Genomic DNA, 115,343 nt, shown 5'->3' with positions numbered 1-115,343 from the left:
ATAATATAACGTTCCTGCATTAGTAGTTGAAGGAGTGAAACTACTGTTAGTTTCTCCAGCTAGTAAAGTACCCGAAGTGGTATTATTTGCTATTGAACTGTACCATTGATAAGCATAAGAAGTACCTATTCCTCCTGAAGCTACTACTGATAAAACTGTTGCAGGTGAGTTTTGACATAATGTTTGAGATGCCAATGGTTGGGTCACTATTATTGGGTCGTTTACTACATCAACTTGTGCTACAGTACTTGTAATTGAACCACACCCACTTCCACTAAAACTAATAACAACATAGTAGTAGTAAGTTCCTGAAGCTGTATAGACTGGTGGTGTATAAGAAGGTGAATTTGTTCCGACAGCTGTTCCACCTGATGTAGAACTGCTTGTATTGCTATACCATTGATAACTTGCTGTTCCTGTTCCACTAGTATAAGAAACTGTTAGCGGATTGGGTAAACTGCCTCCAATACATAGGCTTTGATTTGGTGTAGGTTGTTGATCAATAGTTGCTCCAGGTGTTATTGTCACAACTGCAGTATTAGTAGATACTACAGCGCAACTTCCTGATATTCCTGAAAAAGTGATTGTACAATAATAATACATAGTACCTACAGTAGTAGCTGGAGGGTTAAATGTTGGATTTGTTTCTCCACTTATGGCTACTCCAGTAGTAGTATCATTTACAGTATTGGAATACCACTGATAGCTTGGAGTACCAATACCATTAGTATAAGTCAATGATAAAGTTGTAGGAGTACCACCAGTACAAACCGTACTTGAAACTGGTTGATTAACTACAGTTGGGGAAGCATTTATTATTACAGCTGCCACGTTACTAGTAACACTACAACCCGGTGTAGATTGCGTAATTATGCAATAATAATAAATAGTCCCTACAGTTGTTGTAAGTGGAATATAGGTTGCACTATTCGCACCAGGTATGGCAATACCACTTGTGGTGTTATTACTAGTATTACTATACCATTGGTATACAAAAGTTCCATTTCCACCAGATGCAGTAACTACTAAATTACTTGGAGTTGCCCCTTGACATAATGTTTGAGTAGCTATAGGTTGAGTAGTAATTGTTGGGTCATCAAAAACAGTTACTTGAGCACTATTGCTTGTTACAGCACCGCACCCGTTTCCTGATAAATTAACTATCACATAGTAATAATAAGTTCCTGAAACAGTGTAAACTGGTGGTAAATATGTTGCATTAGTTGCCCCTGTTATCAATGTTCCACCCGAAGTTGAATTGTTACTATTTGAATACCATTGATATGTAGCCGTTCCTATTCCTCCTAAATATGAAACTGATAATGGCGTTGGAATAGTTACTCCAACACATAAGTTTTGAGAAGCTAAAGGTTGGGTTGTAAGTGTTGGCAATGGAGTTATAGTGACTGAAGCTACATTAGAAGTTATATTTGAACATCCACCAGAGGATAATGTAATAACACAATAGTAATATAGCACTCCAACAGTGCTAGCTGGAGGATTATAAGTGGCACTAGTTGCACCAGCAATCAAAGTTCCTCCTGTATTAGCACTACTAGTGTTGGAATACCATTGGTAAGTTGGTGTTACTGTTGAACTACTTAAAACAACAGACAATAATGTAGGCGTTCCTCCCAAACATACTGTACTTGAAGCGGGTTGTGTAGTAATTGATGGAGCTGGATTAACATTAACAACATAATTAACTGGTGTACCAATACAACCTCCCAATGTTGGAGATATGACATAAGTTACTGTTCCTGGTGAAGTATTCGTTGTAGTGATAGTTTGAACAGGTATTGTATTAGTACCAGAGGGTAAAAACCCAGTTATTCCAGCTGTGGCTGTAGCTGTCCAACTAAATGTGGTACCAGAAGGAGTTGCCGTTAAAGTAACTAATGTAGTTGAAGAACCCGAACAAATGGTTTGACTTAAACTTGTGTTTGTAATTGTTGGAGCTGTATTTACTGTAAAATTTTGGGTAGCCGTATTGGAAGCACCACATTCATTACTAACTACTAATGAAACAGTATAAGGTCCGCCTGCAGGGTAATTAATAGTTCCCGGATTTGCGGTATTAGCCGATGATGGTGTACCACCTGGAAAACTCCAAGCATACGTTAAAGTACTTCCTGTAGGCGCACAACTATTTACTGTTGCCGTTGGATTTATTGAAGCTGTACCACATGAATTTGGTATCGCTGCTATTGCTGCTGTTGGTGGCTTTTTTACGGTGACTATTTGGGTTGTTGTTTGGGCTGGAGTACAAGAATTAAATACTGTTAATGAAATTGCATAGGTACCTGATTCAATAAAATTAAAACTTGCATTTGCCGTTGATTGAGTAGGAATGGTTACAGTAGTGCTGCTGCAATACAGAGGTGTATGTGTTACTTGCCATAAATAAGTTGGTGTTGCACATTGATTAATTAAACTAGTATTATTTGTTGCAATTATTGCTAAAGGGGAACAACCTGATGTTGTATTCAGAGAAAATAAAGGTACTAACGGAGGTTCGATGCAGATTGTTTTTGTTTCTATATCTATTCCACATTTATTCCCTGTTTTTATATTTATTGTATAAGTACCAGCAACACTGAAATTTACACAAATAATATTTGATCCAGATAACCATAAACTAGAATCTGTTGAACCAAAATCGTTACCAAATGACCCAGAACTTAATGAAAAACCCGTCGAAGGTGAAATTGACCATACGATTGAAGGACTTAGACAAGAATTACTTATTACTTGATTTCCAATTGATGTATTTGTAAAACATACTTGAGTATTTACACAACCGATTGTGGGACCTGTAAATTGAGCTTGTGGATTTGCAGATACATAGATTGGCACTACTCCAACAGAAGAGGTACTACAAGGATTTGTAGCAACAATATTTGCAGAAAAAGAGTTTGGGTATGAATTACTTCCATCAGAACTAGTAGTATTACAAGATGAAGTTGTAAAAGTATGAGTGACACTTGATGGAGGAGGATGGTTAAAAACCTGTGGTGTTGAACCATCGTTAAAAGTTACAGTATAAGTAGTACCAGGAGGATTATTTGCTGTACCTGTTATTGGAAAAGTCAAAGAGTCTGCATTACAAATATCAGTATTACCGGGATTCCCTAGCGATACTGCCGGGTTAGAACCTACAAATACAACAAATGTTCTAGTAATTGAGCATCCATTACTGCCATTTATTGTATAGTTCAAATAATATAGTCCAATTTGATACGTATGTGTTAAAGTTGTCCATGAAGTTCCTGTAAAATTTGGTGTAGAATCACCCCAATTTATTGTATAATTGGTATTAGTGGCAGTAGTTGTTGATGTATTAGTAAATGTGAACGGTGATGCGGTATTACTACATATACGAAAAGTAGGGAAACCACCAAAAGTAGAACCCGAACCAGTACCACCCATGTTTGCATTTGGCTGTGGATTAATTGTTACAACAGCACTTCCTGTAACATTTACTGGATTATTTGGAGGTTGAGAGTCTGAAACACTCACCAAAGCATAAGTAAAAGTACCTGCAGTACCTGTTGGAGCATTTAAGGTAACTACACTATTGTTCCCTGTTGTTGATATTGTTTGATTTGCGCCACCATTAATAGTATAAGTAAAGTTATAAGGAGCAGTTCCGCCACTACCTGTAAAAGTAATTAAAGGACTTGCCGCGTTTTGACAAACTGTAGTCGTTCCTGATATTGTAGCTGATGGAACTAGCACCAATTTATTTTCATTGGCTAATCCTAAATTATGAATAAATAAAATCAGGAATGTTAAGTAGATATGCTTCATTTATTAATTTTATTTTAAACAATTACCCTAATTGTCAATTTTGGGATTATAACTTACTATTCATTTATTGTATTTTCTAAAAGTAGTTAAAAAACTATATCTAGAAAAGTTCATTTGTTATTTTATAATTTTAAAACTCAGATTTAGTGTAAATTATAAATAGTTCCAAACTTAAAACTTATAAATGATAAATCCTTACGGAAAACCGTAATTGGTGTTTTTAAAATAGAATTAAAACTGATTAATGATTCTTTGGATTTATCTTCTTGATGATGCTCCTCCTCCTAAACCACCAATGCCAATTATAAAACCTAACCAATAAAAAAAACCAGTATTATGTTCTGCATACAGACCAACATCTAAGCTAAATAATTTTCCTATTAATGCAAAAACAAATATGAATCCATGTAGTATTCCTGAAAAAAAACCATATTCATTTGATGAATAGCCAGCAGGAGCACATGAAGTTAAGTTTATTGCTATAGAAAGGAAAAGAATTGCAATAATTATTTTTTGTTTTTTCATTTTGTATTATTTAATGATAGAAAGGAGTTTCAACTACTGGAGCAAACCATCTAAGAAAATGCTCGAAAATAGTTAGTAATGAAAAGACTAAAAGAATTAAAACTGTTCCTTTTATGATAAAATAACCAATATTATTTTTATCTATTTCATAACTGTCAATTCTATTTCCTAAAGATAATTTGAATACTGCATTAACAACATAGTATGACAAAAAGGTGAATAAGAATGTAAAACCATTGAAAATAGCTATTCTTTGCATTACTTCTAGAAAAGTATTATCTATTGTTTTGGAATAAATAATTACCTCTATAGCGTTCTCTGTTTGTTCTAAAGCTACTTTTAAGAACATAAAAAAAGCTACAAAAATAGAAGTACTCCAAATGGCATAGGATATATTTATCTTCTCATCTGTTTCAGGTTTGATATTTAGTTTTTTCGTAAAAAACTGAATTGCCATAATCATTAGTGCTATTGCTACAACAGCTACTAAACATGTAAAAAATAAGCTTTGTTTATTCATATTATTTAGATTTTAAGGATATTCTCCAGTTATTAAGATTTGAAATTTCGTTTGGTATTTGTCCTGGTTTAGCATTTGGTGCTGTTGTTTCCCAAAGAACATACCTTTGATTGTAATAATTATAAGATAAACCACTAATTGGCAAATTAATTCCGATAATTGAATGACCGTAAAATTCACTACTTAACATTGCTACATCGTAATCATAATGTGAAAAAATAGTATATAACAAAAGTGTTCTTGTGTCACAATCTCCTTTTTGATTAACCAAAAATTCAATAGGTGTATTAATTCCAAAACGTTGTGGCCCGTCACACTCTCCTTTATTATTTAAAAGATAATCTCTTGTAAATTTATCATCGTATAAATTAGCTTCACATCTACCATCTAAAACAATAGCATAAGGAATATCTTGAACAAAAGTGACTATCATTTTTGCGAATTTAACTTTATCCATTTTATTTGTTTTACCAATACTATCAAAGAGTTTATAAACTCCATCTAATTTGTTTTTATCAAACTCTTTTAAATTAAATACTATTTCATTATAATCAATAGTACTGTTCATTCTAAGCGACAAATTGTTTTTATTATAATGTGCACTTTTAAAGCTGCTTAGACTAATTTGATATTTACCTTGATAATTATTCCCATCATAATCATTCCAATTTCTATATCTTGTAATCAAACTATCTGTTTCGGTCTGAATTAATGTATCTATAATTGGCGATGTGCTATCTATAATTGGTGGTTCAATTTTAGGATTAGCTTCTCGAGGATCAATTATAATGGGTGCTGGTGTATATACATGAGATGAATTAGTACATGTTTTAACCAAAGAACCTAAAAAAGCTAACAATAAAATAATCCCTAATATCTTGAATATCCATTTAAGATATGGTGCCAAAATACTTATCAAAAATATTATTGCAAAAAAACCAATGAAGTAAATGAAGCCAGGTAGTATAGCTATTAAAAACCCTATAAATAATAGCAATCCAATTCCTCCAATTATTTCACTTAGACAACCTGAATATCCTGTAGGCGGTGTAGTTAATTTTCTTCCTTTATATTCCCATTTACCCCAAACGTTATCATTATGGTTTATGCACTTAAATTCTTTTCTAATATAATTACCTTTAGTTTCTGTCTTTCCTGTTTCTATTGTACTTGATTTACATGGAGATACTTTTTCTGGTTCAATTGGCTCAGGAGTAAATGTTTCATCTGCTATAGGTCCAATAATTTCTTCTTCCTCCTCACGTTCATAATCAAAAACATATCCTGTCACATAAGCATTAAAAGTTCCGAAAACCTCATCTCTTTCAGTTTGATGGTTTTTTCTGTTGATTTCAAATTCAAACAATTGAGGTTCTAAAACGTTTATTCCAAATGTCTTGTTATTGGCTGATATAATAACTGGAAGTATTTCTGGGAGTTTGCTTTTAGGAAAAACTTTCCCTTTTATTCTCTTTTGTCCGTCTAGGTATTTAAAGTCATTAGGAAAAACAAAAGGCCTATTTTTACTAAAATCATCAATTGAATTACAATTAACTTCTGCTTCATAGATTTCGAAATCAAATAAATCAGATTTATCACTATCATCAGGGATTTTATTTCCTCGATACTTACCTTTAATTGTCCCTTTTAAATAGGTTTTTCGAGGTGTTAATATTTCCTTAGTAACTTTTACATAGTCCAAACCATCCTCTCCAACGAAAGGTACTTCATTTATAATATTTACTATTTTATCCTCCATCAGATTTGAATATTATTTTCACCTTCATCTGGTTGATTATATACAAAATCTAAAAGTCCTACTTCATTATTAGTAATAGCAACAGTATTAACTCTTTTTGTTCGGAATGGCATATCAAGCCAATATTCGTATTTAATAATAACTTCGTCTTTATATTCCTCTACAATTTGTTTATACAATTCATGGTATTTTATGGAATTAACTTTCTTTAGTTTTTCTAATAAGTGTAATAATCTTGATTTTGAGACCTCATTGTATTTCTTTATATTAGATGATATTTTTTTCGAAAATAGTTTTTTTGTCTGGTCGTATTCTTCCAAAATAATCTTATGTTCAATAAGCATTCGTTGAAAATAATAATCAGAAGTTCTGATATCTCTAGCATTTACTGTTTTTAGTTTCTTTTCAAGCCAACTAAAGTTAGTTGTATTAATTAGCTCTTCTCTTAATCTAACAATATCTGGTTCGTTATCTTTTAAATTAAATATTCTTGCTGAAATGTCACGAGCCTTATATTTAAAAATAATAGGTAATAAAAAAGCTAAGCACACAGATAAAGTGATTATCCAAGAAAGTGGATTTTCAACTAATAGTATTTGAATTGTTTTAACATAAAAATTGCTTTTATTGAGCAAATCGTTTAGCTTATTATAATTGTCTATTTTTTTTGTGATTAATGATGACATACTGGCTTTAAAACTATCATAATCTGTTTTTAAATATCCTAGAATTGAAATCGAATTTAGGTCGTTTATAAAACCATTATCCGACAATAGTTCATCATTTAAACGACTTTCTAAATCATTAATTATTGTTGTTTTTTTTAACTTCTCTATGGAAGATAAGAACAAATTGCAATCTATTTTATCTAATTGTTTTAGCTTTTGAGTTGCGTATCTTATGAATTTATCATCTCTATTAATCTTAGCATTAATCAATTGTAATTGAGCTGAAACTTGACTGGCTTCATTAGAACTTAATTTATTGATTATTTTTTGGTTTAAGTCTTTTTGATTTTCTAATTCCGATTTAATTAAATGCTTGTTAGTTAATGCATAAAGTTTAACTCTTTCTTGAATTTTATGTTTATCTAATTCCGTTTTTATAGTTGAAGAAAGTATTGAGTAATTTAATGGTTGTGCAATAATGATAGCCAAAAGCATTATAAATCCAATTCGACAAAACATTGATAATGTTAGAAAACTGTTTTTATTTTCTTGTGTTTCGACACTATCATTTTTTCTTCTTTTCTTTTTTGAAGCAAGAGGTATGATTGTTGGTGAAATCGTATGAAGCAATAATAAATACATGTTCACTACCATAGCACCCCAAAATATCCCAATTGGAATACTAGCCCATTCCGCACCTTGAAATAATGATATACTAAAAAGTGTTGCGCTAAAAAAACAGCCAACAAAGATTAACAATACAAAAAAACCAATAAGGGCAAATCTTTTTTGGATGCCCCAATTGCATCTTGTTAAAATATAGTTATCCTCGCCAGAACAGGTAAACAGAAAAAGACGTATGTCACTAACAACTTTATTCATTACTCATCTATTCCTTTAATATAGTCATCTAAATTATCATCAATTTTTTTCTTTTCCCGTTCTTTATATTTTTGAACTGCATATTCTGTTAACTCTTTTTGAATTTCAGTGACTTTAATTTTTTCGAATAATATTCTTTCCGCTTCATGGTTAATGGTAAGATGTTTTTCTACTCCTTGTTTGTCCTTGTAATAATCATATTTTACCTCAATACCATAATCAGCTTTTAGCAATTCATCACGGTTTTCAGCGAGATAATCATAAGTAGTTTTTGTAAGCATTAATTTGAAGAAAATAGGAGTTAATTCAATCGCCATAAATAGTAATGTTATAAATAGAGATATCCAAAAACCAGCTACTTCATGAGCTATTTTAATACGTTCAAGTAAACCATCAAGACCATTGGCTATTTTTTCATTGTTTCCTCTTTCATTTTCCTTTGCCTTTCTTAATTCATCTTTTCTTTTATTTAGTTCTTCTAAGTCTTTACCATTTTGTTTATCAAAATCATCTAATTGTCTTTCTAAATCCGCTAATTGTGATTTTAAAGCTTTTGACAAAGGACCATTGCCACCTGGAATCCCATTGGCTTTTCCCATTAAGTTATCCGTATAAGCCTGCTCAGCAATTTCTATTCGGCTAATTAATGCTTTCCTTTGTTCTGCAATTGATCCAAATTCTTTATCTAATAATTTTTCTCTATCAGCAAAAGTTTTATCAACTTTTGCTTGATAATCGGCTTGTTGCTCTAGTTGTTTTTCTCTTAATTTAATATCAATTTCAGTTTTAAACATCCTAATTTCAACAGGTTTAGATATAGTCATTGCTATAATTATTCCCATAATTATTCGAGGAAAAGCACTTTTTAATTCACCCACAGTTATGGCTTCAGTTCCATCACCTTTACCAGTGCTTGTGACAATAAAACGGTCAATATTAAAAATCATTAAACCCCAAATAATCCCAAAAATTAAAGCCAGGAAAACTGTATTTAAGTCTATTGGATTTTCAATTGCTGAACCTCTCTTTTCAAAAATCGTATAAAAAGCATATCCTCCAGCCAAACCTGCCATAGCACCAGTAGCAAATACAATTCCACCTAGGCACATGTATTTAATTTGATCTGAATAGGTTGCTCTTTCCAAAAGATAACGGTCGCCACCTGCACATTTCCATAGAAAACGCATAATGGAGCTTGATTTCGGTAATTCGTAATAATCTCGTGTCATATAAATTCGTTTTGGTTAAAGGTTGTTTTTAATATTTCTATTTTAGGTTGATTAATTTTAATATCAGGTATTGTGATATTTGGTTTATTAATATCACATTTGATTAAAGAGTGAGTTAATATTGGAATAGTTCTTTCTTCTAATTTAAGATTTAAGTTTGAGAAAGTGGTTTTAAAAGTTGAGTTATTAATTGATAGTTGAGGTTCAAATTTTAGTTTGTATGTTCTACTTCTAAAGAAGCCATGAACGACAAAATCGAATTCTTTATCAAAATTCTTTAAATCAAAAATCTTGATTTGTTTTTCTAATGTAATGTGTTTTCCAAATCGGTACCATAAAGCATTTTTAAATCTATAATTTATAATGATATAACTATTATCAAAAAGGTGCTCAGTAGAATAGTTTAGATATATTTCTTCAATTCTTTTTCTTGGTCTAAAAAGAATAATAAAAAAACGAGCTATCACAACTTTAATAAAGTGGAGCTTTCGGAAAAGGTATGATAGATAATGTGAAACCAAACTTTATTGTTTTTTAAATGAATAACTAAAAAATAAAATAGCTGCTACTATATCAATAGGCATCCACAGTGATCTTTGATATAAATAAATTGGAAATATAGGATTGAAAACAATTGCTGTAATTCCAAAAAGAACAAACCAAATACTTATTCCTGTTTTGAATTCATTTGCTAATATAATTGCTGCTGTAACCGTAACAGCTATTCTTAAAAAGGTATAGTAACCAATTGGTAATGGAGCTAAAGCTAACAATAAGGCAATGGCGATTATTAATTGTATACCTTTCATAATAGGTTACTTATTGTTAGTGAATTATAAAAATAATAAAAAAATTAATCCTAATAGTACTATTAAAAAATATTTATTGTTTTAACTCAATTAGTAAAAGCGAATTTGAAAGTAATAAATGATGAACCAATTACAAAAATTGAAACTAGCTAGGTGTTCACTTAACAACAAAAACCGCTTTTTATCCAAACCCCTATAATCTAATAACTTTATGTCTTTCGTATCGATTTGTGACTTTTTAATATTGAGATTATATGTTATTATGTGCTTTGTTTATAGGACTTTGTGTCAATGTCTTTAATTTTTTTTGGAGTTTTGAATAATTTTTTTAAAAACAATTTACCTAAATTGACAAAGCGTGGTCATTAGCAATTTATGGTCATTGTGGTGGTTTTCCTTAAGCTTCATAAATATTGATTTTAAAAGTCCTATCCTAAAAACAACGTCGACAATTTTCTACATTTCTCTTCCAAGAACTGTTTTAAAAATCGGTTGAAAATGTAATGCAAGTCCACCGTAAATAACCATTTCTTTTTTTTCTGCCTTGTTCAAATGTTTGGTATGCTAATATTGCAAATCCCACAAGTCCAGCGAACCTTAAAAATTGATAAAAGCCGTAAGTCATATCCGTTAAACATAGAAAAAACAAAATCGCTAAGACGTTTTTTATGAAATTACTCAAATTTAAGTTCATCTGTAAATTCTTCGTGAAGTCCATAATTATGGAAGTCTATTAAATAATTCATCTGCTTTGGAAACTGAGTGATAATGGTTTCTTCACTTGTTTTCAATTTTGACTTTACCATTTGCAGGAACTTTATTTCATTTGGCTCAACTTTTTTGTCTGATTCAATTGCTCTGATTAGAACTTCAATCAATAACAATTCTTGATTGTCGTTTAGATTGGCATTTGAAACTTCTTTTAGATATTCATTGATTGCTGAAGCACCATTTTCTTTGAGATATTTTAGATTATTCGCTAGTGGTTCTTCAAAGTCATATCCCATAAAATAAATTTCATTTTCAGCCATATTTCTGATTTCAGAAATTTCCGATTCCTCTATGCTGCCATCACAGGCAATAACTGACACTGCTGATTTAAGCAGTAAGTTTTGAAATGCTTCTGTTTTCATAATCCAAATCCAATTTTAGTTGTAATTTGTTCTTTAGTTCCTCGAGGTAATAAATCTAGTAAGCCAAAGTTTATTTCTCTTAGCCTATCCCAATTTTGACTTTCAACTGCAAATTTTCCAGCATCAATAAGGCTCTTAGCTTGAGTTTGGTCATTCATTTTTGGTTGTTCACCTTTTAACCAATTGAAAATACCAGTTAAAAAATCAGGAGTTCGCCATCTGATTTGTCCAATAATACTTTGAAGTTCATCAGACTTTTCCTGAATTTTAATTGGGCTATTAGTCGACATAAAAACTTCTTCTTGAGAAACAATATCATTATATGTTTTTCTTTCGTGGTCATTACCGTTTTCATCAATAAGTTTTAAGCATTCTTCCTTTGTTTCAAAGTAGTGCTCTCTTACTTTTTGAATACGCTTGTGTTTTGTTGCAGAGTCAATTTCTTGGGCAATTTTTCTTTTCCTATCTTCGAGTTTATATTTATCATCAGTAACATCATCATCATTTAATTTCTCAGTTTCCTCAGCTACAATTTCCATTTCTTTTTTCAATTTGGATAATGCACTTGCAGTTTCATAATCCTCTTTTTCTGTAGCTTGTTCGATTTCTTCATCTAATTTTTCAGATAAGTCTTCCACTTGCTCTTTCAGCATTTCTACTGGTGTATGTCTTTCTTTTGGATTAAAAGTTTCTTTAAACTCTTGGTCAGCCATATTTAAATATGCAGCAACGGTCAGGTCTTGTGATTCAGATAAGGAAATTGTGATTTCAATATCAGAACCTTTTGAAATATCCCTTTTTAAGTTTTTACCAGTTATTCCAATAAACCCAATGCTTTTGTTGGCTTCAGGTAAAGCAAGATGAGAACCTTGTAATATGTTAATGCGAATGTCATTTTCTTCGCTTCCTTTAATGATTGTTTTATTAATCGGGAATGTTAAAGTTCGTTTGGTTGGTAAAATTGTGTTGCGTTGAAAGATTAATGCTAGACGTGTAAGGCCTGGATTATCATAATCATCAACTTCTAAGCAAATATCTTCCGGTAAAGGTTGACCACTTATACCAAATCCACTATTAATTCCAATTGGCTCAACATCTGATTCTACAACGTTATTTAGACTGTCATAAACAGTTAATGTGAAAAAATTATAGGCATTTTCAACAAGAGGTAAATCCTCGCTTATTCTTTCGCTCAATTTCTTTAATCCAGAATCAAAACCACCATCTTGTCTTACAATTTTATAATATAAGTTGTCGGTTTCACCTGTTACCCTAGCAGCAAACAATTCATCTTTTTCTTTTGATGCCTTATTGTAACTTGCCTTGATTGAAATTGCAGATTTTTTTTGTTGCTTATCTGATTTTGAAATTTCCTTTTGTTTAGTTGCAGCATAGTAAGCAGCACCTACCGCAACCGCTGTCGTTGGGTCAATTTCACAATTTGCAGGTATTTGTAATATCTCTTCAACTCTTTGTCTTACATAGGGAATATATGTAGAGCCACCAACCATTAATGTAAATTGAATATCCTTCGAACCAAGTGAGTTTCTAGTCAGTATAGTTTTTATCATTTCAATTGTTCCATCAACAGAAGATTTTATGAGTTCGTTAAATTCTGAACGTGTAATAGTTATTTCAAAATCTACTTCATTTCCTTCTTCATCTTCAAAACCATCTACTACAATTTCAGCCGATGTAACTGCCGACAATCTAATTTTTGCTTCTTCGGCTCTGCTTAAAAGAACGTAGTATTTAGAATTGTATTTACCCGATGCACTTTTCATTTCATCTTCTAAATTCTCAAATGAAAATTCTGCATTAATTTTAGGAATGACAAGTTTGTCAACTATCATTTGGTCAATGTCAGCACCACCTAAGAAATTATTCCCTTCGTGGTCAATTACTTTCATTTCTCCCTCCTTAATTCTGATTAAAGCCACATCAAAAGTTCCGCCACCAAAATCATAAACTAACCATTGCCCATCTGTCAGTTCTTTTGATTTTTTCATATTTGCATAGGCCAAACTTGCAGCAATTGGTTCCTGTAATAAAACAACTTGCTTGAATCCTGCCTGATAACCTGCTTCTTTCGTAGCATTTGATTGGATAAGGTCAAACGAAGCAGGAATAGTGATTACTACTGATTCCAAATTATCTCCTGTGTTTACGAAAGTTTTTAATTCTTTCAGCACTTGTGCAGAAAGTTCAATTGGTGTTATGGAACGATTTTGTGATTTGATTTGAAAACTTTCTGATGTTCCCATCTTTCTTTTAAAAAATGCCTGCGTAAAAGCATCCTTTTTTTGTTTTCCAAACATCACTTTTGCTTGACTACCAACAATAATTTTGTCTTTTTGATAGCAAACCACTGAAGGTAGTGTGGCTCTACCATAATCCAACGGATTATTGAAAACGATTACTTCGCCTTTTACAAATTTGGCGATAGCCGAATTTGTTGTTCCAAGATCTATTCCGAAATTGATTGTATTTTCCATTTTTTGAATGATTTTTAAGATTTAAGATTTTGATTCAGCTACAACAATGCCTTTTCGGGCAATAAGTGTAATACCTCCCTTGCGATACCTAACAATAGGTTTTATTACCTCTGTAATTATAAGATTGTCAGCAGAGTTGCCAGCAATACTTGCTTCTATATCGGTTCGAGTTTCGTTGTATGCTTCCCCAATTGGATTGTGATATACTAATCCTCCGTCTGTTTCAAGCTGTTCAAATATCTCTTTTAACCTACTTACATTTCGGCCTATAGAGTTTGATTCCGTTAGGATTTCTACCTTTTTTTCAATCTCAAAAACTTGGTCTATCAAGTCAATGTAAATTTTTGGCACTTTTATTTGTTCGTTCATATTTTTTTATTTTTTAAGCACTTGGTTTAGAAAATGTCCAACCTTCTCTCATTCTGTCGATAAGCAAAGGATGTTTTGATAATGTCAATTCTGATGTGTCTTTTATTCCACTATTACTAACTTGGTTCCCCTCTACAGCTTTTCCAATTACCCAGCCAACAACTGCACCGATAATTCCTCCAATAATAAAATGTTCTCCATCAGTTATAGCGCCGATAATTACACCTAATATCAATATTGCAAAGAAAATCAAATAGTATTTATCACTTCCTTTTGAGTGAATTTCATTGCAGCTTTTACATCTTGGTATTGTAACATCTGTATATGAAAACTGCACTCTTCTTGGTATGTAACTTCTATATGTTTCTTTATAAATAGTTTGTGATATACCACTATTATCATCTGGCGGATTCTTCTCGCAAAAATGACAAACTAAAACACCCTTGTATTTCTTTTCCAATTCTTCAAGTTCGTTTTTGTCTTGTTTGAATTTTAGTTTTGCTTCATCACTTACATTGATTTGTAATGCAAAATTGATTAAATACAAAGAAGATTTTACATCGTTTTGCTTGTTCCAACAGGAAATAGATAGACTTCTTATTGAATATCCAATCTGTGTTCTAATTTCATTTGCAAATGCCGGGAGAGCATTAAGTTCTGTCAATGAGATTAATTGTTTCACTTTTTCAAAAGCATCCGTTGCTTGAACAGACTTACTTTCTACACTTTTAATTTGAGTTTGTATTGCAAGAAGTATTATTGCCCATTTTTTTAACGTTGGAGCGTTTTTTTCTTGTTCTACTCTTTCTTCGTGTTTTTTCTTTACAATGTCATAATTCTTTTGAAAAGTTGGTTTACTTACACTCTCAATATTTAATTCAAGAAGGTATTCTAACAACTGAAGCGAAACAAAGGTGGTATTAAATTCATTCCATATTGCAAGTTGTAAGAAGTTGATTGATGCTGCAATCTTATTTATTTGACTTTGAAAATATGACGGCAAGTGATTAAGCAATTCCGTTTGAAATAAATCCTTTACCAAATCAATAACGTCATCAATGTCTTCATCTGAATAATCAGATTCCTCATTTTTGATTTCTTTTGTAATTGCGTCAACTTTTTGCAACCGATTTTGAATTTCAATACTAAGGCCTTTGAAAGCAACGTTTAAGTCTGCTGTACTAATTAAAACTTGAGTTCTTAAAATCTTCCTAAGCCTTTCTTCGTCTTGGTCTATAAAAGCTTTTAAAATCGCTTTATCAAATTTTGGTGAAAAGTAAGGACTAATAAATTTTACAAATTCAGGTAGCTTATAAATACTTTCTTGTTTGAAAAATTCAAAAAGTCTATCATTACCGTTTACAAGAAAGTCATTTAATAATTTATTAGAAACAAGGTGTGAATAGAACTCTAGAGCATTTATGTTTTCTAATTCATCAATAACCTTTTCACAATCGGTTTTAGTCAGAGTTAAACCTTTATAATCAAGGTGTCCATTGTCTGAAAGGTCAATGTCGGCAAAAAGTTTTCGTTTTGCTTTTTTGACGATTGAATTATCAATAACCGCTATGTCGGTATTTTCCAATTCAAGTATTTCTATTGGGTTAATAAAATTCATAGCTATTATCTTCTTTCAGTTACTATATAAAATTGCCAAGTGTAGCCCATATTACTCTCCATATATTCAGTCCCAACGTTTGGAATAACACTTGGTGCTGATGCGCGATAATTATATGTTCCTGGACTTAGTGTAATTGTTCTTTTTTGTTTGGGAGAGAAAGTATACGTTTCGCTATTAAGTTTTAAAGTTAGGGTCAAAGATGTATTGTTGAATATTTCAATTTCGGGATAATAATTAGAGGTTTTACCACTTGGAGTAAACATTCCCCTATCATTTTTCTCAACTATGTCCCCAATTTTCACAAACGACTTATGAATGTATCCTTCTTTGTCTGTTTCAATATCTATTATATTATAGAAATCATTTTCCATTTCAAGTGAAATAATAAAAATTTGTGTTCCCGATTTTAAAGATGAAATTACACCGTAGTCAGTTGCGGGTCCTTGTCGAAAGTTGACTTGTTTAGTTATAGTACCCAAATAAGATTGACTTAACAAACTATTATAAACAAGAAGTGAGATAATAAGTAGTGTTCCTTTATTCATTTTTAATTTATTTAACCCTTAAAACACAACTCACAAACTCTATCATAATTATAATTTTTGGTTTGCGAATTGAATACAATTGGTGCTTCTAATTCTGATTTCATAAAGTTGATGTAATTGAAAACTGTTCTAACGGAAATGCCTAATCTATTGGATAACTCGTTAGGCGTTCCTGTTCTTTCAGCTTCGATAAGCTCGTGTAACTTTATGATTATCCTTATATCCAATTATAATTTAACAATTTTACTATTTGCGACTGCAACCAGAATGCAGTCGTTGTGTTTTTATTAACAATATTTTTCTTTTGTATAATTATCTTCAATTAAAAAAGAATTCCACTAGTTGTATATATGCTTAAAATGTCCCAGAAATTTTCGATTAATCATATTGGGCAAAAAATCGCAATTACTTTTGTGCAATTCATGAAAACCTTTTTTACCGGGATAACAACTGACATAAAATAGTTCCATTTCCTTTATTTCTTTTTCAAAATTAAAACCAATAAAATTCTAATCCTTACGGAAAACCGTAACGAGTGAAAAAAAATTTAAGCTAAGATTTTACTATATAATGCCTAAGTCTTTGGCAATAGCAATGAGGTGAATTGAGTTGGATGCTTTGAAATAATCTTTAAGCTTACTAATGCGTTTTTCAATAGCGCTTCTGCTATTGGGTGTTATTCCTTGTGCCTTAAATTGAGTTTCTATTTCATCTTGGCTGATACCTTTTGATAATTGCTCGATGAGTAGAATGTCAACTTCATCAATCTCGCGAGTTTTTTTATCTTTTAAGATGTATTCCAGTTCGGGAGAAATATAAATATCGGTAGTAGTGAATACTTGCTGTATTGCTGTTTTTAGTTGGTCAATACTTCTTCTGCCTTTGTGGATATAGGCGTTAATATGGTTATTTTCAAATAGCGATTTTATTCGGAACTTTTTGTCCTCAATCGAATAAACAATCACCTGGATATTGGGCTGAAGTGCTTTAATTCTGGCAATTGCTTCATCTCCTGTCTTGATTTGTACTTCTCTAAAATCGGTTTCAAAAGAAAGATCGGAGATAAACAAATCATAGGGTTCATTATCGGCCAATGCTTTTTTTACTCTGAATAGAGCATCATCACAATATTTAACATGGTCAATATGGGTTATGCCTAACTCTCTTAGAATTTGGTTCAATGCGATATTGATACTATCAACATCTTCGGCAATCAAAACTTTCTGAAACATAGCTTCTTATTTTGGAATATTTATCACTATTCTGAAACCTATGTGGGTTTCATTCTCAAAAGTAAGCGTTCCTTTTATAGCATGAATACGGTTTTCCGTATTCTGCAAAACTTTTTTTTGGAAGCATTTGGAGTTAAATTACTTATCCGTTAACTGTATATTTAATTTTTGTGTGTTTTGGGAATTGGTAGAAAATAATAATCACAAGTTTACTTTGACTGCGCTTTTTCATTTTGTCCATAATACTTTTCTCAAGACACTTCCTTATCTGTTTCAATTTTCTGAGTACAAAATTGAAATACAAATCCAAACAAAAAAATCGGGAAAAGGAACTTTTTGAGTTTCATTTCCCGAAATTATTAATTTAATCCATACAGAAATTATTTCTGATAAAAAAAATTATGGCTTTGGAGTTGGTGGTGGTGGAGGTGTTATGCCTCCTCCTTGACCACCTGTATCTTCTGCTTGTGTTGGTACATTATCTGAAATTGAATCAACAGTACAGGATGTCATGGCTATAGATGACAGAATAAAAAACGAAAATATTACAAGTTTTTTCATGATTAAAATAGTTAAAAATTAGACATAGTTGTGGCCGTTCGAGTGCTGCTCGAAGCCTTTACAGTGGCAATACCATTGCGGATTTTGAAGACTCAAAAAGTCATTTGGGAAGTAAAGTGTGCTACTACAAAACCGTTTCTTTATACTTCCCGAATAAAAATTCAGTTCTGTATAGCATCACTTTTTTTAGAAGTAGTTTTGTACATTTGTTCTATTCGCGAAACAGAACAAGAACAACTTCCGAGACAAAGGAATACCGTTTTTGTATGAGTGTTTACAAGGGATTCCGGTCTTTCCGATGATTCCTGATTATTCCTAAAAAATCCTATTGTCTATGACACAAAATGAATTGGATGCTTATAAAAAAGCTATAAAACAGAAGTATGAAACCGAGAAAACTAGCCTCTACTCTAGTCTTTTATTACAACCTAGCAGAGCCAATTTAAGAAAGCTGTGTGTGGAGCGATTTAAGGAAAATCAATCTCAAGATGATGCCACGACTTTCAAAGTTTTTTTTGGTTTTGAGTTTGGTGAAGGAAATTTAAACCGATTAAAATCGGAGACTGATCGTTTTAGAGCATTAGAGAATTTTTTGAAAAACACAACCGATTGTAATGATATAGAGGGAATAAATTTAATAGCCATATTGGTTGATTTTACTCCAAGACCATTTTTAAAGTTTGCAAAGAGATTTTCGGGAAATGAAGAACAGGTAACTGTTATTCCAGAAAGCAATATTGAATCAAAAACAATAGATGTCCCATTGAAAGTGCCACAAACGAAGAAAAGGAAATTGATGTATGGGATTTTAGGAGTTACAGGATTATTATCCATTGGCTATACTGCAAAAGATGTCGCTTTTCCCGAAAAGGAATGTATGCAATGGCAAAAGGACCATTATGAACTAGTTGACTGTACTTCATCTGCTCAGCAAAGCTTTGCTGGTTTTAGTGAAATTATCCCTATTGACAACAATGAAATAATGCTGAGAAGAATTATCCCTTCAGACACAACTGTTTTCTTTAAAAATGGTGAACCCCAAATTTGGTACTGCAAAATCAACAAGAAAATAGAATGTTTCAATACTCACGGAAAACATCCCGAAACAGGAAAAGCTTTGCGTCCCATCACGAAGTATATTATTAATAAATATGAGTTAGATAAATAGACGATTTTTTCATCTATTTTTAAAAAAAATACTCCCCATTACGGAAAACCGTAAAATAATTCCAATTCAACTTGATACATTTGTTTATGTTTTGGTAAACTACCTTTCAAAAGATGTTTCCAAATTAATTTTATATTAATAGATTTAACAAATGAAAAAATACCCTCTTATGCAATTGTGTAAGTGAAGTATTATTGTTAAGTTTGGGACTATTACCTCAAAAAATCAATAATGTCAAAACCCTCTATAAAAGCCGATATCAATTTTGAACAAGAACTCTGGAAAGCTGCCAATGAATTGCGTGGTGCAGTAGCTGAAAATCAATACAAAGATTATGTATTGCCCATGATTTTCTTGAAGCACATGTCAGAACGGTATGAAATTCGGAAAGAAGAATTGACTGCCCTTACACAAGACAAAAGTTCTCCCTATTTCACTACTGACAAAGACGAAGTTAAATATGTGCTAGAAGATGCTGATGAATATTTATCCAAAAACATCTACATTATACCTAAAGAAGCTACTTGGGAATACCTAAAAGCCAATGCCGAACAGGACAACATTAAAGTTATTGTAGATGATGCTTTTGATACTTTAGATGCTACATTGGCTAAGTTTAGACCCGATTTAAAAGGAATATTACCTCGTATTTTTGTTAAAAGCCAATTGACAGCTCGACAAGTAGGTGGTTTGATAAACTTACTTTCCAACCCGAAACTCTCACAAAAGGAAAACCCAGAAAGCGATATTTTAGGTCGTGTGTATGAATACTATATTGGTAAGTTTGCGCTTGCCGAAGGTTCTGGTGCAGGGCAATTCTTTACACCAGGAAGTATTGTGAGATTGATGGTGGAAATGATTGAACCTTATGAAGGGAAAATCTTTGATGCCGCATGCGGAAGTGGTGGAATGTTTGTACAATCGTTGAAATTCTTAGAAAGTCATGGTGGCGATAAACGCAAAATTTCCATCTACGGACAAGAACGTTATGATGGCACACTTCGTTTGTGTAAAATGAACCTTGCCTTGCGTGATTTATCTTTTGATGTGCGCCTGGGCGACTCATTGCTACAAGACAAATTTCCTGATTTGAAAGCTGACTTTATAATTGTAAACCCACCGTTTAACGTGAGCCAATGGCATCCTGAGGATTTGCCCGAAAACGACCCACGCCTATTTGGACCTAAAGAAGAGTTTACTACTGATGGTAGTGCCAATTATATGTGGATGCAAACCTTTTGGAGCCATTTGAGTGACAAAGGAACTGCTAGCGTAGTGATGGCTAACGGTGCCATGACCTCTAACAACAAAGGCGAAAAGAACGTGCGGGAGTTTATGGTAAACAACAATATGATTGATTGTATTGTGCGCTTACCCGATAAACTGTTTTTGACTACAGGCATACCCGCTTGTATTTTTATATTGAGTAGAAACCGTGATGGGAAAGACGGACAACACCGCAAACGTACTGACGAAATCTTGTTTATAGACACCAGTAAAATGGGTACTATGGAAAGCCGCAAATTGCGAGTGTTTACTGATGCCGATATAGACAAAGTTGCCGCTACTTACCACGCTTGGCGTAATATAGACGGTACTTATGAAAACACCGATGGCTACAGTTACAATGCAACATTAGCAGAAGTACAAAAACAAGACTACAAACTCACACCAGGTATTTATGTAGGTACAGAAGAAATAGAAGACGATGGTATTTTGTTTGAAGATAAAATGGAAGCTTTAAAAACCCAATTGCAGGCGCAGTTTGCTAGAGGGAATGAATTGCAACAAAAGATATTGGAGAATTTTGAGAAACTATAAATGAGTAAAAAATACGAAAAGATAATAGAAAGAGATTTTAAGAGAGCATTTAGTAGAAAGAGATTTTTATTAAATATTCTTTTTATGATATTAATTTTTATTTACCATGAATTTTTCTGTAAACTAATCTTTGAATATTTAACACCAAAAGATTTAAATAATTCTCTTGTTTCTGTACTCTTTATACTTTTATTATCAATCTTTCTTGTTGGTGCTGGATTTAAGATTTTAAAAGACAAATACAGTACTTCAACAAATGAAATCAACTTATTGTTTTTAAGCCTTTTTTTAATTTATTATTTTAATTATTGTTGCCAAGAATCAAAATGGTTTCTAGTGGAAATTAAATTTCTTGGACTAAGCTTCACTTATGTTAGCCTATTAATTTTTACATTAATAACAATCTTAACTTTTATTTTTCAAAGGTATCTTAATGGGTTGGGAGAAATAAAAAAAATAAATTCAGAGAATAATATTTTATTGGATGATAGCCCAATTTCAAAACAAGACAAAGATGAATTGGATTATGAAGAAACTGTTCGTAAATTAAGTGAAATCCTTAAAAAGGATAATCATAAAAAATCATTTACTATTGGATTAGTTGGACCTTGGGGAAATGGAAAATCCAGCGTGCTAAAAATGGTAAAAAAAGAATTGAGTAAAACCAATAAAAATACTAAATCGGATATTATTATTTTTGATTTTTTGCCCTATTTAAATCATAAAGAAAATGACATTATAAATGAATTTTTCACTGCGTTAAGTAATGAGCTGAAACCATATAATGGTAAATTGTCAAACCTTATTACTGAATATTCTTCCAAGCTTACTGATTTATATGAAAATAAGAATGTTCTTGGATTCATAGAAAATCAGGTTTCGCACTTTGACAAATCTGCTGCAAGTGAATTGTATAAACTTATTAATGAAATGTTGGTTGACATCAACAAAAAAATCATTGTATTTGTTGATGACCTTGACCGACTAAGTAAAGATGAAATATTGCAGGTTTTAAAATTAATTCGGAATACTGCCGATTTTAGAAATGCTTTTTTTGTTGTTGCTATGGATAAAGAGTATGTTCTTAAAAGTCTGAAAAAAAGTAAAAAGATTTTTCACTCAAGTTTTATTGATAAATTCTTTCAATTAGAAATTTACTTGCCTGAAATTCAAAAAAGTAAACTTAGACTATTATTTATAGACGAAATACTAAAATCCAAACTAAATGATGGTTCTCCACTATTTGAGGTATTAATAAAAGATGCAGTAAATAACCATGATAATTTGTTTGATGATTATATAAAGAACATTAGGGACATCAAAAGAACCGTAAATCAATTAATTTATGACTACCCGACCACTGGTGGTGAAGTTAATCTTAAGGATTTTATGAACTTTACTTACTTTAAGCTTAAATTCCCAAATTTTGTCAAAATTATTACGCAAGGAATCGGAGATTTTATAGAGGTTAATACAGATGGGCTTTACAAATTAACTGAAGCGGATGATAAGAAAAATACAGATGTTGATACCACAGATAGATTATTTAAATACATATCTAAAAGACAAGTATTTAATCCTAAAAAGTACAAAATTTACAATGAGGATTTATTTGAGAATTGTTTAATCTTAGATAGTTCACTTGATTGTGAAAATAAATTTTTATTAATAAAAACGTTGGCTTATTTATTTGGCAATGAAAATAAAATCAATGATGTAAATTCTATAAAATATGAAAGCAATTTAAATATTTTATTGGAACAAAGGGTTTACAAAAATAGACTCCTAAACATTGAATTTAAGGAATTATTGAAATCGAATTTAGATGACATTTTTAAGACTGTTGATTTTTATTATAAAGAAAATAAGTTAACACAATTGATGTCTAGATTTGAATTTTTTAGTGCGTCAAAAGATGAAAATGAAATTAAAAATGCGATTCTCACTCTAGTATATATTCTTGAAAAAAAATTCATTTTTAATATCAACGAATCAACAATACTTAATCAAATAGGTATTTTCGCAAATAAATTTGAAAATCCAGAAATAAGTTTGAAAGATTGGTCATTAGAAAATATATTTAAGAACAAAAAATTTTCAATTGAAACCCGTGTAAATCTTGCAAGCAAACTTAAAAATGCTGGATTGGGTACTAATTACGATTTTAATTTTTGGGGATATCGTGATAAAAAAGAATTAAATACTTTAGTTTTAAAGTTGTACGATGAATATTTAAAATATAAGGATAATAAATTAAATGATGTCAATAACTATTCATTTTATCATATTTATCATGAAGTCAAAATTGAAAATGAAAAAGAAATCATTAAAAGATTTATCAATTTCTGGAGAAACAACAACCTAGAAATGTTATGTGCACAATTAACCGACATGGATACTTGGTCAACGTTGTCATTTAAGATATCTGAAATTGTGATTGAAATTTTTGGCAGTCGTGAAGCCTATATTGAATTTGTAAAAAACCATAAAGAGTCAGATGAAAATGCAATAAAAGAATTTTTGAAATTGTATGCTTTTCTAGCAATTTCTAATTTTAAAAATAATTTCATGTACACTTTTGAAAAATCGAAGTTGATGAAAGAAAAAATTGAACATCGCAAAAAAAATGGACCAAAACGTGATGAAAATGAAAATGTTATTCAAATTGTACTTGAAACCAACAGTAAAACATTTATTGATGCTTTAAATACTAGTAGCATCATAATAAATAAATACGATTTAAGGATTGAAAAAACACAAATTACAAATGGTGAATTATTTTACATTTTTGCGTATTTGAAAAAATCATTAGGTGCAGATCCAGTACTAATATATACTCAAGATTTATATCAGAACATAATACCGTTATTACCTGATTGGGAAAAAGGTTCCTTTGTGGCTAATTATATTAGAAGTGGATTGAATTTAATTCCTCAACAGAATAACAATAATTATATTAAAGTTATTTCAAAAGAACCAAAAGACAATAATTATAACCTTGATTACGAAATTTACTAATGCCTAGTAAATGGAAAACATATAAACTCTCCGATGCTTTAGAAATAAAGTATGGAAAAGACCATAAAAAAGTACAAGATGGGAACATTCCTATTTATGGTACTGGTGGCATTATGCGTTATGGTAATCAGGCTTTATATGATAAAGAAACAATATTAATTCCTCGAAAAGGTTCTTTAAATAATATATTTTATTTGAATGAACCGTTTTGGTCAGTTGATACAATTTTCTGGTCAAAAATAAATGAAGAAGTTGCTTTCCCAAAGTACTTATTCTATAATCTAAAAGTGCTTGATTTTGCATCAATGGATGTTGGCTCAGCAATTCCTAGTTTAACAACTGAACTTTTAAAGAAAATTGAAATTGAATTACCTTCTATACAAGAACAACAATCCATCACATCCATCCTATCTAACATAGACGACAAAATAGAAAACAACCTCGCCATCAACAAAACCCTCGAAGAAATGGCAATGGCATTATACAAACACTGGTTTGTAGATTTTGGACCGTTTCAAGACGGTGAGTTTGTAGAAAGTGAATTGGGGATGATTCCTAAAGGTTGGGAAGTGAAACGATTGGAAGAACTTGTTGATATAGGTTCAAGTAAAAGAATATTTTACAACGAATATGTTGAAGAAGGAATTCCTTTTTACAGAGGTAAAGAAGTCATAGAATTAAGTAAAGGGAAAAGCATTTCATCTGAGTTATTCATTTCAAATGAAAAATTTGAAGAAATAAAATCAAAATTTGAAGTTCCAAAAAAGGGAGACATTTTAATTAGTTCTGTGGGAACGATTGGAGTTTCATGGCTTGTTGATGGTTTTGAAGATTTCTATTTTAAAGACGGTAACTTAACTTGGTTAAAAAAATATAAAACGATTTTAAAAGGTGAATATTTTCATTTATGGCTAAATTCTGAGAATGGAAAAAATCAAATTGACGGTGAAGTAATTGGAAGTACCCAAAAAGCATTAACTATATCTTCATTGAGAAATTTTAAAATTCTATTTCCTAACCAAGACGTTTATAAACAAATTGGAAATGAATTTGTCAACTATTATGAACTAATGCAATCAAATTTAATTGAAATAAAATCCTTAACCCAATTGCGTGACACATTATTACCCAAGTTAATCAGTGGTGAAGTGCGGTTAAAGGAGTTTAGAGAAAACTAATAGAAAAACAAAATGACCACAGAAGCATTAATAGAACAAGCTACTATAGATTGGTTAACCGATTTAGGCTATACCCTCATCAAAGGCAATGAATTGCCCGAGAATGCCAATGCGGTTATCTTGAAAGGACAGTTATTATTGTTTATCCAACAACAGTATCCACACTTGCCTGAGGAAATACAACACCTTGCAGTAGCCGATTTTTGCAATAATGCTGGTGCAGATATTGACTATCGCAACCGTAGTTTTCACCTTAAACTCACCAAAGGGTTGGACTATGAATATAAAGATGCCGATGGCAACGAAAAAGCCGTTCACCTCTACCCGATTGATTTTCAAAATCCAGAGAACAATACGTTTTGGGTAGTCAATCAGTTTAGTATCGTGGGCAAAAACAAAAGACGACCTGATATTATTATTTACATCAACGGCATTCCGTTGGTATTGTTTGAACTAAAAAACTGGTTTGACGAAAACACTACCATTGCCGAAGCTTTTAATCAAATAGAACATTACAAAAAAGATATTCCGTTATTGTTTGAATACAACACACTTACCATTATAAGTGATGGTAACGAAGCCCAACATGGCATGTTCAATGCATCAACCGAATGGTATGCGGCTTGGAAAAGTATGGATGGCGTAACGACCATTGAGGACGATTTCCAAATGCACACCTTGATAAACGGTTTGTTTCCTAAAGAACGTTTATTGAATTACATCAAAAACTTTGTATTCTTTGAAGACCACAATGGAAGTTTGATTAAAAAAGGAGCCAAATACCATCAATACTTTGGGGTAAACTTTGCGGTAGAAGCCGCAAAAAAAGCCATAAAACCTTATGGAGATGGACGCATTGGGGTAATTTGGCACACTCAAGGAAGTGGCAAAAGTATCTCGATGGCTATCTATGCAGGTATTTTGCGCAGTTTGCCCGAGTTAAAAAATCCAACTATTGTGGTGCAAGTAGATAGAAGTGATTTGGATTTTCAATTGTATGAAAACTTTGTCTTGGCTAAAGATTTAGTGGGTGATGTACAACGTGCTGACTCTACTGATGATTTACGAAGATTATTATCTACTGGAAGTGGTGGTGTGATATTCACTACCATAGAAAAGTTCCGTTTAAAAATGGGTAACGACAATCAATTAGGCGAAACCGAACATCCTATTTTATCGGAAAGAGAAAATATTATCGTCATGGCAGACGAAGCACACCGAACCCAATACGGTTTATTGGATGGGTTTGCTTCCAATTTGCGCAAAGCGTTACCTAATGCTTCTTTTATAGGTTTTACAGGAACGCCTGTTGACAGCAAAGATGCGGATACGCAAGAAGTATTTGGAGAAACCATTCACATTTATGACATCAAACAAGCGGTCGATGATAAAGCTACGGTGCCTATTTACTATGAACCAAGACTAGCCAAACTCCATTTGTGGAACGAAAATATTGATGCCGAAGTGGATGCTATTACCGTAGATGTGGAAGATGATAGTAATTTGAAATGGGCTGCTATTGAAGATGCGGCAGGTTCGGCAGAACGTGTTGAAAAAATTGCAAACGACATTATAAAACACTTTAAAAACCGTACCGAAACGTTGCCAGGTAAAGCGATGATAGTGTGCATGAGCAGACGAAATTGTGTTAAAATGTATGATGCATTAAAAGCTATTGAAAATTGTCCCGAAATAGCAGTAATCATGACTGGTAACATCTCGAGTGACCCAATAGCATGGAATGAACACCTACGAACACAAGACGCAACAGAAGCGATAAAGAAACGTTTTAAAAATCCGAAAGACCCATTGCAAATTGTAATTGTTCGTGATATGTGGTTGACTGGTTTTGATGCGCCTTGCGTACACACGATGTATGTAGATAAGATTATGAAAGGTCATAATTTGATGCAAGCCATAACTAGAACCAATAGAGTTTTTATAGATAAACCTTCGGGAGTAATTGTAGATTATATCGGTATTGGTGACCAATTAAAAACAGCCACTAACAAATATACTGGCGGTGGTGGCAAAGGCAAACCTACTATAGATATGGAACAAGCGTTGAATATGTTCTTTAATCAGGTAGAAATTTGTCAAAACCTTATACCAGATGGAATTGAATATTCCAATTGGAAAGGATTGCGTGATGGCGATAAAGTGTTATTGGTTAGAAAATCCTTGAATAGTATCATCAAAGACGATGAAGCATCCAATCAGTTTATGCTAGAAGAGAAGAAATTAACTGGTTTGCTGTCTATTGTTAAATCACAGCCACAGATACAAGAGTATTCGGTTGATGTTTTATTTGCGCAACATTTGTCAAAAGCTATTCGCAATGCCAAATCTGTAAAAAGTAGCAGAAGCAATCAGAAAGATCAAATCAAGGAATTGATTAGTCAAAGTATCGAGTCGGAAGACATTGTAGATGTATTTGCTATGGCTGGATTAGAGCGTGCCGATATATCCATATTAAACGAAGAGTTTCTATTGGGTGCCAAAAAAGAAAAAGATAGTATCGATATCAAGATAGCTTTGTTGCGTTCTATTTTATTGGATGAAGTGAAATTGCGATTGCACAAGAATATTAGAAAATATACCTCGTTAAAAGAAGAATTAGAAAAAGTGATTGAGCGTTATCATTTGAACGCCATTGATTCCTATACCACCATAGCCGAACTCATCGCTCGTGCTAAAGAACTTCAAGAGGAAGACCATCGAATTAAAGAACTTGGTCTAAGCGATGAAGAACTAGCATTTTATGATATCCTCGCATCCAAAAAAGAAATCATCAACGAAACAGGCTTAATACAAGATGTGGTTCACGGTGTGGTAAAAGCAGTAAAAAGCAATCTGCAAATTGACTGGATGAACAAGGAAGATGCTAAGGCAGCTATTCGATTAGCCGTTAAAAAGGAATTGCGAGGCAAAGTAAAAATGGAAGAGTTAAATACTATTTTGGCTGAGATTATGGAACAAGCCGAAGGACAGTTTAGTGAGTGGAGGGCTTAAGAAAAATATGGATAATACAAACAACGAAAGATTTGGATGTATCAGATTTAATAAATTATCATGAACAATCTAATTGAAAAATTAAGAGATTATAACAACCAAATCAATATTGAAAATCGATTTGATTATACCTTGAATTCATCGGATGCTTTTTTTACAGATGCTGAAAAAGAGGATTTGGAGCGTATTGCTACTCCTTACCATCAAAATACTAAACTGAAGTGGATAGTAAGTGAAAAATATAAATCTATTGATGATCAGACCGATTTAGATTTTTGGATTATTAATACTTGGGGAGGCATAAGAAGTTTTAAAAAAAACGAGCGTAATATTGAAAAAGTAACGAAGTTTAAAAAACAAATTACGAATAAGAGGTTGAGTAAAGATACTTTCAGTACTATCTCATCCTTATCAAAAATTGCCTCTTTTATAGACCCCGATAACTTTGTTATTTATGATTCAAGAGTTATTTATACTTTGAATTGGTTACTATTGACGTGTGAAAATAAAAATGAGTTTAAAGAACCCTATTTTCCAATGCCCACTGGCAGAAATAAAAAAATTACCGATTTTGATTTAAATACTATCATCAATTTATCGCATATTGACCATTATTCTAACAATAGTGGTACTTATGTTTCGGAACAATTGGCTTATTTTAAATATTGTGATTTTATAAAAACAACCTCAAAGTTGGTTTATGGAGAAGATGCAAAACCCTACGAACTTGAAATGTTATTGTTTGTCATTGCTGATGATGAAATATTTAATGATGTGAAGGATAAATTGAAAATCTCCATAAAAGATTAAATTTAAAAATACTTAAATGAAATTCTCGCCTTCCATTATCGATGATTTAAAATACTATGTGTACTTGTATTTTCATTCTATTACTCATGAAGTGTTTTATGTTGTGAAAGGAAAAGGAAATAGAGTATTTGCTAATTTAAAAGATTAAAAAAAAATAAAATGAACTTATTTTTCGGAAAGATTTCACAAAAGATTGACACAGCCCAATTAACTGATGGTTATTATTCCTCAGACAAGGGTTCTTCTTGGTATGGAGAACTGGAGTTAGGCGATTATGTCTATATGATTGGTGGCGATAAAATTCAATTTTGGCAAGCCAGAGAATGGGGTGTTAAAAATGGTAGAGAGAGCTTACTATTTGATGTTTTAAATTCAGATTTAGGGATTAATGTTTCGCAGTTGATTGCACTAAAGTTTTTAAAAATAACAAAATCATTAGCTGTATTGACTTCAAGGTCAGCCAGAAATAAGGCCTTTTTTAAATTGGAAACGATTAAAGATATTCCAATTGCTGATTTATCAAACAATCAATACTATAAAAATGAAGATTTATTTAGAACAATCAATATTATTAAATCCGAAAATATAATTAAAAACTCAGATGATTTCCAATTAATTTATGAAAATGGAAAACTCCACCTTCAAAGTAATGAATTTACAGAAAGCGAAATAAAACACAAGTTTGTCGATAACCTAATTCACAAAGGAAAAGGGGCAAGAATGAAAGATAATGTATTAGAATTTTTCTCTAATAAAATCAAAAAATTACCTGCTACTATCTCGCATTCTGATATTGGATTAAGAAGCTTTTATGATACTTTTTTTTGTGATTACAAAGAGAAAAGTATAGTGGATAATGAAGATGAAAATTATTGGGTATTTCAAGGGAATCCTAAAATATATAATGCCGTTAATGCCCTAAACGCTAATGCTGTTAAGACTTGGACTGTTAGTGCGCATAGGGACAAAATAAAAAAAGGTGATAAAATTATCTTGTGGTTAACAGGTTCTCAAGCTGGTTGTTATGCTTTGGGTAGCGTAGCTTCTGAGGTAACGATGATGAAGGAGGAAGATGTGGAAATGCGTTATTACCTAACTCCTGAAGATTCTATTGAAGCTTATAGAGTAAAAATTATCATTGAACATCAATTTGTTGATAGTCCTATTTTGTGGGAAATGATTAAAGAGGATGATGTGTTTAAGGACTTTAAAGGCAGTAATCAAGGAACTAACTTCACGGCAACTAAGGAGCAGTATGACCATTTTAAAACACACCTAACTTCTACTATTCTAAATAATACTATTATGATTTCAAATCCCTTAAACCAAATTCTTTATGGTCCTCCTGGAACTGGGAAGACTTATAACACTGTCCTAGAAGCAGCCAAAGTAGTCACAGGTAACAATGAAATTAGTTATGATAATGCTTTAGAAGTATTTAAAGCTAATTTAGATAATCAAATTGAGTTTATCACCTTCCATCAAAACTACAGTTATGAAGACTTCATTCAAGGACTAAGACCTGATACTGAAAACGGAAGTGCTTTGACTTTTGAAAAGAAAGATGGTGTGTTTAAGCGTATTGCTGACAGGGCTTTGAAGAACTTAGTGGCTTCTGAAAATCCGGCGAGTGCAAAGAAGGAGTTTGATATAGTATTTCAAGAGTTAATACAACCTTTGAATGATGGTGATGTAACAGAAGTTGAAATTAAAATGAAGAAGTCGTCCTTCTTTATTACTGCTGTTGGTGAAAAATCAATTGATTTCAGAAAAAACATAGGTGATTCTGAGCATACTTTAAGTATCAATACGTTGCGAAAAATGTATGAGAAGGGTACAAATGATATCATATTGGGTGGATTGCAGCCTTACTATAACCCTATTTTAGATTTGCTTTTAGAGAAAGGAAAAAGTCAATTAACGGCGGTTGAAAAAAAGAATTATGTTATCATAATTGATGAAATTAATAGAGCAAATATCTCGAGAGTTTTTGGGGAGTTAATCACTTTGATAGAGGAAGATAAACGTTCGCATGGTGCCATTCCAATACGAGTTACTTTGCCTTCGGGAGATCCTTTTATTGTGCCTAGTAACTTGTTTATTATTGGCACTATGAACACGGCTGATAAGTCAATTGCACTTCTAGATATAGCTTTGCGCAGACGTTTTGAATTTAAACCTATGTATCCTCTCTATGATGGCTTAAAAAAACCAATTCATGATTCAGAAAAACTCAAGAAAATAAATGATGCCATCATTAGTAGAAAAAATCATGATTTCACTATTGGTCATGCCTATTTTATGGGCGATAATTATACTCTTGAAAAAACCATAAACACTAAAGTGATACCATTGCTATTAGAGTATTTTATGAATTCAGAAAAAGATGTAAAGGAAATACTAAAAGAAGCAGGAATAACTATTGACAATTGGCCTTTAAAAATGATTTTATAATATGATTAATCTCTTCGAATACCAAAATAAAGTAGCTTTTCCAGAGCAGCATTTCGACAATCTCGAAATGTTTTTGGATGCTATTTGGAGTAAAAGAGAGAAATCATCCTACTATAATGAAGACGAAAACCGTGAAGAGGTGCAACACTTCCTTCAGTTTTTGCATAAAAACAAAGAACTTAAATCGAATAAGTTTGTGGGTGTTATTCACTTTGAAGACCAAACCATCAACTTATTGCCTAAAATATTCTACACCGGAACAGAAACTACTCCTGAAACCGTGAAAATTATTAATTCACATGTATTGTGGTGGCTGAGTTATTGCAGAAAGTTGCGCTTTCCCAATTACCTGTCTGGGTTGAATTCACAGCAAGCTGATTTTTTTGAAATCCTAATTTATTTATTTAGCAAATACACCAGAGAATTATTAAACTCATCTGTTTATCAAAGGTATATTGAGGTTGAAAATGAGTTAACTTTTGTTAAAGGCAGGCTGAATTTTCAAGAATATATCAACCAAAATCTAGCTCGTGGTAGAAATCATAAAGTAAATTGTATTTATGATTCTTTTGAAATGGACAATCCATTTAATCAATGTATAAAATCGGTTTGTCGATTATTGTTGACCGCCTCAAAGGACATAGAAAACAAACGCAACTTAAATGATATCTTGTTTTTGCTGGATGAGGTTAGCGATGCGACTATATCGGCCAAAGAATGCAAACGAATCCTATTCAACCCAATGTTCGCCGACTTTGAGACAGTTCGAGATTATTGCGTCTTATTTTTAGAAAATAGTGTATCGTTTAATTATAAGAACGACCTGAAACTATTTGCTTTCCTATTACCAATGGAATATGTTTTTGAGGATTTTCTCTTTGGCTTTATCGACAAGGAATTGGAAGAAGTAAACGCCAAAAATCAAATTAAAAATAAGAGTTTGGATGAAGCGAAAACGTTTGGGCTAAAACCTGACTTATTGTTAACCATAGGAGACAGAAGCATTATTGCAGACACCAAGTATAAAATGGTATATGCAGACAGCACCGATGCTAAAAAAGAGATTTCTCAAAATGATTTGTATCAAATGATTGCTTATGCCATAAGGTTTAAGGTAACTGACATTAAATTGTTTTATCCCAATACGATAAACAATGATACTGTCAATCATTTAAAAACTATTGAAATTATTGATGAGTTGGCTAATAATGAAAAGATTACTATAAAAGCACATCAGGTAAGTGTTATAGATGCTAGTATTTCAATTGAAATGCTATATTCTTTAAAGCTTTCTGAATGTTTTGAGAATTTGAGAAATAAATTATCAGAAGAGTTGAATGATATATTAATTTAAAATATGGCAAAGCAACCTAAATTTTATGTAGTTTGGCATGGTAGGGAGACCGGTGTTTTTGATTCATGGGAAGCCTGTAAAGATCAGACGGATGGTTTTCCGTCGCCCATCTTTAAATCATTTTCCTCAAGAGAAGCTGCTGAAACTGCTTATTCCAGTGACAGTACTTATTATATCGGGAAGCGTAGCTTAGCAAATAAACTACCCGAAGAAAAATTAAAGCAAATAGGAACACCAATTGGAGAGAGTATTGCAGTTGACGGAGCATGGAATAACATTACGGGGTTGGTCGAATATCAAGGAGTACATCTTAATACTGGTGAGAACCTGTTTCATGTTGGGCCTTTAGAGGACGGAACCAATAACATCGTAGAATTTTTAGCTATAGTACACGCATTAGCTTTATGCAAACAATGGCATTGGAAAATACCCATTTATTCGGATAGTAAAATTGCATTAGGTTGGATAAGAGATAAGAAAGCAAAAACCAATCATCCACCAAGTGAAAAAAACAAGAAATTGTTCGAAATGCTGGAAAGAGCGGAAAAATGGTTAGATAACAATATCTATGAAAATCCATTATTAAAATGGGAAACCAAAGCCTGGGGAGAAAACCCAGCTGACTTTGGAAGAAAATAGTAACAGATATAAAATAAAACATAGCCTTGAAAACAACCAAAACAGATTTAAGCAATTTAAACCCTAAGCAGCATGAAGCAGTTGTTTGTGAGGATAAACGTGTTTTGGTTTTAGCAGGAGCCGGTTCGGGCAAAACAAAAACCCTACTGCAAAAAATCATTTACTTAATTGAAGAAAAGGGAGTAAGTCCTTCGAGTATATTGGCAATTACTTTTACCAAAAATGCCACCAACGAAATGATGGATCGCCTTATCATTTCGGCAGATACTTCTGGTAAATATGAAGAAATACTGTTTAGTAAATCGTATTCAAAGATTGAAAAAGATAAAGAGCGTTTTCGTCAACAAAAGAAATACAAATGGATTGATGCATTAACGGTGAAAACCTTTCACAGCTTTTGCTATAGTATTCTGAGAAACGATGGGGTTAATGAATTTGACAACAAATTCAAAATCATAGGAGATGAGAAAAAAGTAGAAGAAGATGAACTTTCCAAGTATATAGCCCCGGAAACCGTTTTTGAAGTAGTTCACAAACTGTTAATTGAAAAATGTGAAGATAACGACTTCTTATTGTTGCTAAAAAGATATGTACTTGATTATTTAGTAGATAAAATCCATTTTGAGAAAAACAATAATTTCCCGCCAAAAGAAGGTAAATTTTTCACCACTTTAGATGGTACAAGAGTACGTTCAAAATCGGAACAGTTTATTGCAGATTGGCTATACCGCCATAGTATAAAATACGAATATGAACCCCTAGTAAAAGGGGTTGATTTCAATTTTCGCCCCGATTTTTATATTCCAGAAGCCAACTTATATTTGGAACACGTTAGTGATAAAAGCTATCCTATAGCTGGTAAGGAAGAACAATTTGAAAAAGGGAATTTACTGTATTTCAAAACCTATGATTCGATGACGCATGATTCTGCCTTGTTTAATCATACCTTAGATAAAATTGTCAAGAATAGGCTGCCTTCTAATTATCATAAAAATGTAAGCCTTAGTTTCCGGGAAGAATTTAATGGCTATCACGAATATGTGAAAGATTTTATTCAACAAGTCATGCGCATCACCGACATGATAAAAGTTGAAAATCAAAGTACTTTAAGTGTTTTAGAAAAAGCACGGAAAGACCAACATGAAAGGATAAGAAACTTTTATGAATTGGCCATACCTATTGTGGATGCGTATATACATTACACCACTAATAAGTCTTATTTAGATTTTAATGATTTAATTTCAACGTGTGCCTCGTTATTTAAGAATCATGATGACATTCTAAAAAAATATAAAGCTAAATACCAGTATATTTTAGTCGATGAGTTTCAGGATGTCAATAATTTACAAGTAGATTTAATAAAACTTTTACTAACACAACAAACACAGCTTTTCTGCGTAGGAGATGATTGGCAGAGCATCTATGGCTTTAGAGGTTCTAATATAGATTATATAGTAGATTTTGAGAAACATTTTCCTAATTCCACCATCATCAAATTAGACCAAAACTACCGTAGCACCCAAAACATTGTTGGCGCCAGTAATGAAGTCATTAAGCATAACAAATTTAAAGTCGACAAAGACATTCATTCCTTAAAAAAGTCGGAGCACAAGATTGTGGTGTATTCTGGCAACACCGAAAAAGAAAACATTGAATTCTGTTTTGATAGAGTTAATGAGTTAATAAAGGATGGTTTTAACAATGATGATATTTTGTTTTTATACCGAAGAAGTAAAATGTTTTCGAATTACTTTTTTAAATTTAAAAATGAGAATGTTAAAGTGCAGGGAAAAACAATACACGCCTCTAAAGGACTTGAAGCCAAAGCGGTTTTTATTATTGGATTAACAGAAGGCAATGGCGGTTTCCCTGATATTTGGTTGGAAGACAGAATATTTCAAGTTATCAAAACAGCTAATCGAGATCTATTATTAGAAGAAGAACGTAGATTATTTTATGTAGCCATAACCAGAGCTAAAGACAAACTTTTTTTAATAACCGAAAAAGGGAATGAATCAAGTTTTTTAAAAGAAATCCCCGAAACCTATACCGTCAAAACAAGCGATTCATTAAAACTGAATGATGATAATGTAATAACTTGTAAAAACTGTTTCAGTCAACTAGAAAAATTATGGATTGTTTGTCCCTATTGTGGGGAAAAGGCAATAATTTAAGCTGATAAGAATTGTATATATTAAATAATTGATTTACAATATGGAAAGTAAAGATACTTTAGGAACTATAGCTACTGATAATAGTGCATCGAATGATACTGTATTCCTTATAATAATATTTATTATTATGATAGGGACACTATTATACATGTTATTCAAACCTAAGAAGACAGATATTGTTGAAAAGGACACCACATCTAGTACTTCACCTAAAGACATTAAAAGCATTCCAAGCAAGGAAAATAATGGAGTTAAAGAAGAATTTGATAAGCCTAAGGAGGTTACTAAACCAAAACCAGAAGCTGCAGCCACTACAATTAAAAAGGAAGAAAAAAAACCAACATCGGAACCAATAAAAGAACCTCAGCCAAAAATAAAAGAAACTGAAATTGTTGTTCCTGAAATTGAAGAACAGTCAAAAGAAAAATACATTGGCTACAATCCTATCAATATTTTTGCCCAAACAGAGCCGTTGTACTTTCCCTATGTGATAATGCCTAATTCTAATTGTGTTATCAAGTTCCCTAGAAAAGGAAGAGTTGGTAGGAAAGGGTATAAAGAAGAAGCCTTTAAAGAATATATTGAAAAGTACTTTAAAAGTAATTACCAAGTTTTTGATGACCGTTTTATTTTAATCAAAAACAGCACAAGGCCTTTCGAACCAGATTTCACGCTGATTGATGAAAAAGAAGGAATTAACATTTTTATTGACATTGAAATTGATGAACCTTATGAAGGACTAAATGATGTTGTCAATAGAAAACCTACTCATTTCCAATTTTCAGATACTGATAGAAATAATGCATTTAAAAATAGGGGTTGGATTATTATAAGATTTGCAGAAATTCAAGTACATCAACAACCAGACTCTTGTTGTCTTTTTATCTCTGATGTAATCAAAAGTATTAATTCAAGATACAAAATTTCTGAAGCCCTGACAAACATAAAAAAAATCCAAAAAGTTAGACAATGGACTAAGGAAGAAGCAAAAATCTGGTCAATTAATAAATATAGGGAAAAATATTTAGGCATTTCAAGTTTTGGTCTTACTGCTGAAGGAATGACTTTAACAGACATTAATGAAACTGAATTAGGAGATAAAATTGAAGAAAAAGTTCAAGATGACGTAACTTTTATTGCTCCCAAAGATTCAAAAATAACTAACCCAAAACTGGAACAAATAAATTCATCAATAAAATTAAATAAATTTTTATCATTCAAATACAAAGAAAATAAAACTATTGTTAAGCCACTTACAGCAACAGAAACAACATTGACTGCTTTTTGCTACATTAAAAATTCTGAACGATCTTTTGATATATATAACATAAGCGACTTACATCAAAAAGACAAGTATTTCATTTTAAAAGTAGCAGGACCATCAATTGGATTAGATCAAATAACAACCGTAGTAAATACCGCAATAAATTACCATCGGCATATTAGAATGAAATACACTAGGAGAACTTGGAATAATATGCTTGTTGACATTGAAACAGGGGAACTATTAATAGACCGAGTGGAGGCAGAAGAAAGCATAAGAACAATTAATGATGTTCAGTTATCAATTAATGCCCTCGCTCAAGAACATATTGAAAATTACAGGCTTGATAATAACTATTTAACGGCATACTGTAATAAACGAGAAGAGCAACGTACTTTTAAGTTTGATAGAATTAGTGAGATAGAGATATTAGATATTTAATAAAATAATTATGAATTGCGAATTGTATTTAAATGGTGAAATAGTTGCAAGTATTATTACTGCAGTTGCAACAATTATTGCAGGTTTATTAGTCTATGTTTTATCAAGAGGTTATTACAAACATTCAAAAAAAATAGAACATGATAAAATGCTAAAGGAACTTTTTGGAGAATTCAATGCAAGATACGATCGGATTAATATCCAATTAGATTTAATTAGTAGAATTTCAAAAGATGATTGGAATCAAATAAAGGTAAAAAAACAAATAAAATATACAGGTATTATATATGATTTTTTTAATCTGTGTGCTGAAGAATATTTTTGGTTTAAAGAAAATAGAGTTTCTGAAAAGGTTTGGAAAAGTTGGAGTAAAGGTATGAATATCATATACAATCGTAGTGAAGTAATTCAAAACATTTGGAAAGAAGAAAGTGAAAAAGAGGGTTATATTTCTTATTATTTAGAAAAAAAAGAAAATTTTTTTAAAAAAGAGTAATAGATGTCAAAAATCAACCAAATAAATAAAATACTTAAAGAGTATTTCGAACTCAATAAAAGTATTAGTGTCATTCCTGCAAAGGATATGATGCCTTATTTTGTATTAGCAGGAGTTTTTGAAAAAGATACTAAAAACGGTTTCCCTATTCGTAGTCTTTTAAGAAGATTAGATGATAAAAACGAATTACAACAAATTCCATTTGTATATGCAGAACGAAAAGCAGCCAATACTAATTGGTTCTTTCAACGAAGTGGCAGTTCAATAGCTACTCAAAAAGTTATAAAAGTAAATCCAAAGAAAACAGAACTATCCATAACTAAAAGCAGAAAAGAAAGTGATGAACATTATGTACTAGATTTATGCGATAAAGTTTTAAAAATAAAAGGATTACGCCAACAACGTTTCGATTTTCTACTAGGTGATCCAAATTTTCAAGGCAAACGTGCTAAGTTACCAGTAGATATATATTACCCAGTGTTGAACTTAGTCATTGAATATAAAGAACAACAGCATACCAAACCTAACAAACATTTCGACAAACCCGATTTGTTTACAGTAAGCGGAGTGCATCGAGGGGAACAAAGAAAAATTTATGACCAAAGACGATTGGAAGTTTTACCAAAGTATGGAATCAAAGTAATCGAAATTTCCTTTTCCGATTTTGACCACGACAGTAAGGATAGGATTTTGAGAAGTCATATTGATTTGGAGAGAATTAAAAAACTTTTAAAAAAATAATATGGAAGCTTCATTTCACTATGTCGTTAAGGCAAAATTGATACGTTTCATAAAAGATGACGTAATTGATTTTATTGAAATTAATGAAAAATTCGAAAATGCTAATCCAATTGAAGCAAGAGAAAAAGCGTTTGATGTCTATCAAAATCATATTGATGTTTTACTACAAGGTATAAATAAAATATATGTTTCTGATGAACAGGCAAGGGAGGACTTAGTTTCATATGTTGACTCCGGAATGGTAATAAAAGGGGAAGGTTTATTCGGTGATTTTGAATTTTCAAATAGTTATGGTAATGGTATTGGTGTATACTTTGTCATTGATAATCCAATAGAAGATAAAATATTTGAAGATAAAATAGGTGATGAATACATGATACACGGCATAAGTTATGCTGGAGCTGGTGCACAATCATTAATGGATAGTCTTAATCACGAATTTTGGTATTATGACCATTTCGGTTACGATTTTAAAAATCATAAGATAACAGTTGATTTTTATGAAGCTGATGCAGATATTACAGAGCCAAATGATATTTTAAAAACCCCTTTTGACTGGACTGGATATGATATTTGTGTTACTTCAGAGGAGGATGAAGAAGATGAGGATGATGAAACTAATGAAGAAAATAGTAATTTTTACAGATGGAACCATTTTAAAGTTTGGAAAAAGAAAAACAGAATCTAATGAGTAGCATAGAAAATTTGATTATCGCTTCATTGCAAGGGTTTCAGCAATTACCGACTATTAAAGGATTAAAAGCTGAAACAAAAAGTAAGCTTGTTTTCCCAATAAAAAGAGATGGTAAAAAAAGAGTAAGCGAGCAGGAAGCCCGGTTCTTATTTGTCAAACATTTGGAAAACAATAGTGCTTTTATTATTCTGTTGAAGTGCCTACCAAAGAAAAATATAAATTTCTGGGAGCTGGTGAGCGTTCGGGAAATTTTGATAATTGTCTCTATGAAAATGGGGAACGCAAACACCTAATTGAATTTAAGGCGCTAAATCCAAAGCAAGCTTCCTATTCCAAGGATTTTGAAAAGCTTCTTTACGATGAGAGTGATTTGGATAATTATTTTATTCAAGGACTTAAAAGTATCGATAACGGGACCATTCCTAATATTGAAACTAAATACAAGGTAGCTATAAAAAGCGTAAAGGACAAAGGGAGGTCAATTCGGTCACGGTTAAAAATTTTTGTTTGCGCCCTTGGAGTAGAAGATATTATAAAGTATGAAGTTAATAAAGATGGAGAATTGGTAAAAATTAAATAATTAAAAATTAAAATAACAGCTAATGAATTGGCTTCAAAAACTCATACAAAAAATAAAAGGGTTATTTTCAAAATCAGATAAAGCCGTAGAGCTTTTAATTACTGAAAACAAGACTGAAAATGCACAGCCAACTGAAGATAATCAAGTTTTAGAAATCCTGAACGAAATTATCATTGGCTCAGCTAATGACGCCATTGTATTAAACAGAATTCCTGATTTTGAGTTTAATGAAAATTGGAGCTCTTTGAGTTCAAATAAGAACGCTAACCTTTTCTCTCAACTTGCTGGAACATCCGCAGTAGCAGGAAGCACAATGTATGCTACCAATGGTTTGTATAAAGCCACCGTTAGCCCTGAAAAATTAATGGTGTATAACAATGGTACAACAAGTTCAATCACGTTAAACGGAAAAAGCTTCAGCAATCATGCGGGTTTTGTAAAAGCCGGTGCCGAAGTATTTACTCCAATTCTTGCTTTTCAGTTTACTTCAATGTTAACTGGGCAATACTATATGAATGGGATTAACAATCAATTACAAGCCATACAAAAAGGAATCTCCCAGTTATTGACCTTTCATCAAAACGAAAGAATTGCCAAGATAAAAAGTATAACAAATAGGCTGATTGAACTAGAACAAAACAAATTCTACACATTAGAAGATTTTGTAACCATTGAAAACATGAAAATGGAATTGGCTACAATCCGTTATGAATATTTGTTAGCAGGTCAACAACAGTTACAAAGTGCTTTATTTCCAGAAAACAAGACAGAAAATCCCGTTAACCAAAATCAAAGTGTTGCCAACATAGGTACTTCTGAAGAATTAAAAATAAAAACACAAAGAATACTCACCGAGCTTAAAACTAATTTTAAATCTTTAGTTGAGGATAGTGGTATAAATTCAATTTTGGACACAGTAAAAGGAGTTTTTGAAAATTCGGGTGCCAAAGTAGACGAACTAGCAAAAAAGGTCAACGAAAGTCAGTTTTTCTATTTTGTTAAAGCAGCTTTGGAGGCAGAAAAGCTTTATCAATATTCTCAACTTATAGCATTGAAAGCAAATCTGTCCTATAAAAATCCAGATGAAAACCGCATTGGTAAAATAAGTCAGCTTTATAAGTCCATTAGTAATTACCATGAACAAAACGAGAGCATCAACAGCGAAGTAGCTATTATTTTAAAAAGTCTTAAATCGGAGCTAACAACAATAATCGGTAAACACAAAGAAAATAGTAAGCTGAATAAAACCAACATTGCAGAAAGAGAAAAAGAATTGCATAACCAATTTGAAAATATAGAAACCTTAACTCAAAACATCACCGAATTAGAAAATGAGAGAACCAAAATCAAACAAGCTTTTGAAAAGCCGATTGATTTTATTATTGATAATCGAACTGGCGAAGGAAAAATCTATGCTAAAAACTAATTAAATTAAAATGGAAAGACTAATAACAATTCATACATCATCAGAAGATTTTACAGATAAATATACAGGGAAATATTTTGATTATTTTCAAATACACATTTATAGTGTTTCCGAAATCATTTCTTCTTATTACAATCCTAAACATACAAATCTGGAGACTGTAAAAAGTGCAGCAGAAAATTTGTTAAATCAAATAAAGAAAAACAGTAATTCTCAATCAAATAAAATTACAATGTTTGAAAAAAACGGAAAATTTTTAATTTGTGAAGACCTAGAACTTTTTGATGATGGAGAACTTTTCTATTTTGATAAACAAAGAATACGATATGAGTATGATTATGAAGATAATTTTAATGATATCGATAAATTTCTTGGCGACCGAAAAGTAGAAGTTTTCATTAAGAAATCATTAATTTCAATTGGGGCAAGTGATTTGTATGAAATTATTGAACCCATTGCTTTACAAAAAAAATTGAGAAACGATAAATATCTTGCATTATGCGAAGAAGATAGAATTCTCAATTTGTCTAATCCTAAATATATTTTGGAAATCTATAGAATCGAACGAGATTACAAACCGGTTTTGATTAACACATTTAAATTGCACAATCAAGATGCTATGGATCTTCCCGAATTTAAGTCTATAATCCAATCCGATGAACGAATCACCTATTTAATAAAAGATATCGCTACAGGAAAAATTATTGATGGTGATTTAGAAGAAGACATTGAAAGTTTAAAACATAGCAAATGGCAAAAAAAACATCCATCAGTTATTGATTTTGATGATTTACAAAGAATGGAATTAGATGATAACGACCCTAATTTTCTGAGTTGGGATGACTATGTAGCTGATGATGATGAAACAGAAGAAGGCGATGAAGATTACCAACCAAGATTTTAAGAAAATATACGGGAATTCTAAAACGATATATGTTATTTCTAATATCAACACCATAAAGAAGTGTTAACAAAAAAAGTTTTAAAATATTTAATTTATAAATCATAAGTGAAAACTAAAAGAAATATAGCGACTTATCTTGGAGAGCACTCAAATAAAACATTTGTTATTCCTGCCTATCAAAGGGGTTTCAAATGGGGAGTAAAAGATAAGCAAGGCGATAGCGCGGCAACTGTCTTGTTGCAGGACATTGAAAAGGCTAGAAAAGCTGAAAAAGAAGAGTATTTCATACAAGGTGTAACGGTTTACGAAGAAGGGACAAATGTGATCTTGATTGATGGCCAACAAAGAACTACTTTCTTTTTTATTTTGCTAAGTATATTGCTTGATGCCGATGAAAAAGAGAAGTATTTATATTATGACTCAAAACTCAAAATCAGATACGACATTCGAGAATCATCACACGAATTTTTAAATCAAATATGTCAAAACAAAGACGATTTAAAACCAACTTCTCAAGATACTTTCTATTTCCTTTCCGTTAAAAATCAATTGATTCAAATTTTAGAGAAAATTGAAGATAAAGGAAATCTAAAGGAATATGTTTTAAGTAAAGTAAAGTTGTTTTATATAGTAGTTGCTAAAGACCAAGCCACTAAACTTTTTTCCATGATGAATGGTGCAAAAGCTTTTATGAAAACAGATGAATTGATAAAAGCTGATTTTTTAAGTAAAGCCTCAAAAATTGATTACAATCATATTGAATCGCCAAAAACAGTAAAAGATACACTTGAAATATTAAAAGATCAAATTGGAGAAGATTGGAAATCAAATGCATTAAGGAGTCAATTTGCCCGCCAATGGGATAAATGGTTGTATTGGTGGAATCAAGAAGAGGTTAAGCTCTTTTTCAGAAGTAGTAACAATCCAATGGGACTTCTTTTAGAATTTTTCTATGAAAATAACCTTGCACTACTGTCAAAAGAAGAAAAAAACAAATACACAAAAAACTACTCCAACAAAAAAGAAGACATACCAGTAATGCTCAAGCAATTTCAAAATCTATTAATTCGAAATAAAACAGAAGCTAAAGAAAATTTTGAGAGACTCAGAAAAATCCAAAAACAATTTGAAGACTTGTACTCAATTCCTTTTGTATACAATTATTTAGGACTTTGCCTAGAAACAAGTAAAAATAAAGAGGAACAAAAAAAAATAATAATATACTTCTTAGAACATTATAAAGATTTTAATCAAATAAAAAAATATAGTCTTCTTCAAATTTTTAATCTCCAAAAGAAATCAGAGATAGAAATTAAAGATCGTCTGAATGAAATATTTTTATCCATTGCATCAAAAGATATTTATAATGACCCAGATGAAGATGGAAACAAAGAACACGCATTCAAGCTTATGTTAAAATTGAATATTGAAGCAGCAAATAATAAAAATACTAAATTTCAATTTTTTGTCTTCACTAAAGGAGAACTTAGGAGCATTTATGATTTCCGTTCATTGGAACATATTTGGCCAAAATCAAAAGTAGTTAAAAAAAATGTTGATGGTATGTTTTATAGCACAGAAAGCAACAAGCAAATTCAGCAAGATCAATTGTCAAAATATTTAGATGATGATAAACTTAGAGAAGAAAACTTAAGTGCACATCACATTGGTAACTTGGTGCTATTACACAAACACGATAATTCAACGTTTACAGACAAACTTCCTGAAGACAAAAAAAAGCTTTATTTTGATTTAGATCAAGAATTAAAAAGTAGAAATTTATTGCATACCATGTCTGTTTTTGCCTATGACAATTGGAATCAAGAAAATGCGATAGTAACAATAAAATCGAATCAGAAAAAAGTCTTGGAGTTAATCAAAAAAGGATACGAAGTATATGTTAATTAATGGAAATTCATACAGCTTAAAAGAATTATTTACAAAAAGCAATCGCATCATTATACCCGATATGCAAAGGGAATATTGTTGGGCTCAAACTAAATCATCTATCAATAATGAAAATTTGATTAGTAATTTTTTAAGTGATTTGTTGGGAAACAATAAAAACGAAGACAATCAAGTTCAACTAGGATTGTTATATGCTTATGAAAGTCCTAAAAATGATTTTCAATTATGTGATGGACAACAAAGAATAACTACACTCTATCTCTTGTTAGGTTTTCTATATTCCAATACATCAGAAATTGAATTAAAAAGCAGCATCAAAAACTTTTTGGTAATAGATGCAGTTGAAAATAAAAAAAACTATGATATTCGTTTGCAATATGCTATTAGAGAATCTACTTTGTTTTTTCTCAATGATCTCGTTAATCAATATTTCCTTTTAGAAAAATTTAAAGAAGATACCACTCCATCAAATACTATAAAAAATTCAGATTGGTATTTCAATGAGTATAGCTTGGATCCGTCCATACAAAACATAATACTTGCATTAGAAACATTTCAAGTACAAAAGAATAAGTTCACGGATGAATTCAGTAATTTTCTTTTAAAAAATATCACTTTCCTCTATTTCGATATGGAAAACAGAACATATGGAGAAGAACAATTTGTTGTTTTAAATACTACCGGAGAACCATTAACAAAAACAGAAAATTTAAAACCTTTATTTTTAGGGAATTTAGATAATTCCATTAAGCTACAAAATGGAAAAACACAACTTCGCCATTATGCTGATTTATGGGAAGATTGGGAGTTATTTTTCTGGGAAAACAAACCAGGTAAAGAACAAACGGCAGACGCAGGTTTAATAGAGTTTTTTAGATGGATTTTTATTATTGAAGCAACAAATAGCAACGATATCTTAAAATCCGAAAAAGAAAATTACAATTTAGCACAAAAGGCATTAGGGCTGAATTCATTTGATATTTTTGAGTTAGGAAATAATAAAATCAAAATTCTTGATTCAATAAATGAGTATTTTAATGTAATTGAAAAAATAAGGTTAGATAACACTATCAATAGTAATTTCCTTTTTTGTGGTGAACTTTCACAAATCGCTCTATTTGAACTTTTACCTTTGCTTTGTTTTTTAAAAGAGTTTGATGAAACGATTGAGAGTCAATTCTATATAAGATTTAAGCAATTTTTGAAATCAAGAGCTAAAGATGAAAATGTTTCAAAAGCTTCTATTACAACTACAATTAGAGCTATACAAATCGCTAAAGCAATGAAAAATGCCAATGATTCGGATATAGCAGCTTATTCTAATTATGAAGCTACAGCATCAGAAACAATACTAACTGCAATCGAAATATTAAAATTTGAAATTCTTAAAGATAATGCTGATAATAGAAATGATATTGAAGAGGCATTTTGGCAAGCAGAGAATTATCAGATCTTTTTAGGTAATATTGGCTTTATGTTTGAAGTACTTAATACAAATGTAGTTTCAGATTTTGAATTAAATTCCTTTGAAAAGTTATCATCAATTATTTTAGAGACTCTAGAAAAACCGGATGATAATTTAAGAAGAGCATTGCTAACTTTTGGACATTATTATCAGTATGATGGTTACTCAACTAATATAAGGGCTTGGCGATATTCTTTAGGTGAAAACGGTTCTTTTTTTAATTCAATAATTAAAAAAGAACCTAATGAAGTAGCACCGAATGTATTGTTTCAATTTTTGACTAAAGCCAATACAACATTACAATCTGTATCCAGAGAATCTATAAAATATTTTTATCAAACTTGCATTGATGAATTCCAAACTTCAGATACTAATATTTGGGTTGATACTGTTTCAAATTTTATAAAATCAGAAGAATTTATGACTATAATGCAAAATAAAAGGTTTTGTATTACAGAGGATGAAAGTCATTCGTATGCATTATATAGACAAAAAGTTATGGGAAGTGATTCGTTCAAAAAAATAATTTAGTTTTATATAGACAATTAAATAAACATGGCAGAATATAAAAACGTAGAAAAACCTTTTCTCGAAAAACTAAGACAACTCAAGTGCCAAACTATCATAAACAAGTACAATGGTTGAAATCAAATGGTGCTGGAATGGATATGTAAATCAGTTCTACACTACTTCCATTTTAAAAACGCAACGTCACATTTTGTCGCTAAACTAAATTACATTTGTTTAATAAATAATTATTCATGGCAAAAAGAGACTTCATCCAGCGTTACATTTTCATCATTAACCGGTTAAAATCAAGAGCATCTACTTTTGAAGAGCTTCAAGATTATTTGCTCAGGCAACAACAAATAACCGGTGACAAACTCGAAATCAGTCAACGAACCTTGCAAAGGGATTTGAATGAAATACGTTCTTTGTTTGAAACTGATATTCAATACAACCGTAAGGAAGGAGTTTATGAAATAGTAGAATCGATAACCGAGAAACCCATTGAGCGTATCATAGAGTCTTATGAGATAATCAATGCGCTAAACTATTCCAACAACATATCTCAAAAACTCTACTTAGAGCAAAGGAAAAACCAAGGAACAGAACACCTGCACGGATTGCTTTATGCTATTGATAATCATTTTGAAGTATCGTTTACCCATCACAGCTATTGGAAAGATGGGTTGAAAAATAGGACTGTGCATCCTATTGCCATCAAAGAATCACAAAAAAGATGGTATTTAGTTTGTCATGATCTTGATAAAAAGGAAATTCGAAACTTTGGTTTAGATAGAATAACATACTTGAAAATATCCGACAAGAAATTCAGTAAGTACTCGTTTGATGTAAAAGACTATTACCAGCATGCTTTTGGAGTGGAAACCTATGAACCAGCTCAAAAAATTGTATTAAAATTTACGGCTTTTCAGTCACAGTATATAAAGTCTCTCCCATTACACACTTCGCAAGAAATAGTATTTGAAGATACTAAAAACTGCCACTTTGCTTATTTTATGCATCCAACACATGATTTTGAAATGGAAATCCTAAAATATGGTGAACATGTAACTGTACTAGCTCCTGAATCATTAAAACAAACCATCAGCAATCGTATTAATGATATGATGGCTTTATACAACTAACATGAGCACCTTTACTGCTATAGATTTTGAAACTGCACAAGGGTATCGTTGGAGCATTTGTCAAGTGGGTATTGTTAGAGTTGTTGAAGGCATAATAACAGAAGAAGTAAATATTCTAGTCCAACCACCCGATAATTACTATTGGTATAATTTCACTGAAATACATGGCATTGCTGCCTCTGATACTGCCAAATCACCAACCTTTGATAAAGTTTGGCCAACCATTGCACCTTATATAGAAAACCAACTTGTAATTGCCCATAATGGATTCGGGTTTGATTTTCCGGTTTTAGCCAAAACATTGGAGTATTATGGGATGTCAAATCCTGAATACCAAAAACAATGTACCTATAAAATTTATAAATCCAATTTAGCCAATTTGTGCAGAGAGCACAATATTAAACTAAATCATCACGATGCCTTGAGTGACGCAAGAGCTTGTGCTGCTTTGTACATGAAACATCTTGATAATTTATAATACTTTTTTTCATGTTTAATACACAACGACATGTCTTGACGGCATGTCGTTTTAGTTTTGCTTCATACTAATTAATTATATTATGGAAGAAGCAGAAAAAAATTCAGAGAAAGGCAATTTGTCCTTGCAAAACAATTCATTTGAAATTTATGATAGAAGCGGCAATTATATTAATATGCTTCGAATGTATCATGCTTACTATAATCAAATTTGTAATATTAAATCAATTGATAATATTGACGAATTTCGAATGCGTTCATGGTTTACTTCTGAAATGAAAGAAAGCATTATTAGAGAACATTATGATCAAAGCTATTCTAACATGAATAAGAGAAATTTATATTCTGATCATTTCTTTTTTATGAACAATGGTATTGTAATTAACTTATATAATAATTGTGTATCCATCATTTTTGAACCTAGTTTAGAAAATGAAGCTCAGAAATTGCAAAACCAATTATTGCAATTCAGAATTAAGAAGAGAAGAAGAACTACTAAAATTAGTTTAATTGTAAATTCGAGTATGGGACTTATAACTAAAGATATAGATCTTAAGAAACCAAAATTAAACCTCAATTTACATTATAATGATGATTTCAAAGAGATACACCACTCCATTCTTAAAAATATCAAAAAACAAAAAAGTAAAGGATTGTATTTGTTTCACGGACAACCTGGCACAGGAAAAAGTACTTATATAAAACATCTAATACACCAACAAAGTAAACAAGTTATCTTTTTATCTCCTAAGTTAGCTAGTAATTTAGATGATTTGGGATTAACCGAATTTTTATTAGACAATCCAAATTGTATTTTGGTTATTGAAGATGCAGAAGATTTAATACTCTCTCGGGATAATCACCATAATTCAAAACTTTCTTTCTTATTAAACCTAACGGATGGCTTGTTAGGAGAAAGTCTGGGAATACAAATTATAGCCACTTTCAATACTGATTTGAAAAATATTGACAAAGCGTTACTCAGAAAAGGACGATTAACTTCCATTTATGAATTTAAGACACTAACAGTAGATAAAACAAATATCTTATTAAAAAATCTTGGTCATGAAGTTGAAATCAATGAATCGCTGCCACTAGCCGAGATTTTCAACTTTGAAATCAGCAATAATTATGAACCTAAACTGAGAAAAGCAGTGGGTTTTGGAAATTAATTTTTTTAAAACGTCATGGTTTGTCTGAACCGGTGTTTTACTTTGTCTTAAATAATTTTAAAAAATAAAGTCATGGGACAAATGATCGTTCACCAAAAAGAATTAATTCGAATTAATACTCCTAAAAACTGTATTGAGTATTCTACCAATGATGGTAGAATCTGGCATAAAAGAGCTAATGCTTCATCAAGCATGGGTTCTTTACAGGATTTAGCTGATAACGGTAAAGAAATACTATTAACCACCTCAAAAGGATTGTTCTATTCTACGAATAAAGGTTCTTCTTGGCATAAAAGAAGTTAATGCATGGATTTTACTATTTGTTATTTGGAAGTTTTTGACAAAGAAACCAACCAATGGGAGTATGTTGCCGAAAGTGATTATGCCGAACCTATTAATAATTGGTATAATAATTTAGACCCTTTTTTTGATAGGATTAATTTATCCTATTTATTTAATTCCATAGAAAATAAAGAACACCTTCCATTATTTACTAAATATAAAGGGTTACCCATAGATTGTTCAAAACCTATTGTCAATGCCTATAATTTTTACTTTTATGAGGTAAAAATGTGTCATAGTGCATCTTTTAGCTATTTATCTGAATTACTCGACTTTGATTATAACAAAACAATAAATTTAAAGGAGATACCAGAAAAAGAAATAGAACTGTTTTATCCAGAAATTCATGAAAGTAAGAAGCAAATAATCTCACATAAGGATTGGCTAGGTGAAGATTTCTTCATCGAATTACATAAAACAAAGCAACGGTTTGAGGCATACCCAAATTGCAGACTTGTTTACTTTTTGTATAAAATTGATTTTGATTAATCATAAAAAAACTACATTATGTTTCGCAATTTTCAAGAATTAGAGGTAGTTCTAAATGTTTATAATCGTAAAATCTATTCAATCAGAATGGCTATCAAGTATGCTAGTATGTGTCGTGATTATGCAAAAATTGTTGATTTAAAAAATGAAGAGCAATTAGTTAGGAAAACGATTTTTCGATATGTGGAAATTTATAAGATTAAAATATCAAATAATTATTTAGAGTCACGAATTTGCAGTAATGAACTTGAAGAGATTGAACTGTATTACCAAGAATACTTTAAAGATACTAGTTGGGATATTTAGTTAACGAAAAACCAAAAAAAATAAAAAAGTAAATCCCAAAAAAATATAAAGAATGCCTAAATTTGAAATTCCCTAATCAAATTCCCTACCCCATTGAACAAACTCAAAATTAACCTCTTAGGCACTGGTGTAGAAATCAAAAGAATTCTATTGCCTGAGTCTGTTTTGGATCAATGGAAAGGATTTATTAATCCAAAAAGTTCAATAACAAAAGCTTTACTAGATCCGTTTTTTTATTACAAACTAAAAGACAAAAAATACAACTGTTTAGAAGATTTGCCATCAGAGAACTGTTCAGGAATTATCAATGCTCCCAAAAGTCAAATCGAGTTCTGGTTCAATCGCAAAAAGGTGTCAAAAGTAAACACCTTTGAGCTATTTAATGAAAACCTTTTATTTCCATTATTCAGCCTTGAAAAAACAACCACTTCATTTTTAGACAATAAGGGAATTTACATCCTTCAAAACGAAATTGGAACCATCGGAACCTACGAATTAATGGTCAATTCAGAGAAGCTTACTATTGACGATTTCATCTTTGAAATAGATAGCATTCAGAATACAACTTTTATAAAAAACATTAAGTACAAAAACCAAGATTTAGAGTTTGTAAAAAAAGACACGATGGTGACTTATCAAATAGGCTTTGAAGTATAGCTATCAAACCATAAAAAGCAAGGGATACTGTTAAAGCGGCAGCATCAACACTTCTGTTAAGTTATTTTTAAAAATAATTAGAAATAATAATTATTATTAGTTCCAATTAAAAAACAAACAACAAACTAACCATTGTTTAGGGAACTTTTAGTGTCAAAATAACAACTTTAGTTACCTGAAATCTATCCCTTTTTTTGAAATTATAAGGGCTGAATTTTACAAATAGATACGTAATGATTTACAACTATCTTAATTCATTTCCATTGATTTACTTATACCTATTTTGATGTCTATTGATTTTTTGGCGGCATAATTTTGGGGTGTTGCAATCATCATTTTTCTTGTTGCTTTTTCTGATTTGATATAGCTACATAATACACAACTAATCCTATAACACCTCCAATAACCATTGAAGCTACTATCACTCTCCAATGATTTTTAACGTAAGTTCCCATAAAAAACTGTGGAGGTGATTTTATAGTTAAAGGTGTCTCGAATACTATTGGATTAAGCTTGGTTGGCATGTTTTCATAACCTGCTGTAATACTTCCTGTGGCAATTGTTTTGTTTACAAAACTCTCTGATTGTTTTTTTAGTAAATCTTGCTGAATAGCTTGAGGAAATAATTCTTCTATTGTTAAATCTCTAAATGTCATATACTTTCTTGTTTATAAATAATATAATTTTTATTCTCAGAATCTTTAAGTAAAACACCATATTCATAGCAAAACTTCATTTCTTTTTTAGTTTTTTCTTCAATTTTTATAGAATGGAATATACCAAAGTCATAGCCCTCATATTGAAGAATTGAAATATTTATAACACCATCTCTAATATATTCTTTGCTGTTTAGTATTTTAATCAAAATCGATTTGTTGTTTTTTGCCTTTTTGGTAAAATCACTTTCAATTTTATCTACTATTTTTCGCTTATCGTTGTTATAATCTATACGATGTTGTTCACAACAATAAATCTGTCTGGCATCGGTAGGAATAAATGCTTCATTGCAATCTTGCTTTTTACAATAACGAATGGGATATCTCCTATTTGAAACTCTTTTTATTACTTTTCTATTTTTCATATCTCAACTTTATTTTGGTTTAAAATTTTCTCAATCGATGACACTTCATATAAATAAATATCACCCAAACGAGTGTAGGGTAAAATTCCAGTTTCTCGATATTTAATAATGGTATTTGGAGAAAGACCATACCGACTCTTCAAATCGTTGTTGCGATAGTATTTACCTGATGGTTGATTTGATTTTTGATAGAATTGTTTAATACAATTCTCAATAGTCTCTAAACGGCTATAAATTGGTTCAAGCAGTAATTGAATACTGCGAACTGATGGAATTGAAATTTCTTCTGAATTTTTCATTTGCATTAATTTTAAAATTATTTTGCAAAATTCAGAATAATAGAATGATCTAGTTTGTGTTGTTAGGAGATCTCTAAGAGATGTTATTTTTCCAAATATGTTTTTTTTGTTTGTAATTTCTCAATAAGCAGATTAATAACCTGAAGTTGTTTAGTTTTATTACTAGCACCTTTTAATTTTGATACCTCTTTTGTAAAATCTGTTAAAGGACTAGCGTTTTTTGATTTACTATCTGTATAACTAAAATTGTTTTCTACAAATTTTTTAATTTTTGAATGACTTTTATGCTCTATATTATCCATATAGAGCATGCCTTCCTCCATCAAAAATTTAAATAAAAAAGCTGAAGATGATTTATCTAAATTAACATTACATTTTTGGATTGAAATACCATTAGTTGTTTTTAAGAATGGTTTAAGATCTACAACCCCATATTTTGAAATTGCAGTTGAAATTTTATTGATGCCTTCATCTAATCGTAATAATGATTTGTAAAATAAGTCTAACACATAGAGTAACTTTACTTTTTCAAAGTCAATTTTATTCTTATAATTTGAAGCACTATCTTTATTTGTAATGAGAAAGTAAAATAATAATTCCTCAACTTGGTCGGGTTTTGTTTTAAATTTCAGAACTTCATTTATAGTGTACTTTTCTTCAACATCATAATCAAGATCATGATTTACCTCTTTTATAAATCGCTCTATCTTACTAAAAGATTTGAAAAATCTAACATTTCTTGACACAAACCATTTAATTCTATCATCTAGCAATAATTTAACTTCTTCAATAATTCTTAAATTATTATTGCTACTTATGAGCACCAACATTAAAGACTCGATTAACTCGTCCACTCTTTCAGTGAAATAAGTGTTATCGATTTCCTCAATCCAACAATCATTAAACCGATACTTTTGATATTTTGTATGAAACTCAATCTTATTTTCAAAATAATCCACAAACGCTTCAATTAAATCTGTAGGTAACAACATAAGAATATTTTTTAGATTAATAAGTTGACCTCTAAATTAATAAAAACCTACTTAAGAATTCAAATATCGTTCTTTTAATTTTTTCATATCTTCTCCTACGCTACTGTCCAAAACTTTAGCATAGTGTTGCGTTTGCCGAATTGTGGTATGGCCTAACATGGCAGATACATTTTCAATTTTAATACCATTTCCTAGAGTTACGGTTGTTGCAAAAGTATGTCGAGCGACGTACCAAGTCAAATTTTTGTCTAATCCAATTATATCTGCTATCTCTTTTAGATAGGCATTCATTTTTTGGTTGGATATTTTTGGCAGCAATCCAGACTCAGAATATTGGTATTTATTTATTATTCTTAAAGCTGGCGGCAATAAGGGAACGTTTGCTCTTATTTTCGTTTTTTGACGGTTCGTTTTTATCCAAAGCTCTTTATCTGCATCTTGAATAATATTTTCTCTTGTGAGTTTCATAGCATCTATTGGGGCGTATCCTGTGTAACAACTAAACAAAAAAACATCTTTAACGCGTTCAAGACGATCTATAGAAAATGTTTTTTGTTCAATTTTCAACAATTCTTGATGTGTTAAAAAGTTGGCCTCTGTGATTTGAATTTTACCATCGTATTTTTTAAACGGATTATTAGTGATTAAATCCATCTTAATAGCATAATAAAATATTGTCTTGAGGTTTTTGAAATATTTGACTATGGAATTATTTTTAATCCCTAATTTCCCTTTATATTCACTTTCAAATTTCATATATGATTCGAGATTATAGATATAAGCTCCATTAATTTTATCAACTGGAATAGTATCCGATCCATAATATTTTTTATTGTAAAGCATAACAAGATCTTTAACGCGTTCATATTTTTGGAGAGAGGCTTTGGAGCGTTCTCCTATATTTACCAACTTAGCAAAATACTCATTATGGTTGTTAATAATATCGATGAGTTCCGGAGTTTTTGATTTTTTTGATTGTCCTAACAACAAACATTTTAACTCCTGAACGCTTACAATTTCCCCTTCTCGTTCTAGTTGATTATACAGTTTTTGTATTTTTAAAGCAAATAAATCTAGGGCTTCTTTGAGCACTTTCTCCTTGTCCTGCTTGAAGATTCTTCTTAACTTGTCGGTAGAGTTCCATCGCTCTTGTGTGATGTATTTTCCTGTACTCAAGGTTATACTTTTTCCTTTAAAAGTTACCCTTGCATAAATGGGACACTCATAGGTCAACTTAACCTTATCGGATTTGATGTAAAAAATTGTTTTTAGCATAGCTTTTTGTGTTAAATTTAAATTACAAATTGAACGAAAAACTTATGCAAAGCATTGAATTTAAAGGAGATCTCTTGGAGATATTCAAAATTTAGTTACCCTATTGGTGAAAAAATCTATAGGTACACCTATAGGGTAACTAAACTATGATTTTTAATGTGTTTTTTGACATATCCCAAAAAATTAAAAACCCTCTAAACACTGATGTTTAAAGGGTTTTTGATGTTTTATGTTTCTTTTGAAACATGTAATCAGCGGAGAAAGAGGGATTTGTCTTGTGTAAAATATATCAATAAAATCAATACTTCGCAAAGTATTTTATTTAAGTGACACCTCGACTGACACCTCTTTATTAGGATTACAATTATCTTAAATTCAAAGTAGTCAAATATAAGCATAATAATCTGAATACCATAGTATCAAGACTAAAAAATGAACTAGTTATTTAAAGATATGTTTATTTAAAATGGTTTAAAATGGAGTTGGGATTTTTTACGCATTTTAACCAAAAATTAAGTGAGCTACTTGTTCATATTTTAATCCTGCATAGGAACAAAACTCTTCGATAGTTAAAAACTCATTTTCGAGCTTGTTGAGGTCAGTTTTCACTTTTTGCATTAATCTGGTACTTTGGCGATAACTCTTGCCTGTTATGCGCTGTATGTCTTTCGGATATATGCACACCCTCTGTTTTTCAAATTTCATACACTATCTATGCCTTTGACTAGGCTTTGATTAGCTTAAACCTAGTGACAGGTGAAGTTTAAGATTATACAAAAGTAAGTTTTTTTGAATTATAAATTTCTTTCGCAATTTATGGTTGTTTGATGTGCTTTTTGGTAGGCATTTATGTCGATTTAAGCCATTTATGTCGCTTTGCGACATATGGAACTGTCCTCGCTTTTTTATTCTGTTTAATTGGCTAAAATTTGTTCCGAAATCGGATAAAAGATGTTGCAACTGAAAAGATGATTTAGAGATTTTAAAAATGAATTTTAATCTAAATTTTAGAAATTATGGCAAGACAGAAAGGCATAATTAAATTGAAAGGTACTATCGGAGATATTACTTTTTACAAAACCCAAGACGGACATTTAGCGCGTGAAAAAGGAGGTATTGATGCCAGCAGAATCAAAAGTGATCCTGCATTCCAAAGAACGCGTGAAAATGGTTCGGAGTTTGGTCGAGCTGGTAAGGCAGGAAAGATTTTGAGAACGGCTTTGAGAGCTTTGCTTTTGAATTCTGCCGACGGCAGAATGGTAAGTCGTTTAACTCAAAGAATGGTGCAAGTTATCCAAGCTGATTTAATCAGCGTGAGAGGTTTGCGAAATGTGATTGACGGCGAAGCCGAACTTTTAGCAGGTTTTGAATTCAATATCCGTGGGAAACTGGGCACCAGTTTATTTGCTCCTTTTGTGGGAGCAATTGACAGAGTTACTGGAAATATTACAGTTGATTTGGATTCGTTTATTCCGGCAAATATGATTGCTGCACCGACAGGAACCACGCATTTTAAAATCATATCTGCAGGAGCAGAAATTGATTTTGAAGCGGAAACATTTGTTGAAGCACATTCAGAAACTGCTATTTTGCCTTGGGATGCTGTGGCAACAGTTGCCATCAACCAAGTAAATGCAGTCACTCCAGCAAGCACAAAACCATTGTTTTTGGCTTTAGGAGTGGAATTCTACCAAGAAGTTAATGGTCAAATGTATGCCCTTAAAAATGGTGCTTACAACCCATTGGCATTGGTTCAAGTGAGCGGATTGTAAGATGGTTTTACAACTATCGAGAACTTATTTCCCTGATGGAACAAACGGAATACTCGAATGCGAGGGTAAATTCATTTGTAACACGATTGAATTGCCTTGGAAGAATAACGAAACGAAGGTTTCCTGCATTCCGGAAGGGAAATATTTTATAAGAAAACGATACAGCAAGAAATTTCAATGGCATTTGGAGGTTTTGGAAGTAAAAAGCAGAAGTTTAATTCTGTTTCATCCAGCCAATAACGCCTTGCAAGAATTAAATGGTTGTATTGCTCCAGTAACAAAACTTTCTGGACCAGGTTTAGGTCTGATGTCTCGAAAAGCATTTACCAAATTAAAAGACTTGGTTTATAAAGCTTTGGACAGTAAAGAAAGTGTTGAATTGATTGTTGATTCCCGTCTTCACGGGAATGACAAATAGGAATGACAAAAAATAGAAAATATGAATATTATAAAAAGAGCGAAAGCTCCCACTCCGAAATTTTTTAAAGTGCTTCGAAATATTGGTTTGGCGTTAGCTGCCGTTGGCGGAACTATTTTAGCAGCCCCAATAGCGTTACCTGTTGTAGTAACTTCTATTGGAGGTTATTTGGCAGTTGCTGGCGGTGTGGTCTCCGCAGTTAGTCAATTAACCGCGACAACCGAAAAAGCCGATGCAACACAGTAATTCGACTGTAATTGGTACCGCTGGTGGTACATTTTTGAGTGTATTGCCAAATCTGCATTCGGAAGATGTTTTAAAAACTGTAATATTAGCTTCTGTTGGTGCGGTTGTCAGTTTTTCAATATCTTTGGCACTCAAATTTTTCATTAAGAAGCACAAAAAATAAGTTTAACTCTAGTTGTGGTGACCTTTGGGTTAAACAAAATGAAAGCCAAGTTGTAAGACCTGGCTTTTTTAATTTTCTACTGGCTATAATACTATTTTCGTTTTGAAACTGGAGTACTGTTTACAATTTCTTTTTGAAATTTTAAGTATATTTTGGGGTGGCGTACTTCCAATGTGTAATGTTTCCTAGTGTAAAATTTGGAGAATATTTCAAATGGTGTTAATTCGTAATTTTCCTGTTTTACGTGCTCGTGAAAATTTTCCAGTAATTCGAATATTTTATCCGATCCATCTGCAAAATAGTCCTGTCTTTGTTCAAATAAATTTAAGTTTATAAACGTCAATTCGCTCACTTCAAAATTTGTAAGTTGCATTGGCTCAATTAGGTCGTTGAATTTTTTTCTATACATTTTATTCAATCCGTCTGCACCAAATGATAAGTCGGTATAAACAATTACTGGATAGATTGTCACGTTTTCATCAGGAAAATCTTTGTCAAAAGTAACTCCATTAGCTTCAATGTCCTTTATTGCCGCCTGCAATTGTCTTATCCCTTTTGGACTTCCTGTTTGGTTCTCGACAAATTTTGTATGGAATTCTCTAAACAGTGCTACTTCATCTGCTGTATTTTTTATCTTCGCATTTAGCAGGACATCTTTGAATTCAATCAGTATCAGTTTATTTCCATCTCTAATGTATGCGTCGCATAACTCTTCCTTTTGGGAATTTTTACATTCATCACCAAAGTAATTTGTATAATCAGGAAAACAATTTTTAATGATTGCTGGGAAATAAATTTTATCTGTAAAATCTTTTCCTTTAATTGATAAAAAATCATAGGTAATCTTCTCTTTCTTTAGAAAGTTACTAACGGCAAATACCTGTGATTTATAGAAATGATCATATAAAAAATTGATATTTAATAGATAATATCTTTGCCCATCTATTTTATATAAAAATCCGTTTCGAAGATTAGTAAAACTATCGTCGGGCTTATAATTTACAATGGAATTATTGATGCATAAGGTGTCTAAGTATTGCTCCGTGGCAATTCCGCAATTTATAAACTCTGCAAGATTTACTATCTGAATTCTATGTGCGTTCTGAATTCCACTTTCAGCCACGAGCAACATTAAATTACGAAACATTTCCATATATCCGGATACGTTTTTTGTAGCGTAATAGTCATTCATAACTGGTCCAAATTTTGGATCATTTTGTAAGTATTTGAAGAAATAAACTCCTCTTACAACCTGATTGTTATAGTCAAGTGATGATGCATAATCTTTTTGATATATAAAATTGGTCATTATGACATTTTCTAGCGCGTTATCTTCAAGTGCATTATCGATATCAGTCTTATCAATAGTAACTTTTTTATTGGCTATATCATTTAATATGAGATAGGCATCGAAAAAATTCTGTATTTCGGAAGATGTCATTTCTCGGCACGAGAGTGTGTTGAAATTTTGGAAAATCAAATCGTAAAATTTGAGATTTGTATAATTCCAAAATATGATTGGAGTATGTCCTCCTTCCACCTGTTTTTGATATACTTCAATAAATTTTTTCTCTGCGGTTTCGCCAAGCGGATGTAAAATGTTTTTTATCAAACCAACCTGAAGTGTAGTTGAATCATCATCATTTTCCCGAAGATATAAATTCGAATTTATTCCCGAAATATAATTTATCATAGACTCCGAAGGAATATCTTTGATTAAATCTTTTGCGTCTTCTATCGTTTTTGACAATCCGTAATACTCCGAATAATCCAGTAAAAGACTTACTCTTGTTCTTGTGTCCATAGTGTTATTTTTCAAATGTAAAGTTATAACTATTATCTCTTGCAATAGCGATACAAAATCACTCTTCTCAAATCGTTTATTATGTTAATATTTTCGTGAAATTGTTTTTCTTTTTTTTCCAAAAGTTTGAGAGCTGCAACATTTTTTTGGTGCTGCTCGTGTTCGACCATCATTAAACTGGCTTGGGGATTGAATTGTTTTTTGAAATCTGGAAGACGCAAAAACGAAATAACAGAACCTACTAAATACTGATGCCAGAATTTTGTTTGCCATAAACTATAAGCAATGAAAAAAAGGCTTTCGCAGTCCTCTTCATTTGAAAAAATGATAACAAAACTGTTAGTAAATGGCGTTTTTTGTGGCTTTCCGCTGTTCATCCCCTTGTTAAGTACAAATAAATGGGGTTTTGTGTAAATAGTGTCCTTTCGGTGGGTCTTGATGATGAAATTTAGCATAACATTCGGCTTTAAAAATGGGTTAGATTTTCAATTTTCCGCAGGATTTCGTTTGAAATACCAATGTGCTTCGCTACGCTCCTCACATTAAATTTTTCAAAAGAAAAAAAAGAAAAAAAGAAAGCCAGTCGTTCAAGTGGAAGGTTTCAAAAAAGCAAGTTTTTTTGAAAAAATACTACCCGATATACCATCGGAAGTTTGGGCGTGAAGCCGGAATAGAATGTTGTTGCGAACCGTTATGGGTGGAGATTTTTTCAAAAACCCGTAGGGCTTGAACTTGCTTTTTTGTAAACCTGGAACTTACCTTTGCTCTCTTTTTTTTTATTTTTTATTTTGATTTCATTTACCAATCGTCATCGTATAATCGGATTTTTTTTGAAGGAATGGGAGTTGATTTGGAAGATGGTCGTCTTCGGAAAGGGTGTGGATTTTTAAAACAGAAAAAAGAAATATAAAATCCATTCCTATTATTTTTCTGTTTTGAAAATCCATACTCTTTCTTGGACTTGATTTTGTGGGTATTGAAAATCACTTTACGGAGGGTTTTAATTTTATAGTACAGGTTTTCAAGTGATTTTCAATACTTACAAAAACAATGAAAAAACAATACCTAGTGCGATGGGGCAGTAGCGCAGGCAAGTGTGTGGTTTTTTATTTGCTTACTGGGGTGTTTCTGATTGCTTTTGTGGAAAAGTCGATGCCATAGACTTGAAAGAAAGACAATGCTTCAAGCTTGTACTACTTTTTATTAGGAACGGTATGGCATCGGCTTTTCCGCTGAAGCAATTACTTGGGATTCTCTGGCAAATAAAAAAATGATACTCTTGCTGGCTTTTCTTGATTTTGAGGGTGTTGTAAATTGCTTATTCCTATATCGTGAATGTTAGAAGTGGATTTGATAAGCGATTTACAACACTTACAAAAGGAATGCAAATACTTACCGATTTAAACAAAAAGTTGCTAAAAACAGTTACCGTTAACGTTCTTGAAAGTAATTATAACCGTAAAGTTTCCTATGAAATAGCAAAGGTTCTTGAAGACAGTGGCGAAGGACAGCTTTTTTTATTGCCGGCTGGTGCGAGGAAGCAATTAAAAAAGCTGTCCTAGAGCCACTGGCAAGCGCGTTGGGTGTGGCGGCTGTTTTACATAAATGATATTATAGCTTCATTGCAAAAACCAAAAAAACAATATAAAAGCTTTGTAATGAACTATAATACTCAATTATGTAACACAGCTTGGGGAAAAAAATTACTGGCACAAGTTGCGAAGCGTACGGGTTTTTTCTAAAAACTGTGCCAGTAATTTTTTTTGGAGCGTTGGCAAAGGAGTGGTAACTGAAATGTAAAACGTCCTTTTTAAACCGAACGAAAAAAATGTTCTCGTTATTGGAAACGTAATTAGTGAAATGAAGCAAACAAAGACTTGAGTTTAGGAATACTTGGACTAAATGAAAGTTTTGTGCAGCTGAATGAGATAATGGGTTAAAGTAGATTTATCATTCTTTCACATTTTGGGATTTACTGTAGATAGTGACTAAATCATCAACAATTTTCCAACCTGCATTTTTAAATTTTTCTAAATCATCTTTTACATTTTCTCCTAAAACTGCAAAACATAATAAATGTGTTGGACGAGAAAATCCAACATACATCATTTTTAATGCTTCTATTCCAGAAGGTGTTTCGCAACTGTGAGTTTGTTTGAATAAAGGAATTGTTTTGGCTTCACGTTTCTTAATAGTTGAATTTTTGCTAGGCTCTTTGAGTTTTAAAGTTTCATAGATTGGTGTTTTGTATGCAGTTTCAACATACATTGTAGCACAATGGGTTTGTCCCTTTACTGAATGGACAGTTGCAATTTCAATATCTAATTGGTCTTCATTAATTATTTTTTTAACAATTCTATTTTCCTCTTTAAATTCTAAAATAAAAAGTTGAGTTTTTGGATTAAGCTTTAAATCAAACCAGTCTTTAAATTGGTTTTCGATGAAGTTTTTAATTGAATCAAAAATAGGTTTATGATTCTTTGATGTTACCAAATTAAAGGACCAATTGTATAATTTGTCTTTAAAAATTTCATAAGTAATTAAATAATCTCCCTCATAATTATAGTTTTTAATAAATTCAATTAAATCACTTTTTGTATAAAAACGTTCAACCTCCCTTCCTCTAATTTTCTTTATTATTTTTTTGTCTTCAAATCGTAATACTGCTATTAAGGCATTTAATATTGATTTTCTAACCGCTTCTAATGTTTGTTTTTCTTTATTAAAAAGTTGGATATATTTACTTAGTGTATCAAAATCCTCTTTTTTGGTTTTGTCTAATTTATTATATCCAAAAATGGTATGAAGGCATAAATTACCGTCCCCTTCGTTCGCTCTTTCACCTGTCCAACCAATAATTCTAAATCCTTTGTTCCTTTCTTCAATTTTATGAAGATTATGATTTTTAATAATTTCTTCAAACTTACTTTTCAATTGTCCTTTCGTTTCACTTGTAAATAAGACTAAATGGGGTAAAATTTCTTTTTCATCTTTTAAGAGTTTTCTTTCTCCAATTACTTGAAATTTGTCTTCTTCATTTCTATATGTAAAACAATTTATCAATTCAGCGTTTTTTGCACTTAAACGAATTGATCCATTCAAGTATTTTATATTTCTTGGTTTCCAATCGCATTCATCTTTTACTCTATTATAAATCGACTGATTTGGATCTCCAATTCTTTGAATTATTGTTTTAGAATTTTTATCAAAAAAAACATTATCAATAATATCTATTTGATATTCTTCCAGATCTTGCATTTCATCAATAAAAACATATTTAAAACGATGTTGAAGTTGTTCTTTTACTTTTGGAAAATTATGCAAATACCATTTTGCTAGTGAAAACGAGTCCTTATATGATAAAATACCATTTCTAAATAAATTTTCTTTCCAATTTGTAATTTCTAAATAATGTTCTTTTGCTGCACCTTCATACTTATACAAAGTTGTATTCTTTCCGCCGTATAATATTTTCCTATTAATGAAATCAAAATTCAAATAGTAGATAAAATCAATTGTATTTTGATTCTTTTCTTTTGTAGAAATATTACCTCTATTATGGTTTGCTTTACCATATAAAAGATTTTTAAGTTTTTGCATTGTTTCACCGGTTTGTTTCCATTCAAGATTATTGTAATAAAAATTAGCCACTTCTTTTTTGTAAATATCATCATCATTTTTAACTATGTAAGAATCATATTTTATAAGATTTGCTGGATTAGCCAAAAACTTATTTACAAAACTTTGAATCGTTCCTATAAAGTTTGGATATTCAAATAAATTTGGGCAATGTTTTTTTAATTCTTTTTCAATTTCATCAACTGTGGCATTGGTATGTGCCAAAACTAAGATACCTGAACCATCTTTATAAGGAAGTTGCTTAGACAAACAATACAATTTTACAATCAAGGCTGTTGTTTTACCACTGCCTGGAACTGCTAATAAATCACAAGTTTCAAGATTTTTAATAAATGGAACTCTTTCCTTCTCATCAAATGTATTTCCATTAATGAAAATTTGTTCTGCTTCTTTTATATGATTATCTTCAATTTCAATTGTCATTACAAGCGTGTTTTATTGCATTAATTAAATATTTTAAATACTCATCTTTTTCAATTAATTCTTTAGTAATTAATACATCTTCTTCAATTTTTTTTGCGAGTATTGAGGCTACTTCTACTTTATCTATTGGACTATGTCCTTTGTTTTTTCTTAATTTTGAAATAAATTTAGTTTCGATGAATTTACCATCTTTGAACTCACCAGTACCAGAATGAACATCAGAAACAGATTCTTTAAATAAATTAGAAAGTGCATTAGATTTATATAAACACCATTCTAAAGTCCAGTTGCTTGTATAACTCATTAAGACCTTTGTGTCTTTAAATTCTTTTTCTAATTCTTTTAGTGTACTTTCTTTTTTAACTTTTTTAACTTCGCAAAACGAGTCATCTTTTGTTTCAGGTCTATTGTCTAAATCAGTAATTATTGCAACAGGAATGTTTAAAATTTCTTCTGATTGTTGTCTTAAAAATATCTTCGCAAATCTTAAATAAGCAGTCGAACCGACATTGACAATTGAAACTTCTTTTTCTGTCAAATCATATCCGATTTTTTCGGCAATAACTGGTAATAAAATTTCTTCTGACCAGCCTTCAACCAAAATAACACCTTTTGCAAAGAATAAATTAGCCTTAGTTACATCAAGAAATCGCTCTAAAAACATATAATCATCCTTTGACAGTTTCGTATATTTATCTGACTTTGATTTTTTGTTTTCATCATTTGGCTCTTCTCCTAGTGGAAATGCACTATCATTGTTGCATAATATTAAATTGTGAAGTTTTACTTTAGATGCTAAATTTGGACTATGAGTTGATAATATAAATTGAACCTCTGTTTCATTTTGTAAAGCTTCGATAATTTTCATTTGTGCTTGTGGGTGAAGATGTGCTTCTAACTCTTCAATCATACAAAGTCTCAAACCATTCCAATTATCTTTTTTTAAATGGAGTAATTCGGCAGCCATATATAATCGATTCATTGTACCTAAACCAAGATTTCTCTGGTCTAAAACACCTAATGAGATTTTCTCTAAAATATTTTTAATTTCAGGTTTGCCAAGTGATATATTTGATAGTTTATTTTTATCTGTAAATGACATTAAGAAATCGTCAATTACTTTTTTTAGCTTTTCGTTTCCATCATTTTTAAACCAATTTTCAATCTTATTATTTAAGACTTTAAATTCAATTTCGAAAGGATGTTCGTCTTTTTTTGTTTTCTTTTTAAAAAACTCGTGTTCTTGAAGTATTTGAGATAATCTTGAATTCTTTTTTGCTGTTAAATCATTGTCAGCATCTCTTAAAGCTTTTAAATAAGTTGTTTTTAGATATTCTCTTGCTTCAGCATTCAACGGATACCCAGTTTCGTCCATTCCTGCTTTAACATCGGTTGCAATAATTCTATCTTGTCTTATTTCAACTTGATAAATTAATCTTAAAATTGGTTTTGCATTTTCGCCTTCGCCTTCCCAACCTAACCATTCTATGAAGTTTTTAGCTTCATTTGGTTTTAAATCTTTGAATTCAAGCTCAATTCTTAATTTTTCAGATTCTTTATAAAAATCGGATTCTTCAACTTTAATCCATTCGTAAGCGTGAGTTTTTAAAACTAATTTAATTGCATCTATAATAGCAGTTTTACCAGAATCATTTTCGCCAATTAATACATTTAAACCTTTGTTGAAAGGAACGATTAAATTAGGTTTGTCTATATTGAATGATTCACTAGAGCCATATTTTCTAAAATTCCAAAGTTTGAGTTCTGATAGATACATAGATTTTTTATTTAGTTGAAACTGTTCCCGTTTGCTTTAATCCACTAACATTTCGTTTTGAAAATGTAGCAGTGCCAGAATGAAATATATCAAATATTATATTCAAACAATATCGCTTTTCAAGTTCTTCTTTAATTCTTTTTGCTTGTTTGTTTGGTTTACCCGAAATCATTAGACTAGGAGCAATATGTATTGGATTGTCTACTTTTGCCGTATTAGTTAAAATGTCTTTTCTTAATTCATTTACAATACCTATAAAATTGAATAATAGTTCCGGAAATGGATTAAATTGTTTTACTTCACAAAAAGTCATCAAATCTTTATTTTCTACAAAACAAAATCTCCTTTTAGTATCGTAGTATTCAACTGTTTCGTTAACGGAATCTTTTTTTATAATACTTATATCAGGTGTTGTAAATATTTCATTATGATGTGAGGATTGTACCGCTAGATTATGCTGAATTTCGAAAATATAATCTTTACCTTCAATATTTTTAGTTACTTTAAAATGTGAAAAGTTTGATTGTATGCCAGATGTAGAACATTTGTATCTGTATTTTCCAACTTGAAGGTTTTCGATTGACGCTAAATAGTCATTATTCTCATAAAAAGTTACGATGTGGTTAAAACAACTCATTTCAAAAAAATCACTCATTCTAGTGGCTTGATTTGCTACGGTTGACTTAAATTTATTTACAAACTCTATAATTTCTTTTTCAAGTAATGCTTTTTCTTTAAAAGGGGAGATCGTCTTCAATGTTTTTTCCGATTCCTTTATCGTTTCTTTCGTCATAGTCGTCAAATGATTTTACTTTTTTTATATTTGATAAAAATTCTTTAGTTTCCGTATAATCAAAATCATTTTCAGAAATACCAAACTTTTTAATCAATGTTCGATAGTTAATTAACAATGCTAAAATTTTATTTTTTTCTTCAAAGGTTAAATCATAACTACCCATTGTAATTGTATCTGCTTTGCTTATAGAATTTACTGTTCCATAAAACTTAACTGCACCATCTAAATTTGAAACTACTCGTTTATGAAAAATTGACAACGCAATAAGTAATTCTAATGTCTCATTGTAATCACTTAAAAATTTAAAACGGGCTGAATTTTCTACCATAAAATTGGCTTCTTTCATTCTGTCCTGAAACTCTTTATATATTTGGTTGGCTAATTTAAAAGGAAGTCCATAAGTAAAAATATTTATTATAGGTGTACTCATCTGCTATTGCTTAAAGATTAAACGCTCCAATCAATAACCCAAACAGCTCTTTTACATTCACATTACCTGCTCCCATTTCTTTGAAAATTTGTTTGTCGGGTAAATCATCTTTTACAACTTCAACGAAATTTGCAATATCTGATTTAATGCTTTCTGCAATGGTAAAGTTATCTTCGGGTGTTAGTAATAATAGTAATCTAAATATATCCATTTTGTGTTTTCGCAATTGCTTTTCGTCAATTTTTTCTCCATTTTCTTTTCGGGTTTTATAATCAAGAAATGCTTTGGCTTTTAATCCTATCAACGCTTCTGTATTTGCCAAATGTATTCCGTTGTCTAATTGGCTGTGTTGGATTGTGAAATTGTAATAATCATCATCCATTAGTATTGCCGACAAACTCGAAATTTCCGTGTCAACTGGAATTGGAGTTAGGTGTGTTCCTTCATCCAAATCTAATAAATCGGGTATTCTTGAGAATAATTCAATTTGAAAAGGAAATTCTTCAACTTGTGGTTTTTGGAAACGATAGTATTTTCTATCTTCTTCGCTTTTTTCTTTGACGTCATAGTTTCCTTGTTTTATAAACTCCCAAAAATGAGTAACAAATTCAGGACTTAATGCCTCGATTACTAAAATTATGTCAATGTCTTTTGTTGCTCTTGGCGTTAAACCAATATTATCAATTATAATATCACAAGCCGTTCCGCCGATGATGACATAATTATCTGTAAATTCATTAAAATGTTGTCTGAAAATTTCTAAACCTCTTACCATATGTATTTTTCTATTATTTGGTCTAATGCCATATCTGTTCTTTCGTCAATAAATCCCTCTTTTAAACTGATATATAAAGACAATGGATCTACATTGTTTTTCTTGGTTATATCTTTTGTAATTAATTCCGGATTGTATTTCCAAACTTCTAAAGCATAGTTTCCGCTTTCATTATTTAGATTTCCTAATTGGTTTGCTTTTTCTAATTCATAGAATTTGTTTTTTTCTATGGCAAAATATTCCAATTTACTTGGGTTCATATCGCTGTATTCTTCCAATGCTGTAGCATTAGAGCAATACATTTTTATTGTTGGTTTTTCATCTACATACACTGTTTTTAGTACCGGACTTATAAGATGTCTTTCAATGTTCTTCCAAAGCTTTTGTCTATCATTTTCAAATACAATATTTTTTTCTTTGGATCCAAAAACCTCGACAATAGCCAATCGTTTTAAATTTTCTATCGCTTTTGTTATTCCCATTTGTGTGTATTGGAATTTTTCTGCCAGTTGTTTGAAGGTGTATTTACTTAAATCATCTTCTTTATGCAAGATTTGGTAAAGCAAGATTAATTGTGCAGAAGGAAGTAAAAGGAATTCTTTTTTAAATTCTTTATCCTTGTTAAAATCCTGAATGTCTATAAGTAGTTCTGCGAGAAACATTTGTTTTCCTGGAACAATGAAACTAATTCTTTGGTCAATAAGTCTTTTCCGATTTATAGCCGTGATGTCTTCGGTAACAATAATAATTTTTTTACTTAATACCTTTTGGATTGCAATTACTTGTTGTCTCAATTGTGCCGCATTGAAAGCGTCTTCTTTATTAACCTGTACTAAAATTAATTCGTGATTGTGTAAATGCGTTACATAAAAATTAAAATTATTTTTGAAAATGAATGGTAATTTATTCGTGTAATCTGTTGACAACTCTTTTATTTCAATGTCTTTTCCTAGTATTTGATGGATGTATTCTTTTAATTTTTCCATAATAAACTAATAATTATAATAATAAACTTAATAGGTTTATTGTGCAAATATAGGTTTATTATACTAAATGTCAATTTATTAATGTACAAAAATGGATTTACTACAATAAATATCCATTTATTAATGGATAAATTTTGGTTTAGCTATATTGAAATAATGGCTTTATTGTTATATCCAATGTTTTCATCGTACTTAACATAGCCCAATTGATTGGTAACCAGTTTAGTATTTCCAATTTCAAAATCTTCAACATTAGAATGATGATGTCTATAAATCCAATAATCAATATTACTGTTTTCGATTAAATCTGTTAAGTTGGTTGCAAAAGCTTCGTTGATTTTACTATTGACATATTTTTCGGGATAATTTACAAAAGTCGGTTCGTGGTGTGTTACCACAATTTTTTTATTGTCTGATTTTAAGGCTAATGCTTTTTGTAGAAACTCTTTGCTTTCTTGGTGAAGCAAATTATAATCATCGACATTAAATAATCGATCCTTATACTTGATTACTTTAAAATCGGATATTGCTTGTTGAATTGTCCAATGCTTGGCTTGTGAAATATTTGACCAAAGTGTAGAAAAAAACAAATTAATTCCGGAAACTTCTTTTACACAATTGTTTACCAAAAAGATATTCTCTCTAATTTTTGTATCTAAAACTCCATTATTATCGACTCTGTAATAGTAGTACTCGTGGTTTCCGGGAATCCAAAAAGTCGTTTTAAAATGTCTTGAAATGTAGTTGAAGAAATCTTGATGGTCGTCCATTATTTTGAAAGGTACAATATCTCCAGCCAAAATAAGTATATCAGCTATTGGTTCTATTGGATTATCAAGAATGTACTCCTTGTTGTCTGGGAATTCAAGATGTAGGTCGGAGCAATATTGGATTTTCATTTATAATATTATTAGACTATAGAAAAAATAAAGTAAATGTAATTTAATTTTAAAAATATGACAAATTGACACATAAAAAATTATGGATTACCTTTTGATATAATTGATAAAACTAACCCTATGAAATTAGATAACAACCAATTACATTTCTTTATTGATAAAATAAAATTGAAGTCTGAAAATATGCAAAAGTATAGAGATCAGATAAACAATTTAAAACAAAAATTAGAAGATAAAATTAAAAATGACAATAGAACTGGACTAAAAGTTTCTAAATATATAATAGCTGGTTCTTGGAAAAAGCATACAATATTGAAGCCTACTGGAGAACACCCAATCGATATTGATTTAATTCTATTTGTTGAGGGAGATGATAAAATTCAAAACGACCTTAAAAAATTACACGACTTTATAGTAAAATATCTAGAAGAGATATATCCTCAAAAAGACATTAAGGAAGATGTTGATGCTGAAGGCAATACAAAATCAATCACAATCACTTTTACTGGAACTGGATTGCAAATAGATATTGTCCCAGTTGTTCCTCTTTCCGAACCAGTTGACTATGTTTGGCAACCACAAAGAGGTGGAGGAGGTAAATACATTACAAGTGTTTCTAAACATTTGCTTCATAATCTTGAATTAAGAAGAAATAATTCTTCCTATACTTCAATTGTTAGGGCTTTGAAATGGTGGAAAAACTACAAAGAGATAAACCCAACAGATACGGAACCAGGTATTTCTTCATTTGTTATTGAATTAATTGTAGCGTATTTAGAAGCAAATTTTGGTGTAGAAGAAAATATAGAAGAGGGTATTATTAGATTTTTCCAATTTGTTAGCTCTGATAGTTTTCCAGAAATTACTTTTGAGAATGCTATAAACGAAATTCCATCATATCAATCCCCAATATTTATTGCTGATGATACAAATAATGAAAATAATGCTTCAAAAAAAATAAACAATACAATTTGGAAAGAAATAAAAGCGGAAGCGGAAGATGCATTTGATTCTCTTAATATTGCTCAATCTAAAAATTTTGAAGGAGATACAATTGAAGAATGGAAAAGAGTTTTTGGACCAACATTTAATATAAAATAGAAATATGTACAATACAATTACAAACACAAGCACTTATACAGTCATTGATATAAGAAAAACATTTGAAGGATGTGAAACAGATATTAGAACAATTGCTAGGAGAACTGGTAAATGGGAAGTAAGCTATGCTGATAATGTATTTAACGATATTATGATTTATGCAGAAAATGAATATTTAAAATCGGTAGATATTGTTTTACTAAATGAGAACAATACTGTTTTAAGAGCATCAAAATTTGTTGTAAATGCTAATGGAACTGCAATTTCCAGCGAAAGAGCTGGAAATAATAATGATTGGAGTAATTTGCCTGACACACATCTATCTGTGATATTGTCTTTTTCTAAAAAATGGAATGATCTTACAGCAACTGACAAAAGTAATTTCCAAAAGAATAATAATTTTAAATTATCTTGGAGTACTACTGACATAGACAATTCTTTTCCCCATTTGAGTAATTCTCAAGGGCAATTATATGGAAGTAAAGGCTACGAATTACAAAAAACAACTTATAAATAATGGCAACAATTTTTGATAATACAATCGAGTTACCAAATTCGGAAATACAAGAGAGAACGAAAAGTCTAATTGGATTTGATACAAAATTTAACAGGATATACTCCAATTTAAAATTATTACTAGACCAAGATAGTTTGATAGAATGGAGTAAAAAGTTCCACAAAGTTGAATTACCAATTCTTGGTCAATTAAAGGATAAATACCCTTTAATAATTTTGGCAGGTGATGCTGGAACTGGAAAAACAATTTCGGCTGAATCAATTGCTGACAGAATGACAAGAGAACTGAAAAAGGAAGGTTTTTTTCTAAAATTAAGTACAAGAGTAAGAGGAGAAGGATTACACGGACAGATGGGTAATTTAGTTAATGATGCTTTTGCAGAATTAAAAGTTCAGGCAGGTAAAAAACGTATTGCTTTTTTATTAATTGATGAAGCTGATGCAATTGCAACAACTCGTTCTACATCTCAAATGCATCAAGAAGAAAAAGCTGCTGTAAACACATTAATTCAGAAGATAGATGAAATTAGAGAATTGAATGGAAGAGCAGTTGTTTTTATGTCAACGAATAGACTACATTTTATTGACGAAGCAATTATTAGAAGAGCTGCAATTATTTTAGAATTTGAAAGACCAACTACTGAAGAGAGAAAAGAACTTTTTTCTAAAAGTCTTATAGGTTTGGATTTTAGAGAAGAGCAATTAAATCAATTAGCAGATATAACTAGTCCAGAAATGAATGATGATTTAGGTTATTCCTTTTCAGATATAAGATTAAAAATTTTGCCAGAGGCAATTGCAAATGCTTATCCAGATAAAGCATTAAGTTTTGAAATTATACTGGAAACAATTTCAACTGTCAAACCAAGCCCTAAAATAATATGACAACAAGACTTTCAAACATAGTAGTTTTAATAATTTTTGGCGGATTTATACTTTTTAGAACCTTTTTTCCAGCTAATGAAAATGATCAATTATCAAATACACTTTTTAATCTTTCGATTGAACTTGTAGGAGGTATTATTTTGTATGGATTACTTCAACTATTGCAAAACATTAAACAACTAAAATTTTATTATCAAACCCAGTTTCTTTATCGCAAAAAAGACATTCGTTTATCATTGGCATATTTATACCGAATCAAAATTGACAATAAATATTTATTAGTAAAAAGCAATCATCGGGATTATTTTCAACCAGTTGGCGGTGCTTATAAAACACTACCTGGTTCAGAAAAAATATTTGAGAAACTAGATGTAAAATCCGATAGATTAATTGAAACCGAAAAAGGAATCGCAAAAGGAGATTTAAGAGTATTTGTAAAAGGTATTAATGTAATAGAATTTTTAGAATGGTATAATTCAAAAGAAGATAGGGAAATTTCTCCTTGGAGAGAATTCTGTGAGGAATTAATCTCTACTGATATAGTACATTGGAAAGATTTTAAATTTATTGACTATAAATTCAAAGGAACTATTAAAACTCCCATTATAAATTTAGACAGTGGAGATAATGGTATTTTTATTTTTGATGTTTATGATTTCATTCCTAATAACGATCAAATCAAAATTTTAAGAGATTTAATGAGTTTAGGTGATACTGAAAAATACATTTGGGTTGATGATTATCTCATTAATCGTTTAGGGCACGACGAAAGGACAAAAAAATATGTTTATAAAATTGGGAAACACACTAAATGGGCATTAAATCTTAAATGGGATAATGGATAATTTCATTAATAGTTTGATTAACTTTAATAAGTGATATGGTTCAAATAGATTTAGAAAAAAAATCATCAGAGATTAAATCAATTATTTCTGTTTACACCAAAGAAAGCTTTATCGGTTTTTTTGCTGATTTTATTAGAAATAATACTATCAGAGGTTTTGAAGAATTTTCTGAAAAAATAAAATCTAAATTGAAAGATTCACTATACCTTATAACATTAAGATTATCATTAGATGAAGGATCTATTCACTTTGAATTTAATGAAGAAACAAAAAAGGATTTAATTAGAATAGCTGATTTAATTAATGAAATTGTTAGTTCCTTTTTGGCAACTAATTACACTGAAAAGTATTTGCATAAAGATTCACAAATCAAATATGACTTATTTATTCACGAAACTACTTTTAAAAATTATTTTCAAAATGGAGTATTAAATTTTGTTGAGCAAGAAATCAATCATATCATAAATATGTTTGGTCCCTATGATAAAAAGATTAAGGAAAAGACAGGATTAGATTTGTATTCATTTATTGATTTCTACTATTTAACTGAAAAAATTTATAAAGAGAAAGTTTATGATACACAATCGTTCTTATTTGATAAAGCTTTTTATTATGCTGTGAGAGATAAGGATGGATTTGATTTGAATAAATTATCCGAAGAAACAAAGTCAAAATTCCTTGATTTTTATGAAAGACCACATTTGCCTTTGCTTTTTACAAAATCAGATTTTATTACATTCATAGATGGAGATAAATTAGATTACTTGCTCAATATATTTTCAATAGACTTAAAAGACAAAATAGATTTTACATTTTACACACAAAAGAATCCTCTTGATTTAAAACCCATAATTAAGTTAAACGATAACGAATATTTAAACATTTTTCAAAAGCAAATACCAACTTCAATTTATAATCATCTTTTTACTATTCTTGGAGATAATCAAAAATCACTAACTCAACTTTATCAACGGAGAGGTAAATTAGTTTTTGAAGAGGAAACTTTAGAAATTTTCAAGAATTTTTTTAAGGATAAAAATACTAAAGTATATCACAATTATTATCTAAATGGAAGTGAGCAAGATATATTAATCATCCACAATAAAATTGCATACATCATAGAGTGTAAAACATCCAAATTTAGAGAGCCTTTAAGAAATACTGAAAAGGCCTATACAAGAATTAAAGAAGACTTTAAAACGTCTATTCAAGAAGGATATAATCAGTGTTTGAGAGTTGAAAATGGAATATTCAATAATGATAAAATAACTATTGAAACCAAAAATGAGAAAGTTAAGATTAGCACAAATCATATTTTAAATGTATTTTCGATTGTTGTTACACTTGAAAGATATGGCGCAATACAAACAGATTTAAGTCTTTTGTTAGAAAAAGAAAACGAAGAAGATTTTTATCCATTATCAATTTTTATAGATGATTTAGAAATATTTCTTTTGAGTTTATATAAGAAGTTTAATAATCCTTATCGGAAATTTGAGGAATATTTAGAAATTAGACAATCATTAAATGGAAAAATTATGTCAGCCGATGAATTAGATATTTGCGCAATGTTTTTAAAAAATTCGATTGGTTTAAAAAAGCTAATAAGTAATAATGCTTTTATAATTCCTGATCCATTGTTACAAAATATCTTTGATGAAATGTATTTTAAGAAAGAAATCAATGTTAAACTCAAATATAAATCAAAATTTTCAAATCAGGTTAATTAAATATTTATTAGACTAATCATTACTTTAAGACTAACTAAACTCTTCCTATAAAGACTTCAAATAAACTGCTAGATTATAAAGCTCCATAAGTTTTAATTCATTATAATCACAAGGCGTTTGAGCAATATCAATCAAGCTAATATCATTTGCAAAAGATTTTTCTCCCAGCAAATGTTCTAGGTGAATGTAAACAGTTTCTCTTAATCTTGGGTTCTCTTTGTAAACTATATGGTTTTTGATATACACTCTAATTCCTATTTCTAAAGGTTTGTTTTTAATTTTGATTGGTTCGAAATACATTTCGCTTATTTTTAAAGAAATTCCATAGTTTTCTATTGGTTTATCTATACCCTGTTGGTATTTAGAAAGATTTGTTTCGGGTTGTAAAAAAGGTATTATTTTCCAACGTTCTACAACTGGAGCATAATGTAATATTAATTCAACTTCTTTGAAAAGATAGGGATTTCCACTTGCAGTAATGATTAGTTCAGCTCCATTGCTTTTGTTTTTTATGATTAGATCTAAATCTTTGTTATACTTGTGTAATAATGCAATTAATTTATCAAAATGAATTTTTAGTTCGTCGTTTGAGATTTCGTTTAGTAATAGAAAAACAAAGTTGTTTTGTTTGAAGTAATTCCAGAAGTTAGTTATTTGATTCATCGTTTGTCAAGTATAGTTCTATCGAATGCTATTAAATTCAACATTTCTCTCATTCTGCTGCGGACACGATTTCCGTACTGGGTTTCTATTTCACTTGCTGAAAGGTTTGTAGTTATATGCGTTAGGACTTTTTTAGTTGTGAAAATATCATAGCGACTTAATAGAATTTCTGCCATTACGTTGCATTCGTTGCCAAAGTATTTTAGGTTATTTTCTGTTCCTAAATCGTCGAAGCATATTGTTTTGGGTTCTGATTCGTATAGTTTTCCTTTGCTGTATTTGTGGATTATCTGGTAGCCGTCTTGGATAAATTCAAAGCTGATGTCTCTACACGGTTTTACGAAAAATTTATGTTCGGTTGGTGCTAGATATTTCATCAAATTCATTAGTGAGGTTTTACCACAACCAACAGGGCCAGAAAGTAAAATTCCTTTGTTAAGGATAATGCCAAATTGAAAACAAGTTGGTTCGTCTTGTAGAAAATAGGCGATGAGTTTGTAAATTATGGGATAATCAGTTTCAAGTATTTTGAAATGATTTCCATATAATTCGATGCCTTTTTTTTCGAGCCAAAGGATTACTTCTTGGTAGTTGTAATGGGTTTTTATTTCTGTTTCCATAGGTTTTAGGATTTAACCGCAAAGTGCTCAAAGTCCTTCGACAAGCTCAGGATGACAACGCAGGGTTCGCAAAGAACCTGAAACAAGTTCAGGTTAAAGTGGCTCTGAATAGTCTTTATCGTTTCCTGTGTTGAGGTGTTTTGCTCTGTTGGATTGTGGTTCATTTGAAATGAATTTTGGTGCGTTTAAGATCCAATTTTGTGCTGCGGCTTGCCAATCGACCATTGGGGTTTTGCCACCAACTAGCCAACCGTTGCTGGAGAAATAATTGAAAAATTTATTGGCTTCGAGTTCTGGAAAATTCTGTTCGAGAAAGTAGGTTTTGACATTTTCGATAGTTGGCTTCTCGTCCTTCGACTGCGCTCTGGATGACACGCTCGAAGTGACAAGAAACTCTTTCTTTTTTTCGCGCAACTTTTTTTCTTTTTGCCGACCACTTTCAGTTTTATTTTTATCGGTGTCGGCGAATGCAAAAGGCATTTCGTCATTATCATTTTTTAGAAAACCATCATCAATTTCAAAATTTTTTGCTTGCTCGTCCAAGTTTACAATCTTTAAATCGTTTGAAATGTTTGGTATGTTTGTATTGTTTATATAAGGTACTAGAGCTTGTTCAGTACCTGTTTCATTACTTGTACCACTACCAGTATAAAGCTTGTTCACTACTTGTTCATTAACTAGTTCAAAAACAGGTTCATTTTTTGGTATTGTGATTTTTTCATTTTTGGGAATTGGTTTTAAATCATCTGAAAAATTGAATAGATACACGTGGCTTCCTTTAAATGGATTGTAGGATGGTTCGTAATTGATATAGCCTAGTGAATGTAAGTTTTTAAGGCATTTATGGTATGTCGCTTTGGAACTTATTTTGCTTATCCTCATTACCTCATCACGAGATATACTGATTGGATTTTTGAACCGATTGCAATTCCAGAATTGGAACAATGCTACATACAAACTTACGTGTGTAGGATTGAGAGTTTTGTCAATAGCCACTTTTTCAAAAAACCCTGTTAGATGTTTTATATAATTCATCTTGGAGGTTATTTTCGATTGAATAAATTGGGTGTGGCTTCGACTTTATTGTTTTCTAAAACTTTTTCTAAATCGTTACTAGCATAATATAGAATACCACCAATTTTGGTATAAGTGATTGTTCCGTTTACTCTTAGATTTTGTAAAGTACCTGGGGAAATATTTAACAGCTTTCTGACTTCGGAAGATTTGAGCCATTGTTTTTGCTGTTGCGGTTTTGAATTAAACATTGTGTTTAAATCGGAAAGAAGAAGTGTACGAAATTCGTTTAAATCTTCGCGAGTGATAACTTCGATTGCCATAACTGATGTTTTAAATTGTTATGGTACAAAATTGAATTAATTGATTTATTTTGTTTGCCAAGTTGGTATCAACTTGGTAACGATTTTTTGTTAATTACTGTTTTTTATGGTTTAAACAGATAAAAAATGTGTTTGGTTTTAATAAAATACCAGCTCGGAAAGGAATTGAACTGTTTTTAATCAAATATCTTTTTTAATTTCTAAATATTTAAAACACTATTTAGTTTTAAATATTGATTTTCAGTAGATTATATATTTAATTTATTGTGTAGTTATGCCAACTTGGTATGAACTTGGTACTACTATTTTGACTTATTATTTTCTTGATCAATTTTCTTCTTTAGTATTCTTGTTAAACCGTCTAAATATGTTGCCTCTTCTGTTTTTCTACCTCTGATGGAATACCAACTTCTGTAAACATCACCTAAATCGATATTAAAAACCGCTTCAAAATAGTTTGCTATGTCTTTTATATCGGCATTCCCATTATTGAAGCTGCCTTGATAATAAAGGGCATATATCGTTTCAATTAATGCCGATTTACTTTCTGTCCAAGTGAGTTTTACTTTTGGTAATGCTTGTGTTTTGGTTGTCATTGTTTCTTTTCTGTCTAATATTGTCAGCTGTTCTTTTAGATATATTTCAAGTAAATCGTTGGCTAATATTTTTGATACTTTAAAATCGTGACTTGTATTAAATTCTTGGTCTGAAGTGAAGAAAAAAGTATCTAAAGATAACCTAATATCATACTTTCCTCTTAAAAAATATTTTTCATCAAGGAAAATTGCTCCTGTTCTGTAATATTGATAAAACTCCAAATTATTATCGAAATAATGATTTAATTTATCTAATTCGTTTAGTAAATATTTCTTTTGAGATCTGTCTGTTCCTTTTGGTCGTTTAGTTTCGATTTTTAGCACTTTTGTATGAAATATTAATTTCGAAAAAAATTGTGGCTTAAATTCCTTGAAAAAAAGTATTTCTTCGGTTTGGGTTCTAAAATTGGTTTTTATAATTGTTACTTTTAAATTTCCTAATGATTTGACAATCATTTCTATTGCTTTTTCAGCGTGTTTTATGGGGTCAGTAATTTCTAAATCAATAAAATTCAGTTGTTCGTTGAGGTTGGAGAGAAGTTGGTTGATTTTGGGGTTCAATTTTTGTATGTAAATTAATTAAAAAAGATTAACCTATAAAATTATTGAAAGGTCTAATTTTAGTTTCATTTTTAGATTGATTTTGCAATTCTTTCCATTATTGAATAATCTGAGCCAAATTTGCAAATCGCATCACAGTTGACTCTTAATTCTGAAAATAGAATGTATTTGATATTCATTTTTGAGTTTTTTATAACGGGTCTATTCAATTGTTGTATCACATCTTTCTCTCGACTGTCCGGAATGATGATATAAAATACCTCATCGCCGTTAGAAATACTAAAATATAAATCAGAAAGGCGTAAAATACCCGAATAAATACTGGTGCTTTTTTCTACTTCAAACGCTCCAACAATTTTGTTTGTGCCTTTTTGAAACCAAAGTACATCAATTAGTTTTATGGTGTTTTGCGTGTCTTTATCTGTTGGTAATTCTGGGAATTTACTAAGTGAAATAAATGAAAAATTTTGACCATTGAATGATTTGCTTTTATCATTATTGGCTGGAGTAACATCATAACCAAACGAAACTCCAATTTTTAATAAATGGTATTGCATTTCGTTATGCAGATTTTCTTCTAGTTTTTCTTCCTGAATTTCTTTTTGGCGTTTTAGAATGTTTTTTTCAAACCTGGTGCGTTCTTCTTCACTTAAATATTCATCGTTACCTATAAGCATTTTTTGGGTTCCAATCTCAAAACATAATCCTGCAATTGCTCCTAAATCATTTGATAATTCACTTTTGAATTTGCTGTTGGTTTCAATTAGTGTTTCTCTAATTTTAAGATATTCTGTCCAACTTCCTAACTTCTTTTTGTCTTTGAACAGAAAATTAAATCCGTTGAGAATGGCTGTATTGAATGGTGGAAACCAAGTTGGATGCAAGAAATATAAAATACTGGCCACTGCTGGACCCAAACCTTTTATTTTGAGTTCGTCTAGTTTTACAATTTCTTTTACAACTTGTTCTTCAGTTTTGGCATTGATGCAATTTTCAAGAAATTGGCCAAAAGCGATTTTATTGTTTAGGTTCTCGTAAATATCAGGAATTCTTAATTTGGGCTTCCAATAAAAAGGATGTGCTATGCCTACAAAAACCTGTTTTTGTTCTGCTATACAATTCAATACAAATTCTAAACTACTGCCTTTAAAATCGTTTGGAAAAGTTTTGTTTTTGATATCGTCTATCACTTGTAAAACGCCACGGCGAATAGTCCGAAAGGCTTTTAATCTTTGGTCGTTATCTACAAACCAAGTAGTATAAACACTTTCGGTATCGGTTTTGTATTGTTGGATTATTTGAGTAAGGTTGTTCATTTTTAATACAGCTATAACTTATTTTTTATTCTTTTTTACAATTTCAAATTTCTTAATCGTAACGCATTAACAATTACAGAAACCGAGCTAAAACTCATTGCTAAAGCTGGAATCATTGGAGATAATAAAATACCAAAAACGGATATTAAACACCCGCTGCTATTGGAACTCCCAACACATTGTAAAAGAAAGCAAAGAATAAGTTTTGTTTGATGTTTCGCATTTTATGGTGACTTTAATTTTTTAATAGTATTTCCCAATCAGCTATTCTTTTCTTTAATGTAACGATGTCACTTTTCATTTTTTCTTTTTCGGCCAGTGCCAGAGCTTTCTTTGCAGCTTCAATTGCTGTAACATACTCTTTTAATTCTGAAGCTATTTTTTGTCTCAAATTTGGGTAATAGAAATTTTGAGGATTTAATTTTTCAGCTTCTAAAAGCCATACCATAGCTTGTTTAAAATCTCTATTCGTACCGTAATAATAATTAGCTGCCTGAAATAATAAAGTGGCGTCTTGAGTTTTTCCTTTAATGATGTGTTGTTCTATTAATGCTACTATGGTATCGTCTTCCTTACTCTTTATTGGTATTTTAACCATTGTATTTTCCCAAAGGATTTTTATAAATGCTTCTCCTTTGCTATTGATGTCATTTAATTCAATTGTAAATGTTTCATAGAAGTTGGGACTCTTTTCAATAGGAACTTTGAAACGCATAACGTCTTTTTTTTCATCATATCCAGTTTCACCGTGTAAAGTTGTATCTGTATTGACAATTATAGTCCACTCATTTATTGAAGGAATTGAGAATATGGAATAACTACCCACTTTTAATATATTGTTACCAAAAGAAATATCTTCGGAAGTGGTTATTACAGTGCAATCACTAGCACCAGTGCGCCAAAGTTTATCAAAAGGCACTAACTCGCCAAATATTTTTCGACCTCTTACTAATGGTCGACTGTAAGTCATTTTAATTTTTGCGCTACCTACTTCTTGCTCAAAAGATGCTGCTGGGCTAGGTGCCGTTAGTCTGATTTGAACTTTGTCTTGTGCGACAATTATTACTGATTGTAAAAGCATTATGCTTAATAAGATAGTTTTTTTCATTTTTATATTTATAGTTTTAAAGTTCGTAGTCGTAACGCATTTACAATTACAGAAACCGAACTAAAACTCATTGCTAAAGCTGCAATCATTGGCGAGAGTAAAACTCCAAAAAATGGATATAATACTCCTGCTGCAATTGGAACTCCTAAAACATTGTAGAAGAAAGCAAAAAATAAGTTTTGTTTGATGTTTCTCATTACGGCGTGGCTTAACTTCTTGGCTTTTACGATGCCTTGTAAATCGCCTTTTACTAAAGTGATTTTAGCACTTTCAATAGCCACATCAGTTCCTGTTCCCATTGCGATTCCGATGTCGGCTTGTGCTAATGCTGGAGCATCATTTATACCATCGCCTGCCATTGCTACAATTTTTCCTTCGGCTTGTAATCGCTTAATTTCTTTTAATTTATCTTCGGGTAAACAACCTGCTTTATAAGATGCTAAATTTAGTTCATCGGCAACTGCTTTGGCGGTATTTACATTATCGCCAGTAAGCATAATTACTTCAACTCCTTGTCGGATTAGTTCTTTTATGGCTGCTGCGCTTGATGTTTTTATAGCATCCGTAATTGAGACAAAACCAACTGCAACGCCATCAACAGCAATATAGGAAACGGTTTTTCCTAGTTTTTGTTCAGATATGATTTTGTTTTCTAAATCAGCAGAAACAGTGGCATTGACTTGTTCCATTAGTTTTTTATTGCCCAATGCTACTTTTTTATTGGTAACTGTTCCTGTAACTCCTTTTCCTGCTACGGCTTCAAAATCTTTTACTTCTATTAAAGTACTGTTTTTTGTTTTTGCATAATTTACAACCGCTTGGGCTAATGGATGTTCGCTGTATTGATTTAAGGAAGCAATGCTTTGTAACAAAGTATCTTCTTCGTTATTTGATGAATAAATTTTTTCTACGGAAGGTTTTCCTTCTGTTATTGTCCCAGTTTTATCGGTTATTAGAACATTTACTTTGTTCATATTTTCTAATGCTTCGGCATTTTTTATCAAAACTCCCGATTGTGCACCTTTACCAACACCAACCATAACGGACATTGGCGTAGCCAAACCTAATGCACAAGGACAAGCAATTATTAAAACCGCAATTGCATTTATAAATCCGTAAACCAATGCTGGTTCGGGACCAAACTTTGCCCAAATGAAAAAGGTAATTACAGAAATGATTACTACAATGGGTACAAAATATTTGGATATACTATCTGCTAATTTCTGAATTGGCGCTCTTGATCGGGAAGCATCATTCACCATTTGCACAATTTGAGAAAGCAAGGTTTCTGAACCTACTTTTTCGGCAATCATAACAAAGGATTTGTTACCGTTTATAGTACCTGCAATTACAATATCGTCTTTCTTTTTATCCACTGGAATGGGTTCGCCTGTAATCATTGCTTCATCAATACTGCTTTCGCCATCGGTTATTTTTCCATCAACTGGAATTTTGTCTCCTGGTTTTACTCGCAATAAATCGCCTTTTTTGATATCGTGAATGGAAATTACTTTATCACTTCCATCAATAACCAAAGTAGCTTCAGTTGGTGCCAGTTTTAATAATTCCTTGATTGCTCCACTGGTTTGACTGTGTGCTCTGGCTTCTAATAGTTGACCCAATAAAACTAAAGTCAGAATAACTGTTGTTGCTTCGAAGTATAGTAGCACTGTTCCGTGTTCGGTTTTAAATTCGCTTGGGAAAACATCAGGAAAAAACATACCAACTAAACTAAATAAAAATGCAACTCCTGTACCAATTCCGATAAGGGTAAACATATTTAAATTCCAAGTAATGATGGATTTCCAAGCACGAACAAAGAATATCCAACAGGCATAAAAAACTACAGGAAGCGAAAGCAGCAATTGCACCCAATTCCATTTTGAGGCATCCATTATTTTTAATAAAGGACTGTTATTCATCATTTCTATAGTAGCAATCGCGAAAACAAGAACTGTAAATACTACTGCTATTTTCATTTTCTTGACTAAATCCTTATAGGTCTTTTGGTCTTCAGTATCAGTTGGATTCATAGGCACTAAATCCATTCCACAAATAGGGCAGGAACCCGATTGCTCTATTATCACTTCGGGATGCATCGGACAAGTATATAATGTATTATTTGCCTCAACTTCTGCTTCTTTTACCAAATGCATTCCACAAACAGGGCAATCCCCCGCTTTATCATACGTTTTTTCGCCTTCACAATGCATTGGACAATAGTATTTTCCTTTGGCATTACTTGGTATGATTATTTCCTTTTTATCACTATGAGAATGTGTGGAACAGCACGATTTTGCTGTTGGTTCATCTGTTGTTTCTTTTTGTGGGTTTTTAGCATTACTCATTTCTATGGTATATTTTCCAACGGCGGTTAATGCTTCTTGCATTTGTATTGTTGGAATGTGTTTATCCATAGTTATAGTTGCTATTGGTGGGTTTAATGAAACTTTCGCTTCAATACCATCAAGTGCATTCAATGCTTTTTCGACTTTGGTTCGACAACCATCACAAGTCATTCCAGTAATACTGTAAGTATGTATCATAGTTTGGTATTAGTTACATTTTCATTCCCTCCATTGGGTCGCTTCCTTTACGGAATTTATATTCACTGTTTATGGCATAGGCACCGGTAATCACCACTTTTTTTGCAGGATCTATTTCTGATTTTATTTCTATCATTCCATTGGCTTCTATTCCTGTTTCAACCATTACGTTTTCAAATACTCCTGGTCTTTTTTCTACCCAAATATAAGAGGCGTTTTCTTCCCTGATCACTGCATCAATAGGGATATACAATCCTTTTAGATTAGATTGCGTCAATTTTGCCATAGCTTGCATCCCTGGTTTTAATTGCAAATTTGGATTTGGTATATCTAATCGAATTAAAAGCAGACGCGTATCTGGATTTATTTCCGGATTGATAAAAGAAACTTGCGCATTTATGGTTTTATCAGGATAATCGGCAAAGGTAATTTGGGCTTTTTGTCCTATTTTTAGATTCTTGGCATAGTTTACGTTGACCTGTGTTTCTAACCAAAGGCTGTTTAAATCTGCCAATTTAATTATGCTGGAACCTTCCATTGCATAACTGCCTTCGGTGGTACTTATTTCCGATATTGTTCCACTCGCAGTACTGTAAAAAATCGTATAAGGAGAAACATCTTTGTTTGTTTTTAAGCTTTCAATTTGGGTATTGGTTAGACCAAAGAACACTAGTTTTTGTTTTGCTGCATTAAGCATATTTTTGGCATTTTTCCCAAAATCACCCGGCATTGCTAGTTGTTTGTATGCCGTGAAATAGTCCTGTTTTGCAATGGCAATATCTTCACTATACAATTGATATACGGCTTGATTTTTAGCCACATAATCGCCGACGGTTTTGAAATACAACTTTTCAATTCGTCCCATTGCTCTTGCTGAAATGGTTTTGATTTTCTCTTGATTAATTGTCAAAACTCCCGTATAATTTTGCTCTAAACTGCTTTGAGTTTCTGAAATAGTTTGGATAGTGATATTACCCAATTGTATTTGCTGTTTACTCAAGCTTATTTCGTTAGCCTCTGTGTCATCTTGTTTTACGGGAGTTAACTCCATATGGCAAATGGGGCATTTTGCCGGTTTATCTTCCTTAACTTGTGGATCCATAGAACAAGTATAAAATGTTGTTGCTGCACTCTTATTGTGTTTGCTATGATCTTCTTTGTCTTTAGTATTACAAGCTATCATTACCGAAAATAGTATTGATAGTAAGCTGATTTTTTTTATTGTCTTCATCATTATTCGTTTTTAATAAAGCTTTCGCTGTCAATTAAATATTGTGCATTTTTGGCAATAGTGTCTTTTACAGAAATGCCCTCAATAATTTGAATAAAATCATCCATTTCAATTCCTGTTTTTATGGAGGATGCTTTAAATCCATTCTCCATCTTCAAGAAAACTATTTTCTTGTTTCCAATGCTTACCATTGCCTGTTTTTGAATCCAAATTCCTTTCGCTGGATTTGTTTTCACAACTCCTTGCAATCGCAAACCAATTGGTAATTTCAATTTATTGTTATTTAAATAAACTCGAATTCTATTGGTTTTATCAGCTGGATTTAATTGTGTTTCGACAAAATTTATTTTTGCATCAAAGAAATCCTCTTTGTCTAGTTCGGTAGTAATTCTGATGGATTGATTGGCTTGGACTAAACTATTGTAACTTTGGCTTACATTGAATATTCCCCATACTTTATCCGTATTTAATAATTTAAAAACCACTTCTCCCTTTTTTATATAATTTCCTTCCTTAACATCCAAAACTTCAGTGTTGTTGCTTGTACTTTGCATAACGGCATTAGTTGTATCATCCATCGTTCCTGTTCCGTCAATAATTCCAAAAGCAGGACTATAAATGGTTATTAGAGGGTTTACCTTCTTGGAATTAGACAGCGCATTTATTTGATTTTGAGTCATTCCATAAAGCAACAATTTTTGTCTGGATGCATTAATAATCGAAGGATTTTCAGCATCATTAATGACCATATAAATGAAGTTTTGTTGCTCCGTCAGTAATTCAGGGCTGTATAAATCAAATAGTTTTTGTCCTTTATTTACTTTTTGGTATTTATAATTGACATACATTCGTTCTATTCTTCCGCTCATTCGAGCTGCAATGTTTACTGATGAATTAGGGTCGTATGCCACAATGCCTGGTAAATTTATTTCACTATTAAAGGTTGTGTCTATTGCCGTTGTAGTTTGATAATTCCCTACTATAAAATTGTTGGTAGGTTTAATAAGATTGTCGATTGAATTGTCGTCAGCGGAATTATTCCCTGTTATTTTTTTTACCAAAGTCATTCCGCAAATAGGACAATTTCCGGGTTTGTCTCTAATGATTTGAGGATGCATCGAACAGGTGTAAACCTCTTTTTGATGTTCCGTTTCTGAATGATTGTCTGATTTTATAACATAAAAATAGATTGCAATTCCAATAATGGAAATTACAATAAGAGCTAAACCATACTTTATATACTTGTTCATAATTATTTGGTTTCTAATTGTTTTTCAATTTCTACTTGTGCTGCCAAAATACTTTGCAATTTGTCCAAGGCATCAATTTGAGCCATATTTAATGCTTCCCAAGCATCGAGAGTGACAAATAAATCACCAGTGTTGTTTTGCCAAGCCAAGATTGCGGTTTCATAATTTTTTCGTAAAGCAGGTATGATACTTTTTTGGGCGATTTCGTACTGTTTTTTTAAGGAAGTCAGTTCTGTATTCATTCCCGAAATCATTCCTGTGGCTTCATTCAAAATCATTTGTTTTTGCCAGTTCAGACTTTCATTTTTAATTTTAAAACTATTGATGTTGGCTTTATTCATTTTGGTTGACCAAGGCATAGGAATAGTAACCATTCCCAACAAGGAGAACTGTTGAGGTTGTGTTCCAAAAGCAAACATATGGTCGTATTTTATACCAAACTCAGGTAATAATTTTGTTTTTTCGGCTGCAATTTTGAGCTGATTTATTTCCATCGTTTTTTCGATGGCTTGTACATCGCTTCGATTTTTCGAAAGAGAAGTGGTATCTGATATTACCGAATTGAAATCTTTTATATCGTAGGTTTCCTCAATTTCAAATGCGGTGTTTTTATCTCTTGCCATCAAGGTGTTCAGCATAATTCTTTTTTGAGAAATATCATTTTTCAACATTAGAATCATATTTTGCAGGATGCTATATTGCGATTTCGCTTTGTAATAGGTAGGTAGTTTATCCATATTATACTGGTACCGTATTTCCATACTTTTAATCATATAGTCTAAAAGCAACAAATTATCATCGGCAATTTTTATTTTTTTATTTAAAAGCAACCATTGATAATAATTTGTTTTTGCTAGTGCCTTCAATTGATTAATCGTATAGTTTTTATTTTCTTTTTCAACAGAAGACATTGCACTCATTAGATTAAAATCTGCTTTTAGTTTGGAAGTATTGGGTATCATTTGTGTAACGCCCAACATATAATTCCCCATTCCAGGAAATGCACCATCTGCTTTCCACATTTTGGCGTTGTAAGGTGCCATAAAAAAGCCCGTCTCTACTTGAGGAGGCATCCAACTTTTTGCCCCCTTTGCAGCTGCATCCATACTTTGAATATCGGCATCGTACATTTTTAATTGAGGATTATTTGTCTTGATTGTACTCAAAACATTATCCAAAGAAAGTGTTTGAGCTACCAAATTAGTGGCGCTTAAAATCAAACAACTTATGGCTATATAAAATTTATTCTTTAACATCTATAAGTTCTATTTTACCTTTTGTTCTTAATTCTCGAAGTTTTACCATCTCAAAAACAACTGGTGTTACTAATAATACATAAATCGTGGAAGTAATGGTACCCCCAATTAATGGGACAGTAATGGGAAGCATTATGTCGGATCCTGTTCCTGTTGCCCAAAGAATGGGGATTAATCCAAATAAGGAAACTGAAACCGTCATCAATTTTGGTCTCAACCTTTTGGCCGAACCATCAATAATATATTGTTTCAATATTTCTTCTGTTATGGTTTCCTTGCTATTTCCGTACTTTTCTACCATTTTATTCATAGCTTCATTCAAATAAATGGTCATTAACATTGCCGTTTCGATTGCCATTCCAAACAGTGCAATAAATCCAACTGCAACAGCAACGGATAAATTAATTCCATAAAAATAAACCATAAAAATACCTCCAATTAGAGCAAAAGGTACTGTAATCATAGTAATTAACGCCTCTTTCATTGAATGATACGTAAAATATAAAACAAGAAATATTATGACCACAACAATGGGCAATATTAAACTTAATGTTTTGTTGGCTCGGATTTGATTTTCCCATTGACCACTCCATTCCACATAATATCCCTTTGGCATTTTAGTCATCATTGCATCGAGTTTCTTCTGCGCTTCTTTTACAGTACTTCCTAAATCACGTTCCCGAACGTTGAACAACACCGTGCCACGGAGCATTGCATTTTCGCTGTTTATCATTGGAGGGCCATCACTTATTTTTACATTAGCTACAGTTTCTAATGGTATTGGGCCAAAATCCATTGTTTGCACTTGTAGTTTTTTTAAGGCCTCAAGGCTATTCCTGTATTCTTGTGCATATCGAGCATTTACAGAAAAACGCTGTCTTCCTTCGATAGTTGTGGTTAGTTTCATACCACCAATAGAAGCTTCGACCACGTTATTTATATCATCTATGCTTAGTCCATATCTGCCGATAACGTCTCTTTTTGCTTCAATATCAATATATTTTCCACCTGTTATTGGTTCAGCATACAAATCTTTTACACCCGAAGTTCCTTCCAATGTTTTTTTAATTTTTTGAGCCAAAACATTGATGGTATCCAAACTTGCTCCGTAGATTTTTATTCCTACATCAGTTCTGATTCCTGTTGAAAGCATATTGATACGGTTGATGATAGGTTGCGTAAAACCATTGGTCACACCAGGGATTTGCAATTTGTTGTTTATTTCCGTGATAATGTCATTTTTGGTTTTGTCTTCTCGCCAATCTGCTTGAGGTTTTAGCAAAATAATGGTTTCAACCATACTTATTGGACTGTTATCAGTTGCCGTATTTGCCCTCCCTGCTTTTCCCAACACGTGAGCCACTTCGGGAATTGATTTTATCAATTTGTCCTGAACTTGAAGAATTCTCTTTACTTCGGAGTTTGATACATCCGGCAAAGTGACTGGCATAAACAGTACAGATCCTTCATCTAAAGGAGGCATAAATTCCGAACCAAGCCTTGTAAACATCAATACGCCAATCAGCAAGGCAATTACGTTGATGCCCAAAACCGTTTTCCTCCATTTTAAACAAAAAATTAAAATGGGCGTATAAATGCTTTCCAATTTTTTGTTAATTGGATTTTTATCTTCTGGACGAAGCTTTCCTTTTAGTAAAAAACTAATTAGCACTGGTGTAAGTGTAATGGCTAAAAAAGCATCAACTATCAGTATAAACGATTTCGTCCAAGCTAATGGTCCGAATAACTTGCCTTCCATTCCCGTGAGAAGAAATACAGGCAAAAAGGATGTAATTACAATTATTGTTGAGTAGAAAACACCTGGTCCAACTAATTTTGAAGAGCTTTCTATAAGCTTCAACTTCTCTTCAGGAGATAACGGATCGTTTTCTTTTTTGAATATATTTTTAATTTTATTTTTCATCTTATTTCCAATTACTGATTATTATCCATTTCTTCCTGTTTCTCCGAAATTGTTCTATACGCATTCTCGACCATAACAATCCCATCATCAACGACAACCCCAATGGCCAGAGCAATCCCAGTTAATGACATAATATTAGAAGAAATACCAAATGCCTCCAGTAAAATAAAGCCGATAGACACCGATATTGGTAATTGAATGAGTATAATCAAAGCACTTCGCCAATGAAAAAGGAAAAGTAACACAATGATTGAAACAGCAATCATTTCTTCGATTAAGGTGCCTTTGACTGATTCTATTGCTTTTTCAATCAACTCGCTTCTGTCATAAGAAGTTTTAAAAGTAACTCCTTCAGGCAATCCTTTTTCGACTTCTTTCATTTTTGCTTTTACTGCAGTAATGACTTTATCTGCATTTTCACCATATCGCATCACCACAATTCCCCCAACTACTTCACCAGTACCATTTTCGTCGAAAATACCTAGACGCAAATCACCTCCCATTTGTATCGAACCAATGTCTTTCACTTTTACAGGAACGGAATTGTAGTTTTTAATAGCAATGTCTTCAACATCTTTAATGTTTTTGATGTAGCCTAAACCTCTAATTATATAGGACATATTGCTCATTTCAAATTTTCGACCACCAACATCGTTATTATTAGCCTTGACGGCATTCATCACTTCCATCATACTTACATTGTAGTATTGCATTTTTAGTGGATCTAACACTAATTGATATTGTTTTTCAAAACCACCAAAAGAAGCTACTTCGGCAACTCCTGGAACGGTTTGCAAGGCGAATTTCACGTACCAATCTTGCAAGGCTCTTTGTTCGCCCAAGTCCATACCATTTGCGTTTAAATGATACCAAAAAACGTGACCCACACCAGTACCATCAGGACCTAATGTAGGTACCACGTTTTGAGGTAATAATCGTTGTGCATAATTTAATCTTTCTAAAACCCGAGTTCTTGCCCAATATATATCGACATCATCTTCAAAAATGATGTAAACAAAACTCATCCCAAACATAGATGCACCCCGAATATTTTTAACTTTTGGAATACCCTGTAGGTTGGAAACCAGCGGATAAGTAACTTGAGCTTCTATAACCTGAGGACTTCTTCCCATCCACTCCGTAAACACGATAACTTGATTTTCTGATAAATCTGGAATGGCATCAATAGGGTTTTGTTGTACACTGTAAATTCCCCAAGCAAATAAGCAAGCAGAAACCAGCAATACAACGGCTCGATTTCGTAGTGAGAATGTTATTAATTTTTCTACCATTATTTTTAATTTTGTTTAGTTAATTTGCCTTTTAACGCTACCACATTTTAGCATTTTGCTTCCATAATAAGGGTTTTTTACTTCTTTGCTTGTGCTTAACCACGCACTTCCTTTGTCATACATTGGGCAAAACTGCTCATATAATGTGTTTGCTGTTCCAGTAATGGCAAGCAAATCGGTCACATCTTTGCTTAATGTTTTGAAGTGTTCTCTTTGATGATCGATAGGGCTTTTTACAATGTGTTCTGCGTGCTCGGTTGCATCTTCAATAATTTCGATAAGTTCCAATTGTTGCAAATTTTCATAAGTTTTTCTATCAAATGCCTTTAGGGATACTAACAATTTCGAACCTGCTTGGGCAGCTTCTTTTGCATCATCATTCACCAAAGCATTTTTTAACTTGAAGTAATCACTTAAAATCGCCTCTGCTTTCGCATCGCTTTTTATAGTCATTTTGCTATGATCCATTTTCTTACTGTCCATTTTCATTGTGTTGTGGTTGTGGTTGTGTCCATCTTGTGCGTTCACATAGGTTACTGCTAACAATAGGATTGCTGCGATACTCATTTTTAATTTTTTCATCTTTTTTTATTTTTAAATATTAATTATAAACTGTCTTTTAGTTGTGAAATCCAATTGATTATTTTTTTTTTTTGAGTGGCTGAAAGGGTCGCGTTTTTATGGATCATAGTGTAGGACGACAAAGGCATTTCGTTTGATTTGATTTGTTTTGCAATTCTATCTAATTTATTATTTTGTTTACGGGCACTATAATTTCCCCATTCATTGAAATTCAAATTTTCTTTTCCGGCTGCAATATGACTTTCCATAAAAAACCGAGAGGGTTGAATGTAAGAGTACCAAGGATAATAGGTGTTGTTACTATGGCAATCATAACAAGAGGTACGTAATATGGTTTCTATGTTTTTAGGTACATTATACACTTTTGTAAAATTGCCAGTTATATCCTGCTCAAAACTTATGTTTCGAGCAGGTTGATATAACTGCATCAACAAAAAAATAATTAACCCTATAAAAAGTATCTTTTTGATGTTTATTTTCATTCTAGTATTCTTTTTTTATAGAACCGCAAGTAGCCATATCTTTTCCAAAATAAGGGTTTGTAATTTCTTTGGTTTCGCTTATCCAAACAGCACCTTTGTTGTCATCTGCCATTGGGCAAAAATCCAGATAAAGTTTTTGATTGGTTCCGAATAATTGAATTAAGTCATTCATATCCTTACTTAAAGTTACAAAATGTTCTCTTTGATGTTCTATCTTTCCGCCATTTGAACCGATGTGTTCAGCGTGTTCTTTTGCATCATCTGCAATTTCCATATAGCTTTTCATCTGTTCGCCAGACAAATTTGTCATATCTAATTTTGTCAATGTCTCAACAAATGTTTTGCCTGCTTCAGCAGCACCGTCAGAATCATCTTTTGTTAAAGCATTTTTTAAAGACAAGTAATTATTTAAAATTTCTTCAATAGAAAAAGAGGATTGATTGACTGTTTCTGTTGTGGCATCTGACTTCATTGTTTCTGAGGCTGTTGTTTCTTCTTGTTTGTTTTTTTGGTTACAGGAAACCATTACGAATGCCATTGCAATGGCTGAAAGAATTATATTTTTCATTTTGTTTATTTTTAAATTGTTATATTATTTTATTTATTGCTAATTTTTTTTGCTAATACATTTTATCATTTCGTTGCGGTATAATAAGAGAAAGTTCCTATTATTGTGTTAATAGATTTTGTAATTTCAACATTAAAAAAATTTGCATTTTTTATAAATGTTGGCATCAATCCTTTTACATTGTCATTTGTAGTTTTGAAACCATCCAAAAGTTGCACAAAACCAAAAGTAAACCGCATTAATTTATTTGAAGCTTTACCCCAATCTGCAATAATAAGTTTGCCGTTCGGTTTTAAAACTCTGTTTAGTTCTTTTAAACAATCTAGTTTTGCTCCTGCATCCAGTTGATGAAAAACCAAACAACTGTATATTTTGTCAAATTGATTGTCGAGATAAGGGAGCTTTACACCATTATACAGATCTAAAGGAATTGAAATATTTTTTTTGTTTAATTTGTGTAGTGCAATTTCTCTAACTTTTGGGTCAATATCAACTCCTATAAATTTTGTATTTGGATTTTTGTTTTTAGCCAAAATTAAATTTTGTCCAGTTCCAAAACCAAACTCTAAAATGGTTTCATTGTCTTGCGGATTTAATTCATCAATAAGCAATGCTCTAAATTTTTTTTCGGGCATTGTTATTTTGATTGCTAAATCGTAATAAGCAGTTAGAAAATCATAACCAAGTGCTGGTATATATTTTTTATTTGTTTCCATATTAATTTGTTTTTAACCAATTTTCTGTTTTTGAAATAAAGCCTAAGAATGAAGAACCTATTACTTTTAATTTAGATCCGTCATTGCTCAAAGTAAGCTTGCCATCTACGCTGTGATTGTGTCTTGGTTCAATGATTGTACCCTCAATATATTCGTTGCCATTAGGCTTAAAATCTTTGAGTATTATCAATCCAATTTTTTTTTCATTATTTTTATCTGAAACCGAAACAATTTTACCATAAATAAAATTACCGCTTTGATAAACTTGTACTTTGGCTACTTTGTTTTCAGTGTACCAGAAACCAATTATTTTATCTTGAGCTAATGTCACAGATATATTTGTGATAACTAATAGTGTTGTAAAGATTATTTTTTTAAACATTTTTTTTAGATTATTTTAGGATGAAAATAACATTATTGCGCTAATAGCAATCATTAACGCATCTTCAATTTCGTTATGATTGATTACAGATATTTGGTATATGTTGCCTAAAACTTTTTGCAAGTCAGATAATGCAATGTTATTGTTCATAGTGATCGTAGCCGAATTATCATATTTTGAAACTTCAACCGCTATTACATCTTCGATAGTCATTAAAGCCGATTTTACTTTGGTTTCACAACTACCGCAAGTCATTCCTGTTAATTGATATTTGTTTGTCATTGTGTTTAAGTTTAAAATAAGGGTTTACTATTTGGGTAAACCCTTATTTATTTTATTACATTTTTATAACAATACCATTTGGTTTTTTCCCAACATTTATAGTTTTAGTAACCGTATGGTTTGTAACATTTACAGCTGAAACTGTATTAGCCGTTTGATTGCTTACATAAGCCGTATTTCCGTCAATAGTAAATGAGATTGCGTGTGCACCAGCACCAGTATTAAAAGCACCACCGTGCATCCACATACCCATTGCAGTATCATAAGTCCAGTAATGTACTTTTCCAGCCATTGGATCAGAAACCCATAACTCGCTTTTTGTTCCGTTGTGTGAAGCAATTCCTGGCATAAAACCTAAAGCGATAGTTTGAGCAATTGTATTGTCAGCAACTTTTAATACTGAAATTGATTGTCCGTCTTCGTTATCGACAAACATTTGTCCGTTACTACCTGTCCAAGCACCAACAGGATTATCGCCCACAGCAATAGTTGTAATAATTGCTTTTGTAGCAACATTAATAACTGTAACTTCATCATCATCGCCATTGGCAACATAAGCTTTTGTACCATCAGAAGAAAAAGTTACTTCAGCAGACATCATTCCTGTATTGATAGTATTCTTTAGAGCATTTGTCGTGGCATCATAAACCAATACTTTACTATTCATTTCGTCCATTTGTGGCACCCAAATTTCGGTACCATTTGGAGAATAAATCGAATTATGGTTCATTAATGGAAGATTGATGTTTTTTACAATTGCCCCAGTCATCGCATCAATAACCAATAATTTACCTGTCATTCCTGCTGTCATTAATCCAGAGTGTCCAGCACTTAAATCCATTCCTGGTACACCAATTGCTAAATGATTTTCGTGTGATGATATGTGATGAGGCCACATAATCATATCAGTTCCTGTTCCCATTAATGGTATGGTTGCAGTTACTTCGTTTGTTGATAACTTAATAACTGAAACAGTTGCATCTTCTCCGTTTACTACATAAGCTGCTGGATAATTTACATTTATAGTCGTATCCATATTGTCATCTTTATTGCAAGATGTTAAAACTAATGCTCCAATAATTGAAGCAATAAAAATTGTGTTTTTCATTTTATTGTTTTTTAAAATTGTTATTTCTTATTATTACTGTTGTCAACATAATTTGAATTAGGATACCTGAAATTGTCCCATCATTCCAGTTTCTTCGTGTTCTAAATTATGACAGTGAAAGACAAATTTTCCTGTATAACCATTGAATGGGACGATTACTTTAACTTTTTCGCCTGGCATACACAAAGCCATATCTTTCCATCCTTTTTCTAAAGCAGTAAGCGAGCCTCTTCCACCTGTTCGGTTTAGTATTTGAAATTGTACACCGTGCAAGTGCATAGGATGAGGTTCCTGTCCGTTAGTATTATCAAAAGTCCAGATTTCGATTGCTCCATTGTTAACTAATTCATCAATTCTATTTGCATCATAGCTTTTGTTATTGATTGTGTGCATCATCATTCCTGACATTGAACCACTATCTACATTAGAGATTTCAAAAGTTCTAGTTTTAGTTGCCATACTTTCGGTTAATGGAGAAATGAAAGAAAGAGTAGTTGGAATGCTAAAATTGTCAACCACTTGTGTAGTGACTTTGAATTTCATTATTCTAAATTCTTGTGTTCCTTGAGCATTACCACCCATAAAAGTTTTACTGATTAAAAATAATTCTGAATTCAGTCCCATTGCACCAAAATCAATTATTAAATCAGCGCGTTCCCCAGAAGCAATAATCAGACTGTTTACTGTTTGTGGTGTTGCCAATAAGCCGCCATCATTGCCTATAACGCTAAATGAAGCTCCATTTGAAAGGGCTAAATTGTAAATTCTAGCATTAGAACCGTTTAGAATTCGTACTCTATATTTTGCAGTTTCTACATTGTGGGATGGGGCATATACCCCGTTTACGAGTATGTATTGCCCCATTAAACCCGTCATTTGCTCCATCATTGTAGGTGCATAAGGAATACTTCCTGCTAAAATTCTTTTGTCTTGAATTACTAATGGTAATTCTCTGTTGCCTGATGGTAAATTCAATGCTGTTTCTTCACTGTCATTGACGATAAATAAACCCGCCAACCCTTGAAAAACCTGTTTGCCTGTTGTTCCATCAGCGTGTGGATGATACCAATGCATTCCTGCTCTCTGATATACTGTAAAATTATAATTGAATGAACCTCCAGCATTGATAAAATCTTCAGGATGTCCGTCCATATTAGCTGGTATTTTTAGTCCGTGCCAATGGATGTTGGTTTTTTCGTTTAATTGGTTTACAAAGTTTACGTTCACAGATTGTCCAGTATTTACTTTTATAGTAGGGCCAAGCAAACCATTTGTAGCATAACCGAACCCATTGACAATGCCAAATCCACTAGTGTTTGCAGTTACATTTTGTGCAGTAAGAGTTGTTGTACCGCCAACAATTGGCGGAATAGCAAATAGGGCTGAAAAGCCACCTTCTGTTACAGGAATAGGTTGTCCCATATTCATATTTCCTCCCATATTCATATTGTTATCTGAACAAGAGGAAAGAAACGGAATACTGCTACTTACAAATATAGCAGTAGTGGATAGTCCTGATAATTTTATAAAATTTCTTCGTTTCATTTGGGCTTATTTAAAGATTATTTATCAATGGAACAATTATTTCCACTGGTTTATTAATTCAAGAAATTAATGTTTGTGGTCTTCTTTTATTTGTTGCTCTTTCATATCCATTCCACATTTAGGGCATTCTCCTTTTATGTCGGCAGTTGTACCGTCCATTGGACAAACATATCTTGTCACAATTTTAGTTTTAGGTTGACTGCCTTTTTGAGGATGGTTGTCTACAGTTTCGGTGATTTTTACCATTCCAGTTCCACATTTAGAACATTTTCCTTCAGTTTCAGAAGTTGAGCCATCTGTAGGACAAACATATTTTGTCACAATTTTACTTCTAGGTTGACTTCCTTTTAGAGGGTGCAAATCTATTTTTTCGGTGGTTTTTACCAACTTTATTGCACATTTAGAACATTCACCTGGTTTATCAGAAGTTGATCCGTCCATTGGGCAAACGTATCTTGTTACAGTTTTAGTCATAGGCTGACTTCCTTTTGTGGCGTAGGTAGGTACTTTTTCGGTGATTTTGGTTAATACCATTCCACATTTTTGGCATTTTCCTGAACTTGGATTTGTTTCGTCAGGATGTGTAGGACAAACGTAAATTGTTTCAGGACTTTCTTTTTTTGTAGCTGTTTGTGCTGTTACTGGTGTGATTGCAGATAAGAACACACTTAATATGATAATTAAATTTTTCATTTTATTTGATTTTATGAAACAAGGAATTGCCTTCGTCGAAATTTTCGATTTAGTGAATTACAGTTTCGTTAATAATTTTAGATAATTTTAAATTGAACACGCTAAAGCATAACTAAACAATAGCAAAAAGCCATAATTTAATAGTTGATTAGCCAATAAAAAAAAATAGATGATTTAAAAGCAAGAATTGCTTTCGATTTGACACACCTTTGGCTGTCAAAATTTAATTTAGCTTATTTTTGGTATAAGCCAAAGTGAGGAAAAACCAGAAGAAAGATTGTCTTCTGAATTGAAATAATTTGATTTTTTTTCTGAAAAAGCAAAGTTATTATTCTTGAATTGTATTTCGAAAAATACTAAATTAAGTTGAATTGACGTAGTAACACAATTTGAGTGTCCACATTTTCCACTACAGCCTTCGCCTTTTTCATTTTTTGAATGATTGTCATTTTCACAACAATCCATCTTTTCTGTATTTGCAGAAGTTTCTTTGCTACAGGAACTTTTTTCTGAATTCTTACCACACGCAAAAGTATTACCCGGCATCAGTAAGAAACCAAATAAAACAATTGTTAAAAAGTGTAGTTTATTCATCGTATACATCAATTTACAACAAAATTAATCAAATTATATTTTTGGTTTGCTAATAAATTGTTAAAATGTAGTATAACAATAAAAAAAGTGTTTGAACATTTGATTTAAACACCTTTTTTATTGAATAAATAATTTCACTAAAACTTCATTCGTTGTATCCTAACGGCATTTAAAATTGCCAATAAAGCCACACCAACATCGGCAAAAACTGCTTCCCACATTGTAGCTAATCCTCCTGCACCGAGCACCAAAACAATAGCTTTTACTGCAAATGCTAAACCAATGTTTTGATAGACAATTTGTTTGGTCTTTTTACCAATGTTTATAGCTGTGTATATTTTATAAGGTTGGTCATTTTGAATTACTATATCGGCCGTTTCAATTGTTGCATCGCTTCCTAAACCTCCCATTGCAATACCCGCATCGGCAAGAGCAACCACTGGCGCATCATTTACCCCATCACCCACAAAAGCAATTTTTAAGTTTTGAGATTTGAGTTCTTCTACTTTCTCTACCTTATGTTCAGGCAATAAATCACCATAGGCTTGATCGATATTTAACTCTTTGGCAACAGCATCAACAACGGCTTGTTTGTCTCCCGAAAGCATCACTGTTTTTACATTTAGTCTATGTAAACTTTCGATAGCTTTTTTTGCATCTTCTTTTATTTCGTCTGCAATTAGAAAATATCCAGCATATTTTTGATTGATGGCAATAACGATAATCGTGAAAGGTGTATTGTCGATTTCGGCATCATAACTGATATTGAATTTCTTCATCAGTTTTACATTTCCAGCCAAGATTTCGTTTCCGTCCACTTTCCCTTTTAATCCGTGTCCTGCAATTTCTTCGACATCGGTAACGGTTGCATTTTTTTCTAACCCTGTAGCGTATTCTATAATGGCGGTTCCAACAGGGTGTGTTGATTTGGTTTCTAATGCTGCTGTGAATTTTACTAAATCAGCTTCGGAAATATCCACTGCTACGACTTTTTGAACTTTGAAAACACCTTTGGTCAGTGTTCCTGTTTTATCAATAACTACCACTTGAATGGTTGCCATTATATCCAGAAAATTAGATCCTTTGACCAGAATTCCGTTTTTGCTTGCTGCACCAATTCCACCAAAATATCCTAACGGAATGGAGATTACCAAAGCGCAAGGACAAGAAATAACCAAGAACACCAAAGCTCTGTATAACCAATCTCTGAATATATAATTATCAACAAAAAGCATAGGTAACACACAAATTGCAATTGCCAAAAACACAACAATTGGAGTATATATTTTGGCAAATTTCCGAATGAATAATTCTGTCGGTGCTTTTTTGGCTGTTGCTTCCTGCACCATTTCGAGGATTTTCGATAATTTACTATCATTGTAAGCAGTTGTAACCTCAACTTGAACAACTGTATTCAGGTTTATCATTCCGGCAAGAACGGTTTCGTCTTTTTGTTTGGTATCAGGTTTGCTTTCGCCTGTTAGTGCAGCGGTGTTGAAAGAGGCTGTATCAGAAAGTAATTTTCCGTCTAATGCTAATTTTTCTCCCGGTCGTAATTGTATAATTTCTCCAATTGTGATTTCAGATGCTTTTTTAGAAACAGCATTTTTTCCTTCAATTACAGTTGCAGTATCTGGCCTTTGGTCTAATAGTGCCTTAATGTTTGATTTTGCTCTTTGAACTGCTAATGTTTGAAAAACTTCGCCAATTGCATAAAACAGCATTACAGCAACACCTTCTGGATATTCGCTAATTGCAAAAGCTCCAATGGTAGCAATACTCATTAATAAAAACTCTGAAAATATTTCACATTTTCGGATGCTTTCAAATGCTTCTTTAAGCACAGGTAATCCAACAGGTAAATAGGCTATTATATACCACGCAGTTCTAACCCAATCTGTAAACCAAGTTGGTGTAAAATAGTTGTCGAAACCAATTGCGACAAGTAATAGTGTAAAACTTATGATTGCCGGTAGAAACATTTGAAGCGTGGTTTGGTCACCGCCTGAATGGTCGTGTCCGTCATCGTCAGAATGTTCGGGCTCATTGTGGGTGGTGCAACACCCTGTTTGTTTGTCGGTTTTACGATTTATTTTTTCCTCTAATGTGCAGCAAAGCTGTTTGCCACTTTCATCGTATTTGTGTTGGTGTTTCATTTTGTTTTGATATTAATTAACAACAATTATCTCCCGCTTGTATTGGCGGACATTTTACGGAACCGTAGCTGCAATAAACACAACAATCTCCCTCTAATGGTTTGAGTATTGTTTTGCACTTTTCACATTCATAAAAGAATTGACAAGCATCGGTTGGCATTATTTCTTCTTTTCTGTATCCACAGTTGGGGCAAGTTAAAGTTGATTTTAATTCAACTGTTTTCCCTGCATAGGTTGTACACATTTTGCAATTTCCGTGTAGTTTATTTTGGTAATAATTTACGATTGTAGCAATAAGAAGTCCAAACATTCCGGTATAAATTAAGTAAGTTGGATTTTCTATTTTGCTAAAATAATAAGCAAAGAATATTACTATTCCACTCATAATAGCAATTAGCAAAGGATACAAACAAAGATGTTTTCGATAAGAAATGTAAAGTCCTCCGATTGAAATTAAAACCATCGCTTGAAAAAGCCACATTGTCCAACCTCCAAATAGTTCGATACTTCCAAGTCCAAGTGCTGATGTCCCGAAAGCAAATAATGGGAAGCAACAAGGTGACAACAGGGCTGTTGTAAAAAGCCCTATTGTTCCAAATTTGTCTATGTTAGATTTTAGTTTCATAATAGTATGAAGGATATTGATATTATTCTTCCCCTTTGTTGGTCAATTTTGCATTTACAAAGAATGCGCCTTTTGTTACAATTTTTGCATTTGCAGGAATCTCTTTTACTAATGTTATAGCGGTATAACCCATATTGGAAACGCCTTTTGCCACTTCTATTTTTTCAAAATTTGTTGTTGGTTCCTTCGCTTTTGGTTCTTCGGATTTATCGTTTTCATCTTTTGGTTCTTCTTCGGCTTTTTTATTGGTTACAACAAAAATGTATTCCTTACCATCAGCACTTACTATTGCATCAGTAGGTATTGCATCAGTGGTAACATCATTTAAGCTTACAATGGCAGTTATATTCATTCCATCTATTAATCCTGATTTATTGCCTTGAACGGTGGCGTGTACAGGAATACTTTTACTATCATTCTCAAAGGCTGCACCTATTGAATATACTTTAGCATTGTAATCTTCGCCCGAATTATTGGTAATTCTAAAATGTATGATTTGTCCAACTTTTAGCATTGGTAAATCTTTTTCGAAAATATTCAAATCCAAATGCAATTGTGAGTTATCTACAATTTCGGCAACTGGAGAAGTTACATCTACATAACTTCCAATTTTAGAAAAGACATTACTGATTGTACCACTTATAGGGCTTGTCACTGATAATGCAGAACGTAAATTATTATTGTTTAAACTATTTGGATTAATACCCATTAATTGAATTTGTTGTTGTAAAGACGCTTTACGAGTTCTTACTGATTTTAATTCTGCATTTGCATTTTGATAATTTTTCAGTGCGCCTGCGTTTCCTTCATTAAGTTCTTTTTGTCGTGCTACTTCTTGTTCGGCAAAGATTATTTTACTGGAAGTACTTAAATATTCTTCTTGTAATTGTATAAATTGAGGATTAGCGATTGTAGCGATTACTTGTCCTTTTTTTACAAAATCGCCTAATTGTACATTGATCGTTTTTATAACACCACCATACAGCGAAGTGGCATTTGCTTTGTTATTGTTAGGCACTCGTAATGCGCCATTGGCTTTGAGAGTTGCTGTTAATTGTTTTTGTTCGATAGTTCCGTATTGTATATTCACCGTTTTAATTTGTTCGGCTGTCAGTGAAGCGATTGTAGAAGCAGCTTCTTCTGTCGTTGCTTTTTCTACTTTTTCCTGTGGCTTAGTTTCTGTCTTACCGCAAGAAACAAGCAAGAGACAAGAGGCAAGTATTAAAAGGGGATTCTTATATGTTTTTAAAGATTTCATTTTTTTTTTAATTTATTTATTTGTGAAATAATTGAATTCAATAATTGTGTGGTTGTACGTATTTAGATTGTCTAAATAATTTTTTCGTATTTCGATGGCTTGGCTCAAATACAATGAAAAATCGGCGTAACTTATTTCTCCTGCGCGATAGGATTGATTGGCGGCTTTTATAATTTCATCAGCCTGCTGTAAACCCGAAGTTTCGTAAAATTGTAAACCAGACACGCTTTTTTCGACTTCGGTTTGACGTTGAGCCAAAGAAGATTTAAGTATTTGTGTTTGGTATTGTAATTGTTGTTCCTGCACTTCTTTTTCGGTTTTGGCGGATTTTATTTTATTACTATTAGCGCCACTCCCGAATATTGGAAATGAAGTTGAAAATGAAAAACCAGTAAATGGATCATCTACACCATATAATTTTTGTGAAAAAACACGACCTGAGAATTCAGGCAAACGATTGCTTTTTTGGACAGCAATTTCACTATTGGCAATCGCAACATTTTGTTGTAATAAAATAAGAGCTGGATGGTTTTCTGTAGAACTTTGCAAACCATACCCCAACTTTTCTAACGATTTTGATAAAGGTAAAATTGATTCTGAACTATTTAATAATTGCATTAATACCTGTTGTTGCACTACCATTTCTTTTTGAAGTTGCGTGATATTTGTTTCAATTTCTTTCAGTTTCACATTAGCCGAAATTTTTTCGATACCGGCACTTTCTCCTGTTTTTACTTTTAAGATTGTAGTTTTCAACAATCCAACATAAATGCTATCTAATCGCTTGTACAATAACATCTTGTCCTGCAAATACCACAATTGATAATATACCGAACGGATATTTTTTTTCAGCTCTGTATTGATTACTTCCTTGTTGTATTCAAAGTATTTTGTTTGTTCCCGATAGTAATTTTTCTTGGCTTGGTTTACTTGTGGCATATAGAAACTTTGTTGCAGTCCTATTTTCAAAATACCCGTTTTATCCGAAGGACGCAAATCTTCATTTTCGACAAAGATGCCCGTTTTGGGAAATTCCTTATTTCCTTTTATCAAAAACTTATTTTTGGAAATTTGCGATTGATTGATGTTATATTGCAAATTGTCTTTTAAACCCATACTCAAAACTTCATCAATGGTTTTTCGCGATTGTGCTTGACCATTATTAAATGAAAATAATAATCCAATAACTAAAATAGTTGTGATTGATTTCATTCCTTGTTTTCTTTTTAATTTAATTTTTGTGTTGAATATGATGTAAAGCAAAGGCAATACAAATAAGGTTAAAAATGTGGCTGTGATTAATCCGCCAATTACGACAGTTGCTAAAGGTTTTTGTACTTCGGCACCCGCACTGTGTGACATTGCCATAGGTAAAAATCCTAATGAAGCAACGGCAGCCGTCATTAATACAGGTCGCAGTCTTATTTTTGTTCCTTCAATAACGCGTTTTATAACATCATCCCAACCTTCTTTTTCGAGTTGGTTGAATGTGCCGACTAACACAATTCCGTTTAAAACGGCTACGCCAAATAAGGCAATAAACCCAATTCCTGCCGAAATACTAAAAGGCATTCCACGGAGTAGTAGCGCAAATACACCACCAATTGCACTCATTGGAATTGCAGAAAATATTAATCCTGCTTGCTTCATAGAATTGAATGTGAAATACAGCAGCATAAATATTAATAGTAAAGAAATTGGCACAGCAATCATTAAACGATTTGATGCTTTTTGCAAGTTTTCAAATGTTCCTCCATAGGTAAAATAATAACCCGAAGGTAATTTTACTTTTGTTGCTAATTTGTCTTGAATTTCTTTTACGGTACTTTGTACGTCTCTATCCTGTACATTAAAACCAACAACAATTCTGCGTTTTCCTGCTTCACGGCTTATTTGCGCTGGACCCATTTTAAATTCTACTTTTGCTACTTGTGATAAAGGAATTTGATTTCCTGAAGGTGTCGGTATCAATAAATTATTCACATCATCAATACTTCTTCTTGAAGTACTGTCCAACCGCACAACCAAATCAAATTTCCGTTCGTTTTCGTAAACAACTCCTGCTGCTTTTCCCGCAAAAGCAGTACTTACGATACTGTTTACGTCTTCGATATTTAGATCATAATTCGCAATTCGCAAACGGTCGTATTCAATATTGATTTGTGGTAAACCATCCACTTGTTCCACTTGAGGCGAAGAAACTCCTTTTACTTTTACAATTACACTTTCGACTTTTTTGGCATATACAGAAAGACTATCCAAGTTTTCGCCAAATATTTTTATGGCAACATCTTGTTTAATACCTGTCATCAATTCATTAAATCTCATTTGTATCGGTTGACTTTTTTCAACAAAAACACCAGGGATAGCTCTTAATTTATCTTCTATTGCTTCTCCCAATTCTTCATAAGATCTCCCGGATTTCCATTCGTCTTGCGGTTTCAGAATAATCATTAAATCAGTTGCTCCCGGTGGCATAGGGTCAGTAGGCACTTCTCCGGCTCCCGTTTTGCCCACTACAATTTTTACTTCGTCAAATTGTTTTACAATTCTTGAGGCTTGCATTGATGTTTCGATACTTTGAGATAAAGAAGTTTCAATTGGCATTTTAAATTCAAACGCATAATCTCCCTCGGCTAATGTGGGCATAAATTCACCTCCCATTTTACTGAAAATAAAAATAGTTGCTAAAAACAATAGTATCGTAATACCTACTACTTTATATTTTAGTTGTATTGCTCTCTGTAAAATTGGTTCATAAATTTTGTATAAAAAGTCCATCATTTTATCTGAAAAATTTTTTACGTGGTTGATGTTTTTTGGTAGAAATAAAGCACACATCATTGGTATATAAGTAATAGAAAGGATTAATGCTCCTAAAATAGCAAAACCAACTGTTTTTGCCATAGGACTAAACATTTTACCTTCAATCCCTACGAGTGTAAGAATTGGTATGTAAACAATTAATATTATGATTTCTCCAAAAGCAGCGCTACTTCTAATTTTTGAAGAGGAAGTAAATACCTCTTTATCCATTTCAGATTGAGTAAACATTAAATCATTTTTGATTATTGTTTTATTAGCAATAGCTGAATTATTCTTTAAATTTTGGAGTCTTAATTTTCCTTTTACGGATAGGTGATGTATTGTAGCTTCCACGATAATAACGGCACCATCTACAATTAAACCGAAATCTATTGCGCCCAAACTCATTAGATTAGCACTTACTCCAAAAATTTTCATCAATCCCAAGGCAAAAAGCATTGAAAGTGGTATTGCAGAAGCTACAATAAGTCCCGCACGTAAGTTTCCGAGAAATAACACCAATACAAAAATTACAATTAATGCGCCTTCAATCAGGTTTTTTTCAACGGTTGAAATGGCACGGTTTACAAATGTACTTCTGTCTATAAATGGCTCAACGATTACATCATCAGGTAATGATTTTTGTATGATAATCATTTTGTCTTTCACCCTTTGTACGACTTCATTACTGTTTGCACCTTTTAGCATCATCACAATACCACCAACTGCATCTACTTTTCCGTTATAAGTCATTGCGCCATAACGTACTGCACTACCAAACTTCACGTCGGCAACATCTTTTATGAAAATTGGAACGCTATTTGGGTTGCTCTTCACAACAATATTTCTTACGTCTTCTAAAGAAGTAACTAAACCTACACCACGAATAAAGTAGGCACTTGGTTTTTTGTCAATGTATGCACCACCTGTGTTTTGATTGTTTTTTTCTAAAGCATTGAAAATATCAGGAATAGTTACTCCCATCGCTTTTAAACGATTTGGGTTAACGCCCACTTCATATTGTTTTAATTTCCCTCCAAAACTATTTATTTCAGCAATTCCAGGAGTTCCGTTAAGCTGTCTTGCTACTATCCAGTCTTGCATAGAACGCAAGTCCATTGCGGAATATTTATTTTCACTTCCTTTTTTTGGATGCAAAATATATTGATACACTTCACCAAGTCCTGTACTTACTGGTCCTAACTCTGGAGTACCTATGCCTTGAGGAATCTGACTAATGGCTTCTTTCAGTCGTTCGCTAATAAGCTGACGTGCAAAATAAATATTTACATCATCATCAAAAACGACTGTAATTACAGATAAACCAAATCGAGAAATACTACGGGTTTCTTCTAAATCGGGAAGATTTGCAATGCTTTGTTCTATTGGAAAAGTTACTAATTGTTCTACTTCTTGCCCTGCCAAGGTTGGGCAAAGAGTAATAATTTGTACCTGATTATTTGTAATATCTGGTACGGCATCAATAGGTAATTTGGATGCACTCCAAACTCCCCAAATGATGAGAAATAAAGTCATCAAACCAATGATGAATTTATTATTTATACTAAAATGAATGATTTTGTCTAACACTATTGAAAATGATTAATGTTTAATATTGATTTATAAATCACAGCACTTGAATATTTCAAATACTGTAAAGTGATTAATGAAAATTAATAGTTTGATTAATGCACAAGTCATTAATCGCTATTTATTTAAACATTAATCAAAAAAAAATTAAGCATTAATTTGTGGCGGTTGCCAAATGCTTCCGTAGAAATTGGAAGTAAGAATTGATTTGTATTCTGGTGTTTTTTTGTCAATTATATTTTTGACAGCAATGAAATTATAATTATATATGGTGTTGTAAGTAAAACCGGGGCAACTACAACAGTTGCAAACGCAAAGTGGCGAACAAGCATCTTTGTCTTGGTGTTGTTGTGAACTATTGGTTACAGTAACTTTTTCAAACGAAACAACTTGTTCCTTGTCTGCGCAAGGCATACAGGAAATAAGCAGAAAGACAATTGACAGTATGGTGTTTGTAAATTTCAAGACGGTAAAATTAAGATTTTTTTTTCAAACATCTGCATTAATCCACTTTTTTTGTAGTTAATGGTAATTTAATTGCAAACTTATCTCTCAATATTTTCATATCCTCGCTAACTTTTTTATCTAAAATTTTGGCGTAATGTTGCGTTGTTTGGATGTTTTTATGACCAAGCATTTTACTTACGCTTTCAATCGGAACGCCATTTGTAAGCGTAACAGTCGTTGCAAAAGTGTGTCGGGCAATGTGGAAGGTTAATTCTTTTTCAATCTCGCAAACGCCAGCAATTTCTTTTAAATAGGCATTCATTTTTTGATTTGTCAATATTGGCAAAAGTCTGTCTTCGTTATTGCTTTTCGGGTTATCCAAATACTTATCGATAATCATTTGCGTTACTGGAAGAATTGGGATTTTAGAGGCGGTTTCCGTTTTCTGTCTGTGGGTAAATATCCACTTCTCGCCATCAATTCCGATGCTTATATGCGATTTTGTTAAGTTTTTGACATCTATATAAGCCAATCCAGTAAAGCAGCTAAAAAGGAAGATATCGCGCACTAGCGATAGCCTTTCGGTTTTAAAATCTTTATTGATGATGTTTTGTATTTCTTCTTCAGATAAATAAACTCTCTCAACTTCTTTAACTTTCGATTTATAATTCGCAAATGGATTTTTGTCGAGCCAGTCATTGGCCAGACAAAGCTTGATTATTTTGCTGAAATTCTTGATGTATTTTACCGCTGTGTTGTTGGCGCAATTTCTAACACTTCTTAACCAAAATTCATAATCAGTTACAAAAGCGTGATCTATTTTGTGTATCTCGATATCGGAAACTTTGTATTTCCATTGTAGAAATTCTTTAGTATGGCTCAACGATGTTTTGTATCGTTCTAATGTTCCTGGTGCATATTCTTTGCCAACCAGTTCTTTAATTTTGTTGTTGTGGTCTTGGAAGATTGGAATTAGCATTCGTTTAGTTTCAGTAGCACCAAACAATTCATTCTTTAGGTTTTCAGATGTAACTCTGAAGTCTTTTTTGAATAATCTTTTTTCGGCTTCCAAAACTTGATTTTTCAAATAATCCAGATGACTATTTATTGTTCTAGCTTCTTCATTTGTACCCTTGACTTTGGCTCCTTCCGAAGACCATCGTTCGGGATTTACATATCTGTTTGCACTAAATTCAAATCGTTTGGCTTGGATTGTTACTCTTGCATAAATAGGGCAGATGCCATCGTTGTTGGCTTTTGATCTCTTGATGTAAAAGAGAATTGATACAGTAGTATTCATAAGTGGTAACCTTTTAGTTATTATTAAATTTAAAATTTCTAATAATTACAAACAAGATGTACATATTTTGAATATGTTGTTGAACACCTTGTTGTACTGGTGGTTTTCTGTAAGAGGTGTCACTTAAATTTTTATAATTTAGTGACACCTCGAAAGACACCAAAACTTTGAGATTAAATGAATAATTTGATAATCCTAGAAACGAAAAAACCCACTAAATCGTTGAATTTAGTGGGTTTTGTAACCATTTGTATTTCTACTGGCGGAGAAAGAGGGATTCGAACCCCCGGACCTGTTACAGTCAACAGTTTTCAAGACTGCCGCAATCGACCACTCTGCCATTTCTCCAATAAGTCGTGACTACTTCCGTAATGCGCTTGCAAATATAACAACCTTTTTCATTTTGCAAAAAGATTTAGTCTAAAAAAATAAGTTATTTTTTCACAACAACGCTATCTCACTAATGTAGCGCTTATTAAAGTAATTTATTCTATATAATTAATATTTAATATTTGTATAACTATAGTTTAGAAATCTTAAATAAACAGTTTTAAAAAACAGGGATAGGAATATTAAATCGAACTTATTTAACATGAAAACACTACTATGTATATGTGGATTTTTATACATTTGTATAATAAAAAAACTTCAAGGGAAACTGAAAAACCGTGTGTTATTTTAATAAATCTAAAATTTAATCTTATGAAAAAATTATTTTTAGTTGTATTACTGTCAACAACAGTAGCAACCTTTGCCCAATCAACAACAAAAGAAGAACTTGATATTATCCAAGGTGTATATGGAAAATCAAAAAAAGAGCTAGCTGTTGCTTTTATGAATTTATCAGAGCCTCAAAATGCAGCTTTTTTTAAGGTTTATGATGCCTATGAATTAGAACGAAAAGCATTAGGTGCCAAAAAAGTTGAAATTATCGAAAGCTATGCTAAAGATTATTACACACTCACTGATGAAAGCGCAGATGTATTGGCTAAAGCAACTTTAAAAAACAATGCCGATTTTGAAAAATTGTTATCAAAATATTATGGCAAAGCAAAAAAAGAAGTGGGCGCTATAAACGCTGCTAAATTCATGCAATTTGAAATTTACTTACAAACGGCAGTGCGTTCAGAGATTCAAGAAGCAGTTCCTTTTATAGGAGAACTAGATAAAACAAAAAAATAAATTCAGTTTTTTCATATTTGATAAAACGTCCAAATCAATTTGGACGTTTTTTTGTTTATAATAAAACATGAGTTACTCTAAAATTGAATAGTACATAATAATGATATATTTCCTTTGTTTGAAAACAATAAATTCTTAATTTTATGGTCGTTTTTAATCAAAAAGTAAACAAATGAAAAAAAGAGTAAACCAATTGAAAAATATTTTGGTATTTAGTACCTTAATTATCATAGCATTAACAACTACTAGTTGTAAAAAGGAAGATGAACCTAAAGTTTTTGATATGGTTGCTGCCCAACAAGCTATTGATGAACTTAATGCTACTTATGCTGATGCCTTTACCAAAGGTGATGCGTCTGGTGTTGCCAATTGCTATACAGCTGACGCCAAATTCATGCCTCCAAACGGAGAAATATCAGAAGGAAGTGCAGCCATAAAAGATGTAATGAGTGCTTTTTTTGAAAATGGTGCAGTAAAATTAGAGATCAAATCTGTTGGGCTATGGGGAAATGAAGATATACTAATTCAAGAAAGTACATGGGCAGTATATGATAAAGATGGAAATGAAAGAGATCATGGTAAGTCATTAATGACCTATAAAAAAGAAGGTGATGTCTGGAAAATTTTTAGAGATTGTTATAACTCAAATTCAAATGGAGATGCTCCACCTCCACCACCACCAAGTATAGAAACTGAAAAAAAATAATAGAATAATAAAATTTAAAAACGGTGCCAAAAAGCACCGTTTTTTTTTACAAACAACATGATAATCTTTATTATTTTGGCATGGCTGCCATAATAGGCACTCTGTCTACATAATGATATACTTGGTCTATTTTATCGTTTTCATCAAAATGATAAAGAATATGCATGCTTTGTGACATTTCTTTCCCCTTTTTATAACTTGCTGTTACATCATACCAACCCAATAACCATACTCCATTACTTTCGTTACGTTGTGGTTTGTTGACTTTTACAGGCAACCAAATGTCATTTGAAAACGCTATGCTTTCAATTACGTTGGCTCTACGGTCACGCCAGTATTTGTCAATAGCAGGTTTACCTACTAAACTATCACCTCCGTTCCAATAGTATTTAGCATTGTCTGAAAAGTTAGCCGTCCAACCATCCATATCACCTGCGGTCATGGCAGCAATTGCTTTCTTTCCTAACTCGGTGTACTTTGCATCGGCAAATTCTGCAGGTTGTTCTGTAGTTTCAGCGGCTGGTGTTTCTGCCACTGGTTCTGCCGGTGCTTCTTTTTTGCATCCAATAAAAAAGGGAATGCATAGCGCAACTAAAAATAGTTTTTTCATAAGGTAAAGTATTTAATTAAAGTTAGTATTACTTAGCAAAAATCACTTCACCATAGTGGCAGCAGGTTAATTAATTAGTATAAAAGTACTAATAAAAAATATAGTGATTTACTGAAATGAAAATATTTATTAACAAATGTATTGATTGTCTGTTGTTTACATTTAATACAATGGATGACTAATCAAAATATTAACTCATTCACTCATTAAAACACTTTATTGTATTAGTTTAATCTTTGAGTATTACTCAAAATTTTATCCTTTTTACAATCATTTTTCAGAATTGCGGGCATAATAAATTATAAGATGAGCAATAGTTTTTATCTATTGAAAATTCATTTTAGTAAGGAAGTTTTTTATTAAATTAGCCTTACATTTTTTTAATATAAAAATTAACACAATATGGAAAATAATAAAGAACACAATCCAGAACAAAGTACTACTAGTTACAATGTGAATAGTGAAGCTAAATGTCCATTTATGGGTGGAGCAGTTAAACAAGGCGCTGGTGCTGGAACAAGAAATCATGATTGGTGGCCAAACCAATTGAAGTTAAACATTCTACGTCAAAATTCTTCACTTTCCAATCCAATGGGAGAACAATTTGATTATGCCGAAGCCTTTAAAAGTTTAGATTTAGATGCTTTAAAAAAAGATATTAATGAATTGATGACCAACTCCCAAGAATGGTGGCCTGCAGATTATGGTAGTTATGCTGGATTTTTTATTCGTATGGCTTGGCATAGTGCAGGTACGTATCGTATTGCTGATGGTCGTGGCGGTGCTGGATCTGGAACGCAACGTTTTGCTCCATTAAACAGTTGGCCAGATAATGGAAACTTAGACAAAGCGCGATTGTTGTTATGGCCAATTAAACAAAAATATGGTCAAAAAATTTCTTGGGCTGATTTAATGATTTTAGCTGGAAACTGCGGATTAGAAAATTCTGGTTTTAAAACATTTGGTTTTGCTGGTGGTCGCGCTGATGTATGGGAACCAGAAGAAGATATTTATTGGGGAACTGAAGGGAAATGGCTTGATGACCAACGCTACACTGGAGATCGTGAATTAGAAAATCCTCTAGCTGCAGTTCAAATGGGATTAATATATGTAAATCCTGAAGGACCAAACGGAAATCCTGATCCTCTTTTAGCGGCACGAGATATTCGTGAAACTTTTGGTCGTATGGCAATGAATGATGAAGAAACTGTAGCGTTAATTGCTGGTGGACACACTTTGGGAAAAACTCATGGCGCTGCCGATCCAAGTAAATATGTTGGTCCTGAACCAGCAGCTGCAGGCGTTGAAGAGCAAAGTCAAGGTTGGAAAAATTCATTCGGAACTGGTAAAGGTAATGACACAATCACAAGCGGATTAGAAGGTACATGGACTACTACTCCAACAAAATGGAGTAATAATTATTTCGAAAACTTATTTGGATTTGAATGGGAATTAACCAAAAGTCCTGCTGGTGCTTACCAATGGAAACCAAAAGATGGTGCAGGTGCTGGAATTGTTCCTGATGCTCATGACCCATCAAAAAGTCACACACCTATCATGTTGACTACTGACCTTTCCTTGCGAGTAGATCCTATTTATGAAAAAATTTCAAGACGGTTTTTAGAAAATCCAGCAGAATTTGATGATGCTTTTGCAAGAGCATGGTTTAAATTAACGCACCGTGACATGGGACCAATTGCTCGTTATTTAGGTCCAGAAGTACCAAAAGAAGAGTTAATCTGGCAAGATCCAATTCAGGCAGTAACACATAAATTAGTAGATGCTAGTGATATTGCAAACCTTAAAACTGCTATTTTAAATTCAGGTTTATCTGTTTCACAATTGGTAAGTACAGCTTGGGCTTCGGCTTCAACTTTCCGAGGTTCTGACAAACGAGGAGGAGCTAATGGTGGAAGAGTTCGACTTGCACCACAAAAAAATTGGGATGTAAATAATCCGTCTCAATTAGAAACCGTATTAGCAAAATTAGAATCTATTCAAAATGATTTTAATAGAAATTTTACGGGAGAAAAACAGATTTCATTAGCTGATTTGATTGTCTTAGCTGGATGTGTCGGAATTGAAAAAGCAGCATCTAATGCTGGACATAAAGTTACCGTTCCTTTTACACCAGGAAGAGGTGATGCTACGCAAGCGCAAACCGATGTAGAATCTTTCGCAGTTTTAGAGCCACAAGCTGATGGTTTTAGAAACTATATGAAAACACAGTACACCGTAACTGCTGAAGAGATGTTAGTGGATAAAGCACAATTGATGACTCTTACGGCTCCAGAGATGACAGCATTAGTAGGTGGAATGCGTGTTTTGAATACCAATTTTGACATGTCTCGTCATGGTGTATTTACCAAACGACCTGAAACTTTAACCAATGACTTTTTTGTAAACTTATTAGATTTGGGTACAACTTGGAAAGCATCAGCAGATTCAAAAGAAGTTTTTGAAGGACGTGATCGTAGTTCAGGTGCGTTAAAATGGACTGGAACTCGAGTTGATCTTATCTTTGGTTCAAATTCAGAGTTGAGAGCATTAGCCGAAGTATATGGTTGTGCTGACGGACAAGAAAAATTCGTTACTGACTTTGTAGCAGCTTGGAATAAAGTGATGAATTTAGATCGTTTCGACTTGAAATAAATACAAATTTGTAATACAATAATAAAAGGGATGTCTGCTACGACATCCCTTTTTGGTTTTTTTTCAAAAAGAAAAACATTTATAAAGCTTTATGATAATTATCATTTTAATTCAGGTTAGCTACTCTTAATTTTGACTATTATAAAAAGTAGTATGTCAATCTCATTAGTTCAAAAATATAATGTTCCTGGTCCAAGATATACCAGCTATCCTACAGTTCCTTATTGGGATGAGGCTAGTTTTACATTTGAAGGTTGGAGAAATACTTTTTTACAGAGTTTTAAAGAAAGTAATACTATCGAAGGAATAAGTTTATACATTCATCTTCCGTTTTGCGAAAGTTTATGTACTTTTTGTGGTTGCCATAAACGCATTACTACTCGACATGAAGTGGAACACCCTTATATTGAAGCTTTACTGAAAGAATGGCAATTGTATTGTGATATATTTCCAGAAATGCCAATTATCAAGGAAATACATCTTGGTGGAGGAACACCTACTTTTTTCTCAGCAGAAAATTTAGCTACTTTAATTAATGGTATTTTCAAAACAGCAAAAAAATCTCCTGAATATGAATTTAGTTTTGAAGGACATCCAAATAATACTACTCGAGCTCATTTACAAACGCTTTACGATTTAGGTTTCAGAAGAGTTAGTTTTGGTGTGCAGGATTATGCCGAAAAAGTACAAAATGCTATTCACCGAAATCAATCATTTCATAATGTAGCAAAAGTTACTTTTTGGGCAAAAGAGATTGGGTATACTTCTATTTCACATGATTTAATTTTTGGATTACCTTTTCAAACTTTAGAAAATGTGATAGATACTATTGAAAAAACCAAATCATTATCTCCCGATAGATTAGCATTTTATAGTTATGCACATGTGCCTTGGATAAAAGGCAATGGTCAACGCGGTTTTAAAGATGAAGATGTTCCTAGAGATGATGCTAAACGTGAATTATACGAAAAAGGAAAAGTTTTATTAGCCCAAAAAGGGTATCATGAAATTGGGATGGATCATTTTGCTTTGGCTGAAGACTCTATGTACAATGCTTTTACAAAAGGAAAACTACACCGAAATTTTATGGGATATACTGCTTCTAAAACGCAACTAATGATTGGATTGGGCATATCATCAATCAGTGATAGTTGGTATGGGTTTGCTCAAAACGAAAAAGAATTAGAGACTTATTATAAACGATTAGAAAAAAACGAACTACCTGTTTTTAGAGGTCATATATTAACGGAAGAAGATTTAATTATCCGCAAACACATTCTTAATTTAATGTGTCAGTTTAGTACTTCTTGGAATCATCCTAAAAACTATTTTGATACATTGCCGGAGGTTTTAAATCAATTAACCGAAATGGAAAAAGATGGTTTATTAGTTATAAGCGAAAACTCTTTGATTGTAACTAAAAAAGGAAAGTCATTTGTGCGCAATATCTGTATGGCTTTTGACTTGCGCTTGAAAAGAAAAGCACCACAAACACAGTTGTTTTCGATGACTGTTTAACACTTTAGTTCAATACACTTTAACAGTATTTATACAAAAGCCACATCTTTCAATGTGGCTTTTGTATGCAATAAATTACTTTGTTATTTTAAATAAGAATAAAGCTCATCTTTCATAAACAGCAATTTTGCCTTGAGTTCATGAACGAAATTGTCATTGGCAATTTCTGATCCCATATTAATTCGATGTATTTGATGCTCTACTTCATGATAGTCATCAAATAGTTTTCTAAAATCAGCATTAGAAATTTTAAGTTCCTGAATTTTGTCTTGATGTTCAGGAAATTCGTGGAGTAAATCATGTTTTTCCATAGTGGTTTGGTTTATTTATTATTATTATTATTATTATTATTATTTAATGGCAATTAGCCGTTGATTGAACGAATAAATTGATATTACTAGGTGAAATATATGCTATGTCTAATCCCATTCCTCTCAATACAAATAGCAATCCGATAATTACCGTTATTAGAGGTACAATTTTTTGTAATTTATTTCTAATTGGAAAAGACAAAAAGTTACTGATATAGACCACGGCACTCATTAAAGGAATGGTTCCCAATCCGTAAAGTAACATGTAGGTCATACTTAGCCCAACATTTTGCATAGCAATAGCTCCAAATAATGCAGCATAAACAAGTCCACAAGGTAACAATCCGTTCAGTAATCCGATGGTGAAAAGCGCATCGGGACTTTTGCGTTTGAATTGACTACCTAGACTTGTTTTAACTTTTGAAATAAGGTTGTAAATGGGTCTTGAAAAATTATATCGGGCGAAAACTTTCTCTGGCACAATGGCTAAAACAATCATCAAAACACCAACTACAATTGAAATTTGTTGTTGTACTCCAGCTACATACAATCCTCTTCCTAACAAACCGAATACTAATCCAAGTGAAGCATAGGAAGTAAGTCTTCCTGCATGGTAGAGAAGTATTTGAATGGTTTTCTTGGCTGGATTGTTTCTGTCCACAGGCAACATCATGGCAATAGGTCCACACATACCAATGCAGTGTAAACTAGATATTAGACCAAAAATGAGTGCGGTGTAAAGCATGAGATTTTAGATTATTGATTTAGGATTTAAAATTGATGAATTTTGATTTTTGAAATTGAAATTGTTATTGTAATTGATTTTGCTATTGAAAATAGATTTCTTCCTTATTCAAATAGGTTTTACCTTCATAATTCCATTCCACAATAATATCCCATAGACCGCCGACCAGATTGTTTTTAGGTATGAGCAAATCAGGACTGGAAAGTGAAATGGGTGTATCAAAATCCAGTTTTTGGTTTGACGGTCTATAAAGGGATACTGTTCCTTTTATCTTTTTAAAATCGAAATCATTTGGAAAAGTAATTTGAATACCTTTTTCAGTATTTTTTATTTCAACTTGTACTTTTAAGTTGTTAGCATTTTTAGTGTTTTGAATATCACTTTCAACCTTAATCTCTTTTTTATAATATTCCTCTGTTACTAATTCGTTATCATATTTACTATCCGATTGTACTTTGAAAACAAAGTATAAAATGAAACTCATAAATAATGCGAATGCGATAACAATTCCTGTTCCCCAATTAATTTTCATTTTCTATTATTCTTTATTCGAAACTCCTAGGTCCAAGGAAATTAGTAGTTTCGCTATCTATTAATGTATTGTCATTATAAACTTCAAGAAGCAATTTGGTTTTATCACTTACTAAAACCGCTTGATCAATTTCGATGAACAAGGTTCCTTCTGTTATACCTTCTTTGGGCACTTTGAAATATTGTTTCCCAACCATTTTTATTACTCCTTTTGGAGAAACTAATTCGAAATGTACTTTTTCAAAATCAATGGATGTTTTGTTTACAATCTTGAACGTATAAATATTGCTAATTTTATCTCCGTTATGACGAAACAATTCTCCTGGCAAACGTAAAATAGTAGCTTCTACTTCATTTCTAAGGAATAACATCCCTATAAATACACCTGTTAAAATAGCTAGAATTGCTGCATACCCTTTCATTCTGGTCGTGAATTGGAAACGTTCTTTTTTAACAATTTCGTCTTCACTTGCATACCGTATCAAACCTTTAGGCAATCCTACATGTTCCATCATTGTATCACACTCATCAATACACGCGGTGCAATTTATACACTCTAATTGAGTTCCGTTTCGAATATCAATTCCTGTGGGACAAACATGA

Annotated in this window: 105 protein-coding genes, 1 tRNA gene and 2 pseudogenes (2 of these 108 cut by a window edge); 40 read left to right on the top strand and 68 right to left on the bottom strand. The window is 31.8% G+C overall.

The window, feature by feature from the left end; translation table 11 throughout:
* From ACSVH2_RS08745 to ACSVH2_RS08665, 17 genes are all read right to left on the bottom strand, one after another.
* Positions 1-3,810, bottom strand: partial view of a PKD domain-containing protein gene (locus tag ACSVH2_RS08745; RefSeq protein WP_438092788.1) — the 5' portion only. 2,865 nt of this gene lie to the left of the window's left edge; 3,810 of the gene's 6,675 nt are visible here — the first part of the coding sequence; its start codon is at positions 3,808-3,810; the stop codon falls past the left edge of the window.
* A gap of 258 nt (positions 3,811-4,068) precedes the next feature.
* Positions 4,069-4,335, bottom strand: a complete 267-nt coding sequence (locus tag ACSVH2_RS08740; RefSeq protein ID WP_438092787.1) for a hypothetical protein — start codon at positions 4,333-4,335, stop codon at positions 4,069-4,071.
* Positions 4,336-4,345: 10 nt separating this feature from the next.
* Complete coding sequence (locus tag ACSVH2_RS08735; protein WP_438092786.1) at positions 4,346-4,855, bottom strand: DUF350 domain-containing protein; 510 nt, start codon at positions 4,853-4,855, stop codon at positions 4,346-4,348.
* A 1-nt stretch (position 4,856) separates the two neighbouring features.
* Positions 4,857-6,614, bottom strand: a complete 1,758-nt coding sequence (locus tag ACSVH2_RS08730) for a hypothetical protein (RefSeq protein WP_438092785.1) — start codon at positions 6,612-6,614, stop codon at positions 4,857-4,859.
* Positions 6,614-8,164 (bottom strand): DUF4407 domain-containing protein, encoded by a 1,551-nt coding sequence (locus ACSVH2_RS08725; protein ID WP_438092784.1) that lies wholly within the window; start codon positions 8,162-8,164, stop codon positions 6,614-6,616. Before ACSVH2_RS08725 ends, ACSVH2_RS08730 begins: the two co-directional genes overlap by 1 nt.
* Positions 8,164-9,393 carry a DUF4407 domain-containing protein gene (locus ACSVH2_RS08720; RefSeq protein WP_438092783.1) on the bottom strand — a complete coding sequence of 410 codons (1,230 nt, stop codon included), beginning with the start codon at positions 9,391-9,393 and terminating at the stop codon, positions 8,164-8,166. The genes ACSVH2_RS08725 and ACSVH2_RS08720 overlap by 1 nt, the downstream gene beginning before the upstream one ends.
* Positions 9,390-9,860, bottom strand: coding sequence for a hypothetical protein (locus ACSVH2_RS08715; protein WP_438092782.1), 471 nt, complete (start codon positions 9,858-9,860; stop codon positions 9,390-9,392). The genes ACSVH2_RS08720 and ACSVH2_RS08715 overlap by 4 nt, the downstream gene beginning before the upstream one ends.
* A gap of 57 nt (positions 9,861-9,917) precedes the next feature.
* Positions 9,918-10,202 (bottom strand): DUF6804 family protein, encoded by a 285-nt coding sequence (locus ACSVH2_RS08710; RefSeq protein ID WP_438092781.1) that lies wholly within the window; start codon positions 10,200-10,202, stop codon positions 9,918-9,920.
* 481 nt (positions 10,203-10,683) lie between these two features.
* Entirely contained in the window at positions 10,684-10,827 is a 144-nt protein-coding gene (locus tag ACSVH2_RS08705; protein ID WP_438092852.1) for a DUF6804 family protein, read from the bottom strand.
* Positions 10,828-10,876: 49 nt separating this feature from the next.
* Positions 10,877-11,335, bottom strand: a complete 459-nt coding sequence (locus tag ACSVH2_RS08700) for a TerB family tellurite resistance protein (protein ID WP_438092780.1) — start codon at positions 11,333-11,335, stop codon at positions 10,877-10,879.
* A complete protein-coding gene (locus ACSVH2_RS08695) occupies positions 11,332-13,830 on the bottom strand; it encodes an Hsp70 family protein (protein ID WP_438092779.1) in 2,499 nt (832 codons plus the stop codon). The genes ACSVH2_RS08700 and ACSVH2_RS08695 overlap by 4 nt, the downstream gene beginning before the upstream one ends.
* Before the next feature lie 21 nt (positions 13,831-13,851).
* Positions 13,852-14,199 carry a hypothetical protein gene (locus ACSVH2_RS08690; RefSeq protein WP_438092778.1) on the bottom strand — a complete coding sequence of 116 codons (348 nt, stop codon included), beginning with the start codon at positions 14,197-14,199 and terminating at the stop codon, positions 13,852-13,854.
* A gap of 13 nt (positions 14,200-14,212) precedes the next feature.
* Entirely contained in the window at positions 14,213-15,817 is a 1,605-nt protein-coding gene (locus ACSVH2_RS08685) for a hypothetical protein (protein WP_438092777.1), read from the bottom strand.
* A 5-nt stretch (positions 15,818-15,822) separates the two neighbouring features.
* Complete coding sequence (locus tag ACSVH2_RS08680) at positions 15,823-16,365, bottom strand: SH3 domain-containing protein (protein ID WP_438092776.1); 543 nt, start codon at positions 16,363-16,365, stop codon at positions 15,823-15,825.
* A gap of 11 nt (positions 16,366-16,376) precedes the next feature.
* A complete protein-coding gene (locus tag ACSVH2_RS08675) occupies positions 16,377-16,592 on the bottom strand; it encodes an HTH domain-containing protein (RefSeq protein ID WP_438092775.1) in 216 nt (71 codons plus the stop codon).
* Between the two features lie 336 nt (positions 16,593-16,928).
* Positions 16,929-17,597 (bottom strand): response regulator, encoded by a 669-nt coding sequence (locus ACSVH2_RS08670; RefSeq protein ID WP_438092774.1) that lies wholly within the window; start codon positions 17,595-17,597, stop codon positions 16,929-16,931.
* A 399-nt stretch (positions 17,598-17,996) separates the two neighbouring features.
* Positions 17,997-18,158 carry a hypothetical protein gene (locus ACSVH2_RS08665; RefSeq protein ID WP_438092773.1) on the bottom strand — a complete coding sequence of 54 codons (162 nt, stop codon included), beginning with the start codon at positions 18,156-18,158 and terminating at the stop codon, positions 17,997-17,999.
* A gap of 334 nt (positions 18,159-18,492) precedes the next feature.
* On the opposite strand from ACSVH2_RS08665, the gene ACSVH2_RS08660 reads away from it, so the two are divergent.
* From ACSVH2_RS08660 to ACSVH2_RS08535, 26 genes are all read left to right on the top strand, one after another.
* Positions 18,493-19,326: a hypothetical protein gene (locus tag ACSVH2_RS08660; RefSeq protein ID WP_438092772.1), complete on the top strand. Its 834-nt coding sequence runs from the start codon at positions 18,493-18,495 to the stop codon at positions 19,324-19,326.
* A 231-nt stretch (positions 19,327-19,557) separates the two neighbouring features.
* On the top strand, positions 19,558-21,147 hold the full coding sequence (locus ACSVH2_RS08655) for an N-6 DNA methylase (RefSeq protein WP_438092771.1): 1,590 nt from the start codon (positions 19,558-19,560) through the stop codon (positions 21,145-21,147).
* Positions 21,148-24,165: a KAP family P-loop NTPase fold protein gene (locus ACSVH2_RS08650; RefSeq protein ID WP_438092770.1), complete on the top strand. Its 3,018-nt coding sequence runs from the start codon at positions 21,148-21,150 to the stop codon at positions 24,163-24,165. It abuts the gene before it with no gap.
* Entirely contained in the window at positions 24,165-25,343 is a 1,179-nt protein-coding gene (locus ACSVH2_RS08645) for a restriction endonuclease subunit S (protein ID WP_438092769.1), read from the top strand. The genes ACSVH2_RS08650 and ACSVH2_RS08645 overlap by 1 nt, the downstream gene beginning before the upstream one ends.
* A gap of 12 nt (positions 25,344-25,355) precedes the next feature.
* On the top strand, positions 25,356-28,355 hold the full coding sequence (locus tag ACSVH2_RS08640) for a type I restriction endonuclease subunit R (RefSeq protein ID WP_438092768.1): 3,000 nt from the start codon (positions 25,356-25,358) through the stop codon (positions 28,353-28,355).
* A gap of 60 nt (positions 28,356-28,415) precedes the next feature.
* The gene (locus tag ACSVH2_RS08635; RefSeq protein WP_438092767.1) at positions 28,416-29,165 is read left to right on the top strand and encodes a hypothetical protein; all 750 of its coding nucleotides are present in this window, start codon (positions 28,416-28,418) and stop codon (positions 29,163-29,165) included.
* A gap of 16 nt (positions 29,166-29,181) precedes the next feature.
* Positions 29,182-29,313, top strand: coding sequence for a hypothetical protein (locus ACSVH2_RS08630; RefSeq protein ID WP_438092766.1), 132 nt, complete (start codon positions 29,182-29,184; stop codon positions 29,311-29,313).
* An 11-nt stretch (positions 29,314-29,324) separates the two neighbouring features.
* Positions 29,325-31,619: an AAA family ATPase gene (locus ACSVH2_RS08625; protein WP_438092765.1), complete on the top strand. Its 2,295-nt coding sequence runs from the start codon at positions 29,325-29,327 to the stop codon at positions 31,617-31,619.
* Position 31,620: 1 nt separating this feature from the next.
* Positions 31,621-32,973 carry an McrC family protein gene (locus ACSVH2_RS08620; RefSeq protein ID WP_438092764.1) on the top strand — a complete coding sequence of 451 codons (1,353 nt, stop codon included), beginning with the start codon at positions 31,621-31,623 and terminating at the stop codon, positions 32,971-32,973.
* Positions 32,974-32,976: 3 nt separating this feature from the next.
* A complete protein-coding gene (locus tag ACSVH2_RS08615) occupies positions 32,977-33,612 on the top strand; it encodes a ribonuclease H1 domain-containing protein (RefSeq protein ID WP_438092763.1) in 636 nt (211 codons plus the stop codon).
* Positions 33,613-33,638: 26 nt separating this feature from the next.
* Positions 33,639-35,786, top strand: coding sequence for an ATP-dependent helicase (locus tag ACSVH2_RS08610; RefSeq protein ID WP_438092762.1), 2,148 nt, complete (start codon positions 33,639-33,641; stop codon positions 35,784-35,786).
* Between the two features lie 40 nt (positions 35,787-35,826).
* Positions 35,827-37,491: a hypothetical protein gene (locus ACSVH2_RS08605; protein ID WP_438092761.1), complete on the top strand. Its 1,665-nt coding sequence runs from the start codon at positions 35,827-35,829 to the stop codon at positions 37,489-37,491.
* Between the two features lie 10 nt (positions 37,492-37,501).
* Positions 37,502-37,987 carry a hypothetical protein gene (locus tag ACSVH2_RS08600; protein WP_438092760.1) on the top strand — a complete coding sequence of 162 codons (486 nt, stop codon included), beginning with the start codon at positions 37,502-37,504 and terminating at the stop codon, positions 37,985-37,987.
* A gap of 3 nt (positions 37,988-37,990) precedes the next feature.
* Positions 37,991-38,728 (top strand): hypothetical protein, encoded by a 738-nt coding sequence (locus ACSVH2_RS08595; protein WP_438092759.1) that lies wholly within the window; start codon positions 37,991-37,993, stop codon positions 38,726-38,728.
* A gap of 1 nt (position 38,729) precedes the next feature.
* Positions 38,730-39,416, top strand: coding sequence for a hypothetical protein (locus tag ACSVH2_RS08590; RefSeq protein ID WP_438092758.1), 687 nt, complete (start codon positions 38,730-38,732; stop codon positions 39,414-39,416).
* Positions 39,417-39,618: 202 nt separating this feature from the next.
* A complete protein-coding gene (locus ACSVH2_RS08585) occupies positions 39,619-40,002 on the top strand; it encodes a hypothetical protein (RefSeq protein ID WP_438092757.1) in 384 nt (127 codons plus the stop codon).
* 22 nt (positions 40,003-40,024) lie between these two features.
* The gene (locus ACSVH2_RS08580; protein WP_438092756.1) at positions 40,025-41,428 is read left to right on the top strand and encodes a hypothetical protein; all 1,404 of its coding nucleotides are present in this window, start codon (positions 40,025-40,027) and stop codon (positions 41,426-41,428) included.
* 10 nt (positions 41,429-41,438) lie between these two features.
* Positions 41,439-42,332, top strand: coding sequence for a hypothetical protein (locus ACSVH2_RS08575; RefSeq protein ID WP_438092755.1), 894 nt, complete (start codon positions 41,439-41,441; stop codon positions 42,330-42,332).
* A 105-nt stretch (positions 42,333-42,437) separates the two neighbouring features.
* On the top strand, positions 42,438-44,240 hold the full coding sequence (locus ACSVH2_RS08570; RefSeq protein WP_438092754.1) for a DUF262 domain-containing protein: 1,803 nt from the start codon (positions 42,438-42,440) through the stop codon (positions 44,238-44,240).
* The gene (locus tag ACSVH2_RS08565; RefSeq protein ID WP_438092753.1) at positions 44,230-46,236 is read left to right on the top strand and encodes a DUF262 domain-containing protein; all 2,007 of its coding nucleotides are present in this window, start codon (positions 44,230-44,232) and stop codon (positions 46,234-46,236) included. Before ACSVH2_RS08570 ends, ACSVH2_RS08565 begins: the two co-directional genes overlap by 11 nt.
* A 230-nt stretch (positions 46,237-46,466) precedes the next feature.
* Positions 46,467-47,357: a helix-turn-helix transcriptional regulator gene (locus ACSVH2_RS08560; RefSeq protein ID WP_438092752.1), complete on the top strand. Its 891-nt coding sequence runs from the start codon at positions 46,467-46,469 to the stop codon at positions 47,355-47,357.
* 1 nt (position 47,358) lies between these two features.
* A complete protein-coding gene (locus tag ACSVH2_RS08555; protein ID WP_438092751.1) occupies positions 47,359-47,835 on the top strand; it encodes a 3'-5' exonuclease in 477 nt (158 codons plus the stop codon).
* Positions 47,836-47,917: 82 nt separating this feature from the next.
* Complete coding sequence (locus tag ACSVH2_RS08550; RefSeq protein WP_438092750.1) at positions 47,918-49,006, top strand: AAA family ATPase; 1,089 nt, start codon at positions 47,918-47,920, stop codon at positions 49,004-49,006.
* A 72-nt stretch (positions 49,007-49,078) separates the two neighbouring features.
* Positions 49,079-49,309 carry a hypothetical protein gene (locus ACSVH2_RS08545; RefSeq protein WP_438092749.1) on the top strand — a complete coding sequence of 77 codons (231 nt, stop codon included), beginning with the start codon at positions 49,079-49,081 and terminating at the stop codon, positions 49,307-49,309.
* Between the two features lie 3 nt (positions 49,310-49,312).
* Entirely contained in the window at positions 49,313-49,837 is a 525-nt protein-coding gene (locus ACSVH2_RS08540; RefSeq protein WP_438092748.1) for a hypothetical protein, read from the top strand.
* Between the two features lie 399 nt (positions 49,838-50,236).
* Entirely contained in the window at positions 50,237-50,800 is a 564-nt protein-coding gene (locus tag ACSVH2_RS08535) for a hypothetical protein (protein WP_438092747.1), read from the top strand.
* 332 nt (positions 50,801-51,132) lie between these two features.
* Here the strand turns inward: ACSVH2_RS08535 and ACSVH2_RS08530 are convergent, their stop codons facing one another.
* From ACSVH2_RS08530 to ACSVH2_RS08510, 5 genes are all read right to left on the bottom strand, one after another.
* A complete protein-coding gene (locus ACSVH2_RS08530; RefSeq protein ID WP_438092746.1) occupies positions 51,133-51,456 on the bottom strand; it encodes a hypothetical protein in 324 nt (107 codons plus the stop codon).
* Positions 51,453-51,881 carry a hypothetical protein gene (locus ACSVH2_RS08525; RefSeq protein ID WP_438092745.1) on the bottom strand — a complete coding sequence of 143 codons (429 nt, stop codon included), beginning with the start codon at positions 51,879-51,881 and terminating at the stop codon, positions 51,453-51,455. Before ACSVH2_RS08525 ends, ACSVH2_RS08530 begins: the two co-directional genes overlap by 4 nt.
* Positions 51,878-52,180 carry a helix-turn-helix domain-containing protein gene (locus ACSVH2_RS08520; protein WP_438092744.1) on the bottom strand — a complete coding sequence of 101 codons (303 nt, stop codon included), beginning with the start codon at positions 52,178-52,180 and terminating at the stop codon, positions 51,878-51,880. The genes ACSVH2_RS08525 and ACSVH2_RS08520 overlap by 4 nt, the downstream gene beginning before the upstream one ends.
* Before the next feature lie 83 nt (positions 52,181-52,263).
* On the bottom strand, positions 52,264-53,172 hold the full coding sequence (locus ACSVH2_RS08515) for a hypothetical protein (protein WP_438092743.1): 909 nt from the start codon (positions 53,170-53,172) through the stop codon (positions 52,264-52,266).
* Positions 53,173-53,223: 51 nt separating this feature from the next.
* Positions 53,224-54,447, bottom strand: a complete 1,224-nt coding sequence (locus ACSVH2_RS08510; RefSeq protein WP_438092742.1) for a site-specific integrase — start codon at positions 54,445-54,447, stop codon at positions 53,224-53,226.
* Between the two features lie 1,016 nt (positions 54,448-55,463).
* On the opposite strand from ACSVH2_RS08510, the gene ACSVH2_RS08505 reads away from it, so the two are divergent.
* Genes ACSVH2_RS08505 through ACSVH2_RS08490 form a run of 4 tightly spaced genes read left to right on the top strand, consistent with a single transcriptional unit; the run spans position 55,464 to position 57,046 of the window.
* A complete protein-coding gene (locus ACSVH2_RS08505) occupies positions 55,464-56,219 on the top strand; it encodes a hypothetical protein (RefSeq protein ID WP_438092741.1) in 756 nt (251 codons plus the stop codon).
* A 1-nt stretch (position 56,220) separates the two neighbouring features.
* Entirely contained in the window at positions 56,221-56,637 is a 417-nt protein-coding gene (locus ACSVH2_RS08500) for a DUF5675 family protein (RefSeq protein ID WP_438092740.1), read from the top strand.
* Between the two features lie 21 nt (positions 56,638-56,658).
* Positions 56,659-56,883, top strand: coding sequence for a hypothetical protein (locus tag ACSVH2_RS08495; RefSeq protein ID WP_438092739.1), 225 nt, complete (start codon positions 56,659-56,661; stop codon positions 56,881-56,883).
* The gene (locus ACSVH2_RS08490) at positions 56,870-57,046 is read left to right on the top strand and encodes a hypothetical protein (RefSeq protein WP_438092738.1); all 177 of its coding nucleotides are present in this window, start codon (positions 56,870-56,872) and stop codon (positions 57,044-57,046) included. The genes ACSVH2_RS08495 and ACSVH2_RS08490 overlap by 14 nt, the downstream gene beginning before the upstream one ends.
* Before the next feature lie 91 nt (positions 57,047-57,137).
* Here the strand turns inward: ACSVH2_RS08490 and ACSVH2_RS08485 are convergent, their stop codons facing one another.
* Positions 57,138-58,850 carry a hypothetical protein gene (locus ACSVH2_RS08485; RefSeq protein WP_438092737.1) on the bottom strand — a complete coding sequence of 571 codons (1,713 nt, stop codon included), beginning with the start codon at positions 58,848-58,850 and terminating at the stop codon, positions 57,138-57,140.
* A 32-nt stretch (positions 58,851-58,882) separates the two neighbouring features.
* Positions 58,883-59,305, bottom strand: coding sequence for a DUF6943 family protein (locus ACSVH2_RS08480; protein ID WP_438092736.1), 423 nt, complete (start codon positions 59,303-59,305; stop codon positions 58,883-58,885).
* 927 nt (positions 59,306-60,232) lie between these two features.
* Between ACSVH2_RS08480 and ACSVH2_RS08475 the strand changes: the two genes are divergently transcribed.
* Positions 60,233-60,412, top strand: a complete 180-nt coding sequence (locus ACSVH2_RS08475) for a hypothetical protein (RefSeq protein WP_438092735.1) — start codon at positions 60,233-60,235, stop codon at positions 60,410-60,412.
* 388 nt (positions 60,413-60,800) lie between these two features.
* Here the strand turns inward: ACSVH2_RS08475 and ACSVH2_RS08470 are convergent, their stop codons facing one another.
* The 7 genes from ACSVH2_RS08470 to ACSVH2_RS08440 form a co-directional block, all read right to left on the bottom strand.
* The gene (locus ACSVH2_RS08470) at positions 60,801-62,912 is read right to left on the bottom strand and encodes a UvrD-helicase domain-containing protein (RefSeq protein ID WP_438092734.1); all 2,112 of its coding nucleotides are present in this window, start codon (positions 62,910-62,912) and stop codon (positions 60,801-60,803) included.
* Positions 62,902-64,689, bottom strand: coding sequence for an ATP-dependent nuclease (locus tag ACSVH2_RS08465; RefSeq protein ID WP_438092733.1), 1,788 nt, complete (start codon positions 64,687-64,689; stop codon positions 62,902-62,904). Before ACSVH2_RS08465 ends, ACSVH2_RS08470 begins: the two co-directional genes overlap by 11 nt.
* Positions 64,690-64,696: 7 nt before the next feature.
* On the bottom strand, positions 64,697-65,446 hold the full coding sequence (locus ACSVH2_RS08460) for a hypothetical protein (protein WP_438092732.1): 750 nt from the start codon (positions 65,444-65,446) through the stop codon (positions 64,697-64,699).
* Positions 65,424-65,915, bottom strand: coding sequence for a hypothetical protein (locus tag ACSVH2_RS08455; protein ID WP_438092731.1), 492 nt, complete (start codon positions 65,913-65,915; stop codon positions 65,424-65,426). The genes ACSVH2_RS08460 and ACSVH2_RS08455 overlap by 23 nt, the downstream gene beginning before the upstream one ends.
* A 10-nt stretch (positions 65,916-65,925) precedes the next feature.
* Positions 65,926-66,690 (bottom strand): hypothetical protein, encoded by a 765-nt coding sequence (locus ACSVH2_RS08450; RefSeq protein WP_438092730.1) that lies wholly within the window; start codon positions 66,688-66,690, stop codon positions 65,926-65,928.
* Complete coding sequence (locus tag ACSVH2_RS08445) at positions 66,684-67,676, bottom strand: MarR family transcriptional regulator (RefSeq protein WP_438092729.1); 993 nt, start codon at positions 67,674-67,676, stop codon at positions 66,684-66,686. The genes ACSVH2_RS08450 and ACSVH2_RS08445 overlap by 7 nt, the downstream gene beginning before the upstream one ends.
* Positions 67,677-67,819: 143 nt before the next feature.
* Entirely contained in the window at positions 67,820-68,575 is a 756-nt protein-coding gene (locus tag ACSVH2_RS08440; protein ID WP_438092728.1) for a metallophosphoesterase, read from the bottom strand.
* A 120-nt stretch (positions 68,576-68,695) separates the two neighbouring features.
* Between ACSVH2_RS08440 and ACSVH2_RS08435 the strand changes: the two genes are divergently transcribed.
* Genes ACSVH2_RS08435 through ACSVH2_RS08415 form a run of 5 tightly spaced genes read left to right on the top strand, consistent with a single transcriptional unit; the run spans position 68,696 to position 73,652 of the window.
* Positions 68,696-69,676 (top strand): CBASS oligonucleotide cyclase, encoded by a 981-nt coding sequence (locus tag ACSVH2_RS08435; protein ID WP_438092727.1) that lies wholly within the window; start codon positions 68,696-68,698, stop codon positions 69,674-69,676.
* 4 nt (positions 69,677-69,680) lie between these two features.
* The gene (locus ACSVH2_RS08430; protein WP_438092726.1) at positions 69,681-70,193 is read left to right on the top strand and encodes a hypothetical protein; all 513 of its coding nucleotides are present in this window, start codon (positions 69,681-69,683) and stop codon (positions 70,191-70,193) included.
* Positions 70,193-71,077, top strand: coding sequence for an AAA family ATPase (locus ACSVH2_RS08425; protein WP_438092725.1), 885 nt, complete (start codon positions 70,193-70,195; stop codon positions 71,075-71,077). The genes ACSVH2_RS08430 and ACSVH2_RS08425 overlap by 1 nt, the downstream gene beginning before the upstream one ends.
* On the top strand, positions 71,074-71,922 hold the full coding sequence (locus tag ACSVH2_RS08420; RefSeq protein ID WP_438092724.1) for a hypothetical protein: 849 nt from the start codon (positions 71,074-71,076) through the stop codon (positions 71,920-71,922). Before ACSVH2_RS08425 ends, ACSVH2_RS08420 begins: the two co-directional genes overlap by 4 nt.
* Before the next feature lie 35 nt (positions 71,923-71,957).
* Positions 71,958-73,652 carry an NERD domain-containing protein gene (locus tag ACSVH2_RS08415; RefSeq protein WP_438092723.1) on the top strand — a complete coding sequence of 565 codons (1,695 nt, stop codon included), beginning with the start codon at positions 71,958-71,960 and terminating at the stop codon, positions 73,650-73,652.
* Between the two features lie 45 nt (positions 73,653-73,697).
* Here ACSVH2_RS08415 and ACSVH2_RS08410 read toward each other — a convergent pair whose 3' ends face one another.
* The 32 genes and pseudogenes from ACSVH2_RS08410 to ACSVH2_RS08255 all read right to left on the bottom strand — a co-directional run bounded on the left by ACSVH2_RS08410 (position 73,698) and on the right by ACSVH2_RS08255 (position 106,833).
* A complete protein-coding gene (locus tag ACSVH2_RS08410; protein ID WP_438092722.1) occupies positions 73,698-74,315 on the bottom strand; it encodes a hypothetical protein in 618 nt (205 codons plus the stop codon).
* Positions 74,312-74,935 (bottom strand): AAA family ATPase, encoded by a 624-nt coding sequence (locus ACSVH2_RS08405; protein WP_438092721.1) that lies wholly within the window; start codon positions 74,933-74,935, stop codon positions 74,312-74,314. The genes ACSVH2_RS08410 and ACSVH2_RS08405 overlap by 4 nt, the downstream gene beginning before the upstream one ends.
* A gap of 93 nt (positions 74,936-75,028) precedes the next feature.
* Complete coding sequence (locus ACSVH2_RS08400; RefSeq protein WP_438092720.1) at positions 75,029-75,970, bottom strand: transcriptional regulator; 942 nt, start codon at positions 75,968-75,970, stop codon at positions 75,029-75,031.
* An 8-nt stretch (positions 75,971-75,978) separates the two neighbouring features.
* Positions 75,979-76,272 carry a helix-turn-helix domain-containing protein gene (locus ACSVH2_RS08395; protein ID WP_438092719.1) on the bottom strand — a complete coding sequence of 98 codons (294 nt, stop codon included), beginning with the start codon at positions 76,270-76,272 and terminating at the stop codon, positions 75,979-75,981.
* 302 nt (positions 76,273-76,574) lie between these two features.
* On the bottom strand, positions 76,575-77,429 hold the full coding sequence (locus tag ACSVH2_RS08390; protein ID WP_438092718.1) for an RteC domain-containing protein: 855 nt from the start codon (positions 77,427-77,429) through the stop codon (positions 76,575-76,577).
* Positions 77,430-77,500: 71 nt separating this feature from the next.
* On the bottom strand, positions 77,501-78,745 hold the full coding sequence (locus tag ACSVH2_RS08385) for a hypothetical protein (protein ID WP_438092717.1): 1,245 nt from the start codon (positions 78,743-78,745) through the stop codon (positions 77,501-77,503).
* A gap of 35 nt (positions 78,746-78,780) precedes the next feature.
* A pseudogene (locus tag ACSVH2_RS08380) lies at positions 78,781-78,980 on the bottom strand (hypothetical protein); the annotation flags it as partial.
* Positions 78,981-79,853, bottom strand: coding sequence for a DUF2911 domain-containing protein (locus ACSVH2_RS08375; protein WP_438092716.1), 873 nt, complete (start codon positions 79,851-79,853; stop codon positions 78,981-78,983).
* Positions 79,854-79,861: 8 nt separating this feature from the next.
* Positions 79,862-82,399 (bottom strand): heavy metal translocating P-type ATPase, encoded by a 2,538-nt coding sequence (locus ACSVH2_RS08370; protein WP_438092715.1) that lies wholly within the window; start codon positions 82,397-82,399, stop codon positions 79,862-79,864.
* Between the two features lie 13 nt (positions 82,400-82,412).
* The gene (locus tag ACSVH2_RS08365; RefSeq protein WP_438092714.1) at positions 82,413-83,630 is read right to left on the bottom strand and encodes an efflux RND transporter periplasmic adaptor subunit; all 1,218 of its coding nucleotides are present in this window, start codon (positions 83,628-83,630) and stop codon (positions 82,413-82,415) included.
* Between the two features lie 2 nt (positions 83,631-83,632).
* Entirely contained in the window at positions 83,633-84,880 is a 1,248-nt protein-coding gene (locus ACSVH2_RS08360; RefSeq protein ID WP_438092713.1) for an efflux RND transporter periplasmic adaptor subunit, read from the bottom strand.
* Between the two features lie 2 nt (positions 84,881-84,882).
* A complete protein-coding gene (locus ACSVH2_RS08355; protein ID WP_438092712.1) occupies positions 84,883-86,136 on the bottom strand; it encodes a TolC family protein in 1,254 nt (417 codons plus the stop codon).
* The gene (locus tag ACSVH2_RS08350) at positions 86,123-88,060 is read right to left on the bottom strand and encodes an efflux RND transporter permease subunit (RefSeq protein WP_438092711.1); all 1,938 of its coding nucleotides are present in this window, start codon (positions 88,058-88,060) and stop codon (positions 86,123-86,125) included. The genes ACSVH2_RS08355 and ACSVH2_RS08350 overlap by 14 nt, the downstream gene beginning before the upstream one ends.
* A gap of 11 nt (positions 88,061-88,071) precedes the next feature.
* Entirely contained in the window at positions 88,072-89,352 is a 1,281-nt protein-coding gene (locus tag ACSVH2_RS08345) for an efflux RND transporter permease subunit (RefSeq protein WP_438092710.1), read from the bottom strand.
* Between the two features lie 15 nt (positions 89,353-89,367).
* Positions 89,368-89,934, bottom strand: a complete 567-nt coding sequence (locus ACSVH2_RS08340) for a DUF3347 domain-containing protein (protein ID WP_438092709.1) — start codon at positions 89,932-89,934, stop codon at positions 89,368-89,370.
* A 23-nt stretch (positions 89,935-89,957) separates the two neighbouring features.
* Entirely contained in the window at positions 89,958-90,416 is a 459-nt protein-coding gene (locus tag ACSVH2_RS08335; protein ID WP_438092708.1) for a heme-binding domain-containing protein, read from the bottom strand.
* Position 90,417: 1 nt separating this feature from the next.
* Complete coding sequence (locus ACSVH2_RS08330; RefSeq protein ID WP_438092707.1) at positions 90,418-90,984, bottom strand: DUF3347 domain-containing protein; 567 nt, start codon at positions 90,982-90,984, stop codon at positions 90,418-90,420.
* A 65-nt stretch (positions 90,985-91,049) separates the two neighbouring features.
* Positions 91,050-91,700: a class I SAM-dependent methyltransferase gene (locus ACSVH2_RS08325; protein WP_438092706.1), complete on the bottom strand. Its 651-nt coding sequence runs from the start codon at positions 91,698-91,700 to the stop codon at positions 91,050-91,052.
* A gap of 1 nt (position 91,701) precedes the next feature.
* Positions 91,702-92,082, bottom strand: a complete 381-nt coding sequence (locus ACSVH2_RS08320; protein WP_438092705.1) for a DUF2147 domain-containing protein — start codon at positions 92,080-92,082, stop codon at positions 91,702-91,704.
* Between the two features lie 15 nt (positions 92,083-92,097).
* The gene (locus ACSVH2_RS08315; protein WP_438092704.1) at positions 92,098-92,364 is read right to left on the bottom strand and encodes a heavy-metal-associated domain-containing protein; all 267 of its coding nucleotides are present in this window, start codon (positions 92,362-92,364) and stop codon (positions 92,098-92,100) included.
* Positions 92,365-92,419: 55 nt separating this feature from the next.
* Entirely contained in the window at positions 92,420-93,472 is a 1,053-nt protein-coding gene (locus tag ACSVH2_RS08310) for a YncE family protein (protein WP_438092703.1), read from the bottom strand.
* 57 nt (positions 93,473-93,529) lie between these two features.
* The gene (locus ACSVH2_RS08305; protein ID WP_438092702.1) at positions 93,530-95,017 is read right to left on the bottom strand and encodes a multicopper oxidase family protein; all 1,488 of its coding nucleotides are present in this window, start codon (positions 95,015-95,017) and stop codon (positions 93,530-93,532) included.
* A gap of 66 nt (positions 95,018-95,083) precedes the next feature.
* Positions 95,084-95,710, bottom strand: coding sequence for a heavy metal-binding domain-containing protein (locus tag ACSVH2_RS08300; protein WP_438092701.1), 627 nt, complete (start codon positions 95,708-95,710; stop codon positions 95,084-95,086).
* Positions 95,711-95,938: 228 nt separating this feature from the next.
* On the bottom strand, positions 95,939-96,304 hold the full coding sequence (locus ACSVH2_RS08295; RefSeq protein ID WP_438092700.1) for a hypothetical protein: 366 nt from the start codon (positions 96,302-96,304) through the stop codon (positions 95,939-95,941).
* A 137-nt stretch (positions 96,305-96,441) separates the two neighbouring features.
* A complete protein-coding gene (locus ACSVH2_RS08290) occupies positions 96,442-98,460 on the bottom strand; it encodes a heavy metal translocating P-type ATPase (RefSeq protein ID WP_438092699.1) in 2,019 nt (672 codons plus the stop codon).
* Between the two features lie 16 nt (positions 98,461-98,476).
* Positions 98,477-98,704 (bottom strand): GDCCVxC domain-containing (seleno)protein, encoded by a 228-nt coding sequence (locus ACSVH2_RS08285; protein ID WP_438092851.1) that lies wholly within the window; start codon positions 98,702-98,704, stop codon positions 98,477-98,479.
* 42 nt (positions 98,705-98,746) lie between these two features.
* Positions 98,747-99,085, bottom strand: a pseudogene (locus ACSVH2_RS08280) (MerC domain-containing protein); the annotation flags it as partial.
* A gap of 22 nt (positions 99,086-99,107) precedes the next feature.
* The gene (locus ACSVH2_RS08275; protein ID WP_438092698.1) at positions 99,108-100,343 is read right to left on the bottom strand and encodes an efflux RND transporter periplasmic adaptor subunit; all 1,236 of its coding nucleotides are present in this window, start codon (positions 100,341-100,343) and stop codon (positions 99,108-99,110) included.
* A gap of 12 nt (positions 100,344-100,355) precedes the next feature.
* Positions 100,356-104,738 carry a CusA/CzcA family heavy metal efflux RND transporter gene (locus ACSVH2_RS08270; RefSeq protein ID WP_438092697.1) on the bottom strand — a complete coding sequence of 1,461 codons (4,383 nt, stop codon included), beginning with the start codon at positions 104,736-104,738 and terminating at the stop codon, positions 100,356-100,358.
* 147 nt (positions 104,739-104,885) lie between these two features.
* Positions 104,886-105,203 (bottom strand): DUF6660 family protein, encoded by a 318-nt coding sequence (locus ACSVH2_RS08265; RefSeq protein ID WP_438092696.1) that lies wholly within the window; start codon positions 105,201-105,203, stop codon positions 104,886-104,888.
* Between the two features lie 37 nt (positions 105,204-105,240).
* Positions 105,241-106,485, bottom strand: coding sequence for a site-specific integrase (locus ACSVH2_RS08260; protein WP_438092695.1), 1,245 nt, complete (start codon positions 106,483-106,485; stop codon positions 105,241-105,243).
* A gap of 260 nt (positions 106,486-106,745) precedes the next feature.
* Positions 106,746-106,833 (bottom strand) — tRNA-Ser (locus ACSVH2_RS08255).
* A 354-nt stretch (positions 106,834-107,187) separates the two neighbouring features.
* Here ACSVH2_RS08255 and ACSVH2_RS08250 point away from each other — a divergent pair.
* Together ACSVH2_RS08250 and ACSVH2_RS08245 are read left to right on the top strand one after the other, a co-directional pair.
* On the top strand, positions 107,188-107,667 hold the full coding sequence (locus ACSVH2_RS08250; RefSeq protein WP_438092694.1) for a hypothetical protein: 480 nt from the start codon (positions 107,188-107,190) through the stop codon (positions 107,665-107,667).
* A gap of 172 nt (positions 107,668-107,839) precedes the next feature.
* Positions 107,840-108,373 carry a YybH family protein gene (locus tag ACSVH2_RS08245; protein ID WP_438092693.1) on the top strand — a complete coding sequence of 178 codons (534 nt, stop codon included), beginning with the start codon at positions 107,840-107,842 and terminating at the stop codon, positions 108,371-108,373.
* Positions 108,374-108,443: 70 nt separating this feature from the next.
* Here the strand turns inward: ACSVH2_RS08245 and ACSVH2_RS08240 are convergent, their stop codons facing one another.
* Positions 108,444-108,983: a nuclear transport factor 2 family protein gene (locus ACSVH2_RS08240; protein ID WP_438092692.1), complete on the bottom strand. Its 540-nt coding sequence runs from the start codon at positions 108,981-108,983 to the stop codon at positions 108,444-108,446.
* A gap of 402 nt (positions 108,984-109,385) precedes the next feature.
* Between ACSVH2_RS08240 and katG the strand changes: the two genes are divergently transcribed.
* Together katG and hemN are read left to right on the top strand one after the other, a co-directional pair.
* Positions 109,386-111,635 carry a catalase/peroxidase HPI gene (gene katG, locus ACSVH2_RS08235; protein WP_438092691.1) on the top strand — a complete coding sequence of 750 codons (2,250 nt, stop codon included), beginning with the start codon at positions 109,386-109,388 and terminating at the stop codon, positions 111,633-111,635.
* Positions 111,636-111,788: 153 nt separating this feature from the next.
* The gene (gene hemN / locus ACSVH2_RS08230) at positions 111,789-113,153 is read left to right on the top strand and encodes an oxygen-independent coproporphyrinogen III oxidase (protein ID WP_438092690.1); all 1,365 of its coding nucleotides are present in this window, start codon (positions 111,789-111,791) and stop codon (positions 113,151-113,153) included.
* Between the two features lie 83 nt (positions 113,154-113,236).
* Here hemN and ACSVH2_RS08225 read toward each other — a convergent pair whose 3' ends face one another.
* The 4 genes from ACSVH2_RS08225 to ccoG form a co-directional block, all read right to left on the bottom strand.
* On the bottom strand, positions 113,237-113,464 hold the full coding sequence (locus ACSVH2_RS08225) for a YdcH family protein (RefSeq protein ID WP_438092689.1): 228 nt from the start codon (positions 113,462-113,464) through the stop codon (positions 113,237-113,239).
* A gap of 43 nt (positions 113,465-113,507) precedes the next feature.
* Positions 113,508-114,209 carry a sulfite exporter TauE/SafE family protein gene (locus ACSVH2_RS08220; RefSeq protein WP_438092688.1) on the bottom strand — a complete coding sequence of 234 codons (702 nt, stop codon included), beginning with the start codon at positions 114,207-114,209 and terminating at the stop codon, positions 113,508-113,510.
* 82 nt (positions 114,210-114,291) lie between these two features.
* The gene (locus ACSVH2_RS08215) at positions 114,292-114,741 is read right to left on the bottom strand and encodes a FixH family protein (protein ID WP_438092687.1); all 450 of its coding nucleotides are present in this window, start codon (positions 114,739-114,741) and stop codon (positions 114,292-114,294) included.
* 13 nt (positions 114,742-114,754) lie between these two features.
* On the bottom strand, positions 114,755-115,343 hold the 3' portion of the coding sequence (gene ccoG, locus ACSVH2_RS08210; protein WP_438092686.1) for a cytochrome c oxidase accessory protein CcoG. Its footprint extends 830 nt past the window's final position; the window shows 589 of its 1,419 coding nt (coding positions 831-1,419); the start codon falls outside the window, past its right edge — the gene reads right to left on this strand; its stop codon occupies positions 114,755-114,757.

Source organism: Flavobacterium sp. RSB2_4_14 (genome assembly GCF_051547085.1).
Classification (GTDB): Bacteria; Bacteroidota; Bacteroidia; order Flavobacteriales; family Flavobacteriaceae; genus Flavobacterium.
Note: the sequence above shows the minus strand (reverse complement) of the source record. Positions and strands in the feature narration are given on the sequence as shown.

Excerpts from the sequence above, each read along its gene's own strand:
- ACSVH2_RS08740 (WP_438092787.1), bottom strand. The coding sequence starts at position 4,335 with ATGAAAAAACAAAAAATAATTATTGCAATTCTTTTCCTTTCTATAGCA.
- ACSVH2_RS08735 (WP_438092786.1), bottom strand. The coding sequence starts at position 4,855 with ATGAATAAACAAAGCTTATTTTTTACATGTTTAGTAGCTGTTGTAGCA.
- ACSVH2_RS08730 (WP_438092785.1), bottom strand. The coding sequence starts at position 6,614 with ATGGAGGATAAAATAGTAAATATTATAAATGAAGTACCTTTCGTTGGA.
- ACSVH2_RS08725 (WP_438092784.1), bottom strand. The coding sequence starts at position 8,164 with ATGAATAAAGTTGTTAGTGACATACGTCTTTTTCTGTTTACCTGTTCT.
- ACSVH2_RS08720 (WP_438092783.1), bottom strand. The coding sequence starts at position 9,393 with ATGACACGAGATTATTACGAATTACCGAAATCAAGCTCCATTATGCGT.
- ACSVH2_RS08710 (WP_438092781.1), bottom strand. The coding sequence starts at position 10,202 with ATGAAAGGTATACAATTAATAATCGCCATTGCCTTATTGTTAGCTTTA.
- ACSVH2_RS08705 (WP_438092852.1), bottom strand. The coding sequence starts at position 10,827 with ATGACTTACGGCTTTTATCAATTTTTAAGGTTCGCTGGACTTGTGGGA.
- ACSVH2_RS08700 (WP_438092780.1), bottom strand. The coding sequence starts at position 11,335 with ATGAAAACAGAAGCATTTCAAAACTTACTGCTTAAATCAGCAGTGTCA.
- ACSVH2_RS08695 (WP_438092779.1), bottom strand. The coding sequence starts at position 13,830 with ATGGAAAATACAATCAATTTCGGAATAGATCTTGGAACAACAAATTCG.
- ACSVH2_RS08690 (WP_438092778.1), bottom strand. The coding sequence starts at position 14,199 with ATGAACGAACAAATAAAAGTGCCAAAAATTTACATTGACTTGATAGAC.
- ACSVH2_RS08685 (WP_438092777.1), bottom strand. The coding sequence starts at position 15,817 with ATGAATTTTATTAACCCAATAGAAATACTTGAATTGGAAAATACCGAC.
- ACSVH2_RS08680 (WP_438092776.1), bottom strand. The coding sequence starts at position 16,365 with ATGAATAAAGGAACACTACTTATTATCTCACTTCTTGTTTATAATAGT.
- ACSVH2_RS08670 (WP_438092774.1), bottom strand. The coding sequence starts at position 17,597 with ATGTTTCAGAAAGTTTTGATTGCCGAAGATGTTGATAGTATCAATATC.
- ACSVH2_RS08665 (WP_438092773.1), bottom strand. The coding sequence starts at position 18,158 with ATGAAAAAACTTGTAATATTTTCGTTTTTTATTCTGTCATCTATAGCC.
- ACSVH2_RS08660 (WP_438092772.1), top strand. The coding sequence starts at position 18,493 with ATGACACAAAATGAATTGGATGCTTATAAAAAAGCTATAAAACAGAAG.
- ACSVH2_RS08655 (WP_438092771.1), top strand. The coding sequence starts at position 19,558 with ATGTCAAAACCCTCTATAAAAGCCGATATCAATTTTGAACAAGAACTC.
- ACSVH2_RS08650 (WP_438092770.1), top strand. The coding sequence starts at position 21,148 with ATGAGTAAAAAATACGAAAAGATAATAGAAAGAGATTTTAAGAGAGCA.
- ACSVH2_RS08645 (WP_438092769.1), top strand. The coding sequence starts at position 24,165 with ATGCCTAGTAAATGGAAAACATATAAACTCTCCGATGCTTTAGAAATA.
- ACSVH2_RS08640 (WP_438092768.1), top strand. The coding sequence starts at position 25,356 with ATGACCACAGAAGCATTAATAGAACAAGCTACTATAGATTGGTTAACC.
- ACSVH2_RS08635 (WP_438092767.1), top strand. The coding sequence starts at position 28,416 with ATGAACAATCTAATTGAAAAATTAAGAGATTATAACAACCAAATCAAT.
- ACSVH2_RS08630 (WP_438092766.1), top strand. The coding sequence starts at position 29,182 with ATGAAATTCTCGCCTTCCATTATCGATGATTTAAAATACTATGTGTAC.
- ACSVH2_RS08625 (WP_438092765.1), top strand. The coding sequence starts at position 29,325 with ATGAACTTATTTTTCGGAAAGATTTCACAAAAGATTGACACAGCCCAA.
- ACSVH2_RS08620 (WP_438092764.1), top strand. The coding sequence starts at position 31,621 with ATGATTAATCTCTTCGAATACCAAAATAAAGTAGCTTTTCCAGAGCAG.
- ACSVH2_RS08615 (WP_438092763.1), top strand. The coding sequence starts at position 32,977 with ATGGCAAAGCAACCTAAATTTTATGTAGTTTGGCATGGTAGGGAGACC.
- ACSVH2_RS08605 (WP_438092761.1), top strand. The coding sequence starts at position 35,827 with ATGGAAAGTAAAGATACTTTAGGAACTATAGCTACTGATAATAGTGCA.
- ACSVH2_RS08600 (WP_438092760.1), top strand. The coding sequence starts at position 37,502 with ATGAATTGCGAATTGTATTTAAATGGTGAAATAGTTGCAAGTATTATT.
- ACSVH2_RS08595 (WP_438092759.1), top strand. The coding sequence starts at position 37,991 with ATGTCAAAAATCAACCAAATAAATAAAATACTTAAAGAGTATTTCGAA.
- ACSVH2_RS08590 (WP_438092758.1), top strand. The coding sequence starts at position 38,730 with ATGGAAGCTTCATTTCACTATGTCGTTAAGGCAAAATTGATACGTTTC.
- ACSVH2_RS08580 (WP_438092756.1), top strand. The coding sequence starts at position 40,025 with ATGAATTGGCTTCAAAAACTCATACAAAAAATAAAAGGGTTATTTTCA.
- ACSVH2_RS08575 (WP_438092755.1), top strand. The coding sequence starts at position 41,439 with ATGGAAAGACTAATAACAATTCATACATCATCAGAAGATTTTACAGAT.
- ACSVH2_RS08565 (WP_438092753.1), top strand. The coding sequence starts at position 44,230 with ATGTTAATTAATGGAAATTCATACAGCTTAAAAGAATTATTTACAAAA.
- ACSVH2_RS08560 (WP_438092752.1), top strand. The coding sequence starts at position 46,467 with ATGGCAAAAAGAGACTTCATCCAGCGTTACATTTTCATCATTAACCGG.
- ACSVH2_RS08555 (WP_438092751.1), top strand. The coding sequence starts at position 47,359 with ATGAGCACCTTTACTGCTATAGATTTTGAAACTGCACAAGGGTATCGT.
- ACSVH2_RS08550 (WP_438092750.1), top strand. The coding sequence starts at position 47,918 with ATGGAAGAAGCAGAAAAAAATTCAGAGAAAGGCAATTTGTCCTTGCAA.
- ACSVH2_RS08545 (WP_438092749.1), top strand. The coding sequence starts at position 49,079 with ATGGGACAAATGATCGTTCACCAAAAAGAATTAATTCGAATTAATACT.
- ACSVH2_RS08540 (WP_438092748.1), top strand. The coding sequence starts at position 49,313 with ATGGATTTTACTATTTGTTATTTGGAAGTTTTTGACAAAGAAACCAAC.
- ACSVH2_RS08530 (WP_438092746.1), bottom strand. The coding sequence starts at position 51,456 with ATGACATTTAGAGATTTAACAATAGAAGAATTATTTCCTCAAGCTATT.
- ACSVH2_RS08525 (WP_438092745.1), bottom strand. The coding sequence starts at position 51,881 with ATGAAAAATAGAAAAGTAATAAAAAGAGTTTCAAATAGGAGATATCCC.
- ACSVH2_RS08520 (WP_438092744.1), bottom strand. The coding sequence starts at position 52,180 with ATGAAAAATTCAGAAGAAATTTCAATTCCATCAGTTCGCAGTATTCAA.
- ACSVH2_RS08515 (WP_438092743.1), bottom strand. The coding sequence starts at position 53,172 with ATGTTGTTACCTACAGATTTAATTGAAGCGTTTGTGGATTATTTTGAA.
- ACSVH2_RS08510 (WP_438092742.1), bottom strand. The coding sequence starts at position 54,447 with ATGCTAAAAACAATTTTTTACATCAAATCCGATAAGGTTAAGTTGACC.
- ACSVH2_RS08505 (WP_438092741.1), top strand. The coding sequence starts at position 55,464 with ATGGCAAGACAGAAAGGCATAATTAAATTGAAAGGTACTATCGGAGAT.
- ACSVH2_RS08500 (WP_438092740.1), top strand. The coding sequence starts at position 56,221 with ATGGTTTTACAACTATCGAGAACTTATTTCCCTGATGGAACAAACGGA.
- ACSVH2_RS08495 (WP_438092739.1), top strand. The coding sequence starts at position 56,659 with ATGAATATTATAAAAAGAGCGAAAGCTCCCACTCCGAAATTTTTTAAA.
- ACSVH2_RS08490 (WP_438092738.1), top strand. The coding sequence starts at position 56,870 with ATGCAACACAGTAATTCGACTGTAATTGGTACCGCTGGTGGTACATTT.
- ACSVH2_RS08485 (WP_438092737.1), bottom strand. The coding sequence starts at position 58,850 with ATGGACACAAGAACAAGAGTAAGTCTTTTACTGGATTATTCGGAGTAT.
- ACSVH2_RS08480 (WP_438092736.1), bottom strand. The coding sequence starts at position 59,305 with ATGCTAAATTTCATCATCAAGACCCACCGAAAGGACACTATTTACACA.
- ACSVH2_RS08475 (WP_438092735.1), top strand. The coding sequence starts at position 60,233 with ATGCAAATACTTACCGATTTAAACAAAAAGTTGCTAAAAACAGTTACC.
- ACSVH2_RS08470 (WP_438092734.1), bottom strand. The coding sequence starts at position 62,912 with ATGACAATTGAAATTGAAGATAATCATATAAAAGAAGCAGAACAAATT.
- ACSVH2_RS08465 (WP_438092733.1), bottom strand. The coding sequence starts at position 64,689 with ATGTATCTATCAGAACTCAAACTTTGGAATTTTAGAAAATATGGCTCT.
- ACSVH2_RS08455 (WP_438092731.1), bottom strand. The coding sequence starts at position 65,915 with ATGAGTACACCTATAATAAATATTTTTACTTATGGACTTCCTTTTAAA.
- ACSVH2_RS08450 (WP_438092730.1), bottom strand. The coding sequence starts at position 66,690 with ATGGTAAGAGGTTTAGAAATTTTCAGACAACATTTTAATGAATTTACA.
- ACSVH2_RS08445 (WP_438092729.1), bottom strand. The coding sequence starts at position 67,676 with ATGGAAAAATTAAAAGAATACATCCATCAAATACTAGGAAAAGACATT.
- ACSVH2_RS08440 (WP_438092728.1), bottom strand. The coding sequence starts at position 68,575 with ATGAAAATCCAATATTGCTCCGACCTACATCTTGAATTCCCAGACAAC.
- ACSVH2_RS08435 (WP_438092727.1), top strand. The coding sequence starts at position 68,696 with ATGAAATTAGATAACAACCAATTACATTTCTTTATTGATAAAATAAAA.
- ACSVH2_RS08430 (WP_438092726.1), top strand. The coding sequence starts at position 69,681 with ATGTACAATACAATTACAAACACAAGCACTTATACAGTCATTGATATA.
- ACSVH2_RS08425 (WP_438092725.1), top strand. The coding sequence starts at position 70,193 with ATGGCAACAATTTTTGATAATACAATCGAGTTACCAAATTCGGAAATA.
- ACSVH2_RS08420 (WP_438092724.1), top strand. The coding sequence starts at position 71,074 with ATGACAACAAGACTTTCAAACATAGTAGTTTTAATAATTTTTGGCGGA.
- ACSVH2_RS08415 (WP_438092723.1), top strand. The coding sequence starts at position 71,958 with ATGGTTCAAATAGATTTAGAAAAAAAATCATCAGAGATTAAATCAATT.
- ACSVH2_RS08410 (WP_438092722.1), bottom strand. The coding sequence starts at position 74,315 with ATGAATCAAATAACTAACTTCTGGAATTACTTCAAACAAAACAACTTT.
- ACSVH2_RS08405 (WP_438092721.1), bottom strand. The coding sequence starts at position 74,935 with ATGGAAACAGAAATAAAAACCCATTACAACTACCAAGAAGTAATCCTT.
- ACSVH2_RS08400 (WP_438092720.1), bottom strand. The coding sequence starts at position 75,970 with ATGAATTATATAAAACATCTAACAGGGTTTTTTGAAAAAGTGGCTATT.
- ACSVH2_RS08395 (WP_438092719.1), bottom strand. The coding sequence starts at position 76,272 with ATGGCAATCGAAGTTATCACTCGCGAAGATTTAAACGAATTTCGTACA.
- ACSVH2_RS08385 (WP_438092717.1), bottom strand. The coding sequence starts at position 78,745 with ATGAACAACCTTACTCAAATAATCCAACAATACAAAACCGATACCGAA.
- ACSVH2_RS08375 (WP_438092716.1), bottom strand. The coding sequence starts at position 79,853 with ATGAAAAAAACTATCTTATTAAGCATAATGCTTTTACAATCAGTAATA.
- ACSVH2_RS08370 (WP_438092715.1), bottom strand. The coding sequence starts at position 82,399 with ATGATACATACTTACAGTATTACTGGAATGACTTGTGATGGTTGTCGA.
- ACSVH2_RS08365 (WP_438092714.1), bottom strand. The coding sequence starts at position 83,630 with ATGAAGACAATAAAAAAAATCAGCTTACTATCAATACTATTTTCGGTA.
- ACSVH2_RS08360 (WP_438092713.1), bottom strand. The coding sequence starts at position 84,880 with ATGAACAAGTATATAAAGTATGGTTTAGCTCTTATTGTAATTTCCATT.
- ACSVH2_RS08355 (WP_438092712.1), bottom strand. The coding sequence starts at position 86,136 with ATGTTAAAGAATAAATTTTATATAGCCATAAGTTGTTTGATTTTAAGC.
- ACSVH2_RS08350 (WP_438092711.1), bottom strand. The coding sequence starts at position 88,060 with ATGAAAAATAAAATTAAAAATATATTCAAAAAAGAAAACGATCCGTTA.
- ACSVH2_RS08345 (WP_438092710.1), bottom strand. The coding sequence starts at position 89,352 with ATGGTAGAAAAATTAATAACATTCTCACTACGAAATCGAGCCGTTGTA.
- ACSVH2_RS08340 (WP_438092709.1), bottom strand. The coding sequence starts at position 89,934 with ATGAAAAAATTAAAAATGAGTATCGCAGCAATCCTATTGTTAGCAGTA.
- ACSVH2_RS08335 (WP_438092708.1), bottom strand. The coding sequence starts at position 90,416 with ATGAAAATAAACATCAAAAAGATACTTTTTATAGGGTTAATTATTTTT.
- ACSVH2_RS08330 (WP_438092707.1), bottom strand. The coding sequence starts at position 90,984 with ATGAAAAATATAATTCTTTCAGCCATTGCAATGGCATTCGTAATGGTT.
- ACSVH2_RS08325 (WP_438092706.1), bottom strand. The coding sequence starts at position 91,700 with ATGGAAACAAATAAAAAATATATACCAGCACTTGGTTATGATTTTCTA.
- ACSVH2_RS08320 (WP_438092705.1), bottom strand. The coding sequence starts at position 92,082 with ATGTTTAAAAAAATAATCTTTACAACACTATTAGTTATCACAAATATA.
- ACSVH2_RS08315 (WP_438092704.1), bottom strand. The coding sequence starts at position 92,364 with ATGACAAACAAATATCAATTAACAGGAATGACTTGCGGTAGTTGTGAA.
- ACSVH2_RS08310 (WP_438092703.1), bottom strand. The coding sequence starts at position 93,472 with ATGAAAAACACAATTTTTATTGCTTCAATTATTGGAGCATTAGTTTTA.
- ACSVH2_RS08305 (WP_438092702.1), bottom strand. The coding sequence starts at position 95,017 with ATGAAACGAAGAAATTTTATAAAATTATCAGGACTATCCACTACTGCT.
- ACSVH2_RS08300 (WP_438092701.1), bottom strand. The coding sequence starts at position 95,710 with ATGAAAAATTTAATTATCATATTAAGTGTGTTCTTATCTGCAATCACA.
- ACSVH2_RS08295 (WP_438092700.1), bottom strand. The coding sequence starts at position 96,304 with ATGAATAAACTACACTTTTTAACAATTGTTTTATTTGGTTTCTTACTG.
- ACSVH2_RS08290 (WP_438092699.1), bottom strand. The coding sequence starts at position 98,460 with ATGAAACACCAACACAAATACGATGAAAGTGGCAAACAGCTTTGCTGC.
- ACSVH2_RS08285 (WP_438092851.1), bottom strand. The coding sequence starts at position 98,704 with ATGTGTACAACCTATGCAGGGAAAACAGTTGAATTAAAATCAACTTTA.
- ACSVH2_RS08275 (WP_438092698.1), bottom strand. The coding sequence starts at position 100,343 with ATGAAATCTTTAAAAACATATAAGAATCCCCTTTTAATACTTGCCTCT.
- ACSVH2_RS08260 (WP_438092695.1), bottom strand. The coding sequence starts at position 106,485 with ATGAATACTACTGTATCAATTCTCTTTTACATCAAGAGATCAAAAGCC.
- ACSVH2_RS08250 (WP_438092694.1), top strand. The coding sequence starts at position 107,188 with ATGAAAAAATTATTTTTAGTTGTATTACTGTCAACAACAGTAGCAACC.
- ACSVH2_RS08245 (WP_438092693.1), top strand. The coding sequence starts at position 107,840 with ATGAAAAAAAGAGTAAACCAATTGAAAAATATTTTGGTATTTAGTACC.
- ACSVH2_RS08240 (WP_438092692.1), bottom strand. The coding sequence starts at position 108,983 with ATGAAAAAACTATTTTTAGTTGCGCTATGCATTCCCTTTTTTATTGGA.
- katG (WP_438092691.1), top strand. The coding sequence starts at position 109,386 with ATGGAAAATAATAAAGAACACAATCCAGAACAAAGTACTACTAGTTAC.
- hemN (WP_438092690.1), top strand. The coding sequence starts at position 111,789 with ATGTCAATCTCATTAGTTCAAAAATATAATGTTCCTGGTCCAAGATAT.
- ACSVH2_RS08225 (WP_438092689.1), bottom strand. The coding sequence starts at position 113,464 with ATGGAAAAACATGATTTACTCCACGAATTTCCTGAACATCAAGACAAA.
- ACSVH2_RS08220 (WP_438092688.1), bottom strand. The coding sequence starts at position 114,209 with ATGCTTTACACCGCACTCATTTTTGGTCTAATATCTAGTTTACACTGC.
- ACSVH2_RS08215 (WP_438092687.1), bottom strand. The coding sequence starts at position 114,741 with ATGAAAATTAATTGGGGAACAGGAATTGTTATCGCATTCGCATTATTT.